This window comes from Clostridium sp. 19966, assembly GCF_032335695.1.
GTDB lineage: Bacteria > Bacillota > Clostridia > Clostridiales > Clostridiaceae > JACTOJ01.
The window spans coordinates 1-115343 of the sequence record NZ_JACTOJ010000015.1; the positions used below are offsets into that span (position 1 = coordinate 1).

The window sequence follows — 115343 nt, forward strand, 5'->3', positions numbered from 1 at the left end:
TACTGGTCCTACCGGCGCTACTGGCTTAGATGGTGTTACTGGTCCTACCGGTGCTACTGGCTTAAATGGTGTTACTGGTCCTACCGGTGCTACTGGCTTAAATGGTGTTACTGGTCCTACCGGTGCTACTGGCTTAAATGGTGTTACCGGTCCTACTGGTCCTACCGGCGCTGGTTTAGCAGCTAGCGGCTATGTATATCAACTCGCTACACTAGCTAATGCAACTGTAATAGGAGGAGCAGATATTCCGTTTTCAAACAATGGTCCTCTAACTGGTATAACTCATACCGCAGGTACTACCACTGTTACTGTAGTAACTGCTGGCACCTATGAAATTAATTATGGTCTTAGCATAACTGCTGGTATTGGCGCACAAATTGCAATTGCTGTAAATGGCACTGTTAATGCATCTACTCCTATAGCGGCATTAATAACTACTGGCGAATTATTCGGAAGCGCAATACTAACTCTTGCGGCTGGAGATGTTATTACTTTAAGAAATAACTCAGCAGTCGCTCTTACTCTTACTTTAGCGCCAGCAGTCGGTGCCCAATTAACTATTAAGAAATTAGATTAATCCAAAAAATTAAAACCCTCTGCAATAATACAGAGGGTTTTTAAAATAGGCTATTATGAAAACCTAAAAAATCAATAACCAATAAAGCTATACGTTATTAGTTTTTTTAAACAGATGATGTATTAATTATTCATGTATTTAAAAGCCTTTAGAACGGTAACCAACATTCTAAGGCTAATTGTACAGAATTATAAATTTAAAGTACTATAACCTTAATTATTGACACGATTTTAGGTTTTCATTAATATTTATGATACCTTGTATCATGCAAAGCTATGTTCTAAAAGGATATTGATGCAGCTTTACGATTGTTAAAGCAAATCTTTAAAATAAAATGATATGGAGGATTAAATATGTTCACCTTAAGTCTGTGCATGATTGTAAGAAATGAGGAAGATGTAATAGAAAGATGCTTAGATTCCGTAAAGGAACTTGCTGATGAGATAATAATTGTAGATACAGGCTCTAAAGATAATACTCTTGAATTACTAAAAGCCTATGACTGTGAGATTTATCACTTTAAATGGATTTATGATTTCTCAGCTGCTAGAAACTACTCTTTTTCAAAAGCCACAAAAGATTATATAATGTGGCTGGATGCTGATGATATTATAGAACCTGCGGATAAAATCAAACTTCTAGACTTAAAAGCCTCTTTAGATTCTGCTCCAGATATCATGATGCTAAAATATAATGTGGGGTTTGACGAAAATGGAAATGTTAATTTTTCCTACTTTAGAGAGAGAATAATAAAACGTACCAGCAATCTTAAATGGATAGATCGTGTACATGAATATATATCCCCTACCGGACAGATAATGAATGTAGATATAGCTGTAACTCACAAAAAAGTCCATCCTTCTGAAGCAGGAAGAAACCTTAAAATATATGAAAAGATGCTTTCAGACGGTGTAACTTTCAGTGCTAGAAATTTGTATTATTATGCTAGAGAATTATACTATTCTAAGGAATATGAAAAAGCATCAGATAAGTTCCAGCAATTTTTAGAGTTAAAAGAAGGATGGGTAGAAGATAAAATAGGTGCCTGTTTCAATTTATCTAACTGTTATAAGGAATTAAAAGAACTTGAAAAATCCAAGAATACTTTGATTAAAAGCTTTCAATTTGATACTCCAAGAGCAGAAATTTGCTGCGAACTCGGTTTATACTATCTGAACAAAGGGGATTACGATCGTGCAATAGACTGGTATACAATTGCTACCACCTTAAAACCTCCTGAAAACAGCTGGGGTTTTATTCTTTACGACTATTGGAACTTCATCCCTTGGATACAGCTTTGTGTATGCTATTATAAAAAAGGTAATATAGAAGAATCTATTCGCTGTAATAAAAAAGCTTCTGTTTTTAAGCCTAATGACCCTTCCATAATATACAACAATGCCTTTTTTGATTCTCTAAAATCACACTAAAAATAGGGTGTCCCAATTTTATGCTTGGGAACACCCTATCTTTATTTTCTAAATTATTTATAAAAACTCTTCGATGCTTACTTCCGTATTTTTTAGTCTGTATCTTCATCACAGTCGCTTAAATGTTTGAATTCATCTTCTCTGCAAAAATCCTCCTTTTGTGGTGGATCAAAAATATTAAATGGAAAATCAAGGTTATTAAAATATTCACATGGATTAGTAGAAACATTAATGCAGGATTTTGGCTTACAGAATCCAGTAGATAATACGGATAGATTAACAAGTCTGAACAATTTAATAATTGTAAATAAGCCTATAGTTACATTAACTACTCTTCCACTAATTCCTGTGTCAATAGTTTCTGCTAATGGTATAGCTTTAGCTTCAACTAATACATAAGGCAAATTTGGTAATGTACTTGTATTTTGTGCAAATAAATTAGAAGATATTACAACACTATCTGTACATGAACCAAATAAAGTAACTTTTTTGGTATATCTGCTTACTGCAAGAAGATGATCACTGGTAGTTCCATCTGAAAAATATACTGTTACTGGTGTAGTGCTACCTGCAAAGAATTGAATTCCATAGTTAAACACAAATTCTATTGTAACGTCATAGTAGCCATCTTTAGTGAATCTTTTAGGTTCTACACTAATAATATTTATCGCTTGTATGGTTATATTATCTCCTAATACTCGGATGTTAGTTATATCTGCTGGAACTGTAATTATATCATTAGGTGCAATAGGCGTTCCCGCAGGACTTCCAATACTAGCATTAACTGAAGCTGCTGAACGGGATGGGCCAAGTATGCTTGGAGTTAAGCAATCCTGTTGCCTGCATTGGTCGTAAACTTTTAGAGCAATAAGACATTCATCTTTGATTTTGTTATGTCCTTGAAATGCACTGTCGAAATTTTCCATTCCATACCCTCCTTTAATGATGCAAGGATTAATTTCTAATTTTAGGAGGAACATAATTAAATTTTCTTAGATTTAAATCTAATCATGTACTTCCTTCTAAAGAAACATGCACTATATGCATGAGTTGTTTTCATTAATATTGTATGTAACTAACAATATATGTGTGATTAATGTCAGAAATTTTTGGAATATCTTTTAATAGTTGATTTTTCTGGGATTTAGTATTATATGCTAGGTTTTATGCATACCTTTATATAAAAGAATTTTTTTTAGGTGAGTCTATGGAGTTTATTGATAAAAATTATTATATAATAAAGGACAAAAACAATTGTTTATGGAGATTCATGTTTGACGAAAAATCCAGAATTCTATATCAAATATGGGATAATGACAGATGGTCAGAAAAAAAGTCTGTGTGCAGCTCCTGCAAGAGAGCTTTTTATCCCTGCATATCGAAGGATGAGCAGCTGCAGGTATTTTATGTGGATAATAATAATTCAATAGTCTTAAGCATATATACTGAAGGAAAATGGAACGAAAAGGTTATTTTATCAGGCAACTCTAATGACACAAATTTAAACATATTGTTTTTTAAGGTTATATTTCAAGAACAGGATATTCATATATTTTATATACTGGAAAATAGCACTTCTAAAGAAACAGTACTAGTTCATCAAAGCAGCATCGGAAGTGTATACTGGAATTCACCCAAAATTTTAGATATAGTAACTTCCCTTAAAGCTTATCCCTTTCATGTATGTAAGGACAGCAAAGATAATATTTTAATTTTCTATCAAAATTATAAAGCTCAAAATTATTTAGGGTATAGAAGATTTTTTAAAAGCAGTAATATGTGGAGCGAATTCTATGTGATAGATAAATCCCCATCAGCCTTCCTAGACTTTTCAATAATAACCAAAGATAATTTTATCTACGCAGCCTACATAGAGGATCAAAAGCATTATTGCTGCTTAAAGCTCAGATGTAGGGAAAACTCCTGGAATCCTGCCATTACCTTAACTGAAAAAACTAAAATAGAATCCTGCCTTATATCTATCATAGATAATAAACTTTGGATATACTGGGTATTAGATAATAAATTATTTAATATATTTACGGATGACAATGGTAAAAATTTCAGCAGCATTTCTTCAAAGGATTATAATGAAAAAGCAGAAATCCTAAAGGCTTCTTATGAATGCAGTAATACTGTAGCAGATAAGAGTTCACAAGTTTTTTCTGAGTATGTATATGTGAATATGCTAGAGGATTCCGATTTGTTTACCTTAGAGGAGTTTTCTCCAGATATCACCAAAGATATGATATTACAGCCTAACACTAATGAGGCTGAAGAGTACTCTCCTAATGTGGATTTAGATGATATAAAAAAACAAATTGATGATGTTTATAAAAAGATATATTTTTGCAAAAAACAGCTCAGCGAAAAGGATTATCAGATTTCTCAGCTTAGTTTTGCTTTAGATCAAAAGAATAGAGAAGCTTCCAGACTAGAATACGAGCTTCAAAAAAGCATAGAAGAAAAAAACACTTATGCCAAAGAAATAAAAATTATAAAAAATAAGAATACAGCTCTAGAGGAAAAGTTAAAATCGAAAGACATGGAAATAAGCTCTTTAAGGAATAAAACAAAAATTAGCGAAGATGATAAAAATAAGCTTGAATTCAAAATTTCAAATTTAAATCAACAGCTGCTACAGTTAAAAAATTCCTTTGATAATATGGAGAATATGAAAAAAAACAAGAAGTCCTTTTTAAGCAGACTTCTTGGTAATGATGAATAAACATGTTATCCTATTTAAAACATTCCTTTAGTACGTACGTCTATGTTTTAAAATGTTGATATTATCTTTGGAGTCCATGCTATGGCATGCCTTTATCAACCTTCTCTTAAAACATAGACTATTATTTAAATAATGCTTCCATCAGTACTAATGGTTACTTCCCTATAAGGAACGATTATCTGTGCCTGCAGCATAGCTGTTTTCACAGCATTTACTATACCTCCGCAGCAAGGCACCTCCATCCTTACCACTGTTATACTTTTTAAATTGCTATTTGCTATTATATCTGTAAGTTTTTCTTTATAATATCCCACATCATCAAGTTTTGGACATCCAATCACTGTTATATGATCTCTTATAAAATCCTCATGAAAATTTGCATAAGCGTATGCAGTACAATCCGCTGCTACCAGCAGATTGGCTCCCTGCAAATATGGTGCTCTTGAATTTATAAGATTGAGTTGTACAGGCCACTGCCTTAATTCTGACATTCTTTCTGCAGGCTCTTGACCTTCTTTTTTCAAAGAAAAATTCACTTTTTTTCTTTCTATGGTCTTAGCCGCAGAACCAGGACATCCGCATGCCATTGTGATAGGCTCGTTTGTGTTTTCTTTTTTGAGCTCTTCCACTGCCTCTTCATCAAAATCTACAGCTTCTCTTTCTATTATGCTTATAGCTCCCGTTGGGCATTCTGGAAGGCAGTTTCCAAGTCCATCACAGTATTCATCACTTATGAGTTTAGCTTTTCCATCTATTATTTTTATAGCTCCCTCTAGACAAGCTTTAGCGCAAAGACCGCAGCCGTTGCATTTTTCTTCTTTTATCTCAACAATTTTTCTAATCATACTTTAATCACTCCTGTACCCACATTATTTATGTTTGGCTATGTTTCTATTATATTGGTTTTTATTATAAAGTTCAGTAACCTATGTTACCATATTTATAATGAAATCTAAAGAAAATGGACTTAAAATAAAGTCTTACAGCAAAAAGACATAATTATTTCGTAAATTGCATAATATAATTATTGCTACGCTGTGTTTTGAAACATAGACAATTTGAAACATTTTGCAATTTATGATATTATAAACTTATTAATTTTTTATATTTGAGGTGGTATTTTAATGGATTCTGGACCTGATAGTAGTATTTTACTCATTATTTTTCTTTTAGCTATCAACGCTTTCTTTGCTGCAGCAGAAATGGCTATAGTTTCAATCAACAAAAACAAGATTGGACTCATGGCTGAAGATGGCAATAAAAAAGCCAAACTATTAAAGAAACTCACAGAAGAACCTAGCAAGTTTTTAGCTACTATACAAGTTGGTATAACTTTAGCTGGTTTCTTTTCAAGTGCATCTGCTACAACAGGAATATCTAATAAACTGGCCGATTTTTTTAAAAAATCTGGTGTTCCCTATGGGGAAGGCTTATCTGTTGTAATAGTAACTATCGTTCTTTCTTTCTTCACACTTGTGCTTGGTGAACTTTTACCAAAGAGAATAGCTCTGCAACATTCAGAACGAATAGCAATGTTTACGGTAAAACCTATTGTTTTCACGGGTAAAATACTTTCTCCTTTCATAAAGTTATTGTCTGGCTGTACCAATGTTTTAATCAAACTTACGGGAATAAATGTGGAAAACCTGGAAGAGAAATTTTCAAAAGAGGAAATTAAATCTCTTATTGAAGTTGGACAAGAACGCGGTGTAATAAATGAAACAGAAAAAGATATGATCAATGGTATTTTTGAATTTGATGACAAACTGGCTAAGGAAGTAATGACTCCTAGAACAGATGCCTTTATGATAGATATAGATGATCCTATTGATGAAATAAAAAAAGATATTCTCGCTGAAAACTTTTCTAGAATACCTGTTTACGAAGAAGATTCTGATAATATAATAGGAATTCTGTTCATAAAAGACTTTTATATGGAAGCTTTAAATAACGGAATTGAAAATATAAATTTAAGGAAAATGCTTAGAGAGCCTTATTTTGTTCCTGAAACCAAGAACATAGACAGTCTATTTAAGGAGCTTCAAGACACAAAGAACCATATGGCTATACTTATTGACGAGTACGGTGGTTTTTCAGGAATAGTTACCATAGAAGACTTAATAGAGGAAGTTATGGGAAATATCTTTGACGAATATGATGAAATTGAACCTGATATCAGGAAAATAGATAGTAACAGCTACATTATAAATGGTATCCTTCCTATCGATGAACTCAATGAAGCTCTTAATCTTGAGCTGAAGTCAGACTATGCTGATACCGTAGGAGGTTTCGTGCTGGAGCTTTTAGGTTCTATTCCTCAGGATAATGAAAATACTACTGTTAAATACGAAAATCTGATATTTAATATTGAGCGTGTCAGCGAAAAGAGAATAGAAAAGCTTAAGCTAGTTGTAGGTGAGCAGGATTCAAGAACCGAAGCAAGCGCAGCCTATGATTCATAAAATAGATTAATTTCAGGCTTAGGTAAGTGTTAATTTCTTCACTTATCTAAGCTTTTATTTTGCTTAATTGGCTATGTTTTAAAGTAGCATTAAAAAGCAACTCTGCTTTAAAACAAAGCCTGACAAATCATTTGACATAATCCCTTATGTATTGATAATATATAATTGCTAAATATAGAGTTAATATATGTGATTTAGCTATTATCAAAATTTATTTAATCTGCCTAACAGAAAAGAAACCTCTGATCTGAAAGGAAGTTTATCAATACTTGTCTGTAATATCCTTTATATTAAGATATTATATTCTATTGTAAGCTTTCCTTTGGGAAAGTTTTTTTATTCATTGGTATGATTCTAACAGGATATGTTTTAAGAGAATATTGATAAAATAATTTGATTGGAAGTGATTTAATGCCTAATGCCAAAATCATAAATATAATAGATAAACTATATAATGAAAGCAATGCTACCGATGAAGAGTTATTGGAATTGATCAATGATATAGATGCGGAAAGCAAAGAATATCTTATGGCTAAAGCTCATGAAGTAAGGATGAAGCACTACGGAAATAAGGTATTCATGCGAGGGCTCCTAGAATTCACTAATTATTGCAGCAGAACCTGCGAATATTGCGGTATAAGAGCTGCCAATAATAATGCTGATAGATACAGGCTTTCAAAAGACCAAATTATGCAGTGCTGCAAAATAGGTTACAATTTGGGTTATAGAACCTTTGTACTTCAAGGCGGTGAAGATGCCTTTTTTACAGATGACATTATCTGCCACATTGTTTCTTCTATAAAAACCGAATTTGCTGATGCAGCTATAACGTTGTCTATAGGTGAAAAATCTTTTGACTCCTATAAAAAATATTATGATGCAGGCGCTGATAGATACCTTTTGAGACATGAAACTGCTAATAAAGAACTATATGAAAAACTACACCCTGGAATGAGCTTTGAAAACAGAAGAAGATGTTTATATGATTTAAAAAAGATAGGCTATCAAGTTGGAGCCGGCTTCATGGTGGGCCTTCCTTATCAAACAAATGAGATATATGTGGAGGACTTAAGATTTTTAAAAGAGCTTCAGCCTCATATGGTAGGCATAGGTCCTTTTATTCCTCATAAGGATACTCCTCTTAGAGAGTTTAAAGGCGGCACTGTGGAAGCTACTGTATTCCTGCTGTCAATCATTCGTTTGCTTCTCCCTGAGGTATTGCTTCCTGCTACCACAGCACTAGGCAGTATTGATCCTCTTGGAAGAGAAAAAGGAATAAAAGCTGGGGCAAATGTTGTTATGCCAAATGTATCTCCTACAAATGTGAGAGCTAAATATTCACTTTATGATGGAAAAATATGTACTGGAGATGAAGCAGCAGAATGCAGACGCTGCATAGAAGGAAGAATAAATAGAGCAGGCTTTGCTGTAGATATGTGTCGAGGAGATCACATAACTAGAGCCTTATAATATATTAAAAATAAGAGGTTATGCTTAAAACATAGCCTCTTTTTATCATATTTTTTAATTTGCTGACATATTTAGTCTATTTCAATATATTTTTTATTATTAACATAAATATATTTGTCGATTCTCTTTTTTTATTGTACAATGTTGTTATATTTTTCATTTACATTCCGAATTATGCAGGCTTATTGGACTTAATAATATTTGAAAGGTGATACTATGAAGCAAAAACTTATATTTATTTTTATTCTGCTTACTTTTTTATTTATATATTCTACAAATGCTTCTGAAAAAAACTTGAAAAATAATATTACATGGAAGTATGCCGCCAGCACTTTATCTTGGAAAAGCGTGCTGCAGAAAAGTCCTTTGGAAGTAGAAGACACTTATAATTGGAAGGAACTTTCTACGCCGCAAAAGCCGCCTAGTGATTCCGTAAATGCACTTTGGCTTAAAGCTGATTTACCAAAATCCAATCTTACAGATCAATGTTTATTCCTTCGTACATATGATAAAGCTTTTGAAATTTACTTAGATGGAAAATCAATATACCACTATGGTGATTTAAAAAACATAAATGATAAAACTCCAGTTGCTAGCCTTTGGCACATTGTCTCTTTGCCTTTAAACTATTCCGGTAAAACTATCTACATAAAAATGTATTCTTACAACAAATTCAACAATGGAGTAATTGCAAGATCAGAAGTGGACACAAAAAGCAGCATAATAATGAAAATACTCAAAGAAGATATAATTAGTTTAATGGTGTCTGCTTTATTTGTATTCATGGGTATATGCTCACTAATAATAGCTTTTGTATCAAAGCTTCCTTCAAGTAAAAAGCCCCTAGTTTACATAGCATTCTCTTCAATATTTGTGGGACTATGGTTTATGAGCACTCAAAATATCAAGCAGCTTTTTATCAATTGCCCTCTGCTTTGGTACTATACCTCCATACTTTCATTGTTTTTTATTCCTGTATGGATATTGCTTTACTTAAAGAACACCTTGAATAATAGCTTTAAAAAAGTTACAAACTTTATGCTTGCCTTTATATTATGTTATACTTTTATAGCATTGCTATTGCACATTACAGGCATATTCCAGCTGGCTGCTTTTTTAGCTCCCTTCCACCTATGTCTTGTATTAATAGCTATAATTACTATGGTAATCATCATAAAAACTTATGCTGCTTCTGATAAAGTTAATTATCTTTTATCTTACAGCTTTATAGCTCTATGTTTTTTATGCATAGTAGATGTAATAAGGTGGTATACAGTTGTTACCTCAGATTTTAAATTTATAAGCCAATGGGGACTTCTTCTGTTTATATTTTCCCTTATGCTTACTCTAATTGGGCAAATGTCAGAGACTACCGCTAAACTTAAGATTTATTATGAAGAAATACAGAAGAAGGATCAGATGGTAGACTCTATGTCAAATTATGATAAAATAAGAACCGAGCATTTTGCGAATATATCCCATGAGCTTAGAACTCCTTTAAATATTATTTTGAGTACTCTTCAGCTGCTTAAGCTCTATAAAGATAGAGGGGTAATAACCTATGATGGAACTGAAATTGATAGACATATAAATGTTATGAAACAAAATTGCTACAGACTCGTAAAATTAGTTAATAATACTATAGATATTTCTAAAATAGACTCTGGCTATCTTAAGCCTAATTTCAGTCTTCAAAATATAGTACAAGTAGTTGAAAATACCGCTCTCTCTGCTTCAAACTATATAGAAAGCAAGGGAATAACTCTCTGCTTTGATACGAATGTAGAGGAGCTTTATATGTGCATGGATACTGATAAGATTGAAAGAATAGTATTAAATCTTTTATCTAATGCCACTAAATTTTCTAATGCAGGCGCTCAAATTTGGGTAAAGATTTCGGCTTCTGAAGATTTAGTAACCTTCACCTTTGAAGACACAGGCATTGGAATTAAAGAAGAAAAGTTGAAAAATATATTTGATAGATTTGTTCAAGTTAATTCCACCTCCTATAAGGGAAGCGGAATAGGGCTTTCCTTAGTAAAATCCTTAGTTGAGCTTCATAACGGCACTATTAAGGTAGAGAGTGAGTATGGCAAGGGAACAAAATTCACTATAGTATTGCCTATCATAACCAAATGTGAATTGGAGAATAATAGTATTGCCTTCAATGTAAGTCCTGATGATGAAAAATTAAAAATAGAATTTTCTGATCTATAGATAATTTACTGCAATACTTTCTAGGAGGATGTATTTAAATGAAACATATGAAGCTGAAGATAATGATTCCATTATTGTTAATCGTGGGAGTATTGATAATATCGATACTTCCAGATTTTATAGATACATCCTCTGGAGATTTAGTACATGCAAGAGTAATAGGCAGTGCTGACAGCTCAAGTAAAGGCTCTCAAAATTACTCAAATGTAAAAATTAAAATATTGGACGGTGCTCATAAGAATGAAATCATTACAGTACAAAATATCGTAAATGAAAATATTAAAAGCGAAAGTGGTTCTAGAGAAAATTTTGTAGAAAAAAATGATGAGGTGCTAGTAAGCATACAAGAAGACAATAAAGCAAATATAAAAAGCGCCTACATATACGAAATAGTAAAATATCGGCAGCTATACTTTCTTATATTCGTATTTGCTGCAGCTGTAATTTTTATTGGCGGCAAGAAAGGTCTAAAGTCCCTGCTTTCTCTTGTTATAACAGGTTTTGCTGTATTAAAGCTCCTTCTTCCTCTCATTTTAGCTGGGTTTAATCCAGTAGCGGTGTCCGTGGTGCTGTGCATAGGCATAAGCATATTGAATCTTATAATAATAAGCGGAAAAAACAAAAAGACTTTAGCTGCAATTATAGGTACCTGCTCAGGGGTTGTTCTTTCTGGAATAATAGCCCTTTATTTTATTTACAATATGAAATTAAAAGGCTTTAGCGATGATGAACTTCAGATGCTCATATTCACTTCTCAAAATTCTAATTTTGATTACAGAGGCCTGTTATTTGCGGGAATTCTTATGGGGGCTCTGGGAGCTGTAATGGACGTAAGCATTTCTATAGCCTCTTCCATGAATGAAATAGCCCTAAACAATAACGAGACAAGTTTTAAAAGCCTATTTACTTCTGGAATGAATGTAGGTAAGGATATAATGGGATCCATGGCCAACACTCTAATACTTGCCTATGCAGGCGGAGCTATCTACACCCTTTTGTTGATATCTTCTTACAATATGACTATCAGCAGAATATTAGATCAGGACTTATTTGCTTCTGAAATACTGAAATCTATCTGCGGAAGTCTTGGACTTGTGTTTACTATTCCGTTAACTGCCCTTGCCTACGCTGCCTTGTGTAAAAGAAAACCAAAGGAATCATAGTTAATCCATAATACTTTATTCATAGTTTGTTATTGTTTTATACACAAATTCGGTTTATACTTTTGAAGCAGAACCAAAAATATAAACTTAGAAAACCACTAGGAGATTGTATATGAAAAAGCTAAAAAATGTACTTTTAAATAATATTGATCTGTTGTTATTCATAATAATTATGTCTATAAAATTCCTTGTATACGGAAGTATAATTCAGGAAAATTATTTTTCGGCTTCCTCCCTATACCCGCCTGTATTTACTTCCTTGATAGTTATTTGTTCTATAGCTCTCCTATTTAAAAAGAAATATAGGACTTTGTTTCTCTATATAGTTGATGTCTTACTATCTATTCTAATAGTTTCGGATACAGTTTACTTTGGATATTATAGAGATATTCTTTCCATACCTGTAATACAAAATGGTATGCTTCTAGGCCCTGTAAAAGCCAGCGTCATTAGTCTGTTCAAAATAAAATACCTGTTGTTCTTTTTAGATTTTATTATTATTCCTAAGCTTATTTATAAAATAATGCCTGAAAAAGATAACACTTTAAAGTTAAGGCTTATAAGCTTTGCAGTTTTGCTTTTAATAGGCGCAGGCGGCGATGCCAATTATATATATAAGCTTTCTGTAGAGCAGCCTAATCTTATTACCACAATGTACAATAGAATTTATATTGCGGAGCATCTAGGTAATCTGAACTTTCATGTACTTGACACCTACAATTCTATCTCAAGAGCTATACAGAAAGGCACTAAGCTTTCTGCAGACAAAGAAAATGAACTAAAGAAATTCTTCGCCAGCAATACCACCACCTCAGAAAATCCTAAATTAAAAGGAACTGGTGAAGGCAAAAATCTTATTATTATTCAGGTTGAAGCTCTTCAGCAGTTTGTGATAAACAGATCTATAAATGGTCAAGAGATAACACCTAATTTGAATGCATGGCTTAAAAAGAGTGCTTATTTTGATAATTATTTTTATCAGGTAGCTGGAGGTAATACCTCTGATGCAGAGCTCATGACTAATAATTCGGTTTACCCTGCAGCTGCAGGAGCTGCGGCTTACCTATACTGCGGAAATCAGTTTAATTCACTTCCAAAAGCCCTTGACGATAAGGGTTATACTAGTATTGCTCTTCACGGCTTTAAGGAAGACTTTTGGAATAGGAGCGTTATGAACAAAGCTGAGGGCTTTGATACCTTCTATGGGCAAAGCAGTTTTAAGCTGGACGAAATAGTGGGTATGGGGCTTAGCGATAAGTCATTTCTAAATCAATCTGTAGATATATTAAAAAAGCAAAAGCAGCCCTTTTATAGCTTTCTTGTAACCCTTAGCAGTCACTTCCCTTTCGATGACACAAAGCATTACGGTGACTTTAATGTGGGAGAATACGACGGAAGCCTGCTTGGTGACTATTTAAAAAGCATACATTATGCGGACGAACAATTAGGAATGTTTTTAAAGGAATTAGATGAGGCAGGACTAACTAAAAATTCAATAATTGCCTTATATGGGGATCACTATGCTATACCTAAGAGTGAAGAAAAGAATCTATACAAATTTTTAGGTATGCAGGGCAGCGAGCTTAATTGGGCATTGCTTCAAAAGGTGCCTATGATAATGCACTTCCCTGGCGACCAAAACAGCGGAGTGTATCATAACTACTCTGGGGAGATGGACTTATATCCTACTATAGCAAACTTATATAATCTTCCTACAAAATATATGTTTGGAAAAGACTTATTTAATCCTGTTAACGATACTGTTATTCTTAGAAATGGCTCCTTTACGGACGGAAACATTTTCTATCTATCTCAGTATAATAAGTACTATGATGTTAAAACCGGAGCTTTGTTAAGTGAAACTCAGGAGAATAAAACTAAACGAGATTATGCCGACAAAATGCTAGAGTACTCTGATGATGTGCTTAATCATAATCTATTGGAAAAATTTGATAAAGAAAACTGAAATAATTAATTGCACTTGCTGTAATTTAATGTTATACTTACCATATAAACCTTTGTAATACGAAAGGAGAATGTTTTATGAGCGAGGTAGTTTTAAGCTAACCAACTGAATAGCTGATCTTATAATTCAGAATTATTAAGTCTTAATTTGAAAGGCTTGTTAATTGTGTTTTTGTAAGATACTCATTAGAGTATAAACATCATTCAACCTTTTAGTATTTACATGTATTTAGCGTGTTTTATTAATATTAACTATTTGAATTTAAAGGCTGTATTGACTTCGAGTTTATATAGCCTTTTTTGTTTTGCATTTTTTTAATAATTGATATGATGCCTAATCTAATGATAAAGCTGCATATTCAGCATGGTTAGCTTCTTTTTTGAAATCAAAACCACAAATTTTGTACAAAAAGGAGATTTGCATGCTTAATTATATCGATAAAATTTATGAAAACATGGAACTTAAAGAAGGAAAACAAGTAATACAGAACACTCTTATAAACATATATCTCTGTGAAGGAATTTCTACAAAAGAGCTCTCCAGAAATAACCTGCTTCCCCTGCCCTTAACTGCCGCCATAAAAAAGGAGGCCGTCAAGCTTGGTTTGGCTGTTCAAGATAGAGGGGTAAGGCTCACTTCTATTGGAAAAAATCTTATCGAAAAAGAGTTTGGCTTTTATGATTTGAATATAAAACTATACGACAATTTATTAAATAGTTCCATAGATGATTTTAGCTATGTTCAGGACGTGCTTGAAGATTTAAGGATAATATTACAGCAAAGGCCAAGTGCTGATGTAACTATAGATCAGTCAAAATGCACTGCAGAAACTGCCCTTAAAAGAGCTATCCTCTGCCTTAAATACTCTGGCTTAATAGGAAAGAATATATTGTGCATTGGAGATGATGATTTTATAAGCGTAGCCCTAGGACTTTTATTGAAGAAACTGTATGGAAGCATTTCTAATTGTAAGAGCTCTATATGCGTGGTGGATATAGATGAGAGAATTTTAGATACTATATCCCATATAGCTGAAGAATTTAAACTTCCCATAACCTGTATAAAATCTGATCTGAGAGATTCTCTAAATAAAGACTTAGTAAATAATTATAACTGCTTATTTACTGATCCTCCTTATACTCTGCCAGGAATTAAGCTGTTTCTTTCAAGGGGCTTAGAAGGGTTAAATAGGGATTCCTCTTCTACTATATTTTTATCATATGGGCATAAATCTCCAGATTTTGATTTAAGCCTGCAAAATTATTTTAGAGAAATGGGACTTGTGATATCAGAAATAATACCCAAATTCAATACCTATGAGGGCGCTTCCTTAATAGGCAATATGAGTCAAATGACCATTTTAAAAACCACTGAAAGCAGTAAAACTCTTGTGGATGGCTCTTATGAGAAACCTATATACACGAAAGATTTTAAAAAATCGGCTCATTCTTATGAGTCAAAAGTAACAGTGCTCTAAGCCTTGCATACTATGAAAATATCAGTATTGTTTTAGAAAGGAGCACTAATGAAAACTAGCATAATAATACTAACCTATAATCAATTAGCTTATACTAAAAAGTGCCTAGACAGTATCAAAAAATATACTCAGGAAACAACCTATGAAATTATTATTGTAGATAATAATTCCACAGACGGAACAGTGGAATGGTTAAAATCGCAAAAGGATTTAATAACTATTTTTAATGATGACAATTTAGGCTTTCCAAAGGGGTGTAATCTAGGAATAGAAAATTCTACTGGAGATAACATATTGCTTTTAAATAATGATGTAATAGTCACTCCGCATTGGCTGGAAAATCTTTTAGATGCTCTCTACAGTTCAGATAAAATAGGTGCTGTAGGAGCTGTATCTAACTATTGCTCTTATTACCAGAGCATACCCGTAAGCTATAGCAATGATGCTGAAATGATTGAATTTGCACAAAAAAATAATTTAACCAATAAAGGTATTTGGGATGAACGTTTGCTGCTCATAGGTTTTTGTATGCTTATAAAAAAAGAAGTTGTGGAAAAAGTAGGCTATTTAGATGAACTTTTTACACCAGGAAACTTTGAAGATGACGACTATTCTCTTAGAATAAGGCTGGCAGGCTATAAATTGCTGCTTTGTAGAGATGTTTTTATTCACCATTATGGAAGTGCTTCCTTTGGAAGCACAGGAGATATGTTCTATAATGTATTTCAATTAAACAAGAAAAAGTTTGAAGATAAATGGGGCTTCGATGCAAATTACTCTACCTTCATAAGAGGAGACATAATAAATTTAATTAAAGCTGATAAAAATGCAGCTTTAAAGGTTTTAGAAATAGGTTGTGCCTGCGGAGGCACTCTCTTAGAAATAAAAAATCATTACAAAAATGCAGAGCTCTTCGGTATAGAATTAAACAGCAATACAACAAAAATATCTTCATTAATTGCAGATATAAAAAATTCTAATATAGAGAAAGAAGAATTAGCTTACGAAGAAAACTATTTTGACTACATCATATTTGCCGATGTACTTGAACACTTATTAAATCCATGGCAGGTATTAACAAATATAAAAAAATATTTAAAGCATGATGGAAATATACTAGCCAGTATACCTAATGTTATGCATTATTCAGTAATAAGAGATCTTTTAAATGGAAACTGGAATTACGTAGATGCAGGTATTTTAGATAAAACTCACCTAAGATTTTTTACCTATAATCAAATTATTTCTATGTTTAAAAATTGTGGTTACAATATTCTTCAATGTAACACAAACTTGCTTGTATCTACTAATGAAGACATAGATTTTATTAATTCTTTAGCTATTTTAAGTAATGAAGCTAATAAATATCAATTTTCAGTATACCAGTATATTATTAGCGCCTCCAAAGCTGAACCCATTAAGGAAAGCATTGTACCTGTTGAACCATCTGGCGAATACACCAAAAACAGAGGAAAGCTATTTGTTACTCTCTTCCCTGAAACCGAAAATGTGCATCTTACAAAAGATGTGGGTATGATTCCATTTTTAATGCATAAATATTTTAATTACAATTCCAAAATCGTATGCTATAAAAACGGCAGTTACCCTTACTTAAATAAAGAGGTTTTAGGACTCAACCTAGACTTTCTTGAAAATACAGACAATGATTTAATTGATGGCAATAATTATATAAAAAAAAATGCCAAGAATATAGCTGTACTGCATATATTTCATTTTCTTCAGCGTTCTCTGGTTTGGATACAAACCTATAAATCCTTAAATCCAAGAGGAAAGATTTATTTAAAACTAGATGCAAACATTAATATATTAAATTATAATTTAACTCCTCAACAAATTGAAATTTTGCAACTGTGCGATCTCATAACCGTAGAAACAAAGTATCTATACGAATATTTAAATAATCACTGGAAAATAAAAGTAGAGTACCTTCCTAACGGATTTTATGATATTAGTAATCACCAAGAAGCCAATTATTATGAAAAAGAAAATATCATCTGCACTGCTGGGCGAATCGGCTTCTATCTAAAGTCACATGAGATACTCCTAGAAGCATTTAAATTTGCAGCCTCTTTTATACCAGACTGGAAGCTTAAGCTAATAGGTACTATTGATGAAAGCTTTAAATCTTATCTGCTTAAATTTTTTTCAGAAAACCCTTCTCTTAAAGATAGAGTTATACTCACTGGCTTTATTGGAGATAAGAAAGTTCTAGATGAGGAATATAGGAAAGCTAAAATATATTGTCAAACCTCAAAGCTAGAAAGCTTTGGAATTTCAATGATTGAAGCTCAAAAAAATGGCTGTTTTATATTAACCTCAGATGTAATTTCTGCTTTAGATATTACTGACAACAATAAATACGGAGAGATTTTCCCTATTGGCAGCGCAAATACTTTGGCAATGCTACTGATAAAATATTGTACAAACGAATATCTATTGGAAAATAACTGCTTACCTGCTCAACAATTTGCTTATGACAATTTTTATTGGCCTAAAATATGCTCTAAAATTAACGATTTATTAAATAATCCAAAAGCAGATTAAAATTTCCTATTAAATCCATATTAATAATAACCAATAAATATTTATAAGCTTGCATATATTTTAATTGTAGAAAATACAAGATAACGCACTCCTCTGCCTTATCTTGTATCTTCTTTTATAGCTTTACCGCTGTTATAACTAAATCACTGTCAGGTCTAAAGGGCTCTATATTTATATGCCTGTAATCTCCTGCAAATTTAAAAAATTCTTCTATCATTTCAGGAACAGCATATATTGTATGAGTGGGATCTTTGGTATTAGGATCATCAGAAAAGCCATCTGGAACAAATAGTACTAATATTCCTCCCGACTTCAGCATTTTACTGGCTTCTATGAGAGATTGAATCGGTGTAAAAGTATGCTCATAGGAATGGGAGCTGCAAATAAGATCAAATTTATAATCTATTCCATTGTTACTGCATACCTCGGATATATTTTCCCATCCTCCAGAAAAAATGCTGCTTTCATCATATTTATTTTCTCCCCATACTCTATCTCTAAATCTTATAGCTCTGCCGTTCCAATTTTTATCTATTCCAATCCAATTTTTATATTCACTCTTTAAAAATATAGGATTATTCCCAGGTCCTATTTCTAATATGCGTGATTCTTTTCTTACTTGGGAAAATTTCTCTAAAATATACTGCCTCATATATTTTTGTGGTGGAACGTCTTTCTCAAAATAATATAACCCAAGCTTTCTATTTTGAAATAAATACTGTTTTACAGCCTCACAAATATTTTCATCAATATTAGTAACCTTTGAACAGCTATATGCATTTCTAAAGCCCTGATAATTCTTAAAAAAATCACCTATAGCATTCACCTGCTCATAGGTTACTGTTATCCCATTTGCTTTCTTATTCTTTATATATTCATTTACAGCATATTCATTCACTGCCGGAATCCTTAAGTTTTCTTTAGTAACGAAAGCTTTCATTAAACTGGCTATATACTCTGCTCTTTTTTCATAGGTATGATTTTTCACTGCCTCTTCATGCCCTTCCAGTGCTATTTTATCTCTTTCCTCTTCATGAGCTAAATAGTATTCAATTTTTTTAATCATGGCTTCAACATTTCCTATTTCTGCTTCAACATAATGTTTTCCTGCTATAAATGAATTTTCAGAAGCTAAAGTTTCACTTATTAAGAATGCTCCGCTGCCCAAGGTCTCAAAAACTCTTGTTTCTGTATCTAAAAATTCTTCTGCGTGAATATTTAATACTATCTTAGCTTTGTTCAATAATAAATTCATATCCATGCCATATGCTGACTGGGATTCTATGATATTAAATTTGCTTTTAAGTTCATTAATAATTTTCCTTCTTCTTTCTGTAATATTGCCTACAAATAAAATATCTATTGTTTTAGTTATATCCTTAATTGGTGAAAAAACTTTAGGACAAAATCCATTAATAAGAGTAGATAACCGGGCCTCCTCTACTCCATTAAAATATTGCTTTGCAAGCTTTTTGCAGTTATCGCTATGCACAAAAATATGACTGAACTCCCCAGAATTAAGCAAAACATCCTGATCCCTATTTCTAGCAATTAATTCAGATGCCCAAAAAAATTTAGGCCTATTTACTGCTTTTAGAAGTTCTAAGGGAAAGCCATCTCCCCTTTGGAGAAGCAATACATCAAAATCTCCTGCCTTCAAGAGCTTTTCGCCAAGAATATTTCTATATTTTCTATAATCCAAAGTTATGGTTTCATGCCCAGCCTTTTTAAATTCTTCATTGATAAAATATTCAGCTCCCCAGCCAGCATTTTGTTCTATAACATTTATATAAAGTATTTTCATGCTTTCTCCTCCAGTATATTTTTTATAGCTCTATATTCCTTTTCCATACTATAATTATTAATAATGAAATCCCTGTATCCCTGAGAATCATATTCCTTAGATAAAATCATATCCACAGCATCCTCTAAGGTACTAAAAATATATTTTTTATCATAGTGATCTTTGATACCTTCACAATTATGAAGCACAGGCTTTATTCCACTGCACATTGCCTCCGCTGCTGCAAAACATATTCCCTCATCAATGCTTGATATCACCATATAGTCTATATTGTCAAACCACTTAAGCTTATTCTCATAATTTTGCCATCCATTGAATGACACATTGCTTTGCAAATTGTTCTCTTTTATAAAATACAGCAGATAGCTTAAAGTCCTTGGATCTTGAAATTCTCCTGCTAACAATAATTTATATCGCTTATCTATAGAATTTAATTTTTTTAGTATATCAAAGGTTAATGGTAAATTCTTCTTAAAATTTATATATCCCAAATATCCTAAGTTAAAGCCTGGTTTTCTTGTTTTTATGGGATAAGACTTTTCGTTTATACCACAAAATATAGTGGTTATATTCAAGCCAGTTTTATCTATATCTCGGGTGTTTTCCTCAAATATTCTTCTTATATGAGGAGCTACAATTATTAAATCATCTACATTCCCCCAATTCACACTTCTTATATATTGTGTATATACCTCATACCCATGTATTCTACAAATGACTTTTTTATTTTTGCAAGCTTCCTTTTGACTAGCATATATTAAAAGCTCATCACACCACTCAAACCAGCATATATCAGCCCAATCCATAGCAGCATCTATCTGTTTTAAATCTGTAACCTTTATATGGCGAGTTTCATATTCTAAAGATAGTTCATTTATTATATCCCAAATGAATTTATCATCGCCCTTATCAAAAAACACAATTTTTTTCTTCATAGGTCTTCTCCTTACAATATGATTACATAAAACTTTATTCTATATCATTATATTTTTTATATAAACTTTGTTTACTCTTTTTAATAACCTGCATATTATATATGGAAAAATATAATTATTTTGTATATTCATGTGTTTATATGCTAATAATGTTTTCAAAGCAAAGGAGAAATAAGCATGAACAATAAATTAAGTGTTTGCATGATGGTTAAAAACGAAGAAGCTTACCTTCCAACTTGTCTAAAAAGCATAGAGGGTTTATGGGACGAACTTATAATAGTTGATACGGGATCTACTGACAATACTATAGATATCTGTAAAAGCTTTGGAGCTGAAGTTCATATTTTCCCTTGGATTAATAATTTCAGTGCTGCTAGAAATGAGTCTTTGAAATATGCTACCAAGGATTGGATATTAGTTATGGATGCTGATGACGAAATCTTTCCAGAAGATAAAAAAAATCTAATAGAATTTTTAAGCAGCGACCTAAGAGAAGATGGAATATATTTCTTTCAAACCCTAAGCTATACCGGAGATTACGTTGATGAAAATAATATTACTATCAATCTAAACCCAAGGCTTTTCAAAAATCATAGAGGAATACACTATGAAGGGGAAATTCACAATCAAATTGTATATCCAAATAATGAGGCAAGCTTTATCTATGATAAAGTAAAAATACACCACTATGGCTATTTAAACAAAGCTATTTATGAAAAGAACAAGAGAGAAAGAAATATGGCAATTCTAAAGGAACAGATTAAAAAATATCCTGAATATGGCTTCGCATATTTTAATTTAGGAAATGAATATTCTGCCTTGTCTAATCCAGAAAAAGCCCTGGAATGCTACTATAAAAGCTATGAATATTTTGAGGCTTCCAGAGGCTATAGCTCTATTCTTTTAATAAAACTAGTTCATTCTAACTATCTTCTTAAAAATTATGAGGAGGCTCTTAAATTCATCTCTATTGGATTAAGCTATTTTCCAAAATGTACTGATTTATATTACTTTAAAGCAGTAATTTTTAAGGAACTTAACAAGCCTACCTGTGAAATTGAAGCCTTGAAAAAATGCATTGAATTAGGCGAAGCGCCTCCAGAACAGAGATTTCTATATGGCACAGGAGATTTTAGAGCTCTATATGAATTAGCCAATGTTTATTTTGAGCTCAATGACTACGAAAATTCCTATAAATATTATATAGAAGCTATGAAAAGCAAAAAAGATTTTTCCACCCCCATATACCATATAGCCTATCTGCTAAAGAAGCAAAACTATAGTGATGAAGCTTTAAAGCAAAAAATAGATGCCATAGCAAAGGACTTCGGTGCCGATTCTATATTGCTGGCAAATCTTTTTTTCAATCTAGATTACTATGAATACTCATTGGAGTATATACAGGCTTGTGAAGAAAATCACATATTTTCTGATAACCTAATTTTATTAAAAATGAAAAATCTCATAAGAACTAAGCAATTGACAGCATGCATCTCTGCCAATTCTGTAGATAAAAGAAGTCCTATTTACTCATTTGCTGCTTTTTATCAGGTGCTAAGTTATATTCTCTTACCAGATTACGAGGAAGCTAAAAAACTAATGAGTACTTTGCCAGAAAGCAAAGAAATAAATGCATGCCGCCAATTATTAAAATTACTGAACAATGAGCCTCCAAGTGGCGAATTAAGCAAAACCTCTGACGACGAATATATGAGCATAATAATTGAGATTCTTGAACTCTTTCTTATTAATGAAAAGTTTGATGAACTCAAATCCGCAGTAAATTTATTAACCTTAGTAAATGATAATTCTACCTTTCTCAGTTTAGGGAAGCTCTATTTTAAATATGGTTATATAGATCTGGCCAAAGAACAGGTATTGAATTCAATAATTCAATATAGATTATATGACCTTGAGGCCCTTGAAATATTAAAAGCTTAATAAAAATGCTACTTCATAATTTATTATGAGGTAGCTTCTCAAGCTCTATACGCTCCATAAAGAACTACATTTTCCTTATCACCAGGACTTGTGGGCGGTATTATTGCTAAATTAAAGTTTTCATCTACATGCATTGTATTTCCATTTGATAAGTTATCATATTCTTTTGCTACATAGTAATTATTAATGCAGCCCGTGTTTCCTCTTTCCACTTCCAAATTTACTGCTAAATCATATATGCTGTGAGCTGCCACAGTGCCCGTTACCCTTATATCTCTTATATAAGGATTTACGTTAGGAATACATCTGCTGCAATTGCAACTAGTATTTTCAATATCATAACATATCTTCAAAAATGGTATGATATACTGGTTTTTATTTATAGCCGACCCAAATTTACAAAGTACATCTCTACTCTTAGGGTATAGCATTATTCCACCTGCATTCATACAAGGATTATTGTTCCATAAAGAAACTATTCGACTAACATTTGCAGAAATAGACACTTCACGTGTTAACGGATAAAAACTGCTAGTTACAACATCAATTGTATTAGGTCTATTATTATAGGTAGTATAGGTGCTGAAATAATCTGATATACTGCATACTCCAAATACCTTACGGCAGTCATCATAAAAATTATCTGTTTTAAAAAGGACTAAATCAGCATGTTTTATAATTGCATTTTGAGGTATGGGAGAAATATCAAAGAAAATATAGCTATAATAATTATACTTAGCTCTATTACCTACTATTATATCTCCCTCATTTATATTTTTGTTTGGAAATTCATTGGTTATAGAAATTGTTTTATTTGCAAATATTATAACATTTCCCATATTAACCTCTTCTTTCTTTTGTTTTAGAATATAGAGCCATAAACGGCTCTATATCTTTATCTAACGCCTAGTAATCTAATCCAAAGGTTGCAGTAGCTGTGTCGCTTCCATACAATTGAGGAATTATTGATATATTTAAAGTTCCATGATAGTTAGCTGCGGTGAGTGTAGTATTTGATATTGGTAAAGTTCTAGAGAAAAACTGGGTTCCTCTATAGGTTCCTGTAACATTGAAGCCAGCTGTAAGATATCCTGTAGTACGTCCCTGTATAGTTCCTGTATAAGCTACTCTTCTTAAGCTTCCATTGGTTGGTGTATCAAAACTTGGCATTATATACATCTCCTTTTACTTTGGTTAATTATTAACGTAGAATATTTCTACATTAATATATATTATTTTTTATTTTCTTTTTTGTTACCACATTTTTGTTTTGTATATTTATATATCACTATTTCATCTTAAATACATAAAATATTTATTATGATGCTATATATAAGGAGGTCTCTAACATTGACAAGTAAAGAAAATTTATTATATAAAATACAAAATAAAACTGCCATTGTAGGGGTTATAGGTTTAGGCTACGTGGGACTTCCAATGGCAGTGGAAATTGCAAAAAGTGGTTATCAAGTATTAGGTCTTGATGTTGATGAGAATAAGGTATCCATGATAAATAATGGAATTAATTATATAGATGATATTAATAATGATGAATTCAACACAATAGTAAGGAGCCATTTACTAAAGGCTTATGCCGATTTTCAGCTTCTTAAGGATGTGGACATAGTGCTCATATGTGTTCCTACCCCTTTGGACATATATGAGCAGCCTAATATCAGCTATATAAAGGCTGCTGCGGAATCTATTAATAATTATATTCATGCAGATATGCTTATTGTGCTTGAAAGTACAACCTACCCCGGAACTACGGAAGAGCTAGTATTACCTATTTTAGAATCTCATACAATGCTAAAACCAGAACAAGATTTTTTCTTAGCCTTTTCTCCTGAAAGAGTAGATCCTGGGAATACCCAATATAAAACTAGCAATACTCCCAAGATTATTGGAGGGCTAGCTTCTGAAAGTACAGAAGTAGCCGATGAATTTTATAGAAATATTCTAAAGAGTGAAACCTATAAAGTATCTTCTGCTAAGGTGGCTGAAATGGAAAAAATTTTAGAAAATACCTATAGAAATATAAATATCGGTCTCATTAATGAAATGGCTATAATCTGTCACAAGATGAATATAAATATTTGGGAGGTTATAGACGCTGCTAAAACTAAGCCCTATGGTTTCACTCCCTTCTATCCTGGTCCAGGGCTTGGAGGACATTGTATTCCTTTAGATCCCTACTATCTATCCTGGAAAACAAAGGAGTATGGCTACCATGCAAGAATGATAGAAACTTCAGGGCAGATAAATGATTATATGCCGCGCTATATAGTAGATAGAACCAATCATATCTTAAATAAATTTAATCTTTCTTTAAGAGATTCAAATATTTTGATACTTGGCATTGCATATAAAAACGATATTAATGACTACAGAGAAAGTCCAGCGCTTAAAATAATAGAAGCCTTAAATAGCGAAGGTGCAAAGGTTAGCTACTGTGACCCATATATTTCTAGCTATAGATATAAAGGTGCAGAATATACTAGTATAACTTTAAATAAGGAAGCCTTACAGAAGGCTGATCTGGTAATTTTAATAACCAATCACAGACTATTTGATTATAATTTTATACAGCAAAATTCAAAATTTATTTTTGACACAAGAAACGCTTTAAAAAATGTATCAAATAGAGATAATATAGAACTTTTATAAAGTAACCTATCAATATTTTTTTCATATAATATATACAACAAAATGATTTTTAAGGATGATGCCTTTGGAGACAAATATTATACTTTTAATAATTCTAGCAGCGTCTATATTCGGCAAAGCAGATTCCGTAGCAATAGCTACCTCAATACTTTTAATATTAAAACTGCTTCATGTTGAAAATATAGTATTCCCTATACTAGATAAAAGCGGTATGTTTTGGGGACTAGTACTACTTATAATGGCTATAATGATTCCTATTGCTAACGGCAGTATTAAGGCATTAAGCATAAAATCTACTCTCACCTCTAGCATCGGTATCGCAGCTATTTTGTTGTCTTTTTTCACCACATATTTGAGCGGTTTAGGATTGAGATATCTTACCCTGCAAGGGCATGGTGATGTTATGCCAGCTCTTATTCTAGGGGCGGTGGCTGCTGCAGCATTCCTTGGAGGAGTTCCCGTAGGTCCTTTAATAACCTCCGGTCTATTAGCCTTAGTAATGAAATTTTTTAATAAATCCTAGTAAATATTACAAATCTTTATTGCACCTCTCAAAGCCTATTTATACTAAGCTTTGAAAGGTGCAATTTTTATATGATGCATTAAAGTTGTTTGTTTTTATGTCGAATATTAGTAGTAATAGACAAACTATATTTTCACTAGGAGGACTTACTTTATGAAATTTAAGAGTTTTAGGACCAAACTTACTATTGTAATTGTTATTTTAATGCTGATTCCGTTAGTCATTTCTGGAACATATCTTGGCATCACCGACTTTAAGCAATATAAAAACAATGCTTTCTCCACCCAGCAGTTTCAGAAAGATTTAATTGAAAAGCAAACTGTAGGTACGTTGGATAAAATTCAAAGTCTTGTTAATTCACTTTCGGTTTCTTCTGAAATTGAAAGCATGAACTTTGAAACCATTGATTCTTTGCTTAAAGAGGTATCAAAACAAAATCCTATTCTCGAAGATTTTGGCGTAATAGCTCCAAATGGATTTCAAGTTTATAATTCTCAAGGTAAAGACAAGCTTTCTGACAGATCTGACAGAGATTATTTCAAATCAGGAATTCAAGGTAAAAGTGGATTTTCAGATGTGTTAATGTCCAAAACTTCAAATAAGCCAATAGTTGTATGTTACGCTCCCATAAAAAAAGATGGAAATATGGTGGGAGTGCTATCAGCCAATGTTAGCCTAGCTATTTTTAGTGATATAGTTGCAAATGCATTAAAAGGTTTTAGTGGGCAAGCTTATATTGTTGATAACACTGGAAAGGTAATAGCCCATCCAGACAAAAGTTTAGTATCTAAGCTTTCTAGTTTTTCTTCTTTAGTTCCTGTTCAAAAAGTTCTAAAGAAGCAGTCTGGTACAGAAGAATATTTGAATAAAGGTACCTTACTTTTAACTACTTATGCTCCTATGAACGGTATTAGCGGAGCTAATTGGGGAATAATTGTAGAGACAAGTTCCTCTAATGCATTCAAGATTGTAAATTCTCTAATCAAAGTGCTTATCATACTTGCAGTGTTAGCGTTGATTATTGCATTAGCTGCCTCCTTTACAGTATCAAATTATATAACAAAGCCTTTAAAATATGTATCTAAAAAAATAGATTCTGCCGCTGGCGGGGATTTGAGTACCTCCTTATTGGAAGGAAAAATATTAAGCAGACACGATGAATTTGGACAAATAGGTAAGAGCTTTAATAACATGATTAAAGGCATAAGTGCTTTAATAACAGATATAAGCAGCTCCAATAAAATTGTAGTAGAATCTTCAGATTCTTTAGTTAGAATAACCTCCGAAGTTTCTGATGCTACTGATGAAGTAGCAAAGGCTATTGAAGAAGTAGCAAAAGGTGCTGAAGATCAAGCTAGACAAACTGTAAATGGCTCTTCAAAAGTAAATGATTTAGCTGAAAAAATAGACATAGTTTCTAAAACTGCAGAAGAAATGAAAAACATATCTGTTACTGCTAATGAAACTGCAGACAAAGGCATTAATACAGTTAAACTTTTAATACAAAAAAATGAAGAAAATAATTTGTCAGCCTCTAAAGTAAGTAGCTCCATAAACAGCTTTAATGAAAGTGCCTTAAAAATAAATGTAATAATAGATAAAATAGAGGAGATTACTCAACAGACCAATTTGCTTGCATTAAATGCAGCAATAGAAGCTTCCAGAGCTGGTGAGGCCGGAAAAGGATTTGCAGTAGTAGCTGATGAGGTCAGAGCGCTTTCTGAGCAATCCTCTGCTGCGGCTCATGATATAAGTATTCTAATAGCAGAAATGCAAGAGCAGTCAAAAACTGCTGTTGAAAATATGAAAACTTCAGAAAAAATAGTACAGGAACGAAGCAAATCTGTAGAAGAAACAGGAGCACTTTTTGATGATATATCTACTATAGTAAAGTCCTTAATATCAAAAATGAATGATATATCAGAACATACTATAGTGATGTCTAAAAAGAAAGAGGATATTGTTAACATCATGACTAACATAGCAGCAGCTTCTGAAGAATCTTCTGCTTCCACAGAACAAGTTTCCGCTTCTACACAGGAACAATTAAGTTCTACACAGCTTATTAATTCTCATGCCAATGAATTAATGGAACTTGCTAGAAACTTGGAAAAGTCTGTAAATAAATTTAAAATATAATAAAAGAATAATTACACCATTACTATTCGCCAGTGCCCCTAGAGGTTGCTGGCGATTTTTATTGTAATTACAATTGGTATGTGATTTTTCAACACCTCCTTAAAATAAATTATAATCAAAATTTATCATTTCTCAATATTATGAAGTATAGTAAATTTTCATTTTACTATTTACTAGCAAAGAAAAAGGAGGCTAACTGTAAATGAGTTCTCATTTTTGTGATAAAACATGCAATTTTACAAATGCTGACAATACTCTGATACTCTGTAATGTTTGTCCTACTGGAGTCAGCGGTATTACCGGACCTACTGGTCCTACTGGTTTCACCGGCCCTACTGGCCCTACCGGTTTCACCGGCCCTACTGGCCCTACCGGTTTCACTGGTCCTACTGGCCCTAGTGGCCCCTCAGGTAGTGGATTATCCGCATTCGCATATATCTACTCCACTACAGCCCAATCTGTCGCCGATAATGCAGCCGTAGTTTTTGATTCTCCTTCAACATTAGCTCCAATTTCATTCACTACCGGAACTTCTACAATTACCTTAACTGACATTGGTAGTTATCTTATAAGCTTTGAAGTTTCTGTTGCTACTGGAGGCGGAGGTGAATGGGCTATAGCCGTAGGAGGATCAGTCGTTCAATCTCTGACCTATAATTCAAGAAGCGGTAATTCACAAGTTTTTGGAGAAGCTATCGTTAATGTATCCTCACCACCTGTTAATATTACCCTCGTTAATTTCAGCGGAGGTGCTGTTACTCTTTCTAATGGTTTGGCTGGCGGAGGTAAACCAAATACCGCTGTAAGTGCTTCTGTGACTATATTGAAATTAAGCTAATAATAATCTGTCCATTTTTATTAGGCTCTGTTTTAAATCAGTGTTAATTTTTACACTGATTTAAAACATTCCTTTAGTTAAACAACCCTACCTTTTCTTTTACTCATAGCTAGTAAAACAATGATTGCGGGAACCAAAGTAAAAATTCCGCAAATGGTATATCCCATATTCGAGCCAAGCCTTTCCATTATAGCTCCCGAAAAAGCATTTCCTATAGGAGTTGTTCCTACATTTAAAAGAGTATATACACTCATTACTCTTCCCCTATATTCGTTGGAAGAATTAATCTGCAAGGTAGAATTGCTCATATTTAAAAAGGTCATATAGAAAAATCCTATGAATAAAATCATAAATGCTATAAAGTAATAGCTTTTAATAAAATGTATAGAAATTTGTACTATTGAAACAAGAAGAGTATCAGCTATAAGTATAAATTTCTTAGGTCCTCTTCTGCTTCTGACTGCCATGCATATGGCTCCTATGAAAGCACCTATCCCCAGGGCGGATAGCAAAAATGTATACCCGTTTATACCTCCGCTTAACACATCCTTTGCAAAAATAGGTATTATCACTTCAGAGTTTGCTGAAAAGGTGCATACTATCAGCATAAAAATACAGGTGAATAGCAAGGTTTCATTATTTAAAATATACTTTACGCCCTCGCTTATATCCTTGATTATGGTTAATTTCTTACCTCTATTGTTTATGCCATTAGCTGTAATTTTGTATATTCCATAAATAACAGGTAAAAAGCTTATTGAATTTACAAGAAAGCATACGCCTACACCTAATTTAATCATTAATATACCAGCAACAGCTGGTCCCACAATCTTAGCTAAATTGACAATGGTGGAATTCAAGGAAATAGCATTCATCAAATCCTTTTTTCCTACAAGCTCAACTACAAAAGCTTGTCTAGACGGCATATCTAGAGCTTGAGATAGTCCAAATATCAGAGCTAATAAAACTACATGCCAGTACCTAACCCTGCCAGAAAGCACTAGTAATGATAAGGCTAAAGAGTGGAACATAAAAGCAAATTGAGTTATAAGCAGCAGCTTTCTTTTTGGAAACCTATCCACTAAAACTCCTGCAAATAAAGAGAATGCAAGGGATGGACCAAATTGGAACACTCCTAATAAGCCTAGAAGCAGCGGAGAATTAGTTAAGCTATATACAAGCCAAGCTTCCGCAGTTCTTTGAGTCCAGGTTCCCAGCAGGGATATGCACTGACCAAACCAAAAATATCTAAAATTTCTGTGCTTTAAAGCAGGAAAAATATCATCTTTTAAAATTCTTATAATTTTTTTCATTAATTCAACTCCTCATTAGTTTTGCAGCAATAATAAATATAATATAATTAGAGATATAAATAAAATTAAAAATTTATATGATTAGGCATAACTAAAAGTTATGGTTTTAGGAGAATATAAATGGATGATAGAGATTGGTGCATTTTAAATGCATTGCACAAAGAAAAAAATATAACCAAAGCTGCTAAAACTTTATTTATTTCTCAGCCTGCTCTCACTAAGAGATTACAAGTAATGGAAGCTGAGTTTGGAGTTAAGATAGTTATAAGACAAAGCAAGGGGATTCAATTTACTGCGGAGGGTGAATATCTAGCGAAGTGTGCAGAAGAGATGCTAAATAAATTGGAAACCATTAAAGAAAACATAATAAATATGAACGGAAATATTTGCGGTGTTCTTAAATTAGGAGTTTCTAAATTTTTTGCAAAATCTAAGCTTCCTGTTTTGCTTAGGTCGTTTAAAGAAAAATACCCCAATGTAGATTTTAATATAATCACCGGCTGGAGCAGCGATATATTCAAGCTAGTCTACAATAACAGTGTTCATATAGCTTTTGTGCGTGGTGATTTCAGCTGGAACGGAAGGAGTTATTTGCTTTCAAAAGAAAACATATGCATAGCCTCAAAAAATAAAATAGACATAAACATACTTCCCAAACTGCCAAGAGTAAGCTATACCAGCGATCCAATTCTAAAAAATATGATTGACGCCTGGTGGACAGCTAATTATTCTGAGCCTCCAACAGTAAGCATAGAGGTTGACCAATCTGATACCTGCAGGGCTATGGTAGAGAATGGTCTAGGCTATGGAATTCTTCCTAGCGCTCTTATAGAGAACTCAAAAGAGCTTAACATAATAACTTTAAAAGATAGAAATAATTCTCCCCTCATGAGGCATACTTGGATGCTATACCAGGAAAGTTGTTTAGAAATGAATATCACTAAAGCCTTCGTTAATTTTATAGAAGGTCTGGATATGAAAGCAAAGTAACAGCATTATTTGTAAATTTGTTTTGAAAATTTTGTAGAAAAAATTTTGCACAATTAATTATAATTATCAGTTGACTTTTTATATTAACTAATGTATTATATAAATATAAAGTTACTAATAGTTATCGACTAACAAAACATAATTATATATAAAAAATATTTTAATGAGGTGAATTAATATGTCAAAAGATCTTTATGAAGTAATAAAAGAAAGAAGAACAATCTATGGACTTAGCAAGGAAATCACAGTAAGTGATGAAAGAATAAAGGAAGTAGTTGAATTCGCAGTAAATAATACTCCTTCAGCTTTTAACTCTCAGAGCTCAAGAGCTGTAGTTTTATTAGGTAAGGAGCATGATGCCCTTTGGGAAATAGCGAAAGACGCTTTAAGAAAAATAGTTCCAGCAGAAGCCTTCGCTCAAACAGAGGATAAAATAAATTCCTTCAAAAGCGGTTATGGAACAATTTTATTCTTCGAGGATGAAAGTGTAGTAAAAGGACTTCAGGAACAATTTGCACTTTACAAGGATAACTTCCCTGTATGGTCAGAGCAGTCTTCAGGTATGCTTCAGATAAATGTATGGAATGCACTATCTGCAGAAGGACTTGGAGCTTCTCTTCAGCATTACAATCCTCTAATAGATGATGAAGTTAAAGCAAAATGGAACATTCCTGCTAACTGGAAGCTAAGGGGCGAGATGCCTTTCGGAAAAGCAACTAGTCCAGCTGGAGAAAAAGCTTTCCTTCCTATAGATCAAAGAGTTAAGATATTCAAATAATAAACTATATTATAAAGGCCGTGTTTTCGTAACATAGCCTTTATTTGTTTGCTCAATGTATAACTCCATAATTAGTTATATTTACGTTAACATCGATATTAAACTTTACAAAGGGATAAACATCATTCCATTCTATTTTCTGCCAATAAGGGTTATATTTTGCTCTGACATAGTCTCCTATGCCTAAGCAATCGCATCTTACGCTTTTAGTATATTCTATTATATGCTCACAATTTTTTTTAATCTCATTGGCTAATAAGTTTTCAATGCTTTTCTGACTTGATAGATCTTTAATACCATTCCAGTAAAGCTCTTTCATTACTCCATTAAATTTTAAGGAAATATTCACCACTGGTGCATTGTTCACCACTTGAACCTTTAATTTTCTTTTAGCTTTGCTAATATTAAAAGCACATCCTCTTTTACCATTATTATAACCAGGATCAGCTATGGATTTATTTATGTATACAGAGCTCTTTAATTTTCCCATCATCGATATTAAAAGTACAGTTTCCCAGGTATTAATCTTTCCCACCATTTTATCACTGGAAAAAAGAGCTGCTCCTTCTACTTCGATACCTTTACCTTTATGAAATTCTAATTTTACTAGCGGTACTATAGGATCTAATCCTGGTGAATAGTATTGTGTAGTAAATTGAGAAATCTCCATTTGAGGAACATAAGACTCTGCTATATTATTGTCTATTAATTGATGCACATAGAAGGCTGGTCTAGGTTTATCTCCAAAAGTTTGAGCTTTCTCTATTAACTCTTTTGGGCTTCCATCTGTAATAACTAAACGGGCGATTACGGGTATTGTAGGTTCACGTTCAAAGACTTCCAGCAGATTATTTATACCTTTCTCAGCCAAGGAGGATGAAATTAGTACCTGCTGTATTTTACCACCCTCCAACAATTTTGCTGAAATTTTTCTAGAATCCTCCCTAAATTCTCTTAGCAAATTCTCTTCATCGCTATAGATAACCTCTACCTGCTCCTTAGAGTCCGGTTCTACCACAGGATCAGAATAGGATATTAGAAGATTATTATCTTTACTGCTGGCTTCTATTCCCACCTGCAATATAAAACCTGTTTTTTCATACACCTTCTGATCCCAGCAGCCTTCCAGAAGCAATGTCATTATTAAAAATAAGGCAAAGAATTTTTTCATATATCTCACACTCTCTTTTTAGTGCAGGAAATTAAAAATGACAGCAAAATAATGCCAATATTTATCATTCCAAATACTGAATTATACCCCATGTAATCAAACAGACTTTCAAAATTTCGCGGAATTCTTCCAATTATCACTGTAATGATCATAACTATGGCTATTAACATCTTTGTCCTTTCCACATGAAATACCTTTGTTAAGCAATAATATGAAGAAAAAAAGTAAGCCCTTACTGACGCTGCCATGGTGGGAACCCAAACCATTATAAAAAACAAATCCAGCCTTTCGATTATTGGAACCCTTGTGGCCTCCTCAATATAAAAAATAGGAAATACTATCAATTTTAATTTATCTTCACCGAATAACAGTACGGAAAAAGCAGTAATTATTATAAAATACATCATTACATATGCTATTCCAGATATCACATGTCTCTTGGTATGCTCTTTATTTGTTACATTGGGATAGAATATTGTAATTAATTCAAACCCAAGAAATGAATATATTGTACAAGGCACAGCTTTAATCACTTCAAGAAATCCTGGTTGCAAAACAGGCTGCAAATATGTAAATCTAACATGTTTTATAACAAGCAGCAATGGCAAAATAATAAGTATATGTGCAAAATATAACAAATTATCGAATCTGCATATAACCTTCAATCCCTTTGCTGCAAAATAAAGCGTAGGAGACATAATTAGAAGGTATGATACCAGCTGTGGTGTGTCTTGAAGGATTATTATATTAATAAGTTCGCCAAAGCTCCTTGAACTTATACCAGCGGAGGCTAATAGGTAAATTATAAAAATCAAATTTAAAATGCTGCCAATAATTTTTCCATAAAGGATAGTGTTGATATCCAAAATTGACTTACCTGGGAATCTATTCAATAGCTTCATTATGGGAAAAATAATCATAATAGCTGCCAATCCTGATAAAAGCACCGAAATCCAGCCATCGTGTCCTATTTCTTTAGCTAAAATAGAAGGCAAAGTAATTATACCCAAACCTATTTGAGAGGATATAATAAAGGATATCAATTGTTTAGATGTAATTTGGTTTAATTTCTCACTCAATCAATTACTTCCTCTCTTCTTCTTTAAGGGCTTTGCATCACTTGGCCTGTTTTCCATATACCCTAAAGGCGCCCTTATTATAGAGTCTTTGAGGTCTTTAATTTTAATTGGCTGTATCGGTGCTACATATGGCTGACCTAAAGATTCTAAAGACAGTAAATGTGCTGTGAGGAACGCAATCCCCACAATAATGCCAATAATACCAAATGCAGAGGCAAGTATCAAAAGCAGGAATCTAAATAATCGTATGGCTAATCCAAAATCATAAATTGGAACCACATAGGAAGCCATAGCTGTAACTGCTACAACAATAATAAACAAACTGCTTACAATGCCGGCATTAACTGCAGCTTGACCGATTATTATACCGCCTACCACGCCAATTGTAGTAGCTAAATAAGTAGGAAGCCTTATAGATGCCTCTCTGATCATCTCTATAGTAAACTCCATAACCAAAGCCTCCACTACAGGTGGAAAAGCCACCTGAGTTCTCGAAACGGCTAATGGTACAAGTAGATTTAAGGGCACAATATAATATTGAAAGGTGGTAACAGCTACGTATAATGAAGGAAGCAATACTGCAACCAAAACAGATAGTATTCTAATCAATCGTACAAAGCTTCCAAGCATCCATTTTGTGCTATAATCATCTAAGGCCTGAAGAAAAGACCATAAAGAAACAGGCGCTATTAGAACAAAGGGAGTTCCTTCCATTAACACAACAAGCCTTCCTTCAAGTAATGCAGCAACCGCTTTATCAGGTCTCTCTGTAGCCATATATTGAGGAAATGGAGAATTTGGCGAACTTGATATATACTGTTCGATGTACCCAATAGCCATCAATCCGTCAGTATTTATTTTGTTTATTTTAGAAAAAAGCTCATTAAGCATCTCAGTATTTGCTATGCCTTCAATATAACAAATAGATACTGTCTGCTTAGTTTTTGTACCCAGCTCTAAGTTTTTGAATTTAAGATTACTATCCTTAATTTTTCTCCTTACTATTGAAATATTAGTTTCAAGGCTTTCAATGAAACCTTCATGAGGCCCGCGGACATTCTTCTCCCCCTCCGGCTCACTAATGTTTCTCTTGTCGATATCAGTCAAATCGCATACTATTGAATAATTTAATTTATCAATAAATAAAACTGTTTTACCCTTCAATACGGCTGTAACTGCTGCATCAATTTCATAAGCTACAGAGGTATTAAATATGGGCAGATAGTCAACTAGCTCATTGTCAGATATTTCACTGATGCATATCGACAATAGAGGTTTAACAAAATCTCTTTGGATTAAACCAATATTAACAAAACCTTTTAAATAAAAAAAGCAGCCTTTCCTTCCATCCTTGAATATAATTTTTTTATTCATTATATCTGGACATTCCCTAAATTTCTCAGTAAGCTGATCTATGTTTATATTCAAATCAGAAGATATAGGCTTATCACTTTCCATTTTATAGCCCTCCATAATGAATATATTGCTTTCATACATTTATTATGGAGTACTTTAAAGAATAATATGTAATCAACATCCCTGTGCATAAAATTATTTTTTAAAATCCTATTCTAAATATTATTTAAATGAATATCATTGTTTTAGAAATATATTTTAGTATGAGGTGATCAACAATTGATGATAGAAAGAAAACATCAATCTTTAAATAATTTGTCTTTAATTAAGTTTATAATAGCAGCTGCTGTTACTATATTTATACTTCCTATAATAGTAGCTGTGACTAACTGTAATTTTCTTGAGGTATACCTAGGGAGCTTTGGTGGTTTTCTATGTAGCCTGTTTAGCAATAATCTGCTGCATGGACTTTTAACTGTACTGGCAAACTTAATTCTAGATGCACTTCCTCTTATTTTATTAGCTCTTTTTGTTTCAATATTAAAGGATGATGCCGCTTATGAAGCACGCTCTGCAAAGCTTGTAAATGGTAAAAAGCTCTTGAAGCTTATCTCTGCCGTGCCTATAAGTCTGATAACAAGCTCCCTTGGAAAAGAAAAAAATCCTTACATACATCCTAAATAAAAATATTGCTATTCCTATAACACAAAAAAAGTGGCTTTCGCCACTTCATAATTAGAATATATTCTAAAAGGATCTTCTATACTGCTCAGGAAGTTCCACCTCTATATTTTTCTCCTTTGCAGCTAATATTGGTAAATATGGATTCCTTAGAAGTTCTCTTCCAAGGGAAACTAAGTCCGCTCTGCCGTTTGAAAGAATCTCTTCCACCATATTTATATCCGTTATAAGCCCTACAGCTATGGTTGGTATACTGCATTCTTCTTTAATGATTTCAGAGAATTTTACCTGATAGCCTGGATATAAACTTATATGTGCTGGTGCTACTCCTCCTGCGCTTACATGAACTATATCTATATACTGTTTTACGCCTTTTATAATTTCTGCCATCTCTTCTGGAGTCATTCCATCTTCTCTAAAATCGCTGGCGGATATTCTAAGTAATATAGGTTTTTCCTTTGGCCAAACTTCGCTTACTGCCTGAAGCACTTCCTTTAGAAATCTGCTTCTGTTTTCAGTGCTTCCTCCATATTCATCCGTTCTTTTATTAGAAATTGGAGATAAAAACTCACTTATAAGATATCCATGAGCTCCATGTATCTCTATAGCATCAAAGCCAGCTTTAAGAGCCCTTTCAGCTGCTGACTTAAAGCTTTTAACTATATCTCTTATCTCCTCTTTTGTAAGTTCCTTTGGGATAGCGCTATTTGCATCAAAGGCTATTGAACTTGGAGCTACTAAAGGAGAAACTTTACCTTCATATTTTCTTCCTCCGTGGTTTAACTGTATAGCTATCTTAGCTCCATGTTTTTTAACCTCTTCTACCAAGCTTTTAAACCCCTCTATGTGTTCATCGGACCATATACCCAAATCCTTATCTGATATTCTGCCATTTTCTGCTACCCCTGTAGCCTCTACTATCACTAGTCCAACGCCTCCAATAGCTCTGGTTGCATAATGGATAAAGTGAAAAGCATTCACCTTACCCGTACTATCTGCAGAATACATGCACATAGGCGGCATAACTATTCTATTTTTAAGCACCATATCCTTTATTTTGTAACTTTCATAAGCTTTCATAAATTCATCATCCTTTTTTATATAATAATAATTATTATACCATATTTATTATTGTAATTGCTAATTATACCAAATTTATTAATATCAACTCTGTCTTAAGTCAGTATTAATCTTTACACTGAATTTAAATATTCATTAATATAAGTGACAGGCCACTGAATGTCCTCTCTCTACTTCCTTTAATTCAGGTTCAATTTCCCTGCATTTTTCAGTAGCATATGGGCACCTGCTTTGAAATCTGCAGCCCTTTGGCATATCCATTGGACTAGGCAAGTCTCCTTGCAATATCTGCCTTTCAGCGCTTTTAGCCTTTATAGGATCTGGTATTGGTATGGAGGAAAGCAGTACTTTAGTATATGGATGAAGGGGATTTTTGTAAATATCTTTGCTGTTTGAAATTTCAACAAGCTTACCAAGATACATTACCCCAATTCTATCTGAAATATGCTTAACTACTGATAAATCATGAGCCACGAAAAGATAGGTTAGTCCCATATCCTTTTGCAAATCCTCCAGCATATTTATTACCTGAGCCTGAATGGAAACATCCAATGCTGAAACAGGTTCATCGCAAAGCACGAAATCCGGTTCTATAGACAAAGCTCTTGCTATTCCTATTCTCTGCCTCTGTCCTCCGCTAAATTCGTGAGGAAATTTCTCCATATCACTTTTTTTCATGCCCACTTTAGCTAATATTGCTTCTATTTTATCCACTCTTTCACCTTTTGTAAGCTTAGTATGAATTTTCAATGGTTCATCTATTATCTCAGCCACATTCATATATGGATTCAAGGAGGAATATGGATCCTGGAATATAACCTGCATTCTCTTATAATACGGCGTCAATTCTTTTTTATTTAATTTTCCTATAGCTTTTCCGTCAAAAATTATTTCTCCATCCGTAATGTCATATAATCTCGTAATAGTTCTTCCTAAGGTTGACTTCCCGCAGCCAGATTCCCCTACTAGACCAAAGGTCTCTCCTTTATTTATATGAAAAGATACATCATCCACCGCTCTTATAAATTTATTGCTGTTTCCGAAAAATCCTTTAGCTGAAAAATACTTTTTCAGGTTTTTTACAGAAATAAATTCTTTTTCATTATTGCTCATAGCTTTATACTCCCTCCTCCGCTAAAAAACATCTGGACTGATGCGTAGCAGTAAATTTCTTATTCTCCGGCATGCTTGAAAAACACTTTTCTGAAGCAAAACTGCATCTCTCTGCAAAAGGACATCCTTTTGGAGGCTCCATGAGAGAAGGGGCTGTGCCTTTTATAGGCTCCAATCTATCATCATCCCCATCCAATTTAGGAATAGAATTTAAAAGCGCCTTAGTGTAAGGATGCTTAGGCGAATAAAATATTTCTTCTACGGTTCCTTCTTCCATTATCATTCCTGCATACATTACTATTATTCTAGTGCAAAGGCTTGCCACTACTCCCAGGTCATGAGTTATTAGCACTACCGACATATCTTTTTCTTCTTTTAATTTCTTCAGAAGCTCCAATATTTGAGCTTGAATAGTGACGTCAAGAGCTGTAGTAGGTTCATCCGCTATAAGAAGCTTAGGGTTTGAAACCAGGGCCATAGCAATAAGCACCCTTTGTCTCATACCTCCGCTAAATTCATGAGGATATTGTTCTAATCTTTTTTCAGCCATGGGGATTCCAACGCTTTTCAGCATTTCCACCGCTAATTTTCTACCTTCTTTTTTACTCACATTTTTATGTCGTCTTATAACCTCTTCTAAATGGAAGCCTATTTTCTTTAGTGGATTAAGAGCTGTCATAGGATCCTGAAATATCATAGAAATTTTATTTCCCTTAAGCTTTCTTTTTTCCTTTGAAGCTAAGGAGAGGATATTCTCATTCTCAAATAGTATTTCACCAGCTTCCAGCTTAGCGCTTTGAGGTAATATACCTAAAATTGATTTCATCATAACACTTTTACCGCTGCCGGACTCTCCTACTACTCCTAGAATTTCTTTATTCTCTACATGAAAGCTTACTCCTCTTACCGCCTGAACCTCAGTTCCTCTATTATAAAAAGTTGTCTTTAAATTTTTTACTTCTAATATGTTGTCCAAATTTATCACCTCTTATCCGTAACAGTTTTAGGCTCAACAAAGGCTCTAAGTACATCCCCAAGCTTATTAAAGGAATAAATAGTAATAACTATGAAAAGTCCTGGAAGTATTGCCATATAAGGAGCATTTTGAAGATTAGCCTGAGCATTCTGAAGGAGACTTCCCCAAGAAGCCATAGGCTGCTGAATGCCTATACCTAAGAAGCTCAAGGAGGATTCCGTCATTATGGCATTAGCAATGCTTGAGGTAGCTGCCACTATTATTGTAGGAAATATAGATGGTATTATGTGCCTAAATATTATATTTCTTGAACGCTCACCTGTAGATATGGAATAAAGCACATATTCTCTTTCTTTTATAGACAAGGTCTCTGCTCTAACAAGTCTAGCTATCTCCATCCAGCTGAAAAGACCTATAACCAGTATTATCGCCTGAAGTCCTGGCCTTAGGAATATACTCACCACAGTAACTAAAATCATCCAAGGTATAGAGGATATTATGTCCACTATTCTCATAAGCACATTATCCAGAAATCCTCCAAAGTACCCGCTCATAGTTCCTATGGCCACACCTATTATGGTAGAAAGCACCATAGCAAGTACACCTACTATAAGAGATACCCTTCCTCCGTAGATAGTTCTCGTTAAATAATCCCTCCCCAGCTCATCTGTTCCGAAAGGATGCGCAAAGGATGGAGATTGAAACATATTTGCTACATCTGTTTTGTCTGGATTATAAGGAAGCAGGAAGGCAAATACTGCAAGAATTAGTATTATCAAAAGAAATATCATAGCTGCCAATGCACTTTTGTTATGCCTTAATTCCAGTTTTACATTCTCTATTCTTCTATTTTTCATAATAATTTACCTCACTCCTTTAATTCTTGGATCTATAAGTGAATAGAGTATGTCTGAGATAAGATTTCCAAGTATAACTAAAGTAGAGGATAAAAGCAGTATGGCTAAGATCACAGGATAGTCGAGTCCTTGAATAGCTTTAAGGAAGTATGGTCCTACTCCAGGCCATCCGAATATAGTCTCTGTAATAAAAGCACCTGTAACCAGCATAGGAAGGGTCATTCCAAGCTTTGTTATTATAGGAAGAAGCACATTTTTACTAACATGCTTTCTCAATATCTCCGTTTTAGTAGCCCCAAAAGCATCCTGGACCATTACATAATCCTCTGAAAGCTGCCCTATAGTAGAAGATCTTACATATCTGATGAGCTCCGGCAAAAATGCAAAGGTCAATACAGTAAAGGGCATGATGAAGTGTAAAAGAAAATCTGAAATTGAATCTTCAAATCCTATTTCATGCATACCTAATATAGGCAGTATTGCTAGCTTGTATCCAAATAAGAATACAATAATCATTGCAAACCAAAAGCTTGGCACAGCTATGCCTATTGAGCAAAAACCATCTATTATCTTATCTAATAATTTTCCTTTATTGAAACCTGCTATGAGCCCTAATATTATGGCAAGGATAAGCGCAAATATATAGGCTGGAAGTACCAATATAATGGTGGCAGGTATTCTGGAAATCAAATCAGAGGCTATGCTTTCATGAGTCACTATGGAGTGACCCAGCTCCCCATGAAGCACCCCTTTAAGCCAATAGAAATATTGGATATAAGCTGGTTTATCAAAACCATATTTCGCCTTGATAAGCTCTGCCGTTTCCTTTGGCATCTTAGGCGTTATCATCGCATCTATGGCATTGTAAGGTGCAAGCTGAATGAGAGCAAAGCATATTATTGATATTATTATAAGAAGTGGTATGGCCTGCAAAATTCTTTTTAAAATATATTTCTTCAAAAGATTCACTCCTCTTTAAAGCAACGAAGATAAGCAAAATGCTTATCCTCATTTAAACGTTGTATAATTATATTATTTAATGTATAGCTTAGACATATCTTCAAAGGTGTATACAGGCACTAAGCTTGCATCTTCTATTCCTTCTATGCTTGTATTTATAGCCAAGATTCTCTTGCTCTCTGCAATAGGATAAAATACTGCATCATCTTGTAATTTTTGCTGTATCTTAGCATAGATTTCTTTTCTAGCATTTGCATCTTTTTCTACTCTTCCCTGACTAAATAAGTCATCTATTTCCTTATTGCTGTAATTCATATAATTCGCTGAATTTCCAGTTATGAATAATGAGTTAAAGGTATCAGGATCTATTCCCATGATATATCCGCCTAAATAAATATCAAAATCCGAACTCTTGCTTTCTAGCTTTTTATAAAGTGCACTTGAATCCAAACCTAAAAGCTGAGCATCTATACCCACAGCCTTTAATTCCTGCTGCATTATGGCTGCCTGTTTTTGCTGAGGTACATTGTTTCCTGCATATGCAATTTTTACACTTACACTGCTAACTCCTGCTTTTGAAAGCAATTGTTTTGACTTATTGGCATCTGTAGCATACTTTTCTACATTATCTGTATGATACTTGCTTTCATTTGGAAGGAAAGTATATGCAGGCTTTGCATAATTTTCAGAAACAAAAGATGCATTTATTATTTCGCTTCTGTTTAATGCATAAAGTATTGCTTGTCTAACATTCTTATCTTGAACTGCCTTGGAGTTTAAGTTAAAGGCTGCATAAGCTATTCTTCCTTCATTATAAGGAATAGTTTTTAAGTTTTTATCCTTGCTTAGCTTGCTTATGTCAGAAGGCTGAACTGCCAATGCATCGATTTCTCCCTTTTGCAGTGCAAGCTGAGCTGTATTAGCGTCACCTATTATTTTAAATACTACATTGTCTATCTTAGGTGCCCCAAGAAAATAATTATTATTTTTAACAAACTTAACATATTGTCCTGCCTTATATTCAGCCAACTTATAAGGACCCGTTCCTACTGGAGCAGCATTCTTAGTGCTGTTTTCTATATTGCTTTCTCCGTCATATACATGCTTAGGCATTATAAATATGTTTCCTAAAAGCTCTATAGCTGGAATGCTTGGTGAAGGTAAAGTGAATTTAACTGTGTAGTCATCAAGCTTCTCTACCTTTACTGGCTTTCCATCAAATATAAGCTGGCTGTATGCCCAACCTGCATTTGATTCCTTAAGCATTTGTTCATAAGTAAAGACTACATCATCAGCTGTGAAAGGTTGTCCATCGCTCCACTTTACATTTTTCCTAAGCTTAGCTGTATAAGAAAGATAGTCTGAAGAAGGTGTCATGCTTTCTGCAAGAAAATACACGATCTTATCTGCATTATACATATATAGCGGTGAATAAAGTGCTTTTATTTCCATTAAACCATATCTGTCTGAAGTAGTTACAACATTCACAGAATTTCCTGGATCACCATCTATACCATATGTAAAAGTATTTGACTTAACTGTAGCTTTAGTTGTTTTATCTGACGTTTTATTAGCTGCGCAAGCGCTTAAAACCACCATAGCCCCCAATAGAACAGAAATAATCTTTGATGATTTCTTTAATTTCATTTTTTGTCCCCCTATCAAAAATTTATATTCATTTATTTAAGTAAGAATTACAATTATAATTCCTACTATTTCTATATGAATAGTTTAGTATGATTATATTATAAAAAAATCTAAAATGCAAGAAAAAAAGTGCACTTACAAATGCTTATATTTCTGGCATTTTCAGTACACTTCGCTATACATACATATTTTTATATAATTTTTTTACTATTTAAGAAATCTTTTCTTTTTATAAAATGGTTTCACATCCTTTACTACATTCTTTCCAAAATCAGTACCTATAGATATCATATCAATGTACTCATCTTGTCCCAAGTAATTCTGAGCCACAGCTGCTATCCTTGGAAATAATTCATCCTTATTGCCAGTAAAATCTACCACTAATAATAGATTGCCATTATTCTCATCTTCTCTATGAGCCCAAAATAAATAGCAGCTATTCACCTCTTTATGTTCTTTAAAAAATTCAGTTAATGCTTTTACCATTTCATCAGGATAATTAGCTGGCTGTCCCAATAAAATTTTGGTATCCTTTTCTATGGTTACTTCCGACTTTCTCTTAGAGAAATACTCCATAGCTTCAGGAGTAATGATGAGATTTTGTCCGTAAGGATTTATTACAAAACCTCTTACATTGGCTATATCCTTTAACACCATCTCTTTTAACTCATTATACGTAAGTATCAAGGTTTGTTCACTATTTTTTGACCATTTGCCAAGCTCTTGCCAATCAGTAAAAGCAATAAAAAAGTTCTCATTAGCAGTGTTAGTAATCATTTTAAAGCTTATAGTGGTCTTCTTTTTGATCACGCCATTTTTAATTTTTCCATCCACTATCACTGGAACTAAAAAATGTGCTTTATTGATTTCACCTATCAAAATAAGTTCATTTTCAGCATTTTTATTTTCAAAAAAAACATTCATACTGGAAACTAAATCTGCATTAGTTACTGGCTTATTCACATCTATCATAATGTAATCCTCCTAAGAACTCATATAATTATAGTATAAAATACTCTCATGCAAATTCCAATTCATTGTCAAAGCTTTTTAGGAATTCATTTATCTGCACTTTATCTTTTAAGCTTCCATGCATATTTATGCTTAAGGTAGATTTATCATCAAAGGTGGTGACAGCTATTTGAAAATATTCTTTGTATTTAATAGAGCCACTCATATACGCATCCTCAATTACTGCACCATAAAATAGCAGTCTTTTTTTATCTATCAAGCCTATATTGGTCATAGCTATGGGCGGATTCTTGAAGGTCTTAGTAACAACCTTTTTAGATATCTTATAAGGCAGGAACTTAAAAGCTGTCTGCAAAAGAAGCATAGCCTTCAATGGAGAAGCATTTTCCTTTTCAGCATCCATGGTCTTTTTAATTTTAATCAGAGTCTCATCGAAGCTTTCTCCTATATCATCCACATAACATATCATATTAGACACAAGATTACAAATTCCTTCAGCTTTTCTATCCTTTATATATTTTCTTAAATCCACTGCACAGGGAATTGGAAAATTGCTGCATTTTAAAAATTTTTTCAGAGTTCTTAAATATGCTGAAAGCATCACGTCATTTATGGTTGCTCCATTTTTCTTTGCATAAGCCCTTATTTTTAAAAATTTTTCTTTTGGAATTTTGTAAGTTGCTATGAATGGATTTCTCTTATCTCCTTCCAGCTTAAAACTATTTCCGCTGTCATATTTAGATATTTTAGAAGAGGTAAACAATATCCTTGCCTTTTCCTTAAGGCTTAACTGACGAAATACCTGATCCAGGCTTCTTGAACCCATTTTTTCTTTTAGCTCACAGCTGCCTTTAACTTTTAAATCCGAATATATGCTGCTTAAAATATATAGATATTCTTTAAAACCACCTGCATCCGATAGCATATGATTAATAATAATGCAAATACTATCCTTAGTTTTTTCCCGTATTATATATACCTTCATTTGAGGGCCATTAAATTCTTCCGTCCTTGTTACTATTATTTTATCTATATCTTTTTCCGGGTTTTCACTTTTTATCACTTCTAATATATCTTCTGAAGTTGCACTGCCTTTCTCCCAATAAGCCTTAAAAAAACCTTCCACGTATCTGGAATTAATTAATGGAAACACCTGAAAGGATAATTCTATAGCCTTTTTCAAGCAAACTTCATCTATATGGTTTTTTAAACTTATTAAGGTGTGAAGCTGGTGATCATTGAAGTCTTCAAATATCATTTGAAGCATATCAGAAGCCTCTGCATTGTATCTTATACTCATCAATATCAGCCCCCATTTTAAGCTTTTTATACTATTCTCTCATATCTATTATACGGCTAAATGCTAAAATAAGGATATACTATAAAATATTATTTTCTTGACTTAAAGCAAATAATATTTATAATATGTATGTAGACCAGTCGTTATAATATTGTATAAGAAGGGATATACTTATGAAAAATTCAACTGATTCTAAAGAAAAAATCCTTGAAGCTGCTTCCAGATTATTTCAGGTTAAAGGCTACAATGCTACTGGCCTAAATGAAATCTTAAAAGAGAGTAACGCTCCAAAAGGCTCTCTATATTATTACTTTCCAAATGGTAAAGAAGAACTTGCTTTAGAAGCTATAAAATTAGCTAGCAGCACTATAAGAAACAGATTAAAAAATACTTTAAACTCTAACTCAGATCCAAAAAAAGCTGTGGAATGCCTTATTGACAATATAATAGAGGATTTAAAAGAAGACGGAAGACCAAAGGATATTTCTATAAGTCTCATAGCTTTGGAAACCTATTTGACCAGTGAAACCTTAAGAGAAGCTTGCAAGGAAGCTTTTTCAGCTCTTGATGCAATGTACTCTCAAAAATTGATTAAAAGCGGGATTAAAGAAGGTATTGCAAAGGAATTAGGTATATTCATACAGGTTATGATAGAAGGTGCCATAACTGTTTCTGTAACTCAAAAGAACCCAGAAGCACTTTTATCCGTGAAAAAGCAAATAGGAATATTATTGAGCTTATACTTAAAATAAGAGTATGTTTTAAGTCAATATAAAAATCAGCACTGGTTTAAAGCAGAAGCAAATAAATTTAAGTCTACGAAAATTTAAAACCTTTCGTAGATTGTTTTTGTACTAATTATATAGACTGGTCTAAATACCGATAGGGAGATTAATATTAATGGAATTAAAAAAAACTTATACAGAAGAAGACGGGAAGTACAATGTCAAAGCTATAATGTTTGTACTGCTGCTAGGAAGCTTCCTAGCTTTATTTAACGAAACAATTTTGAATGTGGCGCTGCCTAAATTAATGGTGGAAATGAACATATCCGCTGTTACCTCCCAGTGGCTTACAACAGGCTACGTGTTGGTAGTTGGAATTCTTGTCCCTGTTACTGCCTTTCTCATCAACACTTTTACCACAAAACAATTATATGTAAGTGCAATGGGACTGTTCTTGCTTGGAACCATATTAGCGGCAGCTTCTTCATCTTTCACTACTTTACTCATTTCAAGGCTAATTCAGGGCTGCGGTACAGGCATGCTCATACCTATAATGATGAATTCTGCTTTAGTGATAACACCACATGAAAAACACGGTTCAACTATGGGCTTGTGCATAAGCATAATGACTCTCGGTCCTGCTCTTGGGCCTACAGTTTCTGGCTTGCTGTTACAATCTTTTAGCTGGCATGCATTATTTATACTTATAATACCCTTCATAGTAATTTGTATAGCTGGAGGTCTTATATTTTTAAAGAATACTTCTGAGATAACAAAACCTAAACTTGATTATTTATCTATAATACTATCAACTATAGGTTTTGCAGCAATAATATATTCTGTTAGCTCTGCTGGAAGCTCATCCTTGACCGAAACATTAATCTTATTTGCAATAGGCCTAATAGCGTTATTTGCTTACGGAAAGCGTCAGTTAATTTTAGAGCAGCCGATATTAGAAATAAGGACTTTGAAGAAGGCTAAATTTTCCATAGGCATAATTCTCGTTATATTGATACAGATGTTTCAGTTTTCAATAAACATGCTTTTACCTATGCTGCTTCAGGACGGTTTAAAAACCTCTTCCTTTGTATCCGCCTTATCACTGCTTCCTGCTATTTTACTAGGCTGCATATTAACTCCTTTTATAGGTAAGATTTTTGACAAAATAGGAGGAAAGGTATTGATTCCTAGCGGGCTTGCTATAATGTGTCTCTTCACTTTTATGATGTCTAGAGCTACACCTTCTTTTTCAGTAGCTATCATGGCTCTGCTTTATTGTTTCATAATGCTAGGGCTTTCAATGTCCATGTCCACTAGTCAGACTATGGCTCTCAGCCAATTGAATCCTAAAAATAGAGCTGACGGTGTAGCTATAGTAAACACTGCTATGCAGATAGCGGGTGCTTTAGGTTCCGCTCTTTTTGTGGGAATTATGACCGTATACCAAAATAAATATCTGGAAAGTGCTGCTAATGATCCCGTTAATGCTATATACAGTGGATTTAGACATTCAGTAACAGTGGCTGCTGTTCTTATGCTCCTAGGCTTCCTATTATCTTTTAAACTTAATTCAAAGAAAAAAGCAATGAAAAATGAAAAATGAAAAATTAAGAATTTTGGTAGGAATTCAGCTTTGCTGGATTCCTACCAATTTAGTTGGACTAGCCTAGATAATATCATAAATAAGATAAAAGGAATCGACTCAAAGAGCGATTCCTTCAATAGTTCCTAATTCTTACCTCTTAATTAAAATCAAACACTAATTATTCCTTTTTTCCCTTAACAATCCATTTACTTTATCCGCTGGAATTATACTAAATAAAACTCCTCCAAGTATTAAAACTGCTCCGCCTATAAAAGATAGGGTTATGGTTTCTCCTAGAAACAAGCATCCTAAAATTGCTGAAATCATGGGCTGCAAGGGATAAAAGAGAGCACAGCTGCTGGCTTCAATTATGGATAAGCTCTTATTCCAAAGCATATGTGCGAGAGCAGTACATATTAACCCCATATATAACAGCGAAATCGCCACTGACGGCTTAAAGATTCCTACATTTTTTGTTGTGGCTAATTCTATTACAGAGATTGGCAGAGTACAAATAGCCGCAATCAAAATTCCATAGGTAGTTATTGTAATTGCGTCATATTTTTTTGCTATCTTTCTTACTACTACACTCATTAAGGACCATAATATTACAGAAACAATAGATAACAATATTCCTAATACATTACCACCCTTGCCTTGTCCACCTATAATTATGTAAACTCCAATAAGAGTAGCAATTACAGCTACAATCTTGTTAATTGTTATCTTTTCCTTAAGTATTATAACTGCGAAAATAATTATAAATATTGGATTCACTGAATTTATAAGAGATGCCAAAGATGCATTTGATAATTTTGTTCCTAAAAGCTGAGCTCCTATTCCTAAGAAATAACCTACGATCCCTACAAATATAAAATATTTATAATCCTTTGGATCAATTTTTTTAGATTTGGCGTCTTTTCTTGTTTGTAAAAAAATAAACAAAGCTATTCCTGATATTAAGTAACGTATAAATAATACAGTAAATGCTGGCACCTGATTTAATACAAATTTACTTACTACATAAAGACTTCCCCACGCACTTACAGTAATAGTAAGGAAAACATATGCTAAAGTCTTGTTCATTATATTCATCCCCTAGACCTTTTTAACTTTTATTTGAAAAACGTTTCTATTATAGCACCAGCATTCACTAATGTAAAAGGAACTGTCGCAAAAGATTATTTATTCTATTCAATTAAGAAGTAAAATGTAAAAATTTATAGTTATTGAAGAAATCGTCTCTTTATGAGCCGATTTCTTTAACTTATAAGTTTATAATAAATTCAGCAAGGCTGAATTCTTACCTTCACTTTTAATTCTTAATTTTTAATGGTTAATTTGATATTATCTATTTCTCTATAAATAACTTTATCTTCATTGTGAGATAGCCCCTTTTGTTTATTACTTCAGCTCTGGAACTATATTAGGCGGCACCTCTCCCATCAATGCCTTTACAAGATTTTCTGCTGCTATCTTAGCCATATCGCTTCTTGTTTTTTCCGTAGCTGATCCAATGTGGGGAACTGTAACAACATTTGAAAGCTTAAGAAGAGGATTATCTAAGTTAATAGGCTCCTGCTCATAAACATCCAGCCCTGCTCCAAATATCTTATTTTTTTCAAGAGCTTCAACTAGCGCTTCTTCATTTACCGTCTGCCCTCTAGATGCATTGATAAATATGGCAGAACTTTTCATTAAAGCAAATTCTTTATGATCTATTAAGTGATAGGTATCATTAGTAAATGGAACCATAAGAACTATAAAATCAGAGGTTTTTAGAAGAACTTCCAGCTCAGAATATCTTATGCCAAGCTTACTTTCTGTCTCAAGTTTTCTTCTTCTATTGTAGTAGCATACATCCATATCAAAACCAAGCTTAGCTCTTTTAGCTACTGCCTCTCCTATCCGCCCCATGCCTATTATACCTAAGGAGGCATGATGCACATCTAATCCAAATATATTCTTCTTACTAGAAGGTATCCATTTGCCCTCCTTCACATATCTGTCAAGTTCTGCAATTCTTCTGGCTGAAGATAGCATTAGCCCAAATATTAAGTCTGCTACTGTATCATTTAGTACGCCCGGTGTATTTGTGCCTATTATATTTCTTTTTTTCATAGCTTCTATATTGAAATTATTGTAACCCACAGAGACATTGCTAACAACCCTTAATTTAGGCGCATGCTGAAGCAATTCTTCATTTATATTAATTCCAGATAAAATCAATCCTTCCTTATCCTGCAGTTTTTCCAATAATATCTCTTCAGTAATGGTTCCTTCACCATCCCATTTTTCATATTCACAAAATTCACCGATATATTCTTCCACTTCTTTAGGAATTTTCTTTGCAATAAATACTTTTGGCTTATTCAAATGTATCCCTCCGTTCTGTATTTATATCATATATATTTAATTATATCAGTCTTTTACCTATTATCCCATCAAGGAAAATAGCTATAATCTTTTTCATTTCTCCTTTTAAATCCCAATTCCCGTCATATAAACACCATTCATATATGACTCCTCTTGCAGTTATAAAAAGCATGCTGTTTATGTCTTCCGTGGAATATGCCGGACTAATCTCTCCTCTATTTATTGCTTCTTCAATAATATTATTAAGCACATTCTGCATGCCCCTGCCCTTTGTTATGAACATCTTATTGTCAGAAGTATGAAGATTTTTGGTAAGCTCTAATCCTTCAGATATATTAAAATCTGCATATCGGTCAAAATACTCTACAACCTTGCCCTTAAAATCCTCCGCTTTCAAATTATTTGCTACTTCTTCTACAAAGTATTTATCTGCTCTATTAAATATCTCACTAAAGAGATCAAATTTCGATTTAAAATAATAATAATAAGTTCCGACAGAAACTCCCGCTTCTTTGGCTATCTCTTCTACAGTAACTCCATCAAAACCATGCTTTTTTATGAGCTTTACACCGCAGTTATATATTTTATTTTTCGTAGCTTCCGCCTGCTTAGCACGACTAGTTTTCTTTTCCATAGGATATGTACACCTCACCTCAGCTGTTAAAGGCTATGTTAAAAACAGGAGCCTACAAAGCTCCTGTTCTGATTATATCACATATTTATATATTTGCAGCAACCTCATAAGCATCCCAAATAGCATACATTATATTTGAAACCTTACGAGCATCACCTATAAGATGTAAATCTTCAACTTCATATTTAATATTTTTATAAAGGGCTTTTTCTGAGCTGTAGCCTACAGCTAAAATAACACTTGTTGCCTCTAGCTCTCTGGAAGTTCCATTTACATCTACTAAAACTCCCTTTTCTGTGGTGCTTATAACCTTTGAGGAGGTGAGCACTTCAATTCCGTTGAAAGGAATAAGTCTTTCCAGCATTTCAGAATTAGCATGACAAAGGGGCCCATTTAAAGCTAATAGCTTATTCTGAAGTTCAACTATAGTAACTTTTTTACCTTTATGAGCAAGGTCAAGGGCCAGTTCACAGCCTACAAGTCCTCCGCCTACTACTACCACCTTATCTCCTGCATCAACCTTGTTAAGTAAAACCTCTTCTGCTGTAAATACCTTGTTCTTGTCTCCTAAATTAAATATTTTAGGCTTTGAACCGGTAGCTATAATCACAGAATCTGCCTTACTGTCCTTTATAATCTGCTCATTAATCTCTGAGCTTAAATTAATTTCTACCTGAAGCTCTTTTAAAGTATATTCATACCAAGCTACTAATGCTAAATCATCTTCCTTAAAATCAGGAGCTCCTCCTGGAAGAAGATTTCCTCCAAGCCTTGCAGATTTTTCATAAATAACTGGTTTATGACCTCTAAGGGCTAAAACTCTAGCTGCTTCACAACCAGCTACTCCCCCTCCTACAATAAGAACTTTTTTGCTCTTAAAGGCAGGGGAAAGTGCAGCTTCCTTTTCTCTGCAGGCAGCTGGGTTAACTGCACAGTTTAGCGCAGAATACTCCTGAATACGTCCCATACAGCCTTCCTGGCAAGAGAGGCATGGTCTTATGGAAGCTATTTTGCTGGCACGAAGTTTATTAACATAGTCTGGATCAGCAAGTAGCGGTCTTCCAAGACTCACCATATCACAAGCTCCATCCTCCACAGCCTTTAGAGCCAAATCAGGATTATCCATACGACCTGCGCAAATAACAGGTACATTTACAGCTTCCTTAACAATCTTAGCGTAAGGAATATATAATCCCTTTGCCTGATACATTGGGGGATGACTCCACCACCAAGAATCATAGGAGCCTACATCTACGTCCAAAGCATCATATCCATACTGAACAAGAAGTTTAGCTGCTGCTACACCTTCCTCTAAGTCTCTTCCCTTTTCTTCAAATTCTTCTCCTGGAAGGGCTCCTTCTCTCCAATCCTTTATAAAGCTCTTAGGACTATATCTTAAAGTTACAGGGAAATCTTCTCCGCATCTTTTCTTAATTTCTTCTACAATCTCTCTAGCAAATCTTAATCTATTTTCTAAATCTCCACCATATTCATCGGTTCTATGATTAAAAAAGGATATAGCAAACTGATCCAAAAGATATCCTTCATGAACCGCATGAATCTGAACTCCATCGAAACCAGCACGCTTGGCATTAAATGCTCCATCTCCGAATTTCTTTACTATGGACTTAATCTCTTCAATAGTCAATTCTCTACAGGTCTTATCTAACCAACGATGCTGTATTGGTGAAGGTGCCACTGGAGGAAACTCTCCTAAATTTGTAGGTATTGTAACTCTTCCAAACCCAGCACTTAATTGAAGAAATACCTTTGAATCATATGCATGTATTCTTTCTGTCATTTCTTTAGCTGTACGAACAAAATGAAGAGGGTTATGCGTAGAACAAGGTACACTTGGCATTCCATGTTCCTCCACCTCATTATCTACAAAGGTTACACCTGTGATAATAAGTCCGGTACCTCCTTTAGCACGAGCAGTATAATATTCCACACCTCTTTGATTAAAACCGCCTTCTGCATCCGATAGTCCTAAAGGTCCCATAGGTGCCATAGCAAATCTGTTGCTTATCTCTAGGCTGCCTATTTTTACTGGTTCAAACAGTTTCTTATACTTTTGAGACATCTTCATACAACCTTTCATTTTTTATTTTCACTGAATGTATTCAGTGAATAAATTCAGTTTTAGTTTAAACCTTATCATTTACATTGTCAATGTATTAACAAAGATTTAATTTGTTTATTTTTTCTATCTAGCTTACATATCATTAATTTAATTTAGAGTAAAATACTTTTTTCGGTTTCTTTTATGGCATGTCCTTTACCTATAAGCCCTAACTTATCATAACGAGCATCTACTCTGAGGTACGGCAACGATTTATATAGAAACGGAAGCAGAAAGTATTTATATGTAAAAAATGTTTGAAAAAGTCTGTTTTTCATAATAAACGTTTATTAATTATATGCTAATTTTTTTAACATGATTTTAATAAGATTTATGCACACTTTAAATTGTTTGATAAGGTGTATCTTTTTTTAGCAACACAGCGGAACTATGAAGATGCCGCTGTGCTTTATTATACAATGATATAATCCAATGTAATATGACACAACACATGACCGTCAGAGCAAAAAGTCCTATGTTTTGAAAAATCCTATTCTTGCTGTTTTGTGCAAAAAGCATGTATCTATCCTATAAAAAATAACCTATGCAGGCTACCCACCTCTTACTGCACCTTACCTTCTATATCCTTGTTTAGCCGCTTATTATGATGTTATGATATATTTAAATTTTAAATTATGTAAGCGGATACTGTGCTGCAAAGTAAAGTTAGGAGGCGAGAAAAATAAAAGTGAAAATATTTGCGATAAAAGCAATTAACTATATTTGTATATCCTTTACCACTGTTTCTATTATGATGGTCTTGGTTGCTCATGCTCGGCTGTTGCCTGGCTGGCTAAGAGCTGAACCGCCCCAACTTTTAGTAGTATGCGTATTGCTTAGTAGCATACAAGTAATATGCGACACAGCTCCCATTATCCAAAAATATCTCAGCTTACGAATACTTATTAATGTAACTATGCTGTGTATTATGGGCAATAGCGTTTTTCGCTGGTTTGGGTGGAAAGGAATGGCTGAGAATTTTGTTTGCGCAGGAGCTTACTTTCCCTGCCGACGGCTGTTATGGGCTTTATCTTATTCCCGCCGCCAACGAAAAAAATAAACTGAACCAATAGATAAATCTAAGAAGATACAATATAAACATTCCAATATATTGGAGGTGCACCAAGTGAAATTGATACTTGATCAAAACCCCGAATACAATGAGCCGGAAATTCGGCTTTGCTATAATGTCATGGATGAACGCCTGGTAGCACTTGTAAGGCAAATCCAGCTATACTTATTTTCCATAACAGTTACTCGCGACCGTAAGCAATACTCTATTCCTTTAGAAAGTGTTTATTACTTTGAAAGTGTTGATGATAAGACCTTTGTTTATTGTAAAAACGAAGTGTACGAATGCAGCTTACGCCTGTATGAGTTAGAGCAACAGATGGAGGGCAGTAGTTGTGTGCGCATTTCGAAAGCTTGCATACTGAACACTCTTCATGTGGAAAGTGTTCGTCCTCTGTTTGGAGCAAAACTGGAAGCATTACTTGAAAACAGAGAAAAAGTAATTATTAATCGGCACTATGTACCTACATTAAAAGCCAAATTAGGGATTGGAGAGGGTTCTAAATGATGAAAAAACATGTAATGAGAGCAATTTACTACATCGGTATTTCCTTTACCACGGTTTCTGCACTGTTGGTGGTGACCGAATTTATAGGAATATTACCTTATGGTTTAAGACCTGCTCCCCTTCAACTTCTTATAGTATGCGTATTGCTTAGTGCTGTTCAAGTAGTATTTGATATTATTCCGGCAATTGAAAATCGTCGTTTTCTGCGTATACTCATCAATCTTAACTTGTTATTCATTGTTGGTGGGCGAATGTTTGGCTGGTTTGTCTGGAACAACAACGATTACGGGTTTGGGCAAGGACTTCTATCTCTCGCTGTTGGAGTCATAGCCTCCATTCTTGCATACACCGCCGGCTCCCTCTACATTAACTATAGAATGCGAAAAGATGCAGAGGAAATTAATCGTGCTCTTAAAAAAAGGAGCCACAAATCACTGGAGGAAACTAAAAATGAAAAAGATAATTGAAGTACAAAATCTCGTTAAAAGTTATGGAACTGTAAAAGCTGTTCGAGGCATTAGTTTTTATGCGGAAACAGGTTCCTTGTTTGCGCTGCTGGGAGAGAACGGTGCAGGCAAGTCTACCACCATTGATATGCTGTCTACCTTATCCCAGCCAGATGGGGGCGGCATTACAATATGTAACTATACAATTGGCAGGGAGGACGAAGCAATCCGAAGCAAAATCGGTATTGTATTCCAGCAAAGCTTATTAGATGCTGATCTTACTGTGAAAGAGAATTTGCAGATAAGGGGTTCTCTATATGGGCTTTCCCGTAAAAAAATCAATCATCGTATTGATTCTTTGAGCCAATCATTAAATTTATCCGAGTTTCTGAATCGGAATTACGGTAAATTATCCGGTGGGCAGCGCCGCAGAGCTGACATTGCCCGTGCTTTACTACACGAGCCAGAGCTTCTGATACTGGACGAGCCCACTACTGGGTTGGACCCCGTATCCCGTAAAGCTATTTGGCAAACTGTGCGTGATTTACAACAAAACAATGGTACTTCCGTATTGCTTACTACACATTATATGGAAGAAGCTGCTTCTGCCGATTATGTTGTCATTATGGGACATGGAAAGATATTGGCAAAAGGAACATCGTCCCAGTTAAAGACCCAGTTTGCACATGATACACTGACACTTGAAGTTCACGATAGTGATGCTTTGATTGCTGTATTAAGTGATATGAAAGCAGACTACAAACGGATTGGAAACCGATTTACTGTCAGGCTAGATGAAACCCGTTCTGCATTGCCTATGCTGGCTGAGCTTCAAGCTTATATTTCCAGCTTTGAGGTAACACAAGGTTCTCTTGAAGATGCATTTTTGCGCATTATCAAAGAAGGCAAGGAGGTAACTTTATGATTAATCTTGCAAAACGAAACCTATATATTTACTTTCGCAGCCCCAGTAATGTGCTTTTATCTTTGATGGCAACGCTGATTGTTCTATTGGTATATATATTGTTTTTAGGCGGTAATTCTGGTGCAACTTATCCCATGCTCGACAATAGCAATCTGTTTATGAATACTTGGCTTTTGGCTGGTATGTGTGCCCTTGCCCCTTTGTCCACATCACTGTCTATTGTATCAGCCATTATAGCTGACAGAATGCAGGGAGTTGACAGGGACTTTCTTGCTTCCCCGGTTGCTCGTTACAAAATAGCAGGAGGCTACCTCATTAGTGGAACGACAGGTAGTTTTATAGTAACGTGTACGGTGTTTATAATAAGCCTTGTATGGTTGGTTTTGTCGGGTGCAGCGGTCCCTAGCTTGACTATTTTTGTGAAATGCTTGATTATAATTGCTCTTACTTGCATTTGTTCTTCCTGCATTACCTTTTTTATTGCAAGTCTTATCCGTAAAAACGGAGCTTATAATTCAATTGGAACGATTGTGGGTACATTGGGAGGATTTCTTTCTGCAATTTATTTACCTTTTGGTCAACTTCCCTCTGCCATGCAGACAGTAGTAAAACTGTTTCCTCCCAGCCATGCCGCTGTACTGATGCGCAGTACGCTGCTGGAAGGTATATCTTCGGTAAGCTATGCCAGTACACCAACCGCAGATTTAGCTAAGGTATTTAAATATTTAGGTGTCCGCTTATCTTCATCAAATGGGATTATCCCACTTTGGACGAGTTTTGCGGTGTTGATTAGCTGTGCTATTTTGTTTTTTGGACTTTCCTGCTTCTCTGTTTCTTATAAAAGAAGTAAATAAGTTACAATCAGAGAGGAAAACATGAAGCAAGAAGAATGTATATTATGTCCTAATTGCAATAATAAAACACGCCTTAAAATAAGAAAGCATACTGTAATTGAGCGCCTACCACTATTTTGTCCCAAGTGCAAAACGGGAAGTCTTATCAACGTAAAACAACTAGACATTTCAATAATCACAGAGCCAGACGCTAGGACGCAGAGCTGAAAACTACATTATTATAACAAATTTAATAAAAGGAGGAGAAAAATGAAATTTATTTTTATTAGTGATATTCATATAGGTACAAATTATCCAGAAAACTGGTATCAAAAATCTGTCCATCAGAAATATCTTAAAGCAATTTTACAATATATACAAACAAATGCCCAAGAAATACAGGATGTTATTATGCTTGGAGATTGCTTTGATTCATGGATGTATACACCACAACCTCAAATTTCAGCTACAGTAACTGAAATTATAAATAACAACCTTGATGTATTTACTAGACAAAGTGATGGAGATTTTATTACATGTATGGATAGTATACAGGGAAATTTATGCTATGTTTATGGAAACCATGATATGACTATAGATTTTAACAAGTTAAACAATTACACGAAACTTCAGAGTAATAAAAGCAAACAACTAGTATGTTTAGATAGAATTTATAGCAAAGATGGTATTTATGCTGAACATGGTCATTACTATGATTTGTTTTGTAAATCTAATTATGATAGAACGAATAAGTATCAGCCATTGCCCATAGGTTACTTTATTTCAAGGGCTGCAACATTGTATTGTCAGCAACAATTGAAGAAAAGTGGTAAAAATAATTCATCTCAATTAGATGTTCATGGAGACCCAGGTGTGTTCTCGATTTTAAATATTAGTGATCTTAGATTTGATGGAACCTTAGCACATATTATAATGTCAACTCTTTCAAAATTAGTTGGATATGATGATTTAAGTAAATTAATTTTTACAATGCCTGATGGCACATCAATAAGTGCAGCAGAGGTTGAAAAATTATATCCTAATATTATAAAAAGTCTAGATGACCTTACTAGTCTGCTTATGGTTAATGTAAATAATTCTTTAAACAATCAAGGTGCAAATTTATGTAATACAAGCTATATGGGAATCAGAAATAAAGTTGTAGTAATGGGACATACACATGTACCTGTACTTCAAAAACATAGTTGCTTTGATGGGGAGGCTATTTATGTAAATTCAGGTTTTTTGTGCCCAGCAATCCCAGACATGCAGAAAGGAGGAATGATGACATTCACTGAAGTTGAACAAAACAGTTCTAGATTTACAGTCACAGTAAATAAAGTTAATTATCCAGACGGAAGTATAACACCTTTAGTGCATGATTCTGTTTGATATTAAATTTTTAAACAAAATATGTGAATGCTATCACTAATGAGCAGATAAAATAGTAAATAACGTAAGTTCGAAAAACAAATTTTTTATGAATAAATATGGATACGTAAAATAGCCATTTACAAAGGATAATATTACAAATCCTTACCTTTTGTGACAGATTCATAAGTTTGTTTTGTGTAGCAATGGAACAAAAAACGGCTATAAGCATGGAAATAAATAAATAAGATTCCAATTGCCTGTACACTTGGATCTTATTTATTTTCTTATTTTATATACCTAAATACCTGAAGTTTACAACATATATTCTAATTCATCACAACGAGCATCTACTTCAATAAAACAGTTTTTTAAAACGGCTTCATTATTCATTTGTTGAACTATGTTATATACTGTGTTTTCTAGATCATGAACTGTTTTATATGGAACATAGAATATATACTCTCTAGATTTTGGGTTAAGTTCATTCAGTTTATAATTTAACTTTAGATACTGTTCAAGGCTTTATCAATGCTTTTATCTTTGCCTCTTGCTCTACCACCCTTTCTTCCCCTAGTCCTTGCACTTTCAATCCCTTCCTTGTGGCGCTCATAACCGTATTGGTTACGCCATTCAGCTTGGAACTGTTCGCTTCTTAGGTACTTTTCTTTCAGATCCTACTGCTTACTTGGTTTGGTTGTAAATGCTATTGTAGTTTGGAATACAAAGTATATGAAAGTTGCCTAGATGCAATTAAAAAAGCTAGACAACCAAGTTATGATTTTGATATACAACGTTTATCACCTTTAGGTTATGATCATATCAATATCATGGGAAAATATTCTTTTATTCTTCCTGAAGAAATTGATCAATATGGGTTATGATCGCTATTATTAATAGATAAAATAATTAACACCCTAGGAGAAGATTAATTTTCTTTCCTAGATTGTTAAATTTCCAATATATTAACTTCCTTATTCCGGTTTTCTGTTCCATTACTACACAAACCTCTTTTATAATTAAATGTTATGTATTTTTAGTTTTTGTTAATATATGTTAATATATTTTTATTTTTATTCCTATACTATGGAATTTATTGTATTATTGTTTTGTAAATATTTTTATTTACTTTTTCCCACGATTATTGTATATTACCTTAAAAAACCTTAGGAAAGGAATGTTATTAAATGAAAAAAATATTTAAAAAGCTTAGCTTGCTTATGATAGTAAGCTGCCTATTCATTTCAATATTTTCTGGAGCATTTGCCCTTAAAGCTCATGCATCTAATTTAAACACTGTAAACAAAGCTAGCTATAATAATGTAATAAACGACTTTCAAGGAGTTGCTGACTACATTCATGAGTACAGACATTTACCTAGCAACTACATAACAAAGGCAAAAGCTCAAGCCCTAGGCTGGAGACCTGGTGAAGACCTTTGGGACTATGCGCCTGGTAAGAGCATAGGCGGAGATGTTTTTACAAACTCTGAAGGAGTTTTGCCAAAAGCTACAGGTAGAACTTGGCATGAATGTGATATAAACTATAATGGAGGCCATAGAGGTGCTGATAGATTAGTATACTCAAACGATGGATTAATATACGGAACCTCTGATCACTACCAGACCTTTACTTGCTACTATCGCGGGTACTAAAATAATTTTATCAAGGAGAAGCATTTATGAAAGAAATTATATTGGAGGGCTCATTATTTACTAGCAGACAGGAATTGCATAACATACTTAAATCTGAGCTTATGCTTCCCGAATACTACGGAAAAAACTTAGACGCCCTATGGGATTGCCTTACTACTGATATTGAATTACCTTTAAAAATTCAATGGCTCGATTTTGAAAAAAGTCAAAAATTTCTTGGAAGCTACGCAGAAGATACAAGAGATTTGTTTCTTCGTGCCAGCGAAGCTCTAAAAGGAAACCTTGAAGTGGTAATAAGTTAATGTTTAGGATTTGTCTTAAAACATAGCCAATATTTAAAGCTTGTGGGAAAAGAAAAAATGTCATCTTATAAAAGGATGACATTTTTTTGCTTGCTAGTAATGTAATATAAGCTCTTTTTTAAAATATTGATATTCTTTTAAAACATAACCTTAATATAAATAACTTGCTTATTTTTAGGACATAATATTATCGTTAACCCATGATAAAATTATTTATGAATAGGATTGATAACTATGAAGAAAAAAATTGCTGCTATAATAATTTTACTTATTATATTTTCCCCCTCATTACCTGCTGGTGCCGAAGATTTTAAGTATGCGGAAATCTTTGATCCAAAGAAGGATGCAGTAGTGAAGGTTGTGCAGATGACACCAGAAATAAATGCTATGGTTACGGATTGGATAATGAAAATAAAAGATTTCTACAAAAATGATCCTGCTACGGATGATGGATATGCCGTAAGAATTCCTATAACCCCGGAAGTTAAAATTAATTCAAGGGTTCTTAATGGAAGCATAAATGAAGTATATATAATAATTCCTGAAAAGGAGCCTCCGTGTTTTATGATTTTTGAAAATGCTAATAAACTGAATAGCTATCCTTTTACTGGAGATATAAAGCTTCTTTCAAAAAGTTTAGGATTTAAGCTTAGTAAATAAAAAAGCTGCACAGGCAGCTTTTTACCATCTCATAACATTCCTAACTTTATCAATAAGCTTTTTTGACATCTTATCCTGAGTCTTTAAGCTCGGATGCCAATCGGAGCCTATTCCATCGCTCTCTAGTTGAACCTCAAAGAACATTGTATGTATTTTTTCATCTTCCGTATCCATCTTGAATTTATCAACTGCTGCTTCTACTGCTGGGCATAGCTCATGTCCCATGGCTCCCAAGGTACATATTATATGGGAATTTGGGTTACACCTTCTTACCTGATGAAGGAATTTATAGTAACCTTCTGAAAACTGGTCCATTCTTTCTTTAATTGTTTTTGTGTAGCTTGCATCGTTTGTGCCCAAATTAATAACCACCAAATCCGGCTGAAATTTATGATTATCCCAAATCTCATATTCATCCATTCCAAAGCTTTTATCTAATGCTGCATCCGTATACTTGTACAGGTTTGGCATTAACCATTCTTTAGTGTTAGGTACATCTTCATCTGTCCAAGAAGAAATTACACCTATACCACTCCAGGAAACGCAGTTGAAATCGGCATTAAAATGACGTGCTGTCTTGGCTGCATAGGCTTCCCATGGATTTTCCTGAGTGGTATTAAAAGTATCTACGTTCCACAGTCCTTCTATGCCATAGCCGCAGGTTATAGAATCTCCTATGAATTCTATTCGTCTTTCTTTCGGAGCTGTAGGATGTATGTCTTCATTACCTTCCACTAATATTTCTTTTATGCCTACCTTAGCAAAAGCTGACTCCGATACCTTCATTAATCTTATTTTGACTCTTCTCAATTCATTACTTTCATATATATCATAAATAGCTTCATCCTTTTCCAAAGGCATACGTTTACTTGGCTTAGGTTCATCATCTATAAAGACAGCTATCCAAGCCTTTAAGTTATCTTCCCATTTAGCTCTGTCTGAGCATAATTTAACGCTAGCCTTGGTACCTAAAAATTCAAATTCTATTCCAGAACAAGAATAATCCATATATCTTATATCTTCTAAAACTCTTGTCCTACCTAATATTCTTACCTTATCTTCAGTGGCTTTAAAACTAACTTCCATGCTGTTCCCTCCAAAATATAAAAATAGTATAATTTCAGCTTATAATCACTAAAATTATACTACGTTAACATTTATATTCCTACATTTAAATTAAAGAAAAAAGTGTGCATTTTAAAGCACTGTCTGCAGCCTATATAACTTTGCTTATAATCAATAAAAACATTGCTATTATTGCTATTCCGCCTTGCTTAACGATAATCTTTTTATTTGCTGTAAATGCTCCATATATGGCCGCAATAATTACACAAGCCAAAAAGAAAAATTTTAAGGAATCATTTAAAGCAGCTTTAGAAAATAAACTCCAGAATAATCCTGCAGCCAAGAGCCCATTATATAGTCCCTGATTTGCAAACATAACCTGAACCTGTTTTTTTGAAAGCAGTTCAGGATCAGTTCCAAAAGTTTTTTTAGCCATTTCAGACTGTATAAAAAACATTTCGAGAACCATTATAAAGGTTTGCTCAAGGGCCACCACAAGAATTAAAATAAATAAAATTGTCTGCATGATATCAGTCCTCTTACAGCTTCATAATCTTTTTTTCTTCCAGGTTTGCAATTCCCTCTGGAGTATGAGTGGAAAGATAAACTGTTGGATTATTTTTTATAAATTCTCTAACCTTATTAAGAGTTTCTCTTGCAGCTTCTCTATCTTCAAATACCACCGACAACTGATTCTCTATTAAAGCAGCATCGGTATATGTAACATCTCCATGAAGCATATAGAAAACCCCATCCTCTTCTACAATTACAATACTATTACCTTTAGTATGTCCTGGGGCAGATATTAGATATACACCATCTGCAATTTTTTCACTGCTTTCAAAATTATGATATGCACCATTTTTAAATTCTGCTCTTACAATATTTTCTCCGCTAAGTTTTAGAGCATCGGCTTCTGCTGGAGAAAGATAAATTTTAGCATTTGGAAAGCTTCTTAGTTCTCCTGAATGGTCTGGATGCTTATGTGTTAGTAATATTTTACTTACATCCTCTGGAGCGTAACCTAAAGCTTTTAAAGCTTCTACATAACTCTTTATTTTAGTTCCCTGATATATTTTCTGACCTTCCTTTGGCGGCATTTCAGGTGTCTCCGCTGGAACTCCAGTATCTACTAAAATAACTTCTTTTCCTGTATCTATAACATAATTTTGAAGACTTGATGGATAAGTTTTTGAAGCGTCTAAAGTGCTCTTATCAGCACTGCCTCCAAAAGCAAAATCCTGTGTCATAAATCCATTTTCATATAGTTTCACAGCTTTGATTTTCATAATATCCTTCTCCTTTAAAATGAATTATTATCTATTAGGATTTTTATAAAACTTAAAATTAAATTGTGTACAATATTATTTTATATCATATGTATTTTTTTGTCAATGGCTTTGTGCAATTTATTTTTAGCTAAATAATCCAAAACTTCATTGACTTAGAGTAAACTGTAAGCCTTATAATATTAATATAGGACCCCGATGAAAGGAGATATAATTCTTATGAAGATAGCTATACTAGGTGCTGGCTCCATAGCAAGATCTATGGCAGCTACTATAAATCAAATGGATGAAGCCACAAACTATGCTGTAGCCTCCAGAGACTATAAAAAATCAGAAGCTTTCGCCAAAGAATTTGGCTTTGCAAAAGCCTATGGCTCTTATGAGGAGATGTTATCAGATCCAGAAGTGGAGCTTGTTTATGTTGCTACACCCCATTCTCATCATTATGAACATGTAAAAATGTGCCTAAATCACGGAAAGCATGTGCTATGCGAAAAATCTTTCGCTGTTAATACAAAACAGGCAAGAGAAATGCTTGATTTAGCTGAAGGTAAGAAGCTTTTGCTCACAGAAGCTATATGGACTAGATACATGCCTCTTCGAAGAACTCTAGATGAGGTTATAGCCACCGGAATTATAGGAAAGGTACATATGCTCACTGCAAACCTTGGTTATGTAATTAATCATATTCCAAGACTAATAGACCCAGCTTTAGCAGGTGGTGCTCTTTTGGACGTAGGAGTATATCCTATAAATTTCGCTCTTATGACTTTTGGTAATGATATTGAAAGAATTGAATCCACAGCTGTTTTAACGGATAGGGGAGTGGATGCTCAAAACAGCATTACTTTGGTGTATAAAGATGGAAGAATGGCAGTTCTAAACAGCACTATGATGGCTCAGACTGACCGTCTTGGAATAATAAGCGGAAGCAAAGGGTTCATAGTAGCTGAAAATATTAATAATTGTGAAAGATTTAAAGTCTTTGATATTAATCGAAAGGAATTAGCCTGTTATGAGGCTCCTAAGCAGATATCTGGTTATGAGTATCAGGTTATCTCCTGCATTAAGGCTATAAAAGAAGGAAGACTGGAATGTGAAGAAATGCCTCATAAGGAAACTATAAGAGTTATGGAAATTATGGATAGCCTAAGAAAACAATGGGGAGTTATTTATCCAGGAGAATAAAATATTTTTCTTGTACACCATTAAAAATTCTAATTAAACAGGCTGTGCTTAATGCAAAAATACACTAAGCACAGCCTTCTTTATATCCTTAAATTTCATAGTCAAAGCCATAGCTCTGCTACTTCAGTTTATCTATTATTGTATTTGATTAAAAAGTTTATGTTTAAAAATACCGAAGCCTAAAAATGCAGTGCAAGCTATCCATATAACCGGCTCCGTAATACATATGCCAAAATATCCAAGCCTAGGTGCTAAGTAATATGCCGCTGCCACCTTTCCAAAAAGCTCTATAAAGCTTGCTATTATAGGAATAAGCTTTTGCCCTATACCTTGAAGTGCACTTCTTACTATTATCAAAATTCCTAAAACATAATAAAAAGGTGTATCTATCCTTAAATATCTTGCTGCAATATTTATAACCTCGGTTTGGCTTGTACCAGTAATTCCTGAAATCACCAAAGGCACAATGGTATATGCAGCTAATACACACAAGGTTGACCAGCCCCAGGATACAATTATTACAATTTTTAATCCTTTTTTTATCCTGTCAGGCTTTTTAGCCCCAAAGTTCTGACTTGAAAAAGTAGCCGCTGTTACTCCCAAAGTACTTATTGGCAGCATTAATATTTCCGAGATTTTACGAGCTGCAGTATGAGCCGCAATAGTAGTAGTACCAAAATCATTAATGGCATTCTGGAGCACTACAGTACCTATAGATACTACTGAAAGCATCAATCCCATGGAAAGTCCAGTGCTATAAAGCTCGGAGGCCATAGCTAAATTTATTTTAAAATCTTCTTTTTCCAATTTCAAAATTGGATAGGCTTTTAATATATAAATAAAGCATAGCACAGCGGATAAAAGCTGAGACAATATGGTTGCAAATGCTGCTCCTTGAATACCCATTTTAAAATTCAAGATAAAAAGATAATCAAGGGCTATGTTTACTACTGTAGATATACTTAGAAAAAATAATGGGCTTTTAGTATCCCCTAAAGCTCTGAGTATACCAGCCTGCATATTGTAAAGCATAGAAAAGGTAACACCTAAAATCATGACTATTATAAAATCATAGGCCGGCTTAACAACCTCCTGAGGAGTATTAAGCAGAGCTAACATAGGCTTTGCACTTAAGACGCCAATAATGGTCAATACTGTTGAAGTAGCTAGTCCTAAAATTATAGTGCCTGCCACTGCTTTTCTCATCTGCTTTAAATCATTAGCTCCAAAAAAGCGGGCTATGACAACAGCAAAACCATTAGTTATTCCTACAGCAAAGCCTATTATGAGTCCAGTTATAGGTGCTGTAGCGCCAACTGCTGCCAAAGCATGTATACCTAGCGTTTGCCCTACAATCACAGTATCTATAAGATTGTAAAGCTGTTGAAATAAATTACCTATAAGTATTGGTACTGTAAATAATATCATTAGTTTTAAGGGATTTCCCCTGGTTAAGTCCTTCATAAGTTAGGTCTCCTCATATTTGTGATAGTAATATAATAACATAATCTGCAGCTTTAGGACTACCCATATATTTCTGCGTAAGCTATACATAAAAAGCTATTTCAATGCCAGCAGCTAATGGCAAGTCTTATTTTAGTACACCATGCAGCATTATTTCAGTTACTTCCTTCAAAGCACCTTTTATAGTCATATCATTTTTGCTTAAAAACTTATAATCCAAAAAGGTGCTGCTTATGCTTTCCAGCATAAGACTTACCGTCCGAAGATTTATATTCTCCTTTATGACTCCAGACTCTACTCCTTGCTTTAGTATCTCCTCTGCAAGTTTAAGCTTAAAATTCTTTAATTCCTGAACTTTTTCCCACTGTTCATAGTAAAATTTATAGGCTTCATCTAAGACATTCACCGGGAGCTTATATTTGTGATAAGAATATATAAGAGAATTCATTTTAGCTTCTAAGGAGCAGTCTTTATTTACAGCCTCCAGTGTATATTCCTTATCGCTTTCTATTATTTCTTTAAAATATTCAACTATTATATCATCCTTGCTTGGAAAGTATTTATATATAGTTTTTTTACTTACCTTAAGCTCTAAAGCTATCTCATCCATTGTGAACTTTCTTAAGCCTTTAATTTGTATCTTTTCAGCAGCGGTTTTCATTATTATCTCTTTCATATCAAATCAATCCTAAACTTTATTTTTACTTTGAATAAATATTCCCATTACAGCTATTACTATTATTAAAATCAAAGTTGCATTCTCATTTAAGCTCCATAAAATTCCTGTAACAGCTGCTCCAATAAAGGAACCTACATATTGAAAGCTATTTATTATCCCATTAGCGGCTCCTCTATAGCTATCTTCTGCAATATCATTAGCCAAAGAAGGTATTATAGTTGCTAACGAGATATATCCAGTCATAAATAATATACTACCTATTAATATAAAATAAAATGATTTATTATTAAAGTAAAAAACTATCCCTAAAGCAGTTATGATGAAAGCAATCCTTATAAGCTTCTCTCCAAAGCCTTTCTCAATGTACTTAACGGATTTTCTCATTAAAATTATTGCTATGATTACAGCTGGCATAAATACCTTCCACATTCCATCAATCCCAGTGATACTCTCAAGGTATATGGGTACCACATAAAATACTGAAACCATAATAAAATTATTGAAAAATCCGGCTAAATTAAGCGATAGAAACCTTTTATTCTTAAGCAAGCCCTTCATGCCATCTCTTATACTTACCTCTTGGCTTTTATCTTCTCTTTCACTATCCTTTAAGAAAAATAATATGGTAAACCATACGATTAAGATTAAAAAAGCACATACTAAAAACATCTGTCTTACGGATAAGTATCTATTAATCAAAGGCCCTAAGGCAAAGGATGCTGCAGCTGCAAAGCCTATTATTATACCTAATATGCTTAGGGCTCTAGGTCGTTTTTTACTTTCTACGCTTCCCGTTACCCAAGAATAGCCTGTGGCTATAATAGCTCCGCTACCCTGCAAGGCTCTGGCTAGGATAAGAATATATATATTTTTAGCTAAAAATGCAATGAATAATCCTATTATTACCTGCATGAGCCCTATTAATATAACTGTTTTATTTCCTATTTTGTCACTCCAAACTCCAAAAGGGATTTGAAAAATAGCCTGTGTTAACCCAAAGATACCAAGTGCAATACCTGCTAAGGCAGCATTGCTGTACATAAGTGTTTTGCTATAGGTTGATATAAAAGGCATAACCATGGTCATAGCTATTTGCCTGATGCCCAAAGCTAGGCTTATAGTGATTAAAAATAACAATTCTGTATGTGAAAATGCTTTATTTTTCATAACGTCTCTCCTCTAGGAAACTATTTTAGTATTTTTAGTTTCCTAGAATAAATATAAATAATTTTTATCATAATGTCAATATCCAATCTGCAAAAAAGAGGTAATACCCTATAAAGATGTTACCTCCTGCGACTATGCATATATGAAAATAGTTAATTATCTATGTTCCTATCTCACAAATAGACGGAAGCGGGGAATATACACTTTTCCCTAGCTTTTTTGTAATGACGGTACCATCTGAATCCTCTATGGTAACCCAAGTATTTAAAACCGCTCCGTCCATACCTATAACAACCACTTTTTCTTCGCCACCCTTTAAAGATTTATTTTTTCTATATATGGTTTGAGTTCTTTTTATATTTAAGAATTCGTGATGCCATTGTATTTTGGGAGGCCTTACATTTCCGTAAAAACCAATATACAATTTATTGCCTATGCTTTTACACCATATTAATAGTGGTGAAGCAGTGTTATTCTTAAATTTGAAATCTTTAGCTCCATAGCACACCGTGGCATCTTGACCATAAGGCACATAGGAAACCGGCATTCTATGCGCATGTCTTTCTACTATAGGAAGATTGCTCATAACTGCTACATTATAAAGTGTTGATGCTATTTTACATACCCCTCCTCCTATAGTAGTTGTTATGCGAGATCCCGCGTAGGTAGGCCCTTTTTTATATCCCCTGTCAGTTACATAGGGACCTATTGTATTATTTTGCGAGAATACTTTATTGGGTTCAACTACTGTTCCGCATAGCAGTTTTGCACCTATATGAACATTTTCTTCTTCTCCAGGAAGAGGATCATTTAGTATTGAGCAATAAGCCGCCATCATTTGTTCAGTTCCATATGCCTTTCGAAATCTTTTGAAATTAACATCATTTTCCCAAGGTACCGAAGTAACTGCACTGGAAGTAATCAAATATTTATACTTTTGGGTAAGATCTTCTTCCTCATCTGAATTTGCTGAGTTTTCGCCGCTGTTTAATAATTTATTTTTTAATTCATTTCCATTAAAAGTGCTTTGCATAGTTTTTGCTTCACAGCTCCCATAATTTAAATTACAGGCTTCTGATTTATTATTTATATTCGTGACTTTAAAAATATAAAGAACAAATAGCACTATGCAAGTAATTATACCAAAGTACCTTTTTATTCTCATTTCTCTATCTAAGCTCCTTCTATAGGATGTTAAAATCATTGACTTAGATATTATATGTTATTTTAAAAAAGTTACTAAAATTATTTGCTTTCTGCTGGATTATATAAAAGATATAATAAAACTCCTACTTATGGCCTATCCCTTCAAAAGCATAGTTTATAAGTTTTTTTATAAAAATATCGCCAATTTCTTCACCAGTTATCAATAACCTATAAAATATAGGCCCCCAAATCAAATCAATAGTTATCTCTATATCTAAGTCCTTTTCTAATTCTCCTCTTAAAATTCCACGTTCTAAAATTTCCTTTGAAATATTTCTCCGAGGTGTAAAATATGCTTTTCGATAAATAGCAGCCAAATTAGAATCATATTGCCCTTCAGCTATGATTTCAGCAATTACATTTCCTTTTTTAGTAGTAAGAAATTTTACAAAATTATCTACCTGTATAAACATATCCTCTATAGTTGATCCCGTATCAGGTATTGGGAGCTTAATATTGGTAGCATCTAAATAGCTATCCATAACAACAGCAGCTTTATTAGGCCACCATTTATAAATAGTAGCTTTGCTGACTTTGGCCCTCTCCGCAATTTTTTCAACAGTTACAGCTCCAAAGCCATTTTCAATTAATAATTCGTAGGCAGAGTTAAGAATATCCGATTTTGTTTTTTCACTGCGAGGACGTCCTAATTTTTTTTCCATATGTAATTACCTCCATGATTATATAAATGTGTATTTAATAAACTATACGTATATTATAATATATATTTTTTTATTTTCAAATAAATCTCTTTACAAAACTGAACGTTTAGTATATTATAATTATATAAACTAAACGTTCAGTTCAATATTGATTAAGGAGTGGATATTATGAAAAGTAAACCTGTACTAAATAAATTGTTAATTATGGTTATGGCCATCGCTTGCGGCATAACTGTTGCAAATCTATATTATATACAGCCGCTATTAGGGGATATAGCAAAAACTTTCAATGTGAGCGAAATCAGCGTAGGTTCCGCAGCAATGCTTACACAAATAGGCTATGCAATTGGAATGATATTTATATTGCCACTTGGAGATATAAAAGAAAGAAGAAATCTAATAACCATGATGCTATTATTCTCAGTACTTTCTCTTACAAGCATGTTTTTCTCAAAAAATATAACAATGCTTATAATTTCTTCTTTTGCAGTTGGATTTACTTCAATTATTCCTCAGCTGATTATCCCTTTAGCTGCCCAATTATCAGATCCAAAAGAAAGAGGAAAAATAATTGGAACAGTTATGAGCGGACTATTAATAGGTATATTGGTATCACGTACCTTTAGCGGAATTTTAGGCGGTTATTTAGGATGGAGGATAGTATATATTATCGCAGCAATTATGATGATTCTTCTCATGATAATTTTAAGGAAGCTAATACCTGTAACTAAGCCTGTATCTGATATTAAATACTTTGAATTATTAAAGTCCATGCTGAAATTAATAAAAACTGAGCCAGCGCTACAAGAAGCTTCTATTAATGGAGCAATGATGTTTGCAGCCTTCAGCGCATTTTGGACTTCCCTTACCTTCTTACTCCAAAGTTCCCATTATAATCTTGGAGCACAAGCAGCAGGACTATTCGGATTAGTTGGAGTAAGTGGTGCTCTAGCTGCCCCAATGGTAGGAAAAATAGCTGACAAGAAAGGTCCTAGGTTCGTCATAGGAATTTGTATATTTATTGTGATGATTTCTTATTTATTATTCCTCTTGCTTGGTTTTAAAGTATTAGGGTTGATTTTAGGAGTCATACTGCTGGATTTAGGTGTTCAATCCTGTAATGTTTCCAATCAGGCTAGAGTTCATTCTTTAAATGAAGAAATGCGTAACAGAATAAACACAGTATATATGGTAAGTTTCTTTTTAGGAGGAGCATTTGGCTCATTTCTAGGTTCATACAGCTACTCCCATTTCGGTTGGTACGGAGTTTGTATTTTTGGTATGTTAACTCAACTTGTAGCAATCATTGTTCATAAGGTTTCAAAATGATTTCATAAATTTTTCTGAAAGAATATGAGGAGGATAAAAATGAATTTAATTATATGGACTTGCCATTATGGTAAGTCCATAGTTAAATATCAGCATTTTTTATATTATACCCTATTTGATAAATTTCTTTTCTCGCAGCAATTTTTCAGTATATTTCCATAATTGGCTTTGTGTGTTTGCATCTCCCCCTGGATATATAGAGATAATAGGCTTACCTGTTCCAACATTGAAATACCCTCCGGTAACTCCCTGATACTTAGATTCAGAGGCCAATCTGATTATAATATCGGCTCCTTTATGAGGATCACCTATATGCAGAAATTTCAACATGCGCTCAAGCGGTGAAGCAAACCAAAGCTCACGTCCAAGGCCAGTTACGTTAAATCCAGGATTAAGCGCATTAACGGTGACTCCTGTACCTGCTAACCGACGTGCTAATTCTCCAGTAAACATAATATTAAGCAGTTTAGTCTTTCCATAAAGTAAGGATGAACCTTTATTATTAAAAAGATCTGTGTTAGTCAGATCATCTGGCAGTCTAAGCTTTCCATGATTTCGGGATGCTTCTGAGGCTACATTGATAACTCTAGCATTTCCCGAATTTATAAGCGACTGTTTAAGTGTATAAGTTAATAACCAAGGTGATAGGTAGTTTACAGCAATCATCTCTGAAAAGCCCTCAGAGGTTATACGCTGCTGAAATGCGTGTAAGCCTGCGTTATTTATAAGTATATCAATTTTGGGATATGCAGTTCTTATTTCATCTCCAATCCTTATTACTTCTTTCATTGATGATAAATCTCCAAAGAAAAAATCTATTTTGGCTTTAGGTGCAATATTTTTTATTATATCTCTAGTAGCCTCTGCCTTATTTCTACTTCTTGCAGTTAACACAAGGTGCGCTCCTCTATTTGCTAACTCAATTGCCGCCAGCTGACCAAGACCATTAGTAGCACCTGTGATTACAACAATCGGATGAGTATTCATAATAGTCCTCCTTGATTTATATATTTTTTGCAGGGTACATGACATATAGTTAGATTGCTGGATTTCATAATATCAGTTCTAACTTGACACATCCTTAGCAAATAATTACACTTGACATATATCAAATATAATTATTTATTTGATATATGTCAAGTATTTTATTTTAGAAAAATTTTAAGTTGAGGTGAATTATGAATAACACTAAGAGAACGCAATTAGAACTAAAACTTGGTGAACAAATAAATGCACTTATAAGTGCCTCCCATGCATTGAATGTAAGAACTGCAGCATGTTTTGATTCCTCATTGCAGCCTGCAGCCTTCATACTTGTGCGTTGGCTTTTCTCCTTTGGTCCAGCCAGTGCTACAACCTTAGCTGAAGCTACAGCTATGGATCGCAGCTCAGTAAGCCGTCTTATTAACCAGCTAAAGAGTTTAGGTTATGTACAAAGCGAAAAATCTCAAAGTGATAAGCGAGGTGTGCTGCTATCCTTAACAGTGCTTGGACAAGAAAACACAATAGCCGCTCTAAAAGAGAAAGAATCGGCTTTCTATGAAAGGATTACAAACTGGGATGACGAAAAACTTGAAAAGTTTACAGAGATGCTAAAGGATTTTAATGGTTGAAATTTTGCAATTAATCATTTAGGTATAAACAAAGTTTGAGCAGTATAGGTTTTATCAGCTATTACCGATACATCTACAATAACCGAATATCCCGAAGAACTCGATCCTACCTGTACTGGAATCATAGCATTTCCCCCATTTCCTATGACTCCAGAATATGAAACGTCACCTGTTTTATAATGGCATACAAGCTTGACTTCAGCCTTTGCTGGACCGGTCACATTAACATTTACAATTGTATTTGGTGAAGGCGAAACATTATCTACATTTGCTGTTATATTAGCTAATTCCATGCTTATATTATCTTCAGCTTTAGGAAATATTCCTATAGTGGTTAAAAGACAAATGGCTGCTATAATAATTATAAAGATTTTTTTATTTATCATCCTCAAAGTATTTCTCACTTTTTCCACTTCTTTCATTTAAGTTATATTTTCTTTTAAGCCTGTGTATAAACTCAAATTTACTGTTAATAATAAATAGTAGACAAGCTATTATTAATTATTTAGATTGTAAATATAATTTAAGAGGTGGTTAAAATTAAAAGAAAATTTATATTATTTATTTTTATCTTAGCAATCATAACTTATACATTATATCCAAATTTAACAAAGGTTGAAAAAAATATTGTTACAAGTAGCAATAAGGTTCCTGTCATAGTGATTGATCCTGGACATGGAGGCTATGACAGCGGTGCTGTTGGTTTTCTAGGCGCAAAAGAAAAAGATATTACGCTTCAGGTTGCCTTAAAGTTGGGCAAGCTATTGGAAGCTAAGAATATAAAGATAATTTATACAAGAACCTCAGATAAGGTAAGCTGGTCCTCAAATGAAAAATTAGGTTTAAAAGCACGTACTGAAATTTCCAACAATGCTAATGCGGATTATTATGTTAGTATTCATTGTAATTATGTAGATGATAAGAACGTGAATGGGACAGAAACCTACTATTTTAATGGAAGCACACATGGAAAAGCTCTAGCAGACTCTATTCAGAAAGAATTGATAAAATCTACAGAACTATCCGACAGGGGAATTAAAGAAGCTGATTATTATGTGTTAAGACATACTGCCGCTCCTGCTATTTTGACAGAGCTTGGCTTCATTAGCAATGAAAGAGAAGAAAAGAACTTAAGCGATCCTGCATATCAAGATAAAATAGCCAGTGCTTTATGTGATGGAATTATGAATGATATTAATAAAAGATAAGGCTTTGCTGGATTTGAACCTCTAAGGAGTGTTAATAACGAAAGAAGGAGTGTTGCATTTTCTGCAATTAACTCCTTCTTATAATATAACTGCTATATCAAAACAAATTCTTGTTTATTCTGTGTACGGCTGTCATTACCAATATAAACTGCAAACTCTCCCTTTTCGCTGGTGAAATTCATATTGATATCATAAAATCTCAAAATATCTTCTGTTATAGTAAATGTAACTTTTCTTTCTTCTCCTGGCTGCAGTTCAATTTTTTCGAAGCCTTTTAATTGTCTTACCGGTCTTGCTACGCTTCCCTTCTTATCTTGTATATACATCTGAACTACTTCTTTACCAGTAACTTTTCCAACATTCTTAACCACAACTGAGGCTTCAATGCCTTCACCTTTTGTAAGCTCTTCCTTACTCAAGGTAACCTGTGATATTTCAAAATCAGTATAGGAAAGCCCATATCCAAATGGATACAAAGGTGAATTTGGAATATCAAGATATTTCGAAAGATATTTAACATTTTCCATACCATCAACATATGGTCTTCCTGTATGGAATTCGCTATAATATACCGGAACTTGTCCAACGCTGTAAGGGAAACTCATAGTAAGTTTACCAGAAGGATTGGCATTTCCAAATAAGATATCTGCAATAGCATTTCCACCTTCTGTTCCTGGAAGCCACACTTCTAAAACAGCCTTGGCTTTATCGGCAAGCTTCTTTATGGTAAGCGGTCTTCCGCTGAACAGTAACACTACGATGTTTTGATTAACTTCATATATCTTTTCAAACAAATCCATCTGTACTTTTGGAATATCAATAGATGCACGGCTGGAAGCTTCTCCTGATTGTGCATTACTCTCCCCTAGAGGCATTACTACTACATCTGCTTTTTTAGCATTCTCTAAAGCTTCTTTTAATAATTTATCTGCTACCTTATTATCCTCTGATAGACTTTGATCTTTATGATAGGTTTCAAAACCGCTGTCAGAATCCATAAAGCCGCAGCCTTTAGCAAAAGTTACATTGCTGATTCCAAGAGCTTTGATTCCTTCTTCCACTGTCACATTATCATTTATATTACAAAAGATTGACCATCCGCCTGATATCCACTTATTGTTTGCGTGTGGTCCAATTACAGCAATATTCTTTCCTTCTTTTGACAAAGGAAGAATATTGTCATTTTTTAACAAAACCATAGATTCTATAGCAGCTTCTTTTGCAGCCTTGCGATGTTCCTCACTCAAAATAATTGCTGCTTCTTCTGCTTCATCTGCATCCTTATATGGATTTTCAAATAAGCCTAAATCATTTTTTAATTCCAGTATTCTGAGCACAGCTTCATTGATAAGCGCTTCATCTACTTCATTTTCTTCAACTAATTCCTTTAAATTACTGCTGTAGCAAGTTGTCATCATATCTATATCAACACCTGCTTCTATTGCCAGTGCTGCAGCCTCTTTTTTGTCTCCTGCTATTCCATGATGAATCAATTCTTCAATTGCTGCCCAATCTGAAATGATTACACCATCAAAGCCCATTTCTCCTCTTAAAACATCCCTTAACAGCTTTTTATTTCCTGTAGAAGGAACGCGATCAAGAGTATTAAAGGAAGTCATGGCTGTAGCACAGCCCGCATCTACAGCTGCGCCATATGCAGGTAAATAATCTTCTCTTAAAGTTCTTTCTGATAATTCTACTGTATTGTACTCTCTTCCGCCAATTGGAGCACCATAGCCGGCAAAATGCTTTACACAGGCAGCTATCCTACCCTTTTCCTTCAGCTCTCCCTTTCCTTGGTAACCTTCCACCATGGCCTTTGAAAAACAAGTATTTAAGAAGACATCTTCTCCAGTAGATTCCATAACTCTGCCCCATCTTGCATCTCTAACCAAATCTACCATTGGTGAAAATGTCAGATGAAGTCCTGCTGCTGCTGATTCCTTTGCAGAAATAGCTGCTGCTTTTTCTGTTAGTGCTGGGTTAAAAGTAGCACCCTGAGCAAGAGGAATTGGAAAAATAGTACGATATCCATTAATTACATCTGCCATAAAAAGGAGTGGAATGTGATGAGGTTGCTTTTTCATGTAATTTTCTTGAATTCCTCGTAAAAGCTTTGCTCCTGCTCCTCCAAGTACAGATCCAGCACTTTGAATTTCTTCTTCAGAAAAACCAGCTACATTTTCAGGACCGGTTATTACTCCTTCTTTTTCATAATAGAAACTACTTACCTGTAAAAGTTGATCAATTTTTTCTTCCAGTGACATATCCTCTAGTAATTCTATCAATTTTTCTCTATCCATTCGTATTCTCCTTATATAACCTAACAAATTATCATATATATACTTAAAGACTCAAATCTTTTCAATACTATTTGATGCTGGTGCAGGATCCTCTTTTCAGTAAGGATGCTTCATATACTAGATGTCTTGTTTCTTTACTTTGCAGCATTTCAAATAATGCATCTATTGCACCTAAGGACATCTGTTCTGCTGGCTGACATATTGTATCTAATGATGGATTGTAATATTCCGCAACTTCAATACCATCAAAGCCTATGATGGATATATCTTCTGGAATGCGAAGCCCTGCAGATAAAGCAGCCTTTGCTGCACCAATCGCCATTATATCAGCCATTGTCACAACTGCTGTCATATCCTTATTACGATTAATTAGATTTTTCATCATATTGAATCCAAATTCATAACCAGATTCCGATACATTAACAGCAGATACCAATACTTGATCAAAGGGAATCCCATAAGCCTCGAGAGCTTTTTTATATCCACTAAAACGTAACCTGTTTGGAGTTACAATATTACCATAGGTACTGAATATGCATCCAATTCTTCGATGGCCTAGATTAATAAGATACTCCGTAGCTTTATAGCTTTCCGCCTCATCGTCAATAATTACACTTGAATATAAATTTTTATCCACATCTTTTCCTGCAGAAACTGTAAGTAATACGCAGGGAACTCCAAGCCTCGTAAAGTCTTCGTTAACATATTCAAAATTACCACCCATAAGAATTACACCGCTCAAGTTTCTATCCTGAACTTCTTTCATGGCCATTGACATCTCATGCTCAGAATAGTTTACATTGCGAATCTCTAAATGGTAGCCTCTTATGATTACCTTTTGCTCTATTGTATGAATCATTTTCTGAAAAAATGGATTTGTGATACCTTTAACTAATAGAGCTATTGTTCTGGACTGTCCCATCCTCAAACTTCTGGCACTATTGTTTGGCACATAATTAAGTTCTCGTACTGCAGCCATTACTTTTTCTCTCGTCTCATTACTGGTAACGCCGCTGTTATTTAAAACTCTAGAAACTGTAGCAATTCCAACTCCGGACAACCTAGCCACATCTTTAATCGTTACACCCATAACTACCTTGTCTCCTTCGCATGACAATAAAATCTAAATCTTACACACATTCTACCATTTCTTCAATATAAAAACTATAGAATATTAAACCAATATTATAAATAAATAAGCAGAGAGAGTACTAATAAATCTTAAAAAATATTAGACACTCTCTATACCTGCTTTTTATTTAACTATTTATAACTTAATTATATCACTGTTACTAATGCAATAATTACTTTCCAGCAAATTTACTGTACTGTGTATTAACCGCATTGATAACTTCATCAACACCTGCAGCTTTTAATTCTTTTCTGTATTCTGCAACTGCTGCCTTAGGATCTTGTGATGTCTTTCCTAAAAGTATCTGAATTCCAAGCTGTGAATCAACATTGGCAATTGCTGATAACTGTGAAGAAATACTTGAGCTGTCAAGGCTGAATCCAGTGTATGGATTATCAATTGCTGTTTTTGACCAAGCTTCATTTAAAGTATATCTACGTGGATCTTCAGTGCTTTGTGGAATGTTAAGTGTATCTGTACGGAATGCCCATCCAGAGAATCCGCCGCCATCTGTCTTAGCATTAAAGTTTTTAGGCTGAGTAACTTTTCCATCTACAAGTTCATACTGCTTGCCTAAGATACCATATTGGAATAAGTCGTAACAGTCTTTATCAGTCATTAATTTTTCAATTAACATTAAAGCTCTTTCAGGGTTCTGTGAATTTTTGCTGATACCTGTTGCATTAGCTACCCCAGAAGATTTTACAATCTTATTGTTAGCTGCTGCGAAAGCATAAAAATCAGTATCTACTCCTGGCAATTTCTGAAGCTGAGTTCCATAGTTACCAGTCCAGTCTGGCTGATGGCTGATGTAAGAAGCTGATAAACCATTGTAGAAGTTATCCTTATCATCCTGTGAAGAAGATAGTATATCCTTTGACCAGTAACCCTTTTGTGCCCATTCATGCATCTTTACAGCAAATTGTTCAAATTCATCTGTGAATGCTGGGTGGAATACTTTTCCTGGAGTGCTCTTGCTTGCTGCTAAATACATTTCAGAAGATGGTATTCCAGGAGCATCTATCCAGTCACCTGTTGTTCCAATAAGCATTCTGTAAAGGTCCATTGACAAATTAGAACTTCCGTTTAATGGAACCATTCCATTCTTTAATGCAGTGTCCATATATGTTTCCATATCAGCTATAGAAGAAATGCTCTTAAGGTTAGCTTTATCCATCATGTCTTTTCTTGTTATAAATCCATATGCATTGTATTCGCTATAGTTATTTGGAACTCCATATATTTTTCCATCTATTTTCATGCTGTCCCATTTGCTGCTTAATTCTGTCTTAAGCTTTGGAGCATATGAGTCTACCATGCTAGTGATATCAACTAACGCGTCCTGTTTTGCTAAAGTAGCATATGGAACTGCTGCTGTTGATGATACATATGCAAGGTCAAATTTTTCTCCAGAGGTCCATAGCAATGGATATTTAGTTGCCACATCACCCCAGTCAATATATTTAACTTCAAGTGTTGCATTAATGCTTGCTTTCAACTTTTTATTCAGTTCAGCTAGGATAGCTTTATTGGCTACACCTTCGCTTCCATATAAGTACATAACAAGGTTTACTTCTTTTGAAGTATCGATTTTACCGTCTGCTGTCTTTGTAGTGGAGCTTGATCCCTTGCTTCCACAGCCAACTAGAAGTCCTAGACTCATTACTATCCCCAGTAATAATGCAATAAATTTTTTCATTTAATGACATCCTCCTTTAAAATATAAATTATGTGTGATTTTTTGATTTTTTATATATAATCAGCTGTATTAACAGCGAATTATCAAAACATTAACCCTTTACTGCACCAACTGTTAATCCGCTTACAAAGTATTTTTGTACAAAAGGATAAACAAGAATAATTGGTCCAATTGCAACTACTGCTGTTGCCATCTTTATTGATTCAGAAGGCAAATCTGATGTATTGATTGAAAGTCCCTGCTGTACTAGCAATTGTACATTTGCTTGACTAACAATTCTTTGCAGAAAATATTGCAATGGATATTTAGCAGTTGACTGGATATAAAGCATAGCGTTATACCATTCGTTCCAATATCCAAGAGTTAAAAACAATCCAATGGTAGCAAGTGAAGGTTTAGCAAGAGGCATAAATATCTTCCAATAAATGTAGAAGTCTCCTGCGCCGTCAATTGATGCAGATTCATATAAAGAATCTGGTATTGCTTTCATGAAGTTTCTCATGAGGAATATAGACCAAGGGCTCATAAGTCCAGGAAGAATCATCGCCCAGAGGCTATCTTTTAATCCAAGCCCATTTACCATAAGTATATAGGATGGAATTAATCCTCCACTAAATAAAGTTGTAAAGTAAATAAAGAAAGATATTTGATTTTTATATTTAAAATCATTTCTGCATAGTACATAGCCAGCCATTGACATTAAAAACAAGCCAAGGGCAGTTCCTACTACAGCGATTGTTATTGTCACACGATAAGCTGAAAGTAAATTAGCTGAGTTTCTAAATAAAAATTGATATGCACTAAAACTGATTTTCTTTGGAATTAATTTGTAACCTTCAGTTATAATTTCCTTTTCACTCATGAAGGAAGAAGAAATCATAAGAAGAAAGGGGAATAAACATATTAAAGCAAATGCTCCTATAATTATATAAAATAGAAAACGGAGTCTTAGTTCATCTTTTCCTATAGGTTTTTTTACATCAGTTATTTTTTCCATGCTTCTTTCTCCTCTCCTTTAGAATAATGCACTATCTGGTTCGATCTTCTTGACTATAGCATTCACAGCTAATACAAGTATTAAACCAAAAATAGATTGATAGAAACCAACAGCCGCTCCTTGAGAGAAGTTATATTGACCAACCAAACTTCTGAAAACGAAGGTGTCAATAATATCTGTTTGTTTATATAATACAGAGTTGTTACCAATCAAATTATAGAAAAGGTCAAAGGAACCTTTTAGTATTCCGCCTAAACCAAACAAGAATAACAATATGAAAGTTGGTTTCAATAAAGGTAGTAAAATACAACGAATCTTCTGCCAAGCTGATGCACCATCAAGTGCCGCTGCTTCATAAATATCAGTACTAATTCCTGTTATAGTAGCCAAATAAATTATCATACCATAACCTGTGCTTGACCATATTTTGAAGAACACAATGATGTATTTCCATATTCCCTGATCAGAGTAGAAATCATGCTTTGGAAATCCAAGATTAGTTAATATTGTATTAATAAAACCATGATTATAGTTGAAGAAGTCATATGCAAAGAAGCCTACAATAACCATAGAAATAAAATATGGCAATAAAATAATGGATTGAGATAACTTTTTGAACCACTTGCCCTTAATTTCTGAAAGCATAATGGCAAACGCCACCTGAGTTATATTTGTTAATGCTAAGAAAGCGAAATTATAAAGCAAAGTATTCTTTGTTATTCTCCACAAATCACCCGTCTTCATTAGAAATTCAAAATTTTTAAGTCCTACAAAATGACTTGCAAAAATTCCTTTTCCAATGTTATAGTCAACAAAAGCAATGTATGCTCCTGGCATTGGTATGTAAGCAAATATAATAAAATAAAGTATTACTGGTGAAATCATTAAAAACAAAACTTTTTTTCGCTTCAGTTCATGAAGAAAATTCTTTACATGAGCTTTTAATTTTTTCATTATATAAACCCCGCCCTTCTAAATACTATTTGTAGCTTTGATTTTTAACATTTTCCATTTTGTCGATTTTGTGAAAACATTTCCAATCCGCATAAAATAATAATGGAAATGTTTCCGCTAATAAGCGAAAATGTTTCCAATCACCACTAAAATACGCTTCATGAGTAAATTGTATACGTAATCAATTCTTTTGTCAATCGTTTTTTTGTGTAAAATAATAAATTTTATTATAATTTTTGTTGCATTTATCTATGTATGTTGACAAAAAATACGGAATCTTATATACTTTTAGTGATTTTAAAACATTTTCATGATATTTTTTCCAATCTCGTAGAAACGTTTCCACTAATATAAATCATTTAATAGAAAGGAATGTAGCTAAAATGAACAAAATAAATTGCTTTGTAGATATTAAGCAGGACAAAATGTTGTATCGTTTTCTTCCTAGCGGAGACATTTTCACCTTTACTTATGATAAATTTTTAGTTAATCAATTTCGCGGTAATGTAAAGGATGGCTCTGCAAATAATATTTATCTACGTATATATGATGAAAATAATGTAAGAGCTTATCCTCTTCTTGGGATTAAGTCAAAAAGTTCTCTTTCCACAGCTTCAGATTCCTTAGTATATGAAGGTTCTATAGAAGGAATATCCTATAAAGTTACTTTTCGTCCAGTGAACCATATATGGTTTTGGGACATTACTTTAAAGGGTTCAAACAAGAAGGTTGATCTAGTTTACGGTCAGGATATTGGTATTTCAGAAGAAAATGGTGTATACACAAATGAGCTTTATACTGCCGAGTATCTTGGTCATTCTGTATTTGAAGGTGAAAACGGTTATGTTATATGTTCAAGACAGAACATGCCAAGCTCTGATTGTTTTCCATATATACAGCAAGGTGTAATTGGTGCTAAAGCAGTACATTATTCTACTGATGGATTACAATTTTTTGGTCTTTCATATAAAGAAACTAATACCCCTGAGATTTTAACTTCTGACTTATTAGATTATAATCTCCAATATGAATTTTCTTATACTGCACTGCAAACAGAAAAACTTAATTTAGATGGAGGATACTCCTTAGCATTTTACGGACTTTTCCTTTCTACACATGAAGAAGCAGTAAAAGAATTGGAATTCAAAAGCGAGATTGAAGAAGCATACTCAGCAGTTCATAAAAATCTTGTTGACGCTAAATTAGCAAGTCCAATAAATGTTAAAAAGAAATTTTCAGAGCCATTTTCTTCTTTAGCTTTTACTGAAGACGAAATTAATGCTCTATATCCAGAAAGAATTCTAGAAGAAACAAAGGATGGAAAATTACTTTCATTTTTTACTGATGAACACGCTCACATTGTAACAAAGGATAAGGAACTCTTAACTGAAAGACCTCATGGCACCATTATTATCACGCCGCCAAGTACAGACAGTGTTGACAATCAGCTTATTTCCTCAACACAATATATGTACGGTATTTTTAACAGCCACGTGGTTACTGGTAATACTGACCTTCATAAGCTGATTTCAACTCCAAGAGGCTTCCTTAATGTTATGAAAAATAGTGGTCAGCGTATCTATCTAGGCATTAATGGACAATATCATCTGCTAAATCTGCCGGGCCTTTTTGAAATGGGCATGAATTATTCAAAGTGGCATTATAAATTAGAGGATGACTTTATCACCATCACCGCTTATACTGCTGCTGATAGATCTGATCTTATATTAGAAGTATCAAGCAAAAATAATAAAAAATATGATTATATCATAACTAATCAATTAGTTATGGGTAATAATGAATACACAAAAGATATCACTTATACAGAAATTAAAGATGGCTTAAGCTTTGCTCTTGATACTGAAAAATATCCTGGACTTCGTTATGAGCTTACTATTCCTGGACAAAGTTTTACTTTGAGTGATGACAGGATATTCTTCGAAGAGGAAAAGTCCTTTGATGAGACCTTGTTAACTATTTCCTTAAAAGATAACAGCGATTTTCAGCTGATAATAAAAGCTTACTTAACAGAAGCTGCTATTTCTCATGATGCAAGTTATACATTAGCAGAAGAAAAGAAAAAAGCTTATGCTTTTTATCAGAATCTAATTAATGATTTCCATCTTGATATAGAAAACAGCGCTAACAAAGAAAGAATCCAAATACTAAATCAAACAATATGGTGGTATGCGCATAATGCTATGATTCATTTTTCAATGCCTCATGGTTTAGAGCAGCCTGGAGGAGCCGCTTGGGGTACTCGTGATGTATGCCAAGGTCCAATGGAACTCTTCTTAGCTACTCAGAATTACACTATTATGAGAAGCATGCTGTTAAACATATTTGCACACCAGAATATTGAGACAAAGGAATGGCCTCAATGGTTTATGTTTGACAAATATCCAATGAATGCAGGAGAATGCCACGGAGATGTTATATTTTGGCCGCTAAAGAGTGTGGCAGATTATATACTAGCCTCTGGCGATAAGGAAATATTAAATGAATTACTTCCTTACGACGGTGCTCCAGGTAAAAAGGAAACCGTATTACAGCATATATGCTATGCCTTAAGCAATATTAAAGAAACAAGAATTATTAAAGGCACTGGTCTTATAACCTACGCAGGCGGTGACTGGGACGATACGCTTCAGCCTGCAAGCGAAGAACTGAAAACAAAGCTAGTGAGTTCTTGGACCGTTGCTCTTGCTTATCAGACCTTTAACGTTCTTTGCGAGGCGCTTTCAGATATAAATAGTGAATTATCCTCAGAATTCGCTTCACTGGCTGCTTTAGTTAAGAAATCCTTCCATGAGATTTTAATTAAGGACGATGTAGTAGCAGGATTTTTAAAGTGTGATGATACCTATGACTATATGCTTCATCCTGCTGATGATTCTACAGGTATTCATTACCGTCTGCTGCCTATGACAAGAAGTATAATTGCAGAACTAGTGGATCAAGATCAGGCAAGAAAAAATGTGACCACTATTCAAAGCACCTTAAAATGTCCAGATGGCGTACGTCTAATGGATTGTCCTGCCCACTATGACGGCGGTGTTAGTCATCTATTCAAACGTGCAGAACAAGCTGCAAATGTTGGCCGTGAGATAAGCTTGCAATATACGCATGCCCATATTCGTTATATCGAAGCAATGGCTAAGTTCGGAAGTGGTGAAGAAGCATGGAATTCTCTTTTCACTATCAATCCAATACTGATCCAACATAGCGTTAACAACGCCAATATTCGCCAGAGCAACCTTTATTTCAGCAGTTCTGACGGAGCTTTCAACGACCGTTATGAATACGAGAAAAACTTCGGATTATTAAGAACCGGAGACATCAAGGTAAAGGGTGGATGGAGACTTTATTCCAGCGGACCAGGAATCTATATAAGACAACTAGTAAGCAATGTATTAGGAGTGCGTTTTAGCAAAGAAGGACTAATTATCGATCCTGTATTGCCAGCTGAATTAGATGGATTGGAATTTACTTATCAATGCTTTGGAAGAAAACTGCATTTAAAATTCCAAATTAAAGAAGAAAATATTTCTAAAGCATATGATAATAAAAATGAAATACCATCTACTCCATTAGTAAATCCATACCGAAATAGCGGTATCATCATTGCTAAAGAAGAGTTAACAAAATGCGGAGATCACCTAACAATATATGCTAAGGCATTTTAATCTATAGGAGGTATCATTTATGAGAATACAATATCTTGGAACTGCAGCAGCAGAGGGGTGGCCTGCCCCATTTTGCACCTGCAATAACTGCCAGAGAGCACGTAAAGAAAAAGGTAAAAATTATCGTTCTAGAGCACAGGTATTAATTAATGACGATTTGCTTTTTGATTTTGGACCAGATTCTTTCTATCATGCAATGGCCTTTGATATTGACCTTTCAAAGATAGAAACATTGCTTTTAACCCATTCCCATATGGATCACTTTTACCCTCTAGATTTGATATTACGTGGGGTTCCATATGCCTACGATAGAGATAAAAATAAGATGACCATCTACGGAAATGAAAAATGTGAAGCTATGTATCAAAGAATGCTCAATGAAGAAGATGACTCTGCAAATCTTACGTCCTGTATCGATTTCCAGTCAATCAAAGCCTTTGATGCTTTTGCAGCTCATGGTTATGATGTTCTTCCCCTTAAAGCACAGCATGATCCAAGAGAAAACTGTTTGGTATACAGTTTGACCGATAAAGACGGAAAAAGATTATTTTATGGAAATGATACTGGAGACATTACAGAAGAAACTTGGCAGCATATAAAGAACGTATATTTTGATGTAGTTAGTCTAGACTGCACCATGGGAGGTACTCCTGGATGCGCAAGCCACATGGGAATTGAAGAGAACATACTTCTGAAAAATAAAATGCTGGAAGCAGGCTGTGCTGATGAGAATACTAAGTTTGTTATAACTCATTTTTCTCACAACGGCTGCCTGCTACACCATGAATTAGAGGAATGCGTAAAAGATACAGGCTTTATAGTTGCCTACGATGGCATGGTGCTCGATATATAAGTAAGCTTATAAAGCGAGTCACTAAGATTATTGTTTGTACTTATATAAAAATTAAAAAATATCCCCAGTGCAAAATTGCACGGGGATATTTTTTTAATTTTTTCTATCGAGTACATATCCATAGGCTTTAATGTAGCCATTCTCTTTTTCCAGATATACTCCTTGAATCTCAGGTGCAAAACCAGGGAATTCATTAATACCATCCTGCAGTATCAAGAAATACCTCTGTGCCACCTCACTCCATCTTTCTCCAGGTACTACGCAGAAAACTCCTGGAGGATATGGTAAAGCTCCCTCCAAGGCTATCTCGCCCACTATATCTTTTAGAGCTACCAGCTTGGCTTCATTTCTAACCAAAGCCCATTTAGCTTCTTGCGGTGTAAATATCTTTTTAGATATGCTGCCGGAATTACCTTCTTCTCTGCTTGCAGCAGTTTCACCTAAGGAATCAGACTTCCCTTTTTCTTCAATAATTGCTCTTTCAGGGAAAAATTCAGCCCTAAATAACTTCTTCTGATAATTTTTTGCATCATTTTTCTTATAAAAATCATGCATTTCCTTACAGAGTCTCCTAATAGTATATCCTGTGTAACGCTCCACATGATTATTGTAAAGATTCGGAAGCACCTTGCTTAGCGGAGCATCTTCTTCTATAAGCTGCTCAAATCTAACTAGAAGTGCCAAAAGATTGTCCATCTTCTTAGCTGTCTCTGCAGGAGTTAATAAGAACAATATAGAATTTAAGTCATTCTTCTCAGGTATAACTCCATGCTCCCTTAGATAATTAGCTAAAATGGTAGCTGGAATACCAAACTCCTCATAATCACCAGTTTCAACGTTAATTCCAGGAGTCGTAAGCATAAATTTATTAGGATCTACAAAATACTGGTTTTCTCCATAGCCCTCAAAGGAATGCCACTTCTCACCAGGGACAAATTTAAAAAATTCAATGCTGCTTGCAATTTCATCCGTATCATATTCTTCCCATTTTTTATTATTTACAACTGGAGGAATGAAGGGCTTAAGCATGGAACAATTCTTTAACACTGCTTTTCTTGCCTCTATCCCAAGCTTTATGCATTCCTGCCATAACAATCTTCCTGCTTCACCTTCCTGCAATTTAGCATTGACATCTAGGGCTGCATAAAAAGGATAGAATGGACTTGTGGAAGCATACATCATATAAGAATTATTAAACCTTTTGTGATCCACATAACGTTTCTGACCCTTAATATGGTTATCCTTTTTATGAATTTGAGAACACTGAGAAAAACCCGCCTGCTGCTTATGTATGGATTGAGTTACCAATATTCCTGGATCATTTTCAGTTAAATTAAGCAGAAGAGGTGAGCAATCCCTCATCATAGGAATAAACTGTTCATAGCCAACCCAAGCTGAATCAAAAAGAATATAATCGCAAAGATGTCCTATCTTATCAACTACTTGTCTAGCATTATAAATCGTTCCATCATAAGTTCCCAACTGGATAATAGCTAATCTAAAAGGCCTTTTATTAGAAGCCTTTTCTGGTGCAGCCTTAGTTATCTCAGCTCTTAGATAGCTTTCCTCAAAGCAGTGAGCATCGATACCGCCAATAAAGCCAAAAGGATTACGCCCAGTTTCAAGATAAACTGGATTGCCACCAGACTGAACCAAGGCCGCATTATAAACAGATTTATGATTGTTTCTATCAAAAAGTACCAAGTTTCCCGGAGCAACTAGTGCATTTATAGCAACGGTATTTGCTGTACTGGTTCCATTCATAATAAAATAGGTTTTATCAGCATTATAAACCTTAGCCGCATATTGCTCGGCATCCACTGCAGGCCCTTCATGAATCAGCAAGTCTCCTAACGCTACATCTGCATTACAAATATCTGATCGGAATACATTTTCTCCATAGAAATCATAAAAATATCTTCCAGCTGGATGCTTGCGGAAATATTGTCCTCCCTGATGACCGGGACAATCAAATTGCGAATGTTCCTTCTCTACATAATCCTTTAAGGTCTTAAAGAAAGGCGGAAGTATATTTTCTTCATAATTATTTGCTGCAGCTTCAATATCTCTGCTATAAAGTTGTAAATCAAAATCATTTTTATGGATTACACTAAATACCTTTTTGGAGAGCTCACCCTGAAGCTTCTCTATGTTTTTCAACACTACAAATACAGGCAAACCAAACTTTGTGTTATGTACAACCTCAATTAATTCCATATCTAAATCGGTTAACACAACAGCTGCCACATCCGTGTAATCTGTATTCTGAGCCAAAACCACATTTCGCTCAGTAGAAAAATATTCTTTTGAATTTATAGTATATGCGATTTTTAATTTTCTCACTGTTTTCCTCCGTAATGCCTAGTATTTCTTACATGCATATAATACATATTTATATAATACTATAGGTTTAGGAAAATTCAAATTAAAAAATGAGTTCATATTTTAAAATATATCCTAAAAGAATATTACTTAAGTTTGAATATTTAAAATATTATAAAAATAACTTATAATATAAGTATAAAGACAAATTATCCCTAAAAATTTATAGGAGGCTGATTTCAATGCAAAGAAAAAAAGAGCTTTACGAAAAAATGAAACAGCTAGAGCGTGAGCTTAAGGGCTTGACTGAAATAGTAAAGTATGATGACACTATAGCCAGCGAAGACGAAATACATGGATGGTCTATGAGAATGGACGGACTAATCAACAGCTTAGAGCAAGTAAGAAAAGATATTCTTGAATTTCATAGAAATTAAGCTTTTAAAAACTTAATAAAACAATGAAATTGTTCCCTGTAGATGCAGCTAGGTTTTAATAATATATAAAATCTAGCTGCATCTTTTTCATTTCTTTTTGCTTACAAGATCACGAATATTACCAGAAGTAAATCCCATAGGACATACGGTACACCAACTTCTAGGTCTGAAAATTAAACCTGTTAAAAACGCAATTAATGTTGCTGCTTCCATAAAATAAAGTATAGTTTTACCTAAAGTGTATATCCCCTTTGGTACAGCCCAAATCATTAATATTATAAAAGTCCCCATCATAATTGACCAAAGTATAAATTTAAAGCCTTTGGTGCGTGTCCAGGAAGGCATAGGTACATTTCTGGAAAAGGGCTTTGTAAATTTCCCTATAAAGGAACCTCTTGGGCAAATGCGAGCACAGCTCATTTTCCCCCTTCCAGATAAAGCTATAATAATAGGTGTAAACATGCAAACCAAACCGTAAAGTCCAAAGGGCAGCCACAAATTAGCTATTAGCATCCACGTAATAGTAATTATCCAAGTCCAATTCTGTTGTGACTTTATCCATTTTTTATTTTTTAAATTGCTCGATTGTTTTTCTTTTATATCCAATTATTCCGCTCCTATTACTTATATTACTATATAATTATATTAGAACAATTTATCCAAATATTCAATAAGTTTATAGCTATCTGCATTAACAAAAATAATATCCTGTAATTCCTTATTGCAATAGTACAAAATATATGATAAATTAAAATCATCTGGTCAGACCACTGTACCACTAATTTTTTACAAAAGAAGGTGTCGTATTGAAATCCTTAAGGCAACTAATGATTATCTTGATAGTATATTTTTTAGGAACGCTTTTGCAGCTAATGTTCAGTCTTCCCATTCCTGGAACCGTTCTAGGATTAATTTTACTTTTCTTGGCATTATATTTTAAAATTGTTAAAGTTGAAATGATTGAAGATATTTGTGAAGTTCTAATTTCTCACATGTCCTTTTTGTTTGTCCCTGCTGGAGTGGGCTTATTGACTTCCTTGGGAATATTGAATGGTAAAATGATGCCTTTCTTAGCTATAATTATTATTTCAACCTGTGTTATCTGGATCGTTACCGCTTATGTGGTTACAATTTTAAGAAAGGTGTGTTCAAAATGAATACTATAGTTAATTCCCCAGTTTTTGGAGTACTGGTTTCTCTAATAGCTTATGAGATAGGTGCTTTCATAAAAGAAAAGCTTAAATTCTCAATTTTTAATCCATTGTTAATCGCAATAATAATACTAATAGTTTTTCTTACAAAATTTCATATTAGCTATAATGATTACAACGTTGGTGGACAAGTAATCTCTTTCTTCTTAGCTCCTGCAACTATTGCTTTAGCTTTACCCTTATACAAGAAGTTCTCTCTATTTAAAAAAAATGCTTTTCCCATTTTGGCAGGTATTTTATGCGGCTCTACTTCGGGAATATTATGTATAATTTTGCTTTCTAAATTATTTGGATTTTCAGATATACTAACGAAATCATTAATACCTAAGTCCATAACAACTCCCATAGGTATGGCTCTATCTAAGCAATTAGGCGGACTTCCTTCAATCACTGTTGTTGCCATTATACTTACTGGGATATTAGGTTCCATTATTGGGCCATTATTATATAAGATATTTAAAATAAATGATAAGATTGCTCTTGGAATTGCTCTAGGTTCCTCCGCTCACGCTATTGGAACGGCAAAAGCCATGGAAATAGGTGAAGTTGAAGGCGCTATGAGCAGTATAACCATTGCTATTTCCGGAATTATAACCGTTATACTAGCTCCTATACTATGGAACCTGTTTCTAACAATTTTTCATTAATAAATAATGGAGGTATGTAGCATATGGAGACCAAGAATTCAAACAAAAATCCTTTAGACAAATTGCTTTATTCCCTTGATAATATCTTAGTGGAAGACAGAGAGCAAAAATTAAAACTGAAGCTTAGCAATGAAATAAAAAATAGCATTTTTACTGATGAGATTGTATCTAAGCTTAATGAATATGATTTTGAAGATTTAGTAGACGAAGATGTAAATATAAAAGTACTATTCTCCAGTATATTTCCCGTTTTTGTTAAAAAAGATGATGTGATTTTTAGATTGTATAAGCATAAAATCGAAGTTGATTTATCTGACGAAATGTGCGACAGATATATTTATGCTTTTTCTGATGGAAGATTGATATCAGGGCTATTTCAAAGCTTCAATATATATGATGATGAATATTTGTATGGGGTAAAAAAGATAATTGATTCCATCCCTCTTTTTAAATCTGCTATAATTAAAGCAATTACAAATTTTAAAGAAAATATAGATGTTCATTACAACAAAATAGAGAATTTGAAAGAAAAAAAACTTATAACTGAAAAAAATTATAACATTTTGCTTTCTGCTTTAACAGAAAGTAAAGATGTTCCCCACTGAAAGGAAGAAACCTATGTTAAGCCCTATAAAAAACACGAAAATATATGAAAAGGTAATGGAAGAAATAAAGGATCTTGTCAGAAGCGGCTATTTTAAAAGAGGTGATAAATTACCTTCTGAAAGAGATTTATCTGAGCAGCTTCAAGTAAGCAGAAGCTCTGTGAGAGAAGCCTTAAAAGTTTTAGAAATGCTTGGACTTATAGAATCCAAACAGGGAGAAGGAAATTTCATTAATGATAGCCTTGAAAATAGTCTTCTTGAACCTTTGTCTATTATATTTTTACTTCTTGGCAGCAAAACTGAGGAAGTGTTAGAGCTTAGAAAAGTAATTGAACCTGAAACTGCTGCTTTAGCAGCTAAAAATATAACAAAAGAGCAGCTGAAGGAATTGAGAGAAATAGCTAAAGAGCTAAGTCATACTGATGATATTGAGCTTAGCGCCTCTCTTGATAAGAAATTTCACTTTAAAATAGCTGAAGCTTCTGGAAATCCATTAATATCAACCATGATGTTTTCAATATCTTCCTTGATTGAAAACTGCATCGAAAGTTCAAAAATACATGCCTTTAATAAAGCAACAGTTAATATACATCATGACGAGATATTAAAAGCTTTGGAAAGCCATGATGCCTCTGCTACTTCCATTGCCGTAAAGAAGCATTTGGAATTTATTACTTTACAATAAAATGAATTTCAATATTCGATTATAAAAAAATTACCCTATCATACCTACCTGTAAAAATATATTATGTACCAATATTTTTAAGTCAGAATAATATAAATATAGGCTATGTTTTAAGCTGATGTTTATATGGGATTTGATTGAGCTTAAGCTTCAGATATAACGTCAACAGCTTAAAACATAAGCAGGCAATAAAATGTTTGAATTAATATGCTCAAATGAGCGGCTAGAGGAGGTATGAAAGGCATGTACGATGATGATTATAAAAGAAATATAGCATTAGAAAGAGCAAAAGAATTAAAAGGCAAAATTGAAGACTACACAAAGATAAGAGATACTATACCAAGAGGTATGTCATCTGAGCAGGAGAAGAAGATATCAGATAAAAAGCAAAAGATAATTTCTATGCTTAATGCTTCCGAAGATGATTGGAATAAATGGCAATGGCAGCTAGCAAACAGAATAAGTGATATAGATATAATATCTAAGCTAATATCTTTAAGTGATTTTGAGATAGAATCAATAAAAAAAGTCCAGCAAAAATTTCGATGGGCTGTCTCTCCTTATTATTTATCTTTAATAGATGATGACAAATTTAATCCAGTGAAGCTTCAGTGCATACCATCACTGGCAGAATTAAATGAAACAGGCTATGAAGACCCTATGGCGGAAGAATATACGAATCCTGCAGGGTGCATAACCAGAAGATATCCAGATAGATTAATTATAAATGTAACCAATGTATGCCCATCATTCTGCAGACATTGCCAAAGAAGAAGGAATATAGGTTCAGTAGATAAGCATCAATGCATTTCAGATCTAGAGGAATCTATCAAATACATTGAAGATAACCCTGAAATTAGAGATGTGCTTATTACAGGCGGAGACGCCTTAATGCTTTCTAATGCCACCCTTGATTGGCTACTAGAGAGAATTCACAATATACCTACTGTAGAATATATTAGATTAGGAACTAGGACAATTGTGACTATGCCTCAAAGGATTGATGAGAATCTATTAAATATATTAAAGAAATATCCGCCTCTCTATATAAACACCCAGTTTAACCATCCTTTAGAAATAACAAAAGAAGCAAAAGAAGCCTGCGATAAGCTTGCAAACATAGGGATACCGCTAGGAAATCAGGCAGTATTACTGAACGGAATCAATAATGATAAATATGTAATGAGATTATTAAATCAGGAGCTTTTAAAATGCAGAGTAAGACCTTATTATATATTCCACTCTAAATATATACTTGGAACTACTCATTTCAATACCTCTGTGGATGATGGCATCGAGATAATGGAATATCTAAGAGGATATACCTCTGGAATGGCCATACCCGCTTATATAATAAATGCACCCAATGGAAATGGAAAAACGCCAATTTTGCCGCAGTATATCATATCCAGAGGTAAGGATTATATAAAAATTAGAACCTGGGAAGGAAAAGTTTTCGATTATCCAAATCACAGTACTGTAGACCTAAAAGAGCTTTTGAAAGATTAAGCTATGTTTTAAAATAATGTTGATAAAGGCGTTTTTCGTAAAGGAAGCTAAAGATTAAAATAAGCGCTTATGTAAAATAAATCCTAAGATTAACCACCTTAGGATTTATTACTTTTATCAAAACTGCATAAGAATTTGGAATACTGCAAAGGGTTTGAGAACGCCCTTGAAACCACATCATTGCCATAACACAAATAAATAGTGTCCTTGCCTGGTTTAGCATTACATTCAATCAACCATATATTAAAATCTTTATCTAGGGCAAAATCTATTCCCATCTCCCCAAATCTTCCAAATTTTTCTTCAACTCTATTATAGGTTATAAGGAGAAACTTTTTAATCTTAGCTGTTAAGCTTTGCAATTGTTTCTCAGAAAAATTAAAATTCAACCTAAAAAACTCTTTGAAATCATAAACCTCCGAACCAGTTCTAGTACTTGTTATATGGGATCCTTCAATGGCAACCCTCACTGGAAATGCTATAATTTCTAGCTGCCCCTCTGCATTTCTCTGCACTGTAGCTCTCATATCTATATTTCTATCATTGATTTTTAAAGTATCAATTGCAATCTGAATAATTGGTTCCTTGTCCTTATAAAAATTATTTAACTTATTCACTAAGGTTCTGAAGGAATAAAAATAATCCGTTCTTTGATTTTTAACGCAATAATCAAATTCATATATACCACTTGGTAATTTTATAACCCTAACTACCCCTAACCCACGATTCCCGGTTCTATCTTTTATATAGATAGTATTAGATTTGTTCAGAATATCTAATAAATCCTTTGTACTTGCAAATCTAACTGTGTACGGTAAGTACAAAGCCATATCTCCATACTTCATAAAGTACTCGTGAAGAACCCATTTATCAAATATATAAGCAGGATTTAATTTTTTAATATTAGCATCCTTATAAAGTACACTTCTTACGAAATTTGTTTTATTCTCATAGCATTTTTCTATATCTCCGCCCCTATCATATAGAACATCAGGAAAGGGAAATAGTCTTTTCTCCCATATCTCAGTTTTATAATTATAATAAGTTCCATTTATCTTTTGTTTATCCTGCAGAAAGTTATCTGATGAAAAAAAATATAAAATCATGTTTAAATTTTTATTAGCAGAAAATAGATACTGCATTTTTATTGTTGGCCTCTGATGATTAGCTTTGCTTATACTTAATGCATTAGTAAAAACTCCAATAATAGGTTCAGTGCTTATAACAAACACCTCCGATATGCGCTCAGATATTTTAACCTATTATTATATTATCTTAAATTCAATTATTGGTTCGATTAATCCAAAATATCTTTTTATTTCCTCTCATATTAATTATTAACATAACCATGGATATCAACATAAACTGAATTATGAGATTTCATCAATGTAAAATTCATTTTTTTGATAAAACAAGAACTTATTAGAAGCAGAAGAGGAGGTAAATAGTTAATGGCTAAAGAAGATAAACTTGAATATTATAAAACCTATTATATTGATAGGTCAGGATTGCCTATTCACGAATCAGATGTAAAAGCTTTGACTGCCAATTGCATCCCTTTAGTGAAAACTTGCTGTCGTTTACAGGTACCTAAAGGATTTAAATTTTTGGACTGCACTCCAGATATGTCCTTTAATCTTTCAGGACTATCCTGTCTAAAAAATCCTATAGTTAAAAAGGTACAAATACCCACTTGCGACGGGAGTCATCATAAGGAATGTGATGTGGTTGCTGGCTATGAAATAAGAGTGGTTGGTGAAGTAAACTTCTCAACTAGTGTACCTGTTTCCCCTATATCAGGTTATAGCTTTCCCGATCACACAAGCACATGCTGCAGCAAAACAGCCTATGTGAATAAAGCAATATCTACCACATGTTGCGCTAAGCCCTGTAATGATACAGAAGACTGTGTAGATTGGGCATTTGCATTCTATAATATTTGCTTAGACGAAGACGACTGCGGGATGTATTTAACTATAAACATGGGTATTGCATTAGAGTATATAGATCCTTGTGAATGTGATGATGAATAATTGCTGCTTTTGTAGTTAATATAAATAAAATAAAAGAGTAAAACTATTATTGCAAGTTTTACTCTTTTATTTTACTTACTCCTTGGCTTTAGTATATATTTTTTTGTATACATAAAATGGTATTCCTGCAAGCATTAATATGAATCCATACATAACAGTTTCAGCACCTGTACCATATATAGCATATATCGAATATGCAAAAGCTAATAAAGCTGCAAATGAATGTTTTATGATATTAAACAGGCTAGCCTTAGCGCTACCCTTTGACAATAGCATTATTTCAGCTGCAGCTGTGAAGGTGTATACTGGCAGGACTGCTAAAGTTGAAAGAAGTAATATAAAGTTAAAAGCGGAGGTCAGACTTGAAACATAATTAGTAATAAGAAGTATATTTGTGCCCACACTTGCTATTATTATAGCTACATATGGAGTCTTAAACTTAGGATGAATTTTCATAAAAATGCTTGGAAAAAGCTTTTCTTCAGCAGCTGCATAAGAACACCTGCCAGACACTAATATCCATCCAGAGATTGTACCAAGAATGGAGATTATGGCGCCTAGTGCTATAAAGCCTCCTCCCCAATTACCGTCTGTAGCAGCATTTATAATATCTGCAAGAGGTGCATTGGATGACGCTAATTTAGTTTGAGGCATAGCCCCCATTGCCAATATGCTGATTAATAAGTATATTACCGCCACAATAGAGGTTCCATATATTGTGCTTCTTCTAATAGTTTTTTCGGGATTTTTTATTTCACCTGCAGGGAGGGTAGCACTTTCCAATCCTAGAAAGCACCATAAAGTAATGCTTACCGCAATTGGCACAGTGGAAATACCAGCTGCCTCCTTTGAAGATACGGTATTAATATTACTCATTTGAAAATTCATAGCTGCAATACCAACAAAAATAACTAAGGGTAAAATTTTAAATATGGTAGTTATTATTCCTACATATCCTGCTTTCTTTACCCCTCTTACATTTATAATTGTAAATATCCATAGTATGCTGGTACATACTAAAAACGCTATTAATCTGCTGCTAGCAATCACAGGAAAAAAGTAAGATAGATAACTCACCGATGCTGTTATAATCGCTGCATCTCCAACCCATATGCCTATCCAATAAGTCCAAGCAACTAGGAATGCGGGAAGCTCTCCAAAGGCAGCTTTGGTATAGACTATAGGTCCACCAGTCTTTGGCATTACTGCGCTTAGCTTTGCAAAGCTTAAACACAATAGAATAGATCCAATTGATGTAATAATCCAAGCAATAATTGTTGATTTAGGATTTGAGGCAGCAGCTAACCCTTGAGGAATCATAAAAATACCAGAACCAATAGTGTTTCCGATCACAATAGAAATCGCCGCCAATAGTCCCAATTCCCTTTTCATATTGGAAGAATCTTTATTCATTTGACAATCTCCTATTAAATATAAAATATTTATTCTTTTTCTCGTAACAGTATATTCAATATAATTTTTAGGGTGAAGTAAATATCTGTGGATGTAAAAAATATATAGAATATCTGGCATCTTAATAACATCTTAAGCTTCTTTAGAATATATTAAAGTAGCAATTTATAGGAGTGTTCCCTGTGTTTAATGAGGTTAATATAAATTATATTTCATCAGATAACTTAAAAACATGTTATATCACAGAAGCTACATTACAGCAAATCAAACTTTCAAGAAATCTAGATTATATAACCTTGTCTGTAGCTTCAATAACCATAAAATTAAATATTAAGATTATAGACGAAACATTTGCTAATGATCCTAGTATCTCTTTCTCAAATGATTTAGAGCAGGTGATTCATATTCCTGATGGCACCTTATTGCAAATCAACAAAATAAACGAACGCCACATAGAATTAGGTCCTTTAATAGGTATTTTTGTAAATCAAATAAAAGTTCAAGAGCTTATTTCCGGCACAAATATTTCTGAGTATGTTCAATTTGACAGAGCCTGCAAAAAACTAAGTGGATTTTGCTACTTTTTTTCAAGAGACAATATTGACTGGGAAAACAACCTAGTGCTAGGAATATTTAGAACAAACGATAGCTGGGGCACTAGTATATTGCCTCTAGCAAAGGTAATATATAATCGAAATGTAGAAGGTAACTGTGTTTATGAAAGCTTAGAATTAAAAAGCAGGCTGCCAATGGATTTTATAATGCTAAATAACACTCCAAAATTATCAAAATGGGATACCATGCAGCTCTTAAAATCAAATCCCGAGTTAGCAAGCGCAGTTCCAGAAACAGTCTTGTATACTAGCTATCTAGATGTGGAAAAGTTTTTAGGGAAATATGCCAGCGCATATCTAAAGCCTAATTTATTAAGTAAAGGAAGGGGCGTTTTTAAGATTTCAAACCTCTCTGCAAATAACTTTAAGGTTTCTTATAGAACTAAAGACCTGAATCATGTAGTAGTGATAGATGATTTAAAAAAGCTTGATATTTTACTTAACAAATATTCAACTGATGGAGGTGGATATATTATACAACGTGAAATTAAAAAAGCTTTTTTTAGAGAATCCCCCTTTGATTTCAGGCTTTTATATCAGAAGGATTATAAAGGTAATTGGAAGCCTGGGGGTATAGCCTCTCGTATTGCAGCAAATGGAAGCATCATAACCAGTCCGAGGAGCGGAGGATCAGTAGAGGATTTTTCATTGGTTCTAAAAGAAGTTTTCTATGAAGATAGTGCAACAAAAGGCGGTCTATATGAAAAAGTAATTAACATAGGCAGAGAAATATGTTTATCAATAGAAGCAGAATTCGGAACTTGTGTAGAGCTTGGTATAGATATGACCATAGATGTAAGACATAAAATTTGGATAATCGAAGTGAACGGAAAACCTTTAAGAGTGAGCCTGGAGAGACTAAATAAACCCGAGGTTATACTAAGGTGCAACAGTCAGCCTATTGAATATTGTGTTTACTTATCAGGCTTTAAATCAAAGAGTATATGCTGTTAATGTTCTGTTTTAAGGGGCTGTTGCGCAATGAAGATACAGTTATTTAAAAGAGAAATAGATAAGAACAAATTAATAAACAAAAATGAAGAATTAAAAATTTACGCTCCTATCTCAATATCTTAAAATAAATAATCTTTTTGCAACGCCCCTAAAACTTCATTCAGAATAGCCTTATATATTAAAAACCAGTCAAATATTTAGAGTATTCATATATAGATAGATTTTGAAGCGGTATACTCTCAAAATCTTCAACTCCTTCAACCAAATCCTTATCAGGCTTCGTATTAGCTTCAATAAACCAGAGCTTTCCTTGCATATCAATAGCTATATCCATCCCAAGCTCTCCAAAGGAATCAAAGGTTTTTTCTAAATAAGAAGCGATTTTAATAGTTACTTGTGCTATTTCATCATAGGATGGAATATGAACCTTAGAATTTTTTGTGCATAAATGTTTATAGATATTACCATAATATTCACATCTTCCCCCTGCGCAGTAGTTTGTAATAGTGTAATTTGATTTTGCAATTCTTGCCCAGTTACCAATAGTTCTCCATTTTCCTTCCCTATCCTTAATGATTAGAATTCTCATGTCAAAGACTTGATCCTTATATTTCAATAATCTTATTCCCTCTTGAATTATAAATTTCCTACCAGCTGTATATTTTTCAATATAGCCTCTTAGTTCTTCAATATCCTTTAATTTAAGCTCCTTTAGCTCTGCAGAGTAAAACACAAGCTTATACATATCATCAATTTTTTCTATAGCTATTACCTGTCTCCCTCCACTGCCGTGAGAAGCTTTTAGAAATATAAAATCATTTTGTTTTAACATGATTAAAACATCATTAAAATTGGTATATTCCATAGTTTTAGGAAGGTAGCAATTAACCTCTGAATATTTAGAAAGCCTTTCAAAGGTCTCCCATTTCCCAAGGTAATCTTTATTATTTATAAATTTTATTTTGAGATCATCCTTAAAATTTTTTCTTATTTGCTTTGCCAAAGGCTTCTCTTCTTTTTCAAAACCAACAGCTCTGTCATAAATTACATCAGGCATTGGAAACCATCCATTAATCCACTTTTGGCTTTCAAAACAAAAGGTATATCCTTTTATCTTCTTTTGTATCCAATCGATATCGTTAATAGAAAAATAATAACAATAACAGTGCTCCACAACACCTGCTCTTCCATTATAGGTAGGTGCACTATCCTCACTACAATTAGAGAAGGTATAATTATTAATAAATAGGCCAATTACTGGGCCTAGAAATATATCCTCATCAGCTCTCTTAATTTTTAATGTTAAATTATTGTATAGACATAGTTTCGTAAATATAGATGCCTCTAAAAGCATATATTCACTGTCTTCCTCCGATGGAGCAATATATAAACGATGATTTATTTGACCTACATGCAAACAATACTCTACCTTTTCTGATAAATTTAAAAAGTCAAATACTTCTTTTGGTATTACACAATTTACACCATCAGCTCTTGGAGAAGCTTCTTTAATTCTTACCTGCATTAATTTCACCTCTAAATTATATTTTTATTTAATCCACAAGTATTTTGCATACTCCAAAGGATTGATGAATGCCTTTTGGATGGTGTCATTATCATAAGAAATATATAGAGTATCCTTACCTGGTTTCGCATTGCATTCAATAAACCAAATCCGCCAATTCTTATCAATTGCAAAATCTATTCCAATTTCTCCAAAGGAACCATATGATTTTTCTAAACAGCTAAAAATGGTAAATAGGAACCTTCTAAGCTGCATTTCAAGCTGATCAATCTGATTTTCTGTAAAATTATAATTTTTCTTAAAGAACTCCTCAATTGTATAGACAGATGAACCTGATCTAGTGCTGGTTATTGGACATTCTTCTTTTCCTAATCTTACAGGAAAAGCTGTAACTCCCAAGTTTCCTCTGCCATTTTTTTGCACAGTTGCTCTCATATCTATATTTCTGTTACCCAGCTGCAATACATCAATGGCAATTTGTATTATGAATCTTTTATCTTTAAATAGCTCTTCAATCTTGGAAATTAAATTATCAAAGGAATCTATATCGAACTTAAAGGAAGTGCCCATGAAATGGCTCAGCTCATAGGATTCTTCTGAGTGTTTTATCAATCTTACAACTCCTACTCCATTATTCCCTAAGCAATCCTTTAAATATAAAGTAGAGCTTAAATTAAGCATCTTAGTTAAATCTTCTGGTTTATTATAAAGAATGGTCAGGGGTAAATATTTAGTCATTTCTTTATATTTGATGAGTTCATTGTATGCATGCCATTTATCGAAAAAATACTCTGCATTTATCTTTTTAAAATCTTCCGTACCTTCCAGTTCTTTTCTGATATTATCGGAAATCATTTTTTGAGATTTTAAAGTTCCGCCGCCTCTATCATAAAGTATATCTGGATAGGGATATAACTTTTTTTCCCACTGCTCTGTTTCCTCGTTAAAAAAAGTACCATTTATCTTTTTATGCTCAAAATCCACATCATGCACAGAAAAAAAGTACAGTATCGTAGAGCAGCTTTTATTAGCCTTCATCAATTCAATAAATCTAAAATTAGCATTTTGTAAATTAGCCTTTCTTACACTTCCATTACTTTGGAAAACACCTATTACAGGACCCAAGCTTAGCTTACTATTTTTAATTTTATAATTGATCTCCATTTTATCTTGAAGTCCTAATTCTTCAACTAGATATTCAGGAATTTCTATTGTATTCTTTGTATTATTTAATTTGTACTCTACTTCTATCTCTGACATTCCAACCTTAAGCTTTACATTAGATTTATCATATATAAAATCACCTACCCAACGAGGCAGGCTAATAAGATGACCTCTTTCTTGGCCATTCCCATATGCATTTGTAGCTGCTAATAAGAATTTGTTATCCATCACTTTTCACCTTCTAAAATTATCTACTGTATAAAAATCACATTTAATTTATCACTTAGTTTATATGATTGAATTATTAATAGTTCATTAATATATAGTATTCTGCAGTATATTCTTTGTGAGGATATTATAGTTCATATAGGCAAAAGATGTGTGAAATAAAAAAATCCTCATCATCAGAGGATTTTTCTCCCTACGCTTACAAATTTGAGATCCAAATTTCAGCATCTGGAATATTCTTGAATGTTCTGAAATGATTTCCTTTGTTAGCCTCCATAATCATTTCTTTAAATCTATCATTAAGCTTTTCTGCCTCTTCAATAATAATAGCAACTTTTACATGATAGTTTATAAATTTTTGCAGTGCCATACCTGCTAATCCTGTTTTAAGATTAAAGAAATCCTCTGATAATACATTAGAATGCAGTATTATCGTATAAATGTCATTCTCCATGCATATAGATATGCAATCCACCACATCCTGCTCTGAAGAAAGTTTCATCAAATCAGAAGCAAATTCAATATATTTATTGTTATTTTTATTTATCACTCTGTAATTCAAACTATTCACTCTCCCTATAAATTACTTTTTTCTAAAAGTATAGAATCTATGCTCAAATTATAATAATTTTTTCTATAACGGTCAAGCATTTTATTATATTTTATTAAACTTTATTGTATTTTATTGAGTCTATTTTACAATATATTAACGTTGGTAAATTGAAAATTGCTTGGTTTTATCTGATAGAAAAGCCTTTTATAATTAAGCTAAGTGAACCGTACCATAAGTAATAGTATATTTACAAAATATGTTATAATATAAATAGGATCAAATCTGAGTAATAGGCAAATAGTAATTTACCGACTTAACTACAGATTATTTATATTTATACGGAGGGAAAACATGAATATTACTATCAAACCACTCATACCGAGGCTTTCAGCCGATTACTTTGACTTCTTCGAAAATCGGGCGTTCACAGATAATTCCCCGTATCGGTGTTATTGTCAGGTCTATCAAATGTCCAAGGAGCAGCAAAAAGCTGAGTTTGACAAAGTAGACGGGGCTGACATAGGTCGCGTGTCACGAAAAGTCGCCGAACGACAGATTGATTCGGGCGCGCTTCGGGGATACTTGGCTTTTGACGACGGCGTTGCTATTGGCTGGTGCAACGCGAACGATAAAGCGAACTTCCCCATCGAATCGTGTACCGGTGAGCGCTTTTACGCACCGGCTGAAAAGCTAGAAAAGGCCGTGGTGTGTTTTGAGATTGCTCCTGAATATCGCGGGAAAGGAATTGCCACTGCTCTTTTGCAGCGCGTGATTGACGATGCGAGAGCCGAAGGCTATATCGCCGTCGAGGGTTTTCCCGTTGTGCGCGACGAGCGATTTGAATGGGATTGCACAGGCCCTCTTCGGCTGTATGAGAAGGCTGGATTTGTCAAAGTAGCTGTTCAAGAGAAGAATGTTGTTATGAGGAAAGAGTTGAAATAACAACGAATAGTATAAGCATAACATGAAGATGCCAAATTCCATAATTTGAAATACAACGTCTATACGATTTCTCTAAAATTGCAGTCTGTCAGATCACAAGGAAATTTCTTAACAAGCGTTGGCTATTCATTGGATACATTCCATGATTATCAAAATCTTGCGGCGGTACTTTTAATTGGAGGTACTGGATGGGGAAATCAGCATTTAATTATATGTTGCAGGGAGGAAAATTGTTTGGAACGTATTTTAATTATAGGTGGTAATGGATGTGGAAAAACGACATTAGCGCAAAAATTAGCTAGAAAATTGGAACTTCCTTTAATTCACCTTGATATACTATATTGGAGAGATAATTGGCAAAATGCTTCAAAAGATGAATTTGATGATTTGTTACTGAAAGAACTTTCAAAACCGAAATGGATTTTAGATGGAAATATTAATCGTACAATACCTCTTAGATTAAAGTATTGTGATACATTGATTTATATGGATTTCTCACGCACTATATGCGTTTATGGTGCTATAAAGAGAGTTATAAAAAATTATGGGAAAAGCCGCCTTGATATGGGTGGATATTGCCCTGAAAAATTTGATAAAGATAAAATTGAGTTTATAAAGTCTATTTGGAAGCATGATAAGGAAAATAGAAAACGCTTTTATGATATACTCAATAATGAAAGTGCTGTAAATAAAATAGTTTTGAAAAATCGAAGGCAAGTAAATAAGTTTTTGCAGAGATTATGAAAATACTACGAAGCTGACAAATTCCAACTTGAAAGCGGGGTGTAAAAGTGGCAGGATACCAAAATAGACAAGAATTGATTTTAGAAATTTCAAATCGTGCAAAACTATTCATCGAAGAATTTAATGATATTGATGAAAAAGATAAAGATAGGTTAATTGATGGAGTTGACAGAACGCCTACTCAAATGATTGCCTATCAGTTAGGGTGGATGAATCTCATTCTTGATTGGGAGAAGCAAGAACGGCAAGGGCATGTTGTTATCACTCCAACTCCAGCCTATAAATGGAATAATCTCAGTGGTTTATATGAAAGTTTTTATAAACAATACAAAGAATATACTCTCAAGGAGTTAAGCACTATGTTTATAAAGGCAGAACAGCAAGTTATTGAAATGATTAACAGTTATACAGATGCGGAATTATTTCAGCAAGGCGGAAGAAAATGGTCATCATCAACTCCATCCAATTGGGCAATATGTAAGTGGATTCACATCAATACTGTTGCACCGTTCAAGTCCTTCAGAACAAAAATACGAAAGTGGAAAAAGTTGCAACAAATATAAAAATCTCAACTACAAATTTTAAGTTATATAACCGATTGAGAAATAGTAATTTATCATATCCAATACCACCCACTAGCTATAGTGAAATAGTTCACCAATATCCCAGAAATATTCCGACTAAAAAAATTCGTTATTGTTTCTTTTCAAATTCAGTATTCCACTTATCGTTCTTTAACCAGTTGAATAGCTGACTGCATTGAATATAACTTTTTTGTTTATCCTTATTAATCTCCAGTACATCAGTAACACATTGGGCTTTTGCGATCCCCTGTACTACGCATGCAGGTTGTATTTTTATTTCGTGCTTATCGGAAGTAGTTATATACAGTGTTGATGGTGCGATATTTGCATTAAATATAGCATTGATTTGATCTTTAGGTATTTCGCCTTTATATGGTTTAGCTTGTTGCAACCAAGCTGTAATTTCATTTATAGTAGTTTTTTCATCTTTAGGTATCCACCAAATGGAAGCAGGAGAATCATCTGATAGACTAACGTTTTCAATGCTTTTTAGTTCAGATTCAGACATAGCTACAGTGCTACCAGTCATTTGCTGTGTCAATCCTGAAGAAGTGGTTGTTTGTCTTTGAATCTGATTACTCTTGCCCTCTGTAATGAAGACTAGAGACATTAAAGAAAGAAGTCCACATATTATGATTTTTTGATGCTTCTCCATACAAATCCTCCTGTTAGGACCATATCATGCCAATATACGCTGGCATATATCAAAATTGTACTATAGTTAGAATATATTTACAAGAATAATGTCTGGATTACCTCCCCCTTAAAATGTTATTTGTTTACGTATAACTAATAGAATGTTAAATGATGCTATAACAAGGGGGAAATAAAATAACAAAGCTGTATAAGCACACATATTAAAAAGAGAAGACTAAATACATAAAACTAAAATCAATGAGGTGCAATATATGAAGAAAAAACAAAGTACATTAAAGATTACCGCAGCATACGCAGCTTTTAGCCTAATATGGCTAATATTTTCTAACAAGGCCTTAGGCTGGCTTTCCAATGATATTGAAGTAATAATGAATATTGATCAGTATAGAGGATATTTTTATGTTATTCTATCGGCTGGTCTCCTATACTTTGCAATAAATAATATGGAGATAAGATATATAAGTAAGATAACAACCTTGAAAGCCCAAAACACAGTTTTAAAGCAAGATATGGAAAGCATCGGAGCAAAACTTCATTTTAATGAGTATACAAATAGAAAGCTAGAGGGCTACGCGAATATTGATGAACTTACAGGACTTTATAACAGAAGAAAGGGATTAAAGCTTATAAGAGAACAAGTAGATCAGTTAGCAACCCTTGAAGATTCGATACTTATCGCATTTATAGATATTGATGATTTAAAAACAATAAATGATACCTTTGGTCATATTGAAGGTGACATTCTGCTTATATCTGTAGCAACGATAATAAAAGATTCCTTAGCCAAAAAAGATATAATATTCAGATATGGAGGGGATGAATTCTTGGCTGTGCTTCCAGGAGCCAGCATGAAGGATATGCAAGGAATAAGTAACCGATTGGAAGCAGCTATATCAAGCTATAATGCATACAGCTTGAAAAGCTATGCAATAAATGTAAGCATTGGTTTTTCAGAATGCAACGCCAAAAATTGCAGAAATATTGAAGAGCTTATTCGAGAAGCTGACGATAAAATGTATGCCAACAAGAGAGCTAAAAAACTAAATTTAGTTAGTAATTTTAGTTAACTAAGAGATCTTGAATTTAAGCTGGGCTGAATATCTTCACTTGTAATAGAATAGTCATGGATTTTCTATAAACCGATGTAAAGAACTGCTTTCAAGGCAGTTCTTTTTTAGACCTTCATACGGTTCACCCTATCTATTTAACTGCGGTTTTTATTAAAAGTTAATATGCTAATACCTCATATCCATCGCTTGTAACCAATACCATGATTTCCTCTTGAGCTGAAGGCTGCCCATCTGCCGTATAAAAAGTCCAATCATTTTTCTTATCTAAAAATATTTCGTCCGTTCCTGCATTAATCATTGGCTCTATGGTAAATACCATGCCTGGTACCATCAGCATATCTGTTTTTTTCTTAGAAACATAGCTTACCCAAGGATCTTCATGAAATTCTAATCCAATTCCATGTCCTCCAATTTCTTTTACTACAGAGTATCCATTTTTCATAGCATGCTCATGTATTGCATATCCCATATCTCCAAGAAATCCCCAAGGTTTTACTTGTTTTAACCCTAAATCAATACATTCTCGCACAACGCGAATCAAATTTTCCTTCTTCTCACTTACATCTCCAATGCAGAACATTCTAGATGAATCCGAAAAGTATCCTTGATATATGGTTGAAACATCAACATTGATAATATCTCCGCTTTTTAGTTTTACATCTTTTGATGGTATGCCATGACATACCTGTTCATTAATAGAGGTACATACACTTTTGGGAAATCCTTCGTACCCAAGTTGTGCTGGTACAGCACCAAACTCTACTGTTTTTTCATAGATAAGCTGGTTAATTTCTTCTGTGGTCATACCTTCCTGTATATGCTCAGCAATATAATCTAAAACAGCAATATTAATTTTTCCACTTTTACGTATTCCTGTTATCTGTTCAGTTGTTTTTATAATATTCCTAGGTGGGACTATATGTCCCTGTGCTTTATAAAACTCAATTCTACTATCAAACTCGGCATGGCATTTTTTGTATTTTTTCCCACTGCCACACCAACATAAATCATTTCTCCCTAATTTCATCCTACACTCCATTTACTAATTTATTTTTTAAATTTCCACAAATTTATTATTTGCAACCGGAAGGATATTAGGTCTCACATATAACTGAATAGCTACCAAAGTCTTTCTATATTGATTGGGGGTGTATCCATAAGCATCTACAAAAGCCCTTGTAAAACTTTCTTGACAGGAAAACCCATACTTTAACGCTATATCCAGAAGTCTATCCTGTGTATTTTTCACTTCTATTGCAGCAAGAGTTAATCTACGCTTTGATAAATATTGTTTAAAAGTAATCCCCATATATTCATGAAACTTATTTGAACAATAAAACTGAGAGTATCCAACGTAATTTGACATTTCAGCCAGCGTTGGATTTCTTGTAATATTAACTTCTATCCAGTTGACCATATTTTCTACCGTATTAAGCGACAAGTATACTCACCTCCCTGTAAGAATATTGTACTAGATTCTTTAATTAAAAACTTAACATAACTTGCAATAATTCTACTTATTTAAATGCCCTATCAAATATTATATATCTTAAATGGCTGCACCTTCAATTAATGCCACAAATTCAACTGCTTCAAGTTATAACTGCAAAAAAAGGCGACACAGACACTATTTTTACAGCAAAACTTATAGAAAAATAGCTCCAGCAAAAATTGCTAGAGCTATTGGTATGTAACGGAGAGATAGGAATTTAGTCGGAACTGCTTTAGTCATCACTATTCTTTCCAACTTACATAGCAAGGCTTTCAATATATATGTCCTTTTCCTTACTTAAATCAAGCAAAACACTACCGTCAAGCAATATAGGATTTAGCAGATCATCCATATTCACTTTAACAACCTTGCATTTACGTTTATCGCTTAGAATTACCTCTTCTCCAATGTAGAAATTCGTCATATGTCTTAAAAACATATTGCAATAATTAAAGTCGAGCTTTTCAAAACTTTCTTGCCTAATGATATTAAGTACATCAAAAGGGCTTCTAATGTCTTCGGAGTAACTTCCTGAACTAATTTCATCAAATAAATCTGCAATTGCAATTATTTTTGAGAATTTGTGTATTTTATCATTCTTAAGTCCAAATGGATATCCAGATCCATCCATACGTTCATGATGCATTAATATTCCATAGCCCACAGAGGGATCTAAATACTGGAATTTTTTTATAAATTCATAGCCAATGATAGGATGTGTCTTAAATATCTTATATTCATTTGTAGTTAGCTTACTACCTTTTTCTATAATACTTTTATCTAGTTTTGTTATACCAAAGTCATGCAGCACCGCAGAGTACATCAAAAAATTCAGATCCTTCTCAGTAACCCCTAACCACTTTCCAAGTATAAAGCTAATAACCCCCACATTCAGGCTATGTCTAAAAAAATTTTGTTCTGTGTTTCTGTTAATAGCAATATTTTTAAGAATTGCATCTGTTGCGGTAAATTTATCTTGAATGTTTTTCGTAAAAACTCTCAACTCGTCTATATCCGTTCGCTTTAGGTCTGATATACTATCTAATGTTTTCTCTAAATCAGCAGAGAAGCTATTTAAAATATTCTCAATTTCATCAATTGTTTTCAAATTAAATGAAATATTATTATTTAATTTCTTTTCCAGCGAATCACTTTCAACATATACTTCAACACTATTTATTAAATAAGACTTTTTAAGCTGAGTTAATACTAGTTCAGTAATAGGTTGGTCTTTTGCTAGTAACATATTGTTTCTTTCATATATATCAGCAGCAGCTATCATTCCCGCTTTTATATCACTGACTGATATTGATTTTTTGTGACTTGACATTCAACTTCACCTCCGACGCAATAATTAACGTTTTCGAATGTACACTTTAATTACATTATCGTACTATAATTTCATTTCTAAAGATGGTTTTTAATCTTAATTATAATTTTAACCATTCCAAAAATTCTATGTCATTGATTATACGGTTCATCATTCAATCTATAAAAGATGGTTAGTGCTATTTGGCATCTCTAATGGATATTTATAGTAAAAAACAATTGGATATATATTCAGATCAATTTAAAATTACATATCTAATATTATCGATTAATATACATATAATAATTGGTATTTTAATCATTTTATTTATTTTTGTGCCTTGCGCACGGCGAAGGGAATGGCCGTTAGTATGAGAAAGATTTGGTATATAATTTTATCCACTTTATTTATATTAATATTTCTAGTATGTTATCTATGGACTACAGGTACACTTAAATATTTTAATACAAAACCAACTGATTTGAGTAAAGAAAATATAAATAACGTATATCTAAATAAAAATTATAATCTAAAGGTAGCAGAAGAAGCCTTTGGTGTAGTTACAAAGAAGGTGGATAATTCTAATTACACAGATTATGAATTTACTTCATCTTCTACTAAAATAGCAACTGTAAGAGTTCATAATAATAAGATAATTGGAATCTTCACACAAGATTTTGATGATAGTTTAAGAACAGAAAAAAATATTACTTTTACTTCCTCTTTTGAAGATATCGTTAAGGCATATGGAAATAATTTCAAAAAGTCAATTTACAAAGATGAGATGGGGAGCGGAGAGAGATATGATATTACGTTTGTCGATAAGAAAAATAAATTTAATTTAGTTTTTGAATTTACGAAAATTGATAATAATGATAAATTGAATTTTATACAATTCTCTAAATATTAAGTATGTCCGTTTTGAATATTCTTATATTGTACAGCACATGATACTAACCTGTGCTAATTTTAGGTGAGCCTAACATGGGCGGTAATTTTGTGGTAAAGATTAAGTATATACTTTACATGATAGTCAAAAAATCTTGGTAGCAAAAATAATAACTTTTTTCATAAAATAGTTCCCTCAGTTATTATCCTTATAAGCTTCACTTAATTTGGACTTATTTTCTTTCTGTAACTTTTCATGCTTTTTCAATATATTTATTATGCTTTATGACGGCTCTAGAGTACGATAGCTTGTGCTTGTTTTAGGATCCTTTAGTATTGTTCCTGAATAGGTGCTTACAAGATTATTGCTAATAGACATCTTTCCTTCATCCAAGTTAATCTCGCTATCCATTTTCGTTTAGTTTTTTCCATTTCATCGTCAAAGGGGCGACGTAAGCACCATTTTTACAGCAAAATTTATAGCAAAATAGCTCCAGCAAAAATTGCTAGAGCTATTGGTGTGTAGCGGAGAGAAGGAGATTTCAACTCCTGGTACGACTTAGAACCGTACGCCTGATTTCGAGTTGTGCTGAGAACTTTTTTATAGTATTTAGCATTGATGAACGCTTGTTTTTATTTGTGTTTATTATACCAAGTACAAAATTCTTTAATATCAACTCTTCTTAAATATGGATTTCACCGCTCGTTTTACCACATCAAAAAAACTTAATGAATAAACCATCCGATTTGGATCAACATAATTTCGAACAGCACGAAGCACTTTTTTTACTTCTTTAGAAGAAAAAGTATAAGTACCATTTTTCTTCGTTCGGATTGCATATCGTGGAATCCATTTTCCTTTAAATAATACGGATGCAATTACATAGTCAACCTCTTCCCAAGGAATTTGAATATATTTGCGAGAATCACGAGAATTATAGAACTCAAAACCTTTATCGCCAATCATGATTTTGCCATAATCTGAAAAGCCTGTAAAAGCTGTTGCATCAATTACAAGATCCACCTTTGTATTGAGTGATTGAACCATCCCACCCACCTCTTTTCTACTTATACACACATTTATTTTTATTATATATTTTTTATATGCTTCTATCAATTGTTCGAAAGTCCATTAAAAGCAACATATATTTCACCAATTTATTTCATTAGTATTGTAAAAATTGTTTTTCTCACTCTGCTTTATATGTTACAAAAGCCCAAGCTAAAAAGCTTAGGCTAAGTAAAAAAGTGTTACATTAAACCGATCAAGTGGAAAACAATACCTATTGCGAATAATCCAAGAATAATGATAATTGGAGATACTTTCTTCTTAAGCAGCCACATACAAATAAGTGTAATTAATAATCCTGCAAGACCAGGAATTAATGAATCTAAGTTATTTTGTAGTGTTGTAACTTTAGTATCAGTTAATGACATACCTGATCCTTGTTGCAATAGAGCTTGCTTGATGCCTGATGCTCCAACAGGAAGTTTGTCCCAATCTATAAAGGCACCCTTACTTAACTTAACAGATGATACTATTGGTACAAATTTAACAGATACCCATCTGTTAACTAATGATCCTAAAATGAACATACCAAGAATGGATGCTCCTTTTGTAATATCTTGTAGTAAATTACCTGATAAATCATCACTAATATGAGATCCTGCTTTGTAACCAAACTCTTGTGTATACCACATAAATGCCATACGGATAATATTCCAAGCAATGAAAAATATAATTGGTCCAAGAATGTTACCACTCAAAGCAAGTGAAGCACCTAATGCCCCTAAAATTGGTCTTACAGTGAACCAGAAAACTGGATCTCCAATACCAGCTAAAGGTCCCATCATACCAACTTTAACACCTTGAATAGTTACATCATCAATTGGCATACCATTTGCACGTTCTTCTTCCAACGCTAATGTTACACCAACAATTGGTGAAGCTACATATGGGTGAGTGTTAAAGAACTCTAAGTGACGTTCTAATGCAGCTGCTCTGTCTTCTTTGCTCTTATATAATCTTTTGATTGCTGGAATCATTGCAAACGCCCAACCACCATTTTGCATTCTTTCATAGTTCCAAGAACCTTGAAGGAAAAATGAACGGAACCAAACAGAAATACGATCTTTTTTACTTAATTTTAATTCTTTTGACATTTTCTTGTTCTCCCCCTTCTTAGTATCTATCAATTAGATCCCCTAAAGGATCACCAGTATTTGAACTTACACCATTTCCTTTACCACCTTGTTTGCTAAGTGCTAAGTAAATAAGAGCTATAGCTACACCGATAGCACCAAGTCCAATAAGTGTAATTTGTGAGATAGTCGCAAGTACAAAACCAATTGCAAAGAATGGCCATACTTCTTTTGTAGCCATCATATTGATTACCATTGCATAACCAACAGCTACAACCATTCCACCACCAACTGCTAAGCCATCTGTTAACCAAGCAGGCATTGCAGAAAGTAATGAACTGATTGGACCTGCACCAACTGCTAAAACCAAGGCTGCTGGAATTGCAATACGTATACCTTGTAAACAAATAGCAGCTATTTGCCACATTTCAATTGCTCTGATATTTCCTTTTTTAGCGGCAGCATCCATAAAATGTACAAATGCTGTAGCTATTGTACGGCAAATAATTGTTAATAATAACCCTGCAACTGCTAGAGGAACAGCTATAGCAATTGCTGAAGCAACTCCTGCTTGGCCTTGACCTCCAAGAACTAGAATGATTGCAGATGCAACAGATGCAAGCGCTGCATCAGGTGCTACGGCAGCACCGATATTTGCCCAACCTAAGGCCATCAATTGAAGACTACCACCCAATACCAAACATGGTAGTAAATTTCCTGTAACTAAGCCGATTAATGTACAAGCAACTAATGGTTGATGGAATTGGAATTCATCCAATATACCTTCTATACCAGCTAGAAACGCTACAATAATGACTAATATAATTTGAACTATATTTAAAGTCATGGTTATGAATCCTCCTTTTTTATTGAAATAACTAAATTATTTTACCTTTTTTAATTCTTCTTGTGCTTTTTTAAGTATTTCGTCCATATTTCCTTTTGAGTCATTTGGTACCTTACGAACATCAAAATTAAGTCCAGCTTGTTTTAGCTTATTGAATGCATCAATATCTTTTTGATCGAAAGCAAGCACTTTGCTCGGTTGAACCTTACCTATAGAGTGAGCCATTGAACCAACATTAATTGTCTTTAGTGGTATTCCACCCTCTACTGCTCTAAGTACATCTTGTGGATTTTCAAAGAGAAGCATTGCACGCTGTCCACCAAAATGCTCTTTATCCTTTGCAATCTTAATCATATGATCAATTGGAACAACATGAGCTTTAACCCCAGGAGGAGAAGCTTGTGTAATCAAATTCTTACGAAGCTCATCTTTGGCTACTGCATCTGACACTACAATAATTCTTGTAGGATTTACAGTTTTTGTCCAAGCTGTTGCTACTTGACCATGAAGTAAACGAGAGTCAATACGAGCTAAAACATATTCGAATGATCCAGGTTTACCTAGATTAGATTGTTGAGTTGAAGCCTCATTAGATTTATCAGTATGGGCTGGTTCCAATGCTTCAGGCTTAACTTTAACTCCTTCTTTACCTGCTTTTAAGATATAAGTCGCAATTTCCTGTGCAGATTCCATTGAAAGACGTGCACCATAAGCTTCAATTAACATTGGTAGATTCATACCAGCTACGATTGCCCATTTATCTTTGTGTTCTTCAAATAGACCATTCGCTTGGTTGAATGGTGTACCACCCCAAAGATCAACTAAGATTAAAACCTCATCTTGGTTGTCAAGTGATGCTATTGCGTCTTTCATTTTTGCTTTAAGATCATCAGGTCCTTCACTGGGCATCAACGTAACAGCTTTTACATTTTCTTGTTCTCCGAAAATCATCGCACCGGATTGCAAAATGCCTTTAGCAAATTCTCCGTGACTAGCAAGAATAATTCCTACCATCTTTATACCTCCTATTTTTTATTTATTACAGTAAAATTTATAAATAAGTTTTAAAAAAACTATAAGCAATTTTTATATACTCTTATCTTATTTACACTTATATTATTAGCAAGTATCGTGCCAACAAAGTGTATCAAAAAATTTTAAAGCACTTAAAGGTATGTACCTTAGGGCTTTAAGCTTTAATCTTAGCCATTGAAATCTTTTTCTTCAATACACTTTATTTACTTTTTGATACTCTTTTATTTTAATTTCATGTTATTTTGATATACTTATTCAAACATTTCTGTAATATAACAAGTTTCATCTTCATTTAACATAATATTTAATATATCTCTCAACATATCATTTACTTTATTGATAACTTTTATTATATTTTCTTTTATCATTTTTATATATTAAACTGTCCTTAATGATAGCGCTTTCAAGAGCACAACCTATATGTATAATTAATTTAATACTCAGAGTATTACCAAATTTTTTATTCATGTTTTTTTCTAATACACTTGTAAACTTTATCAATACACTTATTATTTTATATGGATTTAGATAAGTCAAAAACTGTTTCAAACTATCTTCACACAAATTTTTAAGTTCGGATTAAACTGCTAATCCAGGCATGCAGTGTTTACTCTGAAAAATGCTACATATTTGCTTGCTGCCTGGCATAACTACGTCGGTAATCAAGTCCGGGGCCCGCTTCCTTATGCAAAGCTAAAAATGTGATAACAGCACATTTTGTTAAAGCTTTACGCCCTGACGGGTTCAAATTCTTTAACAAAAATAAAAAAGAGTCTACTTTACTAGTAAACTCTTGCGTTTCACTCTAATGAACTAAATCATTAGGATATCCTTTATGATGGATAATTCCATATTCAAGCATTAATTCATCTGTCAAATATTTAACTCCCTTACAATGCAAATCTCCTACACATCCTTACTTTCTTCATATTTCAGATGCTTATTAACAATTTCGTGATTAATAATACAAAATTTCTGTTATATAAAAACCTTTTCCAAAATCTAAAGCATGTCTTCGTTGCCTTCCATCAAGTAACCAATCTATCCTATCTGGCTTATTACAAGAGTTAATTATTACAACCCCTATTGGATATCCTTTAAATACACTTATACATAACTTAAAGTTATCGGTTGGCTTCCACGTCTGTTTCCTCTGAAATCTTGGTAACTTAATTCTACAAAATTAATAAATACCATTTACACTACATATAATGTAAAAAATAGTAGTATATCACTTATGATACGATATTTGCGGCTAAAAATAACCTTAATCAAGTTATTTCAATTACTAAGGCTACTTTGGCATTTACTTATGGTACGGTTCACCGTAGCGTTTATAACGTAGACTTTTTTAGTTATTGCTTGAAGATTATATATAAATATAGGTAATTACATTCATTTTATTATGGTTGAAGATTCCTATAATTTGTTGGTGAATATCCAGTTATTTTTTTAAACACTTTGGAAAAATGAAATTGATCGGTAAAGCCTAGAGAAATACTTATACATAATATAGATTTGGCCTTTGAATGCAATAGTTCACAAGCTTTTTGTATTTTTAAACGAATATAATAATCATATGGAGTATATCCCGTTTTATCTTTGAATACACGAATAAAATGATATTTTGATATTTGCGAATAGTCAGCAAAATCATCTAATGTTTTATTATCACATACATGTTCTAACATAAATTCAATTACTGCTTCAATTGTTGTACCTGGTTGGCCAGAAAACGGCCCATTTGCGCGAATTAAATTTAATTCTGAAAGTATAAGATGAGTGTCAGAAGATGCCACCAGCAGATTGGCAGTAGTATATCCCATTTTTAAAACTTCAAATATATGCTCAAATCTTTGAATAATATTTTGGTTGATACCTGCATTAAAGACAGGGCAGCAGGTTGAAATTCCAATGCATTCCATAAAAATTAAGCCTTTATTTCCCCTAAAGTGTAACCAATATTTAGTCCAAGGATTAATTTTATCTGCACCGTAACTATGAATAATGTTGGGTGGACAAATAAACAAATCACCTGGGTATATATCATAATGCTTATCATCAATTTCAAGCCAACCCTTACCATCTGTACAATAAATAAGCACATATTCATCCAAGCAACGTTTATTCACTAAATGTCCAGCAGCGTGAAAATAAATACCAGCACTTGCAAGAATTAAATCATGGAAAAGTCTGTTTTGTAAAAGTTCAAAAGTTATATTGTAAGGTGTATAATAACTAATTTGTTGAAACATAAAGACTCCTTTTTAACGAAATACTAATAAGCAATATTATACATATATAAGACAATATTATCAATGGAATACTAGTATACTAAATAATATAATGACAATATAATATATTTCTATATTAATAAACTGTAGTCGTGAATAACGCAAATTTTTGTATGTAGGTTAAAATAACGTTTGAGGAGGAATAAAATGATAAAAATCGGTGTAGATTACTATCCAGAACATTGGGATGCCGCATTGTGGGAGCAAGATGCAGATTTAATGAAAGAAACAGGAGTTAAATTAGTAAGGCTAGCTGAATTTGCATGGAGTAAATTATCTCCAAGTGAAGGAAGTTATGAGTTTGAGTGGCTAGATAATATAATTTCAATTTTTGAAAAGAGAGGAATTGATATAATATTATGTACACCTACTAGCACACCACCCTTATGGTTATATCAGAAATATCCTGAAACTATACAAGTTGGTCGTGATGGGAATAAAATAGCTCTAGGCATTCGTGGACATCGTTGTTATAATAGCAAACTTTACCGAAAATATGCTGAGGATATAATTGAAAAATTAACCACTCGTTACAGCCAAAGGCCATCCGTTGTTGC

General features: G+C 33.5%; 104 protein-coding genes and 1 pseudogene (1 of these 105 running past the window's edge). 50 read left to right on the forward strand and 55 right to left on the reverse strand.

Translation table 11 applies throughout. From position 1 onward, the window contains the following. A pseudogene (locus IAI10_RS15050) lies at positions 1-577 on the forward strand (collagen-like protein); the annotation flags it as partial. Positions 578-930: 353 nt separating this feature from the next. Then, positions 931-2007, forward strand: coding sequence for a glycosyltransferase (locus IAI10_RS15055; protein WP_315674113.1), 1077 nt, complete (start codon positions 931-933; stop codon positions 2005-2007). 92 nt (positions 2008-2099) lie between these two features. Here IAI10_RS15055 and IAI10_RS15060 read toward each other — a convergent pair whose 3' ends face one another. Beyond that, on the reverse strand, positions 2100-2933 hold the full coding sequence (locus IAI10_RS15060; RefSeq protein ID WP_315674114.1) for a hypothetical protein: 834 nt from the start codon (positions 2931-2933) through the stop codon (positions 2100-2102). 281 nt (positions 2934-3214) lie between these two features. Between IAI10_RS15060 and IAI10_RS15065 the strand changes: the two genes are divergently transcribed. After that, a complete protein-coding gene (locus tag IAI10_RS15065; protein WP_315674115.1) occupies positions 3215-4735 on the forward strand; it encodes a hypothetical protein in 1521 nt (506 codons plus the stop codon). A 125-nt stretch (positions 4736-4860) separates the two neighbouring features. Here IAI10_RS15065 and IAI10_RS15070 read toward each other — a convergent pair whose 3' ends face one another. Next, entirely contained in the window at positions 4861-5580 is a 720-nt protein-coding gene (locus IAI10_RS15070; protein WP_315674116.1) for a 4Fe-4S binding protein, read from the reverse strand. 279 nt (positions 5581-5859) lie between these two features. Between IAI10_RS15070 and IAI10_RS15075 the strand changes: the two genes are divergently transcribed. From IAI10_RS15075 to IAI10_RS15105, 7 genes are all read left to right on the forward strand, one after another. Then, positions 5860-7197 carry a hemolysin family protein gene (locus IAI10_RS15075; protein WP_315674117.1) on the forward strand — a complete coding sequence of 446 codons (1338 nt, stop codon included), beginning with the start codon at positions 5860-5862 and terminating at the stop codon, positions 7195-7197. Positions 7198-7623: 426 nt separating this feature from the next. Next, positions 7624-8667 (forward strand): [FeFe] hydrogenase H-cluster radical SAM maturase HydE, encoded by a 1044-nt coding sequence (hydE, locus tag IAI10_RS15080; protein ID WP_315674216.1) that lies wholly within the window; start codon positions 7624-7626, stop codon positions 8665-8667. Between the two features lie 216 nt (positions 8668-8883). Continuing rightward, positions 8884-10884: an ATP-binding protein gene (locus tag IAI10_RS15085; protein ID WP_315674118.1), complete on the forward strand. Its 2001-nt coding sequence runs from the start codon at positions 8884-8886 to the stop codon at positions 10882-10884. 38 nt (positions 10885-10922) lie between these two features. Then, complete coding sequence (locus IAI10_RS15090; RefSeq protein ID WP_315674119.1) at positions 10923-12047, forward strand: YibE/F family protein; 1125 nt, start codon at positions 10923-10925, stop codon at positions 12045-12047. A 112-nt stretch (positions 12048-12159) separates the two neighbouring features. Further along, complete coding sequence (locus IAI10_RS15095; RefSeq protein ID WP_315674120.1) at positions 12160-14013, forward strand: LTA synthase family protein; 1854 nt, start codon at positions 12160-12162, stop codon at positions 14011-14013. 421 nt (positions 14014-14434) lie between these two features. Next, the gene (locus IAI10_RS15100; protein WP_315674121.1) at positions 14435-15490 is read left to right on the forward strand and encodes a bis-aminopropyl spermidine synthase family protein; all 1056 of its coding nucleotides are present in this window, start codon (positions 14435-14437) and stop codon (positions 15488-15490) included. 48 nt (positions 15491-15538) lie between these two features. Beyond that, a complete protein-coding gene (locus tag IAI10_RS15105; RefSeq protein ID WP_315674122.1) occupies positions 15539-18055 on the forward strand; it encodes a glycosyltransferase in 2517 nt (838 codons plus the stop codon). A 115-nt stretch (positions 18056-18170) separates the two neighbouring features. Here IAI10_RS15105 and IAI10_RS15110 read toward each other — a convergent pair whose 3' ends face one another. Then, on the reverse strand, positions 18171-19859 hold the full coding sequence (locus IAI10_RS15110; protein ID WP_315674123.1) for a glycosyltransferase: 1689 nt from the start codon (positions 19857-19859) through the stop codon (positions 18171-18173). Next, positions 19856-20794 (reverse strand): glycosyltransferase, encoded by a 939-nt coding sequence (locus tag IAI10_RS15115; protein WP_315674124.1) that lies wholly within the window; start codon positions 20792-20794, stop codon positions 19856-19858. Before IAI10_RS15115 ends, IAI10_RS15110 begins: the two co-directional genes overlap by 4 nt. 177 nt (positions 20795-20971) lie before the next feature. Between IAI10_RS15115 and IAI10_RS15120 the strand changes: the two genes are divergently transcribed. After that, complete coding sequence (locus tag IAI10_RS15120; protein WP_315674125.1) at positions 20972-22735, forward strand: glycosyltransferase; 1764 nt, start codon at positions 20972-20974, stop codon at positions 22733-22735. 38 nt (positions 22736-22773) lie between these two features. Here the strand turns inward: IAI10_RS15120 and IAI10_RS15125 are convergent, their stop codons facing one another. Next, positions 22774-23574, reverse strand: a complete 801-nt coding sequence (locus IAI10_RS15125) for a DNRLRE domain-containing protein (RefSeq protein ID WP_315674126.1) — start codon at positions 23572-23574, stop codon at positions 22774-22776. A 67-nt stretch (positions 23575-23641) separates the two neighbouring features. Then, on the reverse strand, positions 23642-23905 hold the full coding sequence (locus IAI10_RS15130) for a hypothetical protein (protein ID WP_315674127.1): 264 nt from the start codon (positions 23903-23905) through the stop codon (positions 23642-23644). A 180-nt stretch (positions 23906-24085) separates the two neighbouring features. Here IAI10_RS15130 and IAI10_RS15135 point away from each other — a divergent pair, with 180 nt between their 5' ends. The 4 genes from IAI10_RS15135 (at position 24086) to IAI10_RS15150 (ending at position 28902) form a co-directional block, all read left to right on the forward strand. Then, positions 24086-25402 carry a nucleotide sugar dehydrogenase gene (locus IAI10_RS15135; protein WP_315674128.1) on the forward strand — a complete coding sequence of 439 codons (1317 nt, stop codon included), beginning with the start codon at positions 24086-24088 and terminating at the stop codon, positions 25400-25402. Positions 25403-25466: 64 nt separating this feature from the next. Next, on the forward strand, positions 25467-25925 hold the full coding sequence (locus tag IAI10_RS15140) for a DUF441 domain-containing protein (RefSeq protein WP_315674129.1): 459 nt from the start codon (positions 25467-25469) through the stop codon (positions 25923-25925). 153 nt (positions 25926-26078) lie between these two features. Continuing rightward, the gene (locus tag IAI10_RS15145; RefSeq protein WP_315674130.1) at positions 26079-28064 is read left to right on the forward strand and encodes a methyl-accepting chemotaxis protein; all 1986 of its coding nucleotides are present in this window, start codon (positions 26079-26081) and stop codon (positions 28062-28064) included. 202 nt (positions 28065-28266) lie between these two features. Next, positions 28267-28902: a hypothetical protein gene (locus tag IAI10_RS15150; RefSeq protein ID WP_315674131.1), complete on the forward strand. Its 636-nt coding sequence runs from the start codon at positions 28267-28269 to the stop codon at positions 28900-28902. A 77-nt stretch (positions 28903-28979) separates the two neighbouring features. On the opposite strand, the gene IAI10_RS15155 is transcribed toward IAI10_RS15150, so the two are convergent. Further along, the gene (locus IAI10_RS15155; protein ID WP_315674132.1) at positions 28980-30215 is read right to left on the reverse strand and encodes an MFS transporter; all 1236 of its coding nucleotides are present in this window, start codon (positions 30213-30215) and stop codon (positions 28980-28982) included. Positions 30216-30335: 120 nt separating this feature from the next. On the opposite strand from IAI10_RS15155, the gene IAI10_RS15160 reads away from it, so the two are divergent. Together IAI10_RS15160 and IAI10_RS15165 are read left to right on the forward strand one after the other, a co-directional pair. Further along, entirely contained in the window at positions 30336-31205 is an 870-nt protein-coding gene (locus tag IAI10_RS15160) for a LysR family transcriptional regulator (RefSeq protein WP_315674133.1), read from the forward strand. 178 nt (positions 31206-31383) lie between these two features. Next, positions 31384-31983 carry a nitroreductase family protein gene (locus tag IAI10_RS15165; protein ID WP_315674134.1) on the forward strand — a complete coding sequence of 200 codons (600 nt, stop codon included), beginning with the start codon at positions 31384-31386 and terminating at the stop codon, positions 31981-31983. Positions 31984-32035: 52 nt separating this feature from the next. Here IAI10_RS15165 and IAI10_RS15170 read toward each other — a convergent pair whose 3' ends face one another. From IAI10_RS15170 to IAI10_RS15180, 3 genes are read right to left on the reverse strand one after another with little or no spacing between them, the layout of a single operon-like run. Next, on the reverse strand, positions 32036-33154 hold the full coding sequence (locus IAI10_RS15170) for a Ger(x)C family spore germination protein (protein WP_315674135.1): 1119 nt from the start codon (positions 33152-33154) through the stop codon (positions 32036-32038). Between the two features lie 5 nt (positions 33155-33159). Then, complete coding sequence (locus IAI10_RS15175; RefSeq protein ID WP_315674136.1) at positions 33160-34233, reverse strand: GerAB/ArcD/ProY family transporter; 1074 nt, start codon at positions 34231-34233, stop codon at positions 33160-33162. Beyond that, positions 34234-35691 (reverse strand): spore germination protein, encoded by a 1458-nt coding sequence (locus IAI10_RS15180; RefSeq protein ID WP_315674137.1) that lies wholly within the window; start codon positions 35689-35691, stop codon positions 34234-34236. A 180-nt stretch (positions 35692-35871) separates the two neighbouring features. On the opposite strand from IAI10_RS15180, the gene IAI10_RS15185 reads away from it, so the two are divergent. Beyond that, entirely contained in the window at positions 35872-36273 is a 402-nt protein-coding gene (locus IAI10_RS15185) for a hypothetical protein (RefSeq protein ID WP_315674138.1), read from the forward strand. 63 nt (positions 36274-36336) lie between these two features. Here the strand turns inward: IAI10_RS15185 and namA are convergent, their stop codons facing one another. The 8 genes from namA to IAI10_RS15225 all read right to left on the reverse strand — a co-directional run bounded on the left by namA (position 36337) and on the right by IAI10_RS15225 (position 45175). Then, a complete protein-coding gene (namA, locus tag IAI10_RS15190) occupies positions 36337-37350 on the reverse strand; it encodes an NADPH dehydrogenase NamA (RefSeq protein ID WP_315674139.1) in 1014 nt (337 codons plus the stop codon). Positions 37351-37485: 135 nt separating this feature from the next. Next, positions 37486-38463 (reverse strand): oligopeptide/dipeptide ABC transporter ATP-binding protein, encoded by a 978-nt coding sequence (locus tag IAI10_RS15195; protein WP_315674140.1) that lies wholly within the window; start codon positions 38461-38463, stop codon positions 37486-37488. A 4-nt stretch (positions 38464-38467) separates the two neighbouring features. Further along, positions 38468-39439 carry an ABC transporter ATP-binding protein gene (locus tag IAI10_RS15200; protein WP_396334398.1) on the reverse strand — a complete coding sequence of 324 codons (972 nt, stop codon included), beginning with the start codon at positions 39437-39439 and terminating at the stop codon, positions 38468-38470. Positions 39440-39444: 5 nt separating this feature from the next. After that, on the reverse strand, positions 39445-40296 hold the full coding sequence (locus IAI10_RS15205; RefSeq protein ID WP_315674142.1) for an ABC transporter permease: 852 nt from the start codon (positions 40294-40296) through the stop codon (positions 39445-39447). Positions 40297-40302: 6 nt separating this feature from the next. After that, positions 40303-41265, reverse strand: a complete 963-nt coding sequence (locus IAI10_RS15210; RefSeq protein WP_396334399.1) for an ABC transporter permease — start codon at positions 41263-41265, stop codon at positions 40303-40305. A gap of 63 nt (positions 41266-41328) precedes the next feature. Beyond that, complete coding sequence (locus tag IAI10_RS15215; RefSeq protein WP_315674144.1) at positions 41329-42903, reverse strand: ABC transporter substrate-binding protein; 1575 nt, start codon at positions 42901-42903, stop codon at positions 41329-41331. 207 nt (positions 42904-43110) lie between these two features. Beyond that, the gene (locus IAI10_RS15220; protein ID WP_315674145.1) at positions 43111-43875 is read right to left on the reverse strand and encodes an enhanced serine sensitivity protein SseB; all 765 of its coding nucleotides are present in this window, start codon (positions 43873-43875) and stop codon (positions 43111-43113) included. A gap of 46 nt (positions 43876-43921) precedes the next feature. Continuing rightward, complete coding sequence (locus IAI10_RS15225; RefSeq protein WP_315674146.1) at positions 43922-45175, reverse strand: WS/DGAT domain-containing protein; 1254 nt, start codon at positions 45173-45175, stop codon at positions 43922-43924. Positions 45176-45348: 173 nt separating this feature from the next. On the opposite strand from IAI10_RS15225, the gene IAI10_RS15230 reads away from it, so the two are divergent. Together IAI10_RS15230 and IAI10_RS15235 are read left to right on the forward strand one after the other, a co-directional pair. Further along, on the forward strand, positions 45349-45927 hold the full coding sequence (locus IAI10_RS15230; RefSeq protein WP_315674147.1) for a TetR/AcrR family transcriptional regulator: 579 nt from the start codon (positions 45349-45351) through the stop codon (positions 45925-45927). Between the two features lie 148 nt (positions 45928-46075). Beyond that, complete coding sequence (locus IAI10_RS15235) at positions 46076-47503, forward strand: MDR family MFS transporter (RefSeq protein WP_315674148.1); 1428 nt, start codon at positions 46076-46078, stop codon at positions 47501-47503. Between the two features lie 156 nt (positions 47504-47659). On the opposite strand, the gene IAI10_RS15240 is transcribed toward IAI10_RS15235, so the two are convergent. From IAI10_RS15240 to IAI10_RS15255, 4 genes are all read right to left on the reverse strand, one after another. Further along, positions 47660-48571: an EamA family transporter gene (locus IAI10_RS15240; RefSeq protein ID WP_315674149.1), complete on the reverse strand. Its 912-nt coding sequence runs from the start codon at positions 48569-48571 to the stop codon at positions 47660-47662. Between the two features lie 318 nt (positions 48572-48889). Beyond that, on the reverse strand, positions 48890-49861 hold the full coding sequence (locus IAI10_RS15245; RefSeq protein WP_315674150.1) for a D-glycerate dehydrogenase: 972 nt from the start codon (positions 49859-49861) through the stop codon (positions 48890-48892). Between the two features lie 40 nt (positions 49862-49901). Further along, a complete protein-coding gene (locus IAI10_RS15250) occupies positions 49902-50495 on the reverse strand; it encodes a TetR/AcrR family transcriptional regulator (RefSeq protein ID WP_315674151.1) in 594 nt (197 codons plus the stop codon). A gap of 85 nt (positions 50496-50580) precedes the next feature. Continuing rightward, complete coding sequence (locus tag IAI10_RS15255; RefSeq protein WP_315674152.1) at positions 50581-52578, reverse strand: FAD-dependent oxidoreductase; 1998 nt, start codon at positions 52576-52578, stop codon at positions 50581-50583. A gap of 1165 nt (positions 52579-53743) precedes the next feature. On the opposite strand from IAI10_RS15255, the gene IAI10_RS15260 reads away from it, so the two are divergent. From IAI10_RS15260 to IAI10_RS15300, 10 genes are all read left to right on the forward strand, one after another. After that, the gene (locus IAI10_RS15260) at positions 53744-54196 is read left to right on the forward strand and encodes a LytTR family DNA-binding domain-containing protein (RefSeq protein ID WP_315674153.1); all 453 of its coding nucleotides are present in this window, start codon (positions 53744-53746) and stop codon (positions 54194-54196) included. After that, a complete protein-coding gene (locus IAI10_RS15265) occupies positions 54193-54663 on the forward strand; it encodes a hypothetical protein (protein ID WP_315674154.1) in 471 nt (156 codons plus the stop codon). Before IAI10_RS15260 ends, IAI10_RS15265 begins: the two co-directional genes overlap by 4 nt. Then, positions 54647-55567, forward strand: coding sequence for an ABC transporter ATP-binding protein (locus IAI10_RS15270; RefSeq protein ID WP_315674155.1), 921 nt, complete (start codon positions 54647-54649; stop codon positions 55565-55567). The genes IAI10_RS15265 and IAI10_RS15270 overlap by 17 nt, the downstream gene beginning before the upstream one ends. Continuing rightward, positions 55564-56421 (forward strand): ABC transporter permease, encoded by an 858-nt coding sequence (locus tag IAI10_RS15275; protein WP_315674156.1) that lies wholly within the window; start codon positions 55564-55566, stop codon positions 56419-56421. Before IAI10_RS15270 ends, IAI10_RS15275 begins: the two co-directional genes overlap by 4 nt. A gap of 21 nt (positions 56422-56442) precedes the next feature. Next, entirely contained in the window at positions 56443-56628 is a 186-nt protein-coding gene (locus IAI10_RS15280) for a cysteine-rich KTR domain-containing protein (protein ID WP_315674157.1), read from the forward strand. A 42-nt stretch (positions 56629-56670) separates the two neighbouring features. Continuing rightward, positions 56671-57792, forward strand: a complete 1122-nt coding sequence (locus IAI10_RS15285) for a metallophosphoesterase (RefSeq protein ID WP_315674158.1) — start codon at positions 56671-56673, stop codon at positions 57790-57792. A gap of 559 nt (positions 57793-58351) precedes the next feature. Further along, a complete protein-coding gene (locus tag IAI10_RS24685) occupies positions 58352-58474 on the forward strand; it encodes a DUF4158 domain-containing protein (RefSeq protein ID WP_396334400.1) in 123 nt (40 codons plus the stop codon). Between the two features lie 484 nt (positions 58475-58958). Continuing rightward, entirely contained in the window at positions 58959-59426 is a 468-nt protein-coding gene (locus IAI10_RS15290; protein WP_315674159.1) for a ribonuclease domain-containing protein, read from the forward strand. A gap of 26 nt (positions 59427-59452) precedes the next feature. Beyond that, positions 59453-59728, forward strand: coding sequence for a barstar family protein (locus IAI10_RS15295; RefSeq protein WP_315674160.1), 276 nt, complete (start codon positions 59453-59455; stop codon positions 59726-59728). Positions 59729-59962: 234 nt separating this feature from the next. Beyond that, positions 59963-60388: a hypothetical protein gene (locus IAI10_RS15300; protein ID WP_315674161.1), complete on the forward strand. Its 426-nt coding sequence runs from the start codon at positions 59963-59965 to the stop codon at positions 60386-60388. 21 nt (positions 60389-60409) lie between these two features. Here the strand turns inward: IAI10_RS15300 and IAI10_RS15305 are convergent, their stop codons facing one another. The 3 genes from IAI10_RS15305 to IAI10_RS15315 all read right to left on the reverse strand — a co-directional run bounded on the left by IAI10_RS15305 (position 60410) and on the right by IAI10_RS15315 (position 62742). Then, positions 60410-61474 (reverse strand): GDSL-type esterase/lipase family protein, encoded by a 1065-nt coding sequence (locus tag IAI10_RS15305; RefSeq protein ID WP_315674162.1) that lies wholly within the window; start codon positions 61472-61474, stop codon positions 60410-60412. Positions 61475-61604: 130 nt separating this feature from the next. Beyond that, positions 61605-61979, reverse strand: coding sequence for a DUF1304 domain-containing protein (locus tag IAI10_RS15310; RefSeq protein WP_315674163.1), 375 nt, complete (start codon positions 61977-61979; stop codon positions 61605-61607). 13 nt (positions 61980-61992) lie between these two features. Continuing rightward, on the reverse strand, positions 61993-62742 hold the full coding sequence (locus tag IAI10_RS15315; protein ID WP_315674164.1) for an MBL fold metallo-hydrolase: 750 nt from the start codon (positions 62740-62742) through the stop codon (positions 61993-61995). A 219-nt stretch (positions 62743-62961) separates the two neighbouring features. Here IAI10_RS15315 and IAI10_RS15320 point away from each other — a divergent pair, with 219 nt between their 5' ends. Further along, on the forward strand, positions 62962-63930 hold the full coding sequence (locus IAI10_RS15320) for a Gfo/Idh/MocA family oxidoreductase (protein ID WP_315674165.1): 969 nt from the start codon (positions 62962-62964) through the stop codon (positions 63928-63930). A 135-nt stretch (positions 63931-64065) separates the two neighbouring features. Here IAI10_RS15320 and IAI10_RS15325 read toward each other — a convergent pair whose 3' ends face one another. The 5 genes from IAI10_RS15325 to IAI10_RS15345 form a co-directional block, all read right to left on the reverse strand. Then, positions 64066-65394: an MATE family efflux transporter gene (locus IAI10_RS15325; protein WP_315674166.1), complete on the reverse strand. Its 1329-nt coding sequence runs from the start codon at positions 65392-65394 to the stop codon at positions 64066-64068. Positions 65395-65521: 127 nt separating this feature from the next. Then, on the reverse strand, positions 65522-66070 hold the full coding sequence (locus tag IAI10_RS15330) for a TetR/AcrR family transcriptional regulator (protein WP_315674167.1): 549 nt from the start codon (positions 66068-66070) through the stop codon (positions 65522-65524). A gap of 12 nt (positions 66071-66082) precedes the next feature. Next, entirely contained in the window at positions 66083-67240 is a 1158-nt protein-coding gene (locus tag IAI10_RS15335; RefSeq protein ID WP_315674168.1) for an MFS transporter, read from the reverse strand. A 160-nt stretch (positions 67241-67400) separates the two neighbouring features. Further along, on the reverse strand, positions 67401-68405 hold the full coding sequence (locus tag IAI10_RS15340; protein ID WP_315674169.1) for a VanW family protein: 1005 nt from the start codon (positions 68403-68405) through the stop codon (positions 67401-67403). A gap of 124 nt (positions 68406-68529) precedes the next feature. Then, positions 68530-69108, reverse strand: a complete 579-nt coding sequence (locus IAI10_RS15345) for a TetR/AcrR family transcriptional regulator (protein WP_315674170.1) — start codon at positions 69106-69108, stop codon at positions 68530-68532. A gap of 168 nt (positions 69109-69276) precedes the next feature. Here IAI10_RS15345 and IAI10_RS15350 point away from each other — a divergent pair, with 168 nt between their 5' ends. Further along, a complete protein-coding gene (locus IAI10_RS15350) occupies positions 69277-70437 on the forward strand; it encodes an MFS transporter (protein ID WP_315674171.1) in 1161 nt (386 codons plus the stop codon). Positions 70438-70548: 111 nt separating this feature from the next. On the opposite strand, the gene IAI10_RS15355 is transcribed toward IAI10_RS15350, so the two are convergent. Beyond that, complete coding sequence (locus tag IAI10_RS15355) at positions 70549-71424, reverse strand: SDR family NAD(P)-dependent oxidoreductase (RefSeq protein ID WP_315674172.1); 876 nt, start codon at positions 71422-71424, stop codon at positions 70549-70551. 191 nt (positions 71425-71615) lie between these two features. Between IAI10_RS15355 and IAI10_RS15360 the strand changes: the two genes are divergently transcribed. After that, positions 71616-72050: a MarR family winged helix-turn-helix transcriptional regulator gene (locus IAI10_RS15360; RefSeq protein WP_315674173.1), complete on the forward strand. Its 435-nt coding sequence runs from the start codon at positions 71616-71618 to the stop codon at positions 72048-72050. Between the two features lie 14 nt (positions 72051-72064). Here IAI10_RS15360 and IAI10_RS15365 read toward each other — a convergent pair whose 3' ends face one another. After that, complete coding sequence (locus IAI10_RS15365) at positions 72065-72454, reverse strand: hypothetical protein (protein ID WP_315674174.1); 390 nt, start codon at positions 72452-72454, stop codon at positions 72065-72067. Between the two features lie 255 nt (positions 72455-72709). On the opposite strand from IAI10_RS15365, the gene IAI10_RS15370 reads away from it, so the two are divergent. Then, complete coding sequence (locus IAI10_RS15370) at positions 72710-73258, forward strand: N-acetylmuramoyl-L-alanine amidase (RefSeq protein WP_315674175.1); 549 nt, start codon at positions 72710-72712, stop codon at positions 73256-73258. A gap of 92 nt (positions 73259-73350) precedes the next feature. Here the strand turns inward: IAI10_RS15370 and bglX are convergent, their stop codons facing one another. From bglX to IAI10_RS15395, 5 genes are all read right to left on the reverse strand, one after another. Continuing rightward, the gene (bglX, locus tag IAI10_RS15375; protein WP_315674176.1) at positions 73351-75561 is read right to left on the reverse strand and encodes a beta-glucosidase BglX; all 2211 of its coding nucleotides are present in this window, start codon (positions 75559-75561) and stop codon (positions 73351-73353) included. A gap of 67 nt (positions 75562-75628) precedes the next feature. Further along, positions 75629-76651 carry a LacI family DNA-binding transcriptional regulator gene (locus IAI10_RS15380; RefSeq protein WP_315674177.1) on the reverse strand — a complete coding sequence of 341 codons (1023 nt, stop codon included), beginning with the start codon at positions 76649-76651 and terminating at the stop codon, positions 75629-75631. 214 nt (positions 76652-76865) lie between these two features. Further along, positions 76866-78392, reverse strand: a complete 1527-nt coding sequence (locus IAI10_RS15385; protein WP_315674178.1) for an extracellular solute-binding protein — start codon at positions 78390-78392, stop codon at positions 76866-76868. Between the two features lie 91 nt (positions 78393-78483). After that, positions 78484-79389: a carbohydrate ABC transporter permease gene (locus IAI10_RS15390; RefSeq protein WP_315674179.1), complete on the reverse strand. Its 906-nt coding sequence runs from the start codon at positions 79387-79389 to the stop codon at positions 78484-78486. An 18-nt stretch (positions 79390-79407) separates the two neighbouring features. Next, positions 79408-80343 (reverse strand): ABC transporter permease subunit, encoded by a 936-nt coding sequence (locus IAI10_RS15395; protein ID WP_315674180.1) that lies wholly within the window; start codon positions 80341-80343, stop codon positions 79408-79410. A gap of 383 nt (positions 80344-80726) precedes the next feature. Between IAI10_RS15395 and IAI10_RS15400 the strand changes: the two genes are divergently transcribed. Continuing rightward, the gene (locus IAI10_RS15400) at positions 80727-84029 is read left to right on the forward strand and encodes a GH36-type glycosyl hydrolase domain-containing protein (protein ID WP_315674181.1); all 3303 of its coding nucleotides are present in this window, start codon (positions 80727-80729) and stop codon (positions 84027-84029) included. Positions 84030-84048: 19 nt separating this feature from the next. Further along, on the forward strand, positions 84049-84882 hold the full coding sequence (locus IAI10_RS15405; protein ID WP_315674182.1) for an MBL fold metallo-hydrolase: 834 nt from the start codon (positions 84049-84051) through the stop codon (positions 84880-84882). A gap of 93 nt (positions 84883-84975) precedes the next feature. Here the strand turns inward: IAI10_RS15405 and speC are convergent, their stop codons facing one another. Next, a complete protein-coding gene (gene speC / locus IAI10_RS15410) occupies positions 84976-87225 on the reverse strand; it encodes an ornithine decarboxylase (protein WP_315674183.1) in 2250 nt (749 codons plus the stop codon). Positions 87226-87446: 221 nt separating this feature from the next. On the opposite strand from speC, the gene IAI10_RS15415 reads away from it, so the two are divergent. Next, positions 87447-87641 carry a hypothetical protein gene (locus IAI10_RS15415; protein ID WP_315674184.1) on the forward strand — a complete coding sequence of 65 codons (195 nt, stop codon included), beginning with the start codon at positions 87447-87449 and terminating at the stop codon, positions 87639-87641. Positions 87642-87728: 87 nt separating this feature from the next. Here IAI10_RS15415 and IAI10_RS15420 read toward each other — a convergent pair whose 3' ends face one another. Further along, complete coding sequence (locus IAI10_RS15420) at positions 87729-88247, reverse strand: 4Fe-4S binding protein (protein ID WP_315674185.1); 519 nt, start codon at positions 88245-88247, stop codon at positions 87729-87731. Between the two features lie 200 nt (positions 88248-88447). Between IAI10_RS15420 and IAI10_RS15425 the strand changes: the two genes are divergently transcribed. The 5 genes from IAI10_RS15425 (at position 88448) to eam (ending at position 92298) form a co-directional block, all read left to right on the forward strand. After that, positions 88448-88798 (forward strand): CidA/LrgA family protein, encoded by a 351-nt coding sequence (locus IAI10_RS15425; RefSeq protein ID WP_315674186.1) that lies wholly within the window; start codon positions 88448-88450, stop codon positions 88796-88798. After that, positions 88795-89499, forward strand: coding sequence for an LrgB family protein (locus tag IAI10_RS15430; protein WP_315674187.1), 705 nt, complete (start codon positions 88795-88797; stop codon positions 89497-89499). The genes IAI10_RS15425 and IAI10_RS15430 overlap by 4 nt, the downstream gene beginning before the upstream one ends. 23 nt (positions 89500-89522) lie before the next feature. Next, positions 89523-90104, forward strand: coding sequence for a hypothetical protein (locus IAI10_RS15435; RefSeq protein ID WP_315674188.1), 582 nt, complete (start codon positions 89523-89525; stop codon positions 90102-90104). Between the two features lie 13 nt (positions 90105-90117). After that, positions 90118-90789 (forward strand): FadR/GntR family transcriptional regulator, encoded by a 672-nt coding sequence (locus IAI10_RS15440; protein WP_315674189.1) that lies wholly within the window; start codon positions 90118-90120, stop codon positions 90787-90789. A 243-nt stretch (positions 90790-91032) separates the two neighbouring features. Then, entirely contained in the window at positions 91033-92298 is a 1266-nt protein-coding gene (gene eam / locus IAI10_RS15445; RefSeq protein WP_315674190.1) for a glutamate 2,3-aminomutase, read from the forward strand. A 98-nt stretch (positions 92299-92396) separates the two neighbouring features. On the opposite strand, the gene IAI10_RS15450 is transcribed toward eam, so the two are convergent. After that, positions 92397-93530: a YheC/YheD family protein gene (locus IAI10_RS15450; RefSeq protein WP_315674191.1), complete on the reverse strand. Its 1134-nt coding sequence runs from the start codon at positions 93528-93530 to the stop codon at positions 92397-92399. 219 nt (positions 93531-93749) lie between these two features. On the opposite strand from IAI10_RS15450, the gene IAI10_RS15455 reads away from it, so the two are divergent. Continuing rightward, positions 93750-94331, forward strand: coding sequence for a hypothetical protein (locus IAI10_RS15455; RefSeq protein WP_315674192.1), 582 nt, complete (start codon positions 93750-93752; stop codon positions 94329-94331). A 75-nt stretch (positions 94332-94406) separates the two neighbouring features. On the opposite strand, the gene IAI10_RS15460 is transcribed toward IAI10_RS15455, so the two are convergent. After that, positions 94407-95744 (reverse strand): amino acid permease, encoded by a 1338-nt coding sequence (locus IAI10_RS15460; RefSeq protein ID WP_315674193.1) that lies wholly within the window; start codon positions 95742-95744, stop codon positions 94407-94409. Between the two features lie 182 nt (positions 95745-95926). On the opposite strand from IAI10_RS15460, the gene IAI10_RS15465 reads away from it, so the two are divergent. Next, positions 95927-97312: a YheC/YheD family protein gene (locus tag IAI10_RS15465; protein WP_315674194.1), complete on the forward strand. Its 1386-nt coding sequence runs from the start codon at positions 95927-95929 to the stop codon at positions 97310-97312. A 178-nt stretch (positions 97313-97490) separates the two neighbouring features. Here IAI10_RS15465 and IAI10_RS15470 read toward each other — a convergent pair whose 3' ends face one another. From IAI10_RS15470 to IAI10_RS15480, 3 genes are all read right to left on the reverse strand, one after another. Beyond that, entirely contained in the window at positions 97491-98837 is a 1347-nt protein-coding gene (locus tag IAI10_RS15470) for a YheC/YheD family protein (RefSeq protein ID WP_315674195.1), read from the reverse strand. Positions 98838-98861: 24 nt separating this feature from the next. After that, on the reverse strand, positions 98862-100229 hold the full coding sequence (locus IAI10_RS15475) for a YheC/YheD family protein (RefSeq protein ID WP_315674196.1): 1368 nt from the start codon (positions 100227-100229) through the stop codon (positions 98862-98864). A 199-nt stretch (positions 100230-100428) separates the two neighbouring features. Continuing rightward, positions 100429-100791, reverse strand: coding sequence for a DUF4180 domain-containing protein (locus tag IAI10_RS15480; RefSeq protein ID WP_315674197.1), 363 nt, complete (start codon positions 100789-100791; stop codon positions 100429-100431). Positions 100792-101133: 342 nt separating this feature from the next. Here IAI10_RS15480 and IAI10_RS15485 point away from each other — a divergent pair, with 342 nt between their 5' ends. The 3 genes from IAI10_RS15485 (at position 101134) to IAI10_RS15495 (ending at position 103031) form a co-directional block, all read left to right on the forward strand. Further along, positions 101134-101724 (forward strand): GNAT family N-acetyltransferase, encoded by a 591-nt coding sequence (locus IAI10_RS15485; protein ID WP_315674198.1) that lies wholly within the window; start codon positions 101134-101136, stop codon positions 101722-101724. A 234-nt stretch (positions 101725-101958) separates the two neighbouring features. Next, on the forward strand, positions 101959-102468 hold the full coding sequence (locus tag IAI10_RS15490) for an AAA family ATPase (protein WP_315674199.1): 510 nt from the start codon (positions 101959-101961) through the stop codon (positions 102466-102468). A 47-nt stretch (positions 102469-102515) separates the two neighbouring features. Then, a complete protein-coding gene (locus IAI10_RS15495; RefSeq protein ID WP_315674200.1) occupies positions 102516-103031 on the forward strand; it encodes a ClbS/DfsB family four-helix bundle protein in 516 nt (171 codons plus the stop codon). Between the two features lie 130 nt (positions 103032-103161). Here the strand turns inward: IAI10_RS15495 and IAI10_RS15500 are convergent, their stop codons facing one another. Further along, on the reverse strand, positions 103162-103707 hold the full coding sequence (locus IAI10_RS15500) for a hypothetical protein (RefSeq protein ID WP_315674201.1): 546 nt from the start codon (positions 103705-103707) through the stop codon (positions 103162-103164). A 253-nt stretch (positions 103708-103960) separates the two neighbouring features. Between IAI10_RS15500 and IAI10_RS15505 the strand changes: the two genes are divergently transcribed. Next, positions 103961-104776: a GGDEF domain-containing protein gene (locus IAI10_RS15505; protein WP_315674202.1), complete on the forward strand. Its 816-nt coding sequence runs from the start codon at positions 103961-103963 to the stop codon at positions 104774-104776. Positions 104777-104936: 160 nt separating this feature from the next. Here IAI10_RS15505 and IAI10_RS15510 read toward each other — a convergent pair whose 3' ends face one another. From IAI10_RS15510 to IAI10_RS15520, 3 genes are all read right to left on the reverse strand, one after another. Continuing rightward, positions 104937-105806 (reverse strand): methionyl aminopeptidase, encoded by an 870-nt coding sequence (locus IAI10_RS15510; RefSeq protein ID WP_315674203.1) that lies wholly within the window; start codon positions 105804-105806, stop codon positions 104937-104939. A gap of 27 nt (positions 105807-105833) precedes the next feature. Beyond that, positions 105834-106220 (reverse strand): AraC family transcriptional regulator, encoded by a 387-nt coding sequence (locus IAI10_RS15515; RefSeq protein WP_315674204.1) that lies wholly within the window; start codon positions 106218-106220, stop codon positions 105834-105836. A gap of 307 nt (positions 106221-106527) precedes the next feature. After that, positions 106528-107601 (reverse strand): HD domain-containing phosphohydrolase, encoded by a 1074-nt coding sequence (locus IAI10_RS15520; RefSeq protein ID WP_315674205.1) that lies wholly within the window; start codon positions 107599-107601, stop codon positions 106528-106530. Positions 107602-107950: 349 nt separating this feature from the next. Between IAI10_RS15520 and IAI10_RS15525 the strand changes: the two genes are divergently transcribed. Beyond that, entirely contained in the window at positions 107951-108490 is a 540-nt protein-coding gene (locus tag IAI10_RS15525; RefSeq protein WP_315674206.1) for a hypothetical protein, read from the forward strand. Between the two features lie 261 nt (positions 108491-108751). On the opposite strand, the gene IAI10_RS15530 is transcribed toward IAI10_RS15525, so the two are convergent. The 7 genes from IAI10_RS15530 to IAI10_RS15555 all read right to left on the reverse strand — a co-directional run bounded on the left by IAI10_RS15530 (position 108752) and on the right by IAI10_RS15555 (position 114747). Continuing rightward, on the reverse strand, positions 108752-108880 hold the full coding sequence (locus tag IAI10_RS15530; protein WP_315674207.1) for a hypothetical protein: 129 nt from the start codon (positions 108878-108880) through the stop codon (positions 108752-108754). A 261-nt stretch (positions 108881-109141) separates the two neighbouring features. Next, positions 109142-109516 (reverse strand): DUF956 family protein, encoded by a 375-nt coding sequence (locus IAI10_RS15535; RefSeq protein ID WP_315674217.1) that lies wholly within the window; start codon positions 109514-109516, stop codon positions 109142-109144. Between the two features lie 203 nt (positions 109517-109719). After that, positions 109720-110631, reverse strand: a complete 912-nt coding sequence (locus IAI10_RS15540) for a PTS system mannose/fructose/sorbose family transporter subunit IID (RefSeq protein ID WP_315674208.1) — start codon at positions 110629-110631, stop codon at positions 109720-109722. 19 nt (positions 110632-110650) lie between these two features. Continuing rightward, positions 110651-111457, reverse strand: a complete 807-nt coding sequence (locus tag IAI10_RS15545; RefSeq protein WP_315674209.1) for a PTS mannose/fructose/sorbose transporter subunit IIC — start codon at positions 111455-111457, stop codon at positions 110651-110653. Positions 111458-111493: 36 nt separating this feature from the next. Continuing rightward, positions 111494-112471 carry a mannose/fructose/sorbose PTS transporter subunit IIA gene (locus IAI10_RS15550; RefSeq protein WP_315674210.1) on the reverse strand — a complete coding sequence of 326 codons (978 nt, stop codon included), beginning with the start codon at positions 112469-112471 and terminating at the stop codon, positions 111494-111496. A 979-nt stretch (positions 112472-113450) separates the two neighbouring features. Then, a complete protein-coding gene (locus IAI10_RS24690; RefSeq protein ID WP_396334401.1) occupies positions 113451-113666 on the reverse strand; it encodes a DUF262 domain-containing protein in 216 nt (71 codons plus the stop codon). A gap of 229 nt (positions 113667-113895) precedes the next feature. Further along, positions 113896-114747, reverse strand: coding sequence for an AraC family transcriptional regulator (locus IAI10_RS15555; protein WP_315674211.1), 852 nt, complete (start codon positions 114745-114747; stop codon positions 113896-113898). A 186-nt stretch (positions 114748-114933) separates the two neighbouring features. On the opposite strand from IAI10_RS15555, the gene IAI10_RS15560 reads away from it, so the two are divergent. Beyond that, on the forward strand, positions 114934-115343 hold the 5' portion of the coding sequence (locus tag IAI10_RS15560) for a beta-galactosidase (protein WP_315674212.1). Its footprint extends 1537 nt past the window's final position; only the first 410 of its 1947 coding nucleotides appear in the window; the start codon lies at positions 114934-114936; its stop codon lies beyond the right edge, outside the window.

What these genes read in the sequence shown, in the direction of transcription:
- IAI10_RS15055 (WP_315674113.1), top strand. Translation starts at nt 931, where the DNA reads ATGTTCACCTTAAGTCTGTGCATGATTGTAAGAAATGAGGAAGATGTA.
- IAI10_RS15060 (WP_315674114.1), bottom strand. Translation starts at nt 2,933, where the DNA reads ATGGAAAATTTCGACAGTGCATTTCAAGGACATAACAAAATCAAAGAT.
- IAI10_RS15065 (WP_315674115.1), top strand. Translation starts at nt 3,215, where the DNA reads ATGGAGTTTATTGATAAAAATTATTATATAATAAAGGACAAAAACAAT.
- IAI10_RS15070 (WP_315674116.1), bottom strand. Translation starts at nt 5,580, where the DNA reads ATGATTAGAAAAATTGTTGAGATAAAAGAAGAAAAATGCAACGGCTGC.
- IAI10_RS15075 (WP_315674117.1), top strand. Translation starts at nt 5,860, where the DNA reads ATGGATTCTGGACCTGATAGTAGTATTTTACTCATTATTTTTCTTTTA.
- IAI10_RS15085 (WP_315674118.1), top strand. Translation starts at nt 8,884, where the DNA reads ATGAAGCAAAAACTTATATTTATTTTTATTCTGCTTACTTTTTTATTT.
- IAI10_RS15090 (WP_315674119.1), top strand. Translation starts at nt 10,923, where the DNA reads ATGAAACATATGAAGCTGAAGATAATGATTCCATTATTGTTAATCGTG.
- IAI10_RS15095 (WP_315674120.1), top strand. Translation starts at nt 12,160, where the DNA reads ATGAAAAAGCTAAAAAATGTACTTTTAAATAATATTGATCTGTTGTTA.
- IAI10_RS15100 (WP_315674121.1), top strand. Translation starts at nt 14,435, where the DNA reads ATGCTTAATTATATCGATAAAATTTATGAAAACATGGAACTTAAAGAA.
- IAI10_RS15105 (WP_315674122.1), top strand. Translation starts at nt 15,539, where the DNA reads ATGAAAACTAGCATAATAATACTAACCTATAATCAATTAGCTTATACT.
- IAI10_RS15110 (WP_315674123.1), bottom strand. Translation starts at nt 19,859, where the DNA reads ATGAAAATACTTTATATAAATGTTATAGAACAAAATGCTGGCTGGGGA.
- IAI10_RS15115 (WP_315674124.1), bottom strand. Translation starts at nt 20,794, where the DNA reads ATGAAGAAAAAAATTGTGTTTTTTGATAAGGGCGATGATAAATTCATT.
- IAI10_RS15120 (WP_315674125.1), top strand. Translation starts at nt 20,972, where the DNA reads ATGAACAATAAATTAAGTGTTTGCATGATGGTTAAAAACGAAGAAGCT.
- IAI10_RS15125 (WP_315674126.1), bottom strand. Translation starts at nt 23,574, where the DNA reads ATGGGAAATGTTATAATATTTGCAAATAAAACAATTTCTATAACCAAT.
- IAI10_RS15130 (WP_315674127.1), bottom strand. Translation starts at nt 23,905, where the DNA reads ATGCCAAGTTTTGATACACCAACCAATGGAAGCTTAAGAAGAGTAGCT.
- IAI10_RS15145 (WP_315674130.1), top strand. Translation starts at nt 26,079, where the DNA reads ATGAAATTTAAGAGTTTTAGGACCAAACTTACTATTGTAATTGTTATT.
- IAI10_RS15150 (WP_315674131.1), top strand. Translation starts at nt 28,267, where the DNA reads ATGAGTTCTCATTTTTGTGATAAAACATGCAATTTTACAAATGCTGAC.
- IAI10_RS15155 (WP_315674132.1), bottom strand. Translation starts at nt 30,215, where the DNA reads ATGAAAAAAATTATAAGAATTTTAAAAGATGATATTTTTCCTGCTTTA.
- IAI10_RS15160 (WP_315674133.1), top strand. Translation starts at nt 30,336, where the DNA reads ATGGATGATAGAGATTGGTGCATTTTAAATGCATTGCACAAAGAAAAA.
- IAI10_RS15165 (WP_315674134.1), top strand. Translation starts at nt 31,384, where the DNA reads ATGTCAAAAGATCTTTATGAAGTAATAAAAGAAAGAAGAACAATCTAT.
- IAI10_RS15170 (WP_315674135.1), bottom strand. Translation starts at nt 33,154, where the DNA reads ATGAAAAAATTCTTTGCCTTATTTTTAATAATGACATTGCTTCTGGAA.
- IAI10_RS15180 (WP_315674137.1), bottom strand. Translation starts at nt 35,691, where the DNA reads ATGGAAAGTGATAAGCCTATATCTTCTGATTTGAATATAAACATAGAT.
- IAI10_RS15185 (WP_315674138.1), top strand. Translation starts at nt 35,872, where the DNA reads ATGATAGAAAGAAAACATCAATCTTTAAATAATTTGTCTTTAATTAAG.
- namA (WP_315674139.1), bottom strand. Translation starts at nt 37,350, where the DNA reads ATGAAAGCTTATGAAAGTTACAAAATAAAGGATATGGTGCTTAAAAAT.
- IAI10_RS15195 (WP_315674140.1), bottom strand. Translation starts at nt 38,463, where the DNA reads ATGAGCAATAATGAAAAAGAATTTATTTCTGTAAAAAACCTGAAAAAG.
- IAI10_RS15205 (WP_315674142.1), bottom strand. Translation starts at nt 40,296, where the DNA reads ATGAAAAATAGAAGAATAGAGAATGTAAAACTGGAATTAAGGCATAAC.
- IAI10_RS15215 (WP_315674144.1), bottom strand. Translation starts at nt 42,903, where the DNA reads ATGAAATTAAAGAAATCATCAAAGATTATTTCTGTTCTATTGGGGGCT.
- IAI10_RS15220 (WP_315674145.1), bottom strand. Translation starts at nt 43,875, where the DNA reads ATGATAGATGTGAATAAGCCAGTAACTAATGCAGATTTAGTTTCCAGT.
- IAI10_RS15225 (WP_315674146.1), bottom strand. Translation starts at nt 45,175, where the DNA reads ATGAGTATAAGATACAATGCAGAGGCTTCTGATATGCTTCAAATGATA.
- IAI10_RS15230 (WP_315674147.1), top strand. Translation starts at nt 45,349, where the DNA reads ATGAAAAATTCAACTGATTCTAAAGAAAAAATCCTTGAAGCTGCTTCC.
- IAI10_RS15235 (WP_315674148.1), top strand. Translation starts at nt 46,076, where the DNA reads ATGGAATTAAAAAAAACTTATACAGAAGAAGACGGGAAGTACAATGTC.
- IAI10_RS15240 (WP_315674149.1), bottom strand. Translation starts at nt 48,571, where the DNA reads ATGAACAAGACTTTAGCATATGTTTTCCTTACTATTACTGTAAGTGCG.
- IAI10_RS15250 (WP_315674151.1), bottom strand. Translation starts at nt 50,495, where the DNA reads ATGGAAAAGAAAACTAGTCGTGCTAAGCAGGCGGAAGCTACGAAAAAT.
- IAI10_RS15255 (WP_315674152.1), bottom strand. Translation starts at nt 52,578, where the DNA reads ATGTCTCAAAAGTATAAGAAACTGTTTGAACCAGTAAAAATAGGCAGC.
- IAI10_RS15265 (WP_315674154.1), top strand. Translation starts at nt 54,193, where the DNA reads ATGATGAAAAAACATGTAATGAGAGCAATTTACTACATCGGTATTTCC.
- IAI10_RS15270 (WP_315674155.1), top strand. Translation starts at nt 54,647, where the DNA reads ATGAAAAAGATAATTGAAGTACAAAATCTCGTTAAAAGTTATGGAACT.
- IAI10_RS15275 (WP_315674156.1), top strand. Translation starts at nt 55,564, where the DNA reads ATGATTAATCTTGCAAAACGAAACCTATATATTTACTTTCGCAGCCCC.
- IAI10_RS15280 (WP_315674157.1), top strand. Translation starts at nt 56,443, where the DNA reads ATGAAGCAAGAAGAATGTATATTATGTCCTAATTGCAATAATAAAACA.
- IAI10_RS15285 (WP_315674158.1), top strand. Translation starts at nt 56,671, where the DNA reads ATGAAATTTATTTTTATTAGTGATATTCATATAGGTACAAATTATCCA.
- IAI10_RS15290 (WP_315674159.1), top strand. Translation starts at nt 58,959, where the DNA reads ATGAAAAAAATATTTAAAAAGCTTAGCTTGCTTATGATAGTAAGCTGC.
- IAI10_RS15295 (WP_315674160.1), top strand. Translation starts at nt 59,453, where the DNA reads ATGAAAGAAATTATATTGGAGGGCTCATTATTTACTAGCAGACAGGAA.
- IAI10_RS15300 (WP_315674161.1), top strand. Translation starts at nt 59,963, where the DNA reads ATGAAGAAAAAAATTGCTGCTATAATAATTTTACTTATTATATTTTCC.
- IAI10_RS15305 (WP_315674162.1), bottom strand. Translation starts at nt 61,474, where the DNA reads ATGGAAGTTAGTTTTAAAGCCACTGAAGATAAGGTAAGAATATTAGGT.
- IAI10_RS15310 (WP_315674163.1), bottom strand. Translation starts at nt 61,979, where the DNA reads ATGCAGACAATTTTATTTATTTTAATTCTTGTGGTGGCCCTTGAGCAA.
- IAI10_RS15315 (WP_315674164.1), bottom strand. Translation starts at nt 62,742, where the DNA reads ATGAAAATCAAAGCTGTGAAACTATATGAAAATGGATTTATGACACAG.
- IAI10_RS15320 (WP_315674165.1), top strand. Translation starts at nt 62,962, where the DNA reads ATGAAGATAGCTATACTAGGTGCTGGCTCCATAGCAAGATCTATGGCA.
- IAI10_RS15325 (WP_315674166.1), bottom strand. Translation starts at nt 65,394, where the DNA reads ATGAAGGACTTAACCAGGGGAAATCCCTTAAAACTAATGATATTATTT.
- IAI10_RS15330 (WP_315674167.1), bottom strand. Translation starts at nt 66,070, where the DNA reads ATGAAAGAGATAATAATGAAAACCGCTGCTGAAAAGATACAAATTAAA.
- IAI10_RS15335 (WP_315674168.1), bottom strand. Translation starts at nt 67,240, where the DNA reads ATGAAAAATAAAGCATTTTCACATACAGAATTGTTATTTTTAATCACT.
- IAI10_RS15340 (WP_315674169.1), bottom strand. Translation starts at nt 68,405, where the DNA reads ATGAGAATAAAAAGGTACTTTGGTATAATTACTTGCATAGTGCTATTT.
- IAI10_RS15345 (WP_315674170.1), bottom strand. Translation starts at nt 69,108, where the DNA reads ATGGAAAAAAAATTAGGACGTCCTCGCAGTGAAAAAACAAAATCGGAT.
- IAI10_RS15350 (WP_315674171.1), top strand. Translation starts at nt 69,277, where the DNA reads ATGAAAAGTAAACCTGTACTAAATAAATTGTTAATTATGGTTATGGCC.
- IAI10_RS15355 (WP_315674172.1), bottom strand. Translation starts at nt 71,424, where the DNA reads ATGAATACTCATCCGATTGTTGTAATCACAGGTGCTACTAATGGTCTT.
- IAI10_RS15360 (WP_315674173.1), top strand. Translation starts at nt 71,616, where the DNA reads ATGAATAACACTAAGAGAACGCAATTAGAACTAAAACTTGGTGAACAA.
- bglX (WP_315674176.1), bottom strand. Translation starts at nt 75,561, where the DNA reads ATGGATAGAGAAAAATTGATAGAATTACTAGAGGATATGTCACTGGAA.
- IAI10_RS15380 (WP_315674177.1), bottom strand. Translation starts at nt 76,651, where the DNA reads ATGGGTGTAACGATTAAAGATGTGGCTAGGTTGTCCGGAGTTGGAATT.
- IAI10_RS15385 (WP_315674178.1), bottom strand. Translation starts at nt 78,392, where the DNA reads ATGAAAAAATTTATTGCATTATTACTGGGGATAGTAATGAGTCTAGGA.
- IAI10_RS15390 (WP_315674179.1), bottom strand. Translation starts at nt 79,389, where the DNA reads ATGGAAAAAATAACTGATGTAAAAAAACCTATAGGAAAAGATGAACTA.
- IAI10_RS15395 (WP_315674180.1), bottom strand. Translation starts at nt 80,343, where the DNA reads ATGAAAAAATTAAAAGCTCATGTAAAGAATTTTCTTCATGAACTGAAG.
- IAI10_RS15400 (WP_315674181.1), top strand. Translation starts at nt 80,727, where the DNA reads ATGAACAAAATAAATTGCTTTGTAGATATTAAGCAGGACAAAATGTTG.
- IAI10_RS15405 (WP_315674182.1), top strand. Translation starts at nt 84,049, where the DNA reads ATGAGAATACAATATCTTGGAACTGCAGCAGCAGAGGGGTGGCCTGCC.
- IAI10_RS15415 (WP_315674184.1), top strand. Translation starts at nt 87,447, where the DNA reads ATGCAAAGAAAAAAAGAGCTTTACGAAAAAATGAAACAGCTAGAGCGT.
- IAI10_RS15430 (WP_315674187.1), top strand. Translation starts at nt 88,795, where the DNA reads ATGAATACTATAGTTAATTCCCCAGTTTTTGGAGTACTGGTTTCTCTA.
- IAI10_RS15435 (WP_315674188.1), top strand. Translation starts at nt 89,523, where the DNA reads ATGGAGACCAAGAATTCAAACAAAAATCCTTTAGACAAATTGCTTTAT.
- IAI10_RS15440 (WP_315674189.1), top strand. Translation starts at nt 90,118, where the DNA reads ATGTTAAGCCCTATAAAAAACACGAAAATATATGAAAAGGTAATGGAA.
- eam (WP_315674190.1), top strand. Translation starts at nt 91,033, where the DNA reads ATGTACGATGATGATTATAAAAGAAATATAGCATTAGAAAGAGCAAAA.
- IAI10_RS15455 (WP_315674192.1), top strand. Translation starts at nt 93,750, where the DNA reads ATGGCTAAAGAAGATAAACTTGAATATTATAAAACCTATTATATTGAT.
- IAI10_RS15460 (WP_315674193.1), bottom strand. Translation starts at nt 95,744, where the DNA reads ATGAATAAAGATTCTTCCAATATGAAAAGGGAATTGGGACTATTGGCG.
- IAI10_RS15470 (WP_315674195.1), bottom strand. Translation starts at nt 98,837, where the DNA reads ATGCAGGTAAGAATTAAAGAAGCTTCTCCAAGAGCTGATGGTGTAAAT.
- IAI10_RS15475 (WP_315674196.1), bottom strand. Translation starts at nt 100,229, where the DNA reads ATGGATAACAAATTCTTATTAGCAGCTACAAATGCATATGGGAATGGC.
- IAI10_RS15485 (WP_315674198.1), top strand. Translation starts at nt 101,134, where the DNA reads ATGAATATTACTATCAAACCACTCATACCGAGGCTTTCAGCCGATTAC.
- IAI10_RS15500 (WP_315674201.1), bottom strand. Translation starts at nt 103,707, where the DNA reads ATGGAGAAGCATCAAAAAATCATAATATGTGGACTTCTTTCTTTAATG.
- IAI10_RS15505 (WP_315674202.1), top strand. Translation starts at nt 103,961, where the DNA reads ATGAAGAAAAAACAAAGTACATTAAAGATTACCGCAGCATACGCAGCT.
- IAI10_RS15510 (WP_315674203.1), bottom strand. Translation starts at nt 105,806, where the DNA reads ATGAAATTAGGGAGAAATGATTTATGTTGGTGTGGCAGTGGGAAAAAA.
- IAI10_RS15520 (WP_315674205.1), bottom strand. Translation starts at nt 107,601, where the DNA reads ATGTCAAGTCACAAAAAATCAATATCAGTCAGTGATATAAAAGCGGGA.
- IAI10_RS15525 (WP_315674206.1), top strand. Translation starts at nt 107,951, where the DNA reads ATGAGAAAGATTTGGTATATAATTTTATCCACTTTATTTATATTAATA.
- IAI10_RS15530 (WP_315674207.1), bottom strand. Translation starts at nt 108,880, where the DNA reads ATGGATAGCGAGATTAACTTGGATGAAGGAAAGATGTCTATTAGCAAT.
- IAI10_RS15535 (WP_315674217.1), bottom strand. Translation starts at nt 109,516, where the DNA reads ATGGTTCAATCACTCAATACAAAGGTGGATCTTGTAATTGATGCAACA.
- IAI10_RS15540 (WP_315674208.1), bottom strand. Translation starts at nt 110,631, where the DNA reads ATGTCAAAAGAATTAAAATTAAGTAAAAAAGATCGTATTTCTGTTTGG.
- IAI10_RS15545 (WP_315674209.1), bottom strand. Translation starts at nt 111,457, where the DNA reads ATGACTTTAAATATAGTTCAAATTATATTAGTCATTATTGTAGCGTTT.
- IAI10_RS15550 (WP_315674210.1), bottom strand. Translation starts at nt 112,471, where the DNA reads ATGGTAGGAATTATTCTTGCTAGTCACGGAGAATTTGCTAAAGGCATT.
- IAI10_RS15555 (WP_315674211.1), bottom strand. Translation starts at nt 114,747, where the DNA reads ATGTTTCAACAAATTAGTTATTATACACCTTACAATATAACTTTTGAA.